Source organism: Hyphobacterium sp. CCMP332, assembly GCF_014323565.1.
Lineage (GTDB): Bacteria > Pseudomonadota > Alphaproteobacteria > Caulobacterales > Maricaulaceae > Hyphobacterium.
Genome location: NZ_CP058669.1, coordinates 560,878 through 645,000 on the forward strand (window position 1 = coordinate 560,878; position 84,123 = coordinate 645,000).

85 protein-coding genes and 1 tRNA gene (1 of these 86 only partly in view) are annotated in these 84,123 nt (G+C 60.0%); 42 read left to right on the top strand and 44 right to left on the bottom strand.

The features are described 5' to 3' along the window. The 3 genes in view from HXX25_RS02890 to HXX25_RS02900 are tightly spaced (at most 2 nt apart) and all read left to right on the top strand, a layout consistent with a single transcriptional unit that may run on beyond the window. On the top strand, positions 1-137 hold the end of the coding sequence (locus HXX25_RS02890) for a DUF6468 domain-containing protein (RefSeq protein ID WP_187167026.1). Its footprint begins 253 nt before the window's first position; only the last 137 of its 390 coding nucleotides appear in the window; its start codon lies off the left edge, out of view; it ends in the stop codon at positions 135-137. Positions 138-139: 2 nt separating this feature from the next. Further along, complete coding sequence (locus HXX25_RS02895; protein WP_187167027.1) at positions 140-853, top strand: MotE family protein; 714 nt, start codon at positions 140-142, stop codon at positions 851-853. Beyond that, positions 837-4,190, top strand: coding sequence for a hypothetical protein (locus tag HXX25_RS02900; protein ID WP_187167028.1), 3,354 nt, complete (start codon positions 837-839; stop codon positions 4,188-4,190). The genes HXX25_RS02895 and HXX25_RS02900 overlap by 17 nt, the downstream gene beginning before the upstream one ends. Here the strand turns inward: HXX25_RS02900 and fliP are convergent. Both fliP and HXX25_RS02910 read right to left on the bottom strand, forming a co-directional pair. Next, the gene (fliP, locus tag HXX25_RS02905) at positions 4,187-4,957 is read right to left on the bottom strand and encodes a flagellar type III secretion system pore protein FliP (RefSeq protein WP_187167029.1); all 771 of its coding nucleotides are present in this window, start codon (positions 4,955-4,957) and stop codon (positions 4,187-4,189) included. The two genes, HXX25_RS02900 and fliP, sit on opposite strands and share 4 nt — an antisense overlap. Further along, positions 4,954-5,247, bottom strand: a complete 294-nt coding sequence (locus HXX25_RS02910) for a flagellar biosynthetic protein FliO (protein ID WP_187167030.1) — start codon at positions 5,245-5,247, stop codon at positions 4,954-4,956. Before HXX25_RS02910 ends, fliP begins: the two co-directional genes overlap by 4 nt. Positions 5,248-5,325: 78 nt before the next feature. Here HXX25_RS02910 and HXX25_RS02915 point away from each other — a divergent pair, with 78 nt between their 5' ends. From HXX25_RS02915 to HXX25_RS02925, 3 genes are read left to right on the top strand one after another with little or no spacing between them, the layout of a single operon-like run. Further along, positions 5,326-5,703: a flagellar basal body protein gene (locus HXX25_RS02915; protein ID WP_187167031.1), complete on the top strand. Its 378-nt coding sequence runs from the start codon at positions 5,326-5,328 to the stop codon at positions 5,701-5,703. A gap of 11 nt (positions 5,704-5,714) precedes the next feature. Further along, positions 5,715-6,128, top strand: coding sequence for a flagellar basal body rod protein FlgC (flgC, locus tag HXX25_RS02920; protein WP_187167032.1), 414 nt, complete (start codon positions 5,715-5,717; stop codon positions 6,126-6,128). Positions 6,129-6,139: 11 nt separating this feature from the next. Next, positions 6,140-6,454 (top strand): flagellar hook-basal body complex protein FliE, encoded by a 315-nt coding sequence (locus HXX25_RS02925; protein WP_233346848.1) that lies wholly within the window; start codon positions 6,140-6,142, stop codon positions 6,452-6,454. Between the two features lie 86 nt (positions 6,455-6,540). Here HXX25_RS02925 and HXX25_RS02930 read toward each other — a convergent pair whose 3' ends face one another. From HXX25_RS02930 to HXX25_RS02940, 3 genes are read right to left on the bottom strand one after another with little or no spacing between them, the layout of a single operon-like run. Continuing rightward, positions 6,541-8,442, bottom strand: a complete 1,902-nt coding sequence (locus HXX25_RS02930; RefSeq protein WP_187167033.1) for a DUF885 family protein — start codon at positions 8,440-8,442, stop codon at positions 6,541-6,543. Between the two features lie 6 nt (positions 8,443-8,448). After that, on the bottom strand, positions 8,449-10,353 hold the full coding sequence (locus HXX25_RS02935; RefSeq protein ID WP_187167034.1) for a DUF885 family protein: 1,905 nt from the start codon (positions 10,351-10,353) through the stop codon (positions 8,449-8,451). Positions 10,354-10,375: 22 nt separating this feature from the next. Continuing rightward, entirely contained in the window at positions 10,376-12,253 is a 1,878-nt protein-coding gene (locus tag HXX25_RS02940) for a DUF885 family protein (RefSeq protein ID WP_187167035.1), read from the bottom strand. 250 nt (positions 12,254-12,503) lie between these two features. On the opposite strand from HXX25_RS02940, the gene fliQ reads away from it, so the two are divergent. From fliQ to HXX25_RS02980, 8 genes are all read left to right on the top strand, one after another. Further along, on the top strand, positions 12,504-12,767 hold the full coding sequence (gene fliQ / locus HXX25_RS02945; protein WP_187167036.1) for a flagellar biosynthesis protein FliQ: 264 nt from the start codon (positions 12,504-12,506) through the stop codon (positions 12,765-12,767). Beyond that, positions 12,764-13,516 (top strand): flagellar biosynthetic protein FliR, encoded by a 753-nt coding sequence (fliR, locus tag HXX25_RS02950; protein ID WP_187167037.1) that lies wholly within the window; start codon positions 12,764-12,766, stop codon positions 13,514-13,516. Before fliQ ends, fliR begins: the two co-directional genes overlap by 4 nt. A 3-nt stretch (positions 13,517-13,519) precedes the next feature. Beyond that, positions 13,520-14,608 (top strand): flagellar biosynthesis protein FlhB, encoded by a 1,089-nt coding sequence (gene flhB, locus HXX25_RS02955; protein WP_187167038.1) that lies wholly within the window; start codon positions 13,520-13,522, stop codon positions 14,606-14,608. 40 nt (positions 14,609-14,648) lie between these two features. After that, positions 14,649-17,177: an ATP-binding protein gene (locus HXX25_RS02960; protein ID WP_187167039.1), complete on the top strand. Its 2,529-nt coding sequence runs from the start codon at positions 14,649-14,651 to the stop codon at positions 17,175-17,177. Between the two features lie 108 nt (positions 17,178-17,285). Then, positions 17,286-18,365, top strand: coding sequence for a recombinase RecA (gene recA / locus HXX25_RS02965; RefSeq protein WP_187167040.1), 1,080 nt, complete (start codon positions 17,286-17,288; stop codon positions 18,363-18,365). A 108-nt stretch (positions 18,366-18,473) separates the two neighbouring features. After that, complete coding sequence (alaS, locus tag HXX25_RS02970) at positions 18,474-21,128, top strand: alanine--tRNA ligase (RefSeq protein WP_187167041.1); 2,655 nt, start codon at positions 18,474-18,476, stop codon at positions 21,126-21,128. Then, a complete protein-coding gene (locus tag HXX25_RS02975) occupies positions 21,125-21,463 on the top strand; it encodes a hypothetical protein (protein WP_187167042.1) in 339 nt (112 codons plus the stop codon). Before alaS ends, HXX25_RS02975 begins: the two co-directional genes overlap by 4 nt. 36 nt (positions 21,464-21,499) lie before the next feature. After that, entirely contained in the window at positions 21,500-23,236 is a 1,737-nt protein-coding gene (locus tag HXX25_RS02980; RefSeq protein WP_187167043.1) for a cation:proton antiporter, read from the top strand. Here the strand turns inward: HXX25_RS02980 and HXX25_RS02985 are convergent. Further along, a complete protein-coding gene (locus tag HXX25_RS02985) occupies positions 23,233-24,450 on the bottom strand; it encodes an NADP-dependent isocitrate dehydrogenase (RefSeq protein ID WP_187167044.1) in 1,218 nt (405 codons plus the stop codon). The two genes, HXX25_RS02980 and HXX25_RS02985, sit on opposite strands and share 4 nt — an antisense overlap. A 105-nt stretch (positions 24,451-24,555) precedes the next feature. Between HXX25_RS02985 and HXX25_RS02990 the strand changes: the two genes are divergently transcribed. Further along, on the top strand, positions 24,556-25,296 hold the full coding sequence (locus HXX25_RS02990) for an RNA methyltransferase (protein ID WP_187167045.1): 741 nt from the start codon (positions 24,556-24,558) through the stop codon (positions 25,294-25,296). A 6-nt stretch (positions 25,297-25,302) separates the two neighbouring features. Here the strand turns inward: HXX25_RS02990 and HXX25_RS02995 are convergent, their stop codons facing one another. Both HXX25_RS02995 and HXX25_RS03000 read right to left on the bottom strand, forming a co-directional pair. Then, entirely contained in the window at positions 25,303-25,773 is a 471-nt protein-coding gene (locus HXX25_RS02995) for a DUF2269 domain-containing protein (RefSeq protein ID WP_187167046.1), read from the bottom strand. Continuing rightward, positions 25,770-27,065 carry an SDR family oxidoreductase gene (locus tag HXX25_RS03000; protein WP_187167047.1) on the bottom strand — a complete coding sequence of 432 codons (1,296 nt, stop codon included), beginning with the start codon at positions 27,063-27,065 and terminating at the stop codon, positions 25,770-25,772. Before HXX25_RS03000 ends, HXX25_RS02995 begins: the two co-directional genes overlap by 4 nt. Positions 27,066-27,274: 209 nt before the next feature. Here HXX25_RS03000 and rpsD point away from each other — a divergent pair, with 209 nt between their 5' ends. Then, a complete protein-coding gene (rpsD, locus tag HXX25_RS03005) occupies positions 27,275-27,892 on the top strand; it encodes a 30S ribosomal protein S4 (protein WP_187167048.1) in 618 nt (205 codons plus the stop codon). 295 nt (positions 27,893-28,187) lie between these two features. After that, positions 28,188-28,574 carry a hypothetical protein gene (locus tag HXX25_RS03010; RefSeq protein WP_187167049.1) on the top strand — a complete coding sequence of 129 codons (387 nt, stop codon included), beginning with the start codon at positions 28,188-28,190 and terminating at the stop codon, positions 28,572-28,574. A gap of 543 nt (positions 28,575-29,117) precedes the next feature. Here the strand turns inward: HXX25_RS03010 and grxD are convergent. The 3 genes from grxD to HXX25_RS03025 are packed head-to-tail and all read right to left on the bottom strand — an operon-like array spanning position 29,118 to position 30,549. Next, positions 29,118-29,450: a Grx4 family monothiol glutaredoxin gene (grxD, locus tag HXX25_RS03015; RefSeq protein ID WP_187167050.1), complete on the bottom strand. Its 333-nt coding sequence runs from the start codon at positions 29,448-29,450 to the stop codon at positions 29,118-29,120. A 29-nt stretch (positions 29,451-29,479) separates the two neighbouring features. After that, on the bottom strand, positions 29,480-30,322 hold the full coding sequence (locus HXX25_RS03020) for an aldo/keto reductase (RefSeq protein WP_187167051.1): 843 nt from the start codon (positions 30,320-30,322) through the stop codon (positions 29,480-29,482). Continuing rightward, entirely contained in the window at positions 30,319-30,549 is a 231-nt protein-coding gene (locus HXX25_RS03025) for a BolA family protein (protein ID WP_187167052.1), read from the bottom strand. Before HXX25_RS03025 ends, HXX25_RS03020 begins: the two co-directional genes overlap by 4 nt. 82 nt (positions 30,550-30,631) lie before the next feature. Between HXX25_RS03025 and HXX25_RS03030 the strand changes: the two genes are divergently transcribed. After that, a complete protein-coding gene (locus HXX25_RS03030; protein ID WP_187167053.1) occupies positions 30,632-31,642 on the top strand; it encodes a M20/M25/M40 family metallo-hydrolase in 1,011 nt (336 codons plus the stop codon). Between the two features lie 3 nt (positions 31,643-31,645). On the opposite strand, the gene purL is transcribed toward HXX25_RS03030, so the two are convergent. From purL to purC, 6 genes are all read right to left on the bottom strand, one after another. Next, positions 31,646-33,907 (bottom strand): phosphoribosylformylglycinamidine synthase subunit PurL, encoded by a 2,262-nt coding sequence (purL, locus tag HXX25_RS03035; protein ID WP_370543746.1) that lies wholly within the window; start codon positions 33,905-33,907, stop codon positions 31,646-31,648. Continuing rightward, positions 33,855-34,517, bottom strand: a complete 663-nt coding sequence (gene purQ, locus HXX25_RS03040; protein WP_187167055.1) for a phosphoribosylformylglycinamidine synthase subunit PurQ — start codon at positions 34,515-34,517, stop codon at positions 33,855-33,857. Before purQ ends, purL begins: the two co-directional genes overlap by 53 nt. Before the next feature lie 63 nt (positions 34,518-34,580). After that, entirely contained in the window at positions 34,581-34,868 is a 288-nt protein-coding gene (locus HXX25_RS03045) for a type II toxin-antitoxin system RelE/ParE family toxin (protein ID WP_187167056.1), read from the bottom strand. After that, positions 34,852-35,106 (bottom strand): type II toxin-antitoxin system ParD family antitoxin, encoded by a 255-nt coding sequence (locus tag HXX25_RS03050; RefSeq protein ID WP_187167057.1) that lies wholly within the window; start codon positions 35,104-35,106, stop codon positions 34,852-34,854. The genes HXX25_RS03045 and HXX25_RS03050 overlap by 17 nt, the downstream gene beginning before the upstream one ends. A 74-nt stretch (positions 35,107-35,180) precedes the next feature. Then, positions 35,181-35,420, bottom strand: a complete 240-nt coding sequence (purS, locus tag HXX25_RS03055; protein ID WP_187167058.1) for a phosphoribosylformylglycinamidine synthase subunit PurS — start codon at positions 35,418-35,420, stop codon at positions 35,181-35,183. Further along, a complete protein-coding gene (gene purC / locus HXX25_RS03060) occupies positions 35,417-36,178 on the bottom strand; it encodes a phosphoribosylaminoimidazolesuccinocarboxamide synthase (RefSeq protein ID WP_187167059.1) in 762 nt (253 codons plus the stop codon). Before purC ends, purS begins: the two co-directional genes overlap by 4 nt. Positions 36,179-36,380: 202 nt before the next feature. Here purC and HXX25_RS03065 point away from each other — a divergent pair, with 202 nt between their 5' ends. Then, positions 36,381-36,704 carry a DUF1476 domain-containing protein gene (locus HXX25_RS03065; RefSeq protein ID WP_187167060.1) on the top strand — a complete coding sequence of 108 codons (324 nt, stop codon included), beginning with the start codon at positions 36,381-36,383 and terminating at the stop codon, positions 36,702-36,704. Here the strand turns inward: HXX25_RS03065 and HXX25_RS03070 are convergent. The 4 genes from HXX25_RS03070 to HXX25_RS03085 are packed head-to-tail and all read right to left on the bottom strand — an operon-like array spanning position 36,701 to position 41,478. Next, positions 36,701-36,904 (bottom strand): DUF2892 domain-containing protein, encoded by a 204-nt coding sequence (locus HXX25_RS03070; protein ID WP_187167061.1) that lies wholly within the window; start codon positions 36,902-36,904, stop codon positions 36,701-36,703. The two genes, HXX25_RS03065 and HXX25_RS03070, sit on opposite strands and share 4 nt — an antisense overlap. A 1-nt stretch (position 36,905) precedes the next feature. After that, positions 36,906-40,163, bottom strand: a complete 3,258-nt coding sequence (locus tag HXX25_RS03075; protein WP_187167062.1) for an efflux RND transporter permease subunit — start codon at positions 40,161-40,163, stop codon at positions 36,906-36,908. Continuing rightward, the gene (locus HXX25_RS03080) at positions 40,160-41,116 is read right to left on the bottom strand and encodes an efflux RND transporter periplasmic adaptor subunit (protein WP_187167063.1); all 957 of its coding nucleotides are present in this window, start codon (positions 41,114-41,116) and stop codon (positions 40,160-40,162) included. Before HXX25_RS03080 ends, HXX25_RS03075 begins: the two co-directional genes overlap by 4 nt. Positions 41,117-41,121: 5 nt before the next feature. Then, positions 41,122-41,478 carry a rhodanese-like domain-containing protein gene (locus tag HXX25_RS03085; protein ID WP_187167064.1) on the bottom strand — a complete coding sequence of 119 codons (357 nt, stop codon included), beginning with the start codon at positions 41,476-41,478 and terminating at the stop codon, positions 41,122-41,124. An 81-nt stretch (positions 41,479-41,559) separates the two neighbouring features. Here HXX25_RS03085 and HXX25_RS03090 point away from each other — a divergent pair, with 81 nt between their 5' ends. Both HXX25_RS03090 and HXX25_RS03095 read left to right on the top strand, forming a co-directional pair. Further along, positions 41,560-41,895 (top strand): metalloregulator ArsR/SmtB family transcription factor, encoded by a 336-nt coding sequence (locus tag HXX25_RS03090; RefSeq protein WP_187167065.1) that lies wholly within the window; start codon positions 41,560-41,562, stop codon positions 41,893-41,895. A 35-nt stretch (positions 41,896-41,930) separates the two neighbouring features. Then, positions 41,931-43,214, top strand: a complete 1,284-nt coding sequence (locus HXX25_RS03095) for an NAD(P)/FAD-dependent oxidoreductase (protein ID WP_187167066.1) — start codon at positions 41,931-41,933, stop codon at positions 43,212-43,214. 22 nt (positions 43,215-43,236) lie between these two features. Here the strand turns inward: HXX25_RS03095 and HXX25_RS03100 are convergent, their stop codons facing one another. The 8 genes from HXX25_RS03100 to HXX25_RS03135 all read right to left on the bottom strand — a co-directional run bounded on the left by HXX25_RS03100 (position 43,237) and on the right by HXX25_RS03135 (position 51,463). Beyond that, positions 43,237-43,797, bottom strand: coding sequence for a pyridoxamine 5'-phosphate oxidase family protein (locus HXX25_RS03100; RefSeq protein WP_187167067.1), 561 nt, complete (start codon positions 43,795-43,797; stop codon positions 43,237-43,239). A 17-nt stretch (positions 43,798-43,814) separates the two neighbouring features. Beyond that, the gene (gene purB / locus HXX25_RS03105; protein WP_187167068.1) at positions 43,815-45,116 is read right to left on the bottom strand and encodes an adenylosuccinate lyase; all 1,302 of its coding nucleotides are present in this window, start codon (positions 45,114-45,116) and stop codon (positions 43,815-43,817) included. 198 nt (positions 45,117-45,314) lie between these two features. Continuing rightward, complete coding sequence (locus HXX25_RS03110) at positions 45,315-46,079, bottom strand: isocitrate lyase/phosphoenolpyruvate mutase family protein (protein ID WP_187167069.1); 765 nt, start codon at positions 46,077-46,079, stop codon at positions 45,315-45,317. Next, positions 46,076-47,296 carry a threonine synthase gene (locus tag HXX25_RS03115; protein WP_187167070.1) on the bottom strand — a complete coding sequence of 407 codons (1,221 nt, stop codon included), beginning with the start codon at positions 47,294-47,296 and terminating at the stop codon, positions 46,076-46,078. Before HXX25_RS03115 ends, HXX25_RS03110 begins: the two co-directional genes overlap by 4 nt. A 286-nt stretch (positions 47,297-47,582) precedes the next feature. Further along, positions 47,583-48,272 (bottom strand): DNA repair protein RadC, encoded by a 690-nt coding sequence (gene radC / locus HXX25_RS03120; protein WP_187167071.1) that lies wholly within the window; start codon positions 48,270-48,272, stop codon positions 47,583-47,585. A 3-nt stretch (positions 48,273-48,275) separates the two neighbouring features. Continuing rightward, positions 48,276-49,112: a type I methionyl aminopeptidase gene (map, locus tag HXX25_RS03125; RefSeq protein ID WP_187167072.1), complete on the bottom strand. Its 837-nt coding sequence runs from the start codon at positions 49,110-49,112 to the stop codon at positions 48,276-48,278. 94 nt (positions 49,113-49,206) lie between these two features. After that, complete coding sequence (locus HXX25_RS03130; RefSeq protein WP_233346850.1) at positions 49,207-50,883, bottom strand: M28 family peptidase; 1,677 nt, start codon at positions 50,881-50,883, stop codon at positions 49,207-49,209. Between the two features lie 76 nt (positions 50,884-50,959). After that, positions 50,960-51,463, bottom strand: a complete 504-nt coding sequence (locus HXX25_RS03135) for a thioesterase family protein (RefSeq protein ID WP_233346851.1) — start codon at positions 51,461-51,463, stop codon at positions 50,960-50,962. A gap of 37 nt (positions 51,464-51,500) precedes the next feature. Between HXX25_RS03135 and HXX25_RS03140 the strand changes: the two genes are divergently transcribed. Continuing rightward, positions 51,501-52,292: a molybdopterin-binding protein gene (locus HXX25_RS03140; RefSeq protein WP_233346852.1), complete on the top strand. Its 792-nt coding sequence runs from the start codon at positions 51,501-51,503 to the stop codon at positions 52,290-52,292. Between the two features lie 50 nt (positions 52,293-52,342). Here the strand turns inward: HXX25_RS03140 and HXX25_RS03145 are convergent, their stop codons facing one another. After that, complete coding sequence (locus HXX25_RS03145) at positions 52,343-52,687, bottom strand: hypothetical protein (RefSeq protein WP_187167074.1); 345 nt, start codon at positions 52,685-52,687, stop codon at positions 52,343-52,345. 233 nt (positions 52,688-52,920) lie between these two features. On the opposite strand from HXX25_RS03145, the gene HXX25_RS03150 reads away from it, so the two are divergent. Together HXX25_RS03150 and HXX25_RS03155 are read left to right on the top strand one after the other, a co-directional pair. Beyond that, positions 52,921-54,783 carry a VWA domain-containing protein gene (locus HXX25_RS03150; protein ID WP_187167075.1) on the top strand — a complete coding sequence of 621 codons (1,863 nt, stop codon included), beginning with the start codon at positions 52,921-52,923 and terminating at the stop codon, positions 54,781-54,783. Positions 54,784-54,872: 89 nt separating this feature from the next. Then, a tRNA-Leu gene (locus tag HXX25_RS03155) sits at positions 54,873-54,959 on the top strand. A 212-nt stretch (positions 54,960-55,171) separates the two neighbouring features. Here the strand turns inward: HXX25_RS03155 and HXX25_RS03160 are convergent. Both HXX25_RS03160 and HXX25_RS03165 read right to left on the bottom strand, forming a co-directional pair. Continuing rightward, positions 55,172-57,262, bottom strand: coding sequence for a TonB-dependent receptor (locus HXX25_RS03160; RefSeq protein WP_187167076.1), 2,091 nt, complete (start codon positions 57,260-57,262; stop codon positions 55,172-55,174). Positions 57,263-57,334: 72 nt separating this feature from the next. Beyond that, complete coding sequence (locus HXX25_RS03165) at positions 57,335-57,685, bottom strand: hypothetical protein (protein ID WP_187167077.1); 351 nt, start codon at positions 57,683-57,685, stop codon at positions 57,335-57,337. 141 nt (positions 57,686-57,826) lie between these two features. Here HXX25_RS03165 and HXX25_RS03170 point away from each other — a divergent pair, with 141 nt between their 5' ends. The 5 genes from HXX25_RS03170 (at position 57,827) to HXX25_RS03190 (ending at position 60,989) form a co-directional block, all read left to right on the top strand. Beyond that, on the top strand, positions 57,827-58,435 hold the full coding sequence (locus tag HXX25_RS03170) for a DNA-3-methyladenine glycosylase (protein ID WP_187167078.1): 609 nt from the start codon (positions 57,827-57,829) through the stop codon (positions 58,433-58,435). A gap of 43 nt (positions 58,436-58,478) precedes the next feature. Beyond that, positions 58,479-58,973 carry a hypothetical protein gene (locus tag HXX25_RS03175; protein ID WP_187167079.1) on the top strand — a complete coding sequence of 165 codons (495 nt, stop codon included), beginning with the start codon at positions 58,479-58,481 and terminating at the stop codon, positions 58,971-58,973. Positions 58,974-58,996: 23 nt separating this feature from the next. Next, positions 58,997-59,542 (top strand): hypothetical protein, encoded by a 546-nt coding sequence (locus HXX25_RS03180; RefSeq protein WP_187167080.1) that lies wholly within the window; start codon positions 58,997-58,999, stop codon positions 59,540-59,542. A gap of 161 nt (positions 59,543-59,703) precedes the next feature. Then, positions 59,704-60,675 (top strand): nitronate monooxygenase family protein, encoded by a 972-nt coding sequence (locus HXX25_RS03185; protein WP_187167081.1) that lies wholly within the window; start codon positions 59,704-59,706, stop codon positions 60,673-60,675. A 59-nt stretch (positions 60,676-60,734) separates the two neighbouring features. Then, a complete protein-coding gene (locus tag HXX25_RS03190; protein ID WP_187167082.1) occupies positions 60,735-60,989 on the top strand; it encodes a Rho termination factor N-terminal domain-containing protein in 255 nt (84 codons plus the stop codon). Positions 60,990-61,089: 100 nt separating this feature from the next. Here the strand turns inward: HXX25_RS03190 and HXX25_RS03195 are convergent, their stop codons facing one another. Then, positions 61,090-61,578 (bottom strand): hypothetical protein, encoded by a 489-nt coding sequence (locus HXX25_RS03195; RefSeq protein ID WP_187167083.1) that lies wholly within the window; start codon positions 61,576-61,578, stop codon positions 61,090-61,092. A gap of 53 nt (positions 61,579-61,631) precedes the next feature. Next, positions 61,632-62,750 (bottom strand): alanine dehydrogenase, encoded by a 1,119-nt coding sequence (gene ald / locus HXX25_RS03200; RefSeq protein ID WP_187167736.1) that lies wholly within the window; start codon positions 62,748-62,750, stop codon positions 61,632-61,634. A 139-nt stretch (positions 62,751-62,889) separates the two neighbouring features. Here ald and queF point away from each other — a divergent pair, with 139 nt between their 5' ends. Further along, positions 62,890-63,351 (top strand): preQ(1) synthase, encoded by a 462-nt coding sequence (queF, locus tag HXX25_RS03205; RefSeq protein ID WP_187167084.1) that lies wholly within the window; start codon positions 62,890-62,892, stop codon positions 63,349-63,351. Here the strand turns inward: queF and HXX25_RS03210 are convergent. Beyond that, positions 63,348-63,983, bottom strand: a complete 636-nt coding sequence (locus HXX25_RS03210; RefSeq protein WP_187167085.1) for a nitroreductase — start codon at positions 63,981-63,983, stop codon at positions 63,348-63,350. The genes queF and HXX25_RS03210 overlap by 4 nt on opposite strands. A gap of 104 nt (positions 63,984-64,087) precedes the next feature. Here HXX25_RS03210 and HXX25_RS03215 point away from each other — a divergent pair, with 104 nt between their 5' ends. From HXX25_RS03215 to HXX25_RS03255, 9 genes are all read left to right on the top strand, one after another. Continuing rightward, on the top strand, positions 64,088-64,723 hold the full coding sequence (locus HXX25_RS03215) for a TetR/AcrR family transcriptional regulator (protein WP_187167086.1): 636 nt from the start codon (positions 64,088-64,090) through the stop codon (positions 64,721-64,723). Positions 64,724-64,823: 100 nt separating this feature from the next. Next, positions 64,824-65,951: an efflux RND transporter periplasmic adaptor subunit gene (locus HXX25_RS03220; RefSeq protein WP_187167087.1), complete on the top strand. Its 1,128-nt coding sequence runs from the start codon at positions 64,824-64,826 to the stop codon at positions 65,949-65,951. Between the two features lie 4 nt (positions 65,952-65,955). Further along, positions 65,956-69,093 (top strand): efflux RND transporter permease subunit, encoded by a 3,138-nt coding sequence (locus HXX25_RS03225; RefSeq protein ID WP_187167088.1) that lies wholly within the window; start codon positions 65,956-65,958, stop codon positions 69,091-69,093. Positions 69,094-69,126: 33 nt separating this feature from the next. Further along, a complete protein-coding gene (locus HXX25_RS03230; protein ID WP_187167089.1) occupies positions 69,127-69,717 on the top strand; it encodes an NUDIX hydrolase in 591 nt (196 codons plus the stop codon). Between the two features lies 1 nt (position 69,718). Beyond that, on the top strand, positions 69,719-70,531 hold the full coding sequence (gene cysE / locus HXX25_RS03235) for a serine O-acetyltransferase (RefSeq protein ID WP_187167090.1): 813 nt from the start codon (positions 69,719-69,721) through the stop codon (positions 70,529-70,531). Between the two features lie 30 nt (positions 70,532-70,561). After that, a complete protein-coding gene (locus HXX25_RS03240) occupies positions 70,562-70,828 on the top strand; it encodes a DUF3126 family protein (RefSeq protein WP_187167091.1) in 267 nt (88 codons plus the stop codon). Beyond that, on the top strand, positions 70,825-71,616 hold the full coding sequence (locus HXX25_RS03245) for an ATP-binding cassette domain-containing protein (protein WP_187167092.1): 792 nt from the start codon (positions 70,825-70,827) through the stop codon (positions 71,614-71,616). Before HXX25_RS03240 ends, HXX25_RS03245 begins: the two co-directional genes overlap by 4 nt. Then, positions 71,613-73,157 (top strand): ABC transporter permease/substrate-binding protein, encoded by a 1,545-nt coding sequence (locus tag HXX25_RS03250; RefSeq protein ID WP_187167093.1) that lies wholly within the window; start codon positions 71,613-71,615, stop codon positions 73,155-73,157. Before HXX25_RS03245 ends, HXX25_RS03250 begins: the two co-directional genes overlap by 4 nt. After that, complete coding sequence (locus HXX25_RS03255; protein WP_187167094.1) at positions 73,154-73,477, top strand: hypothetical protein; 324 nt, start codon at positions 73,154-73,156, stop codon at positions 73,475-73,477. The genes HXX25_RS03250 and HXX25_RS03255 overlap by 4 nt, the downstream gene beginning before the upstream one ends. Positions 73,478-73,540: 63 nt before the next feature. On the opposite strand, the gene HXX25_RS03260 is transcribed toward HXX25_RS03255, so the two are convergent. After that, positions 73,541-74,305, bottom strand: coding sequence for a PhoH family protein (locus tag HXX25_RS03260; protein ID WP_187167095.1), 765 nt, complete (start codon positions 74,303-74,305; stop codon positions 73,541-73,543). Between the two features lie 330 nt (positions 74,306-74,635). Here HXX25_RS03260 and HXX25_RS03265 point away from each other — a divergent pair, with 330 nt between their 5' ends. Continuing rightward, complete coding sequence (locus tag HXX25_RS03265) at positions 74,636-75,169, top strand: gamma carbonic anhydrase family protein (protein ID WP_187167096.1); 534 nt, start codon at positions 74,636-74,638, stop codon at positions 75,167-75,169. Between the two features lie 151 nt (positions 75,170-75,320). Here the strand turns inward: HXX25_RS03265 and HXX25_RS03270 are convergent, their stop codons facing one another. The 3 genes from HXX25_RS03270 to HXX25_RS03280 form a co-directional block, all read right to left on the bottom strand. After that, on the bottom strand, positions 75,321-75,842 hold the full coding sequence (locus HXX25_RS03270) for a DUF4339 domain-containing protein (protein ID WP_187167737.1): 522 nt from the start codon (positions 75,840-75,842) through the stop codon (positions 75,321-75,323). Positions 75,843-75,913: 71 nt separating this feature from the next. Next, positions 75,914-76,534, bottom strand: a complete 621-nt coding sequence (locus HXX25_RS03275) for a PilZ domain-containing protein (RefSeq protein ID WP_233346854.1) — start codon at positions 76,532-76,534, stop codon at positions 75,914-75,916. A 56-nt stretch (positions 76,535-76,590) separates the two neighbouring features. After that, entirely contained in the window at positions 76,591-77,142 is a 552-nt protein-coding gene (locus tag HXX25_RS03280) for a PAS domain-containing protein (RefSeq protein ID WP_187167097.1), read from the bottom strand. Between the two features lie 157 nt (positions 77,143-77,299). Between HXX25_RS03280 and HXX25_RS03285 the strand changes: the two genes are divergently transcribed. Then, a complete protein-coding gene (locus tag HXX25_RS03285) occupies positions 77,300-78,262 on the top strand; it encodes a hypothetical protein (protein ID WP_187167098.1) in 963 nt (320 codons plus the stop codon). Positions 78,263-78,310: 48 nt separating this feature from the next. Here HXX25_RS03285 and hfaD read toward each other — a convergent pair whose 3' ends face one another. The 3 genes from hfaD to hfaA are packed head-to-tail and all read right to left on the bottom strand — an operon-like array spanning position 78,311 to position 80,892. Further along, positions 78,311-79,540: a holdfast anchor protein HfaD gene (gene hfaD / locus HXX25_RS03290; protein ID WP_187167099.1), complete on the bottom strand. Its 1,230-nt coding sequence runs from the start codon at positions 79,538-79,540 to the stop codon at positions 78,311-78,313. Then, positions 79,455-80,453, bottom strand: coding sequence for a holdfast anchoring protein HfaB (hfaB, locus tag HXX25_RS03295; RefSeq protein ID WP_187167100.1), 999 nt, complete (start codon positions 80,451-80,453; stop codon positions 79,455-79,457). Before hfaB ends, hfaD begins: the two co-directional genes overlap by 86 nt. Next, positions 80,443-80,892 carry a holdfast anchoring protein HfaA gene (hfaA, locus tag HXX25_RS03300; RefSeq protein WP_187167101.1) on the bottom strand — a complete coding sequence of 150 codons (450 nt, stop codon included), beginning with the start codon at positions 80,890-80,892 and terminating at the stop codon, positions 80,443-80,445. Before hfaA ends, hfaB begins: the two co-directional genes overlap by 11 nt. Positions 80,893-81,043: 151 nt before the next feature. Between hfaA and HXX25_RS03305 the strand changes: the two genes are divergently transcribed. Then, complete coding sequence (locus HXX25_RS03305; protein WP_187167102.1) at positions 81,044-81,676, top strand: rhomboid family intramembrane serine protease; 633 nt, start codon at positions 81,044-81,046, stop codon at positions 81,674-81,676. Here HXX25_RS03305 and HXX25_RS03310 read toward each other — a convergent pair. Beyond that, complete coding sequence (locus HXX25_RS03310) at positions 81,673-82,209, bottom strand: GDYXXLXY domain-containing protein (protein ID WP_187167103.1); 537 nt, start codon at positions 82,207-82,209, stop codon at positions 81,673-81,675. The two genes, HXX25_RS03305 and HXX25_RS03310, sit on opposite strands and share 4 nt — an antisense overlap. After that, on the bottom strand, positions 82,206-83,570 hold the full coding sequence (locus HXX25_RS03315) for a DUF2157 domain-containing protein (protein WP_187167104.1): 1,365 nt from the start codon (positions 83,568-83,570) through the stop codon (positions 82,206-82,208). The genes HXX25_RS03310 and HXX25_RS03315 overlap by 4 nt, the downstream gene beginning before the upstream one ends. Positions 83,571-84,123 lie beyond the last annotated feature (553 nt).

The following is an 84,123-nucleotide window of genomic DNA, read 5'->3' on the forward strand; positions in this document are numbered from 1 at the left end:
AGCTCCGTCTTCTGGTGGAAGCCGGCGACCGCCAGGTCGACGGTATCGCGTCGCGCCCGCGCCGCAAGACGATTGCCGAGCATTTCCCCGAAGGCGGCCGCAAAACCATCTATTCTGACCTCAAGGATGTTCGCTAGCCATGCGCCCGGTCCGTCTCCTCGCTACCGCTGCCGTCCTTGCTGGCGGATTATTCGTTCTGAAAGCGCTCGAAGTGGGCGTGGGTGCGGCGGACGCATTGGCGACGTGGAATCTGTCGGATGAGGCTGACAACGCAGCGCCAGAAGACGTTGTTGAAGACACCAATGAAGCCGTATCGCCTTTGCCCGAAAATTCGATAGGCGAGCAAACATGTGCGCCCGTGCAGCCGTCCGCCGATCAGTCGGCCCTGTTTGCCGCGCGCGTCGGGCTCAGCCCCTCACAGCGCGATTTGCTGACGTCGTTGAGCGATCGCCGCAATGAGCTGGACGGCCGCGCGCGTGAGCTCGACACGCGTGAGCAATTGCTGGAAGCCGCCGAGATCCGTATCGACGAACGCATCACCGAATTGCGCACCTTGCGCGATGACATTGAAACACTGCTGGGATCATTGTCCGAAGCCGAAGAAGCAGAAATGATCCGGCTCGTGGCAATTTATAACCAGATGGAACCGGACGCTGCCGCTGAACGTATCGCGGCGCTGGATCCGCAAACCCAGGTGCAGATCATATCTCGCATGACGGCCCGGCAAGCTGGTCCAATAATGGCTGAAATGAATGTGCGGGATGCCGCCAGTCTCACGGCACTGATCGCATCGCGGCGCGACGTGCCAGATACCGCAGCTGAGTTGGAGGCGCGGATTGGCACTGAGGGCTAGCCTCCTTTCCTGCCTGACCGGTATCGCGGTCTGCGCGTCGGCCTATGCGGCCGAACCGGTGACGTTCTCGGCAGAGCGCACCAATGGCGTTTCGCGTATTCTGCTGACCTACCCGGACGCGTTTGCCGATGAACGCCCGGATGCCGAGGCTGAAATCCTTGGCGGGCAGGTGCTGGTGGTTCGTTTGACCGATGCCATCGAGGGCAATGCCGGCGAAATTACCTCCCGCCTGGGAGATCTGGTGGCTTTGGCGCGTATCGACCCGGACGGGAATGCGCTGAGGCTTGCTCTGCGAAATGGAGCCGTCACGCCTCAGATTTCGTCGTCCTACAATCTCATCGCCATTGATCTTGTACCATCCGGAGCGTCGCCCTTGCCGCGCATTATTTCACCGCGCGAACAGGCCGAAATAGACGCCGCTGCCGCCGCTGCTGCTGCGCCGCCACCGCCCCCACCGCCGGCTTTGGATGTCGCGGTTTCATTCGGGCAGGCTGCTGAATATACCCGTATCGAGCTCGTCTGGCCCGAGGTCGTTGACTACGAACTTGTGCAGGACAGCAATATCGCAACCGTGACGTTTTCCGCGCCTGCCGCAATGGATCTGGTCGATATCAGAGCGGCCGGGCCACGGCTTCTGCAAGACATTACCGGAGAGCGTCGAGACACGGACTATCGGCTGGCCCTGACCCTGGACGAGGGCGCGAGTGCGCGCATCTGGGATGAGGGCGAACGGATTGTGATCGACCTGCTGGCAGACGGGGTCAGCAATCCGACAGACGTGCTGGCGGCCCTGACGGCGCTGGCCGACGCACAGAATGCGACCGAAACGACGCCGCCCGAAGAAGAGGTCGCGCCTGCGTCAACGACCTTGGCCGAAGCCGGGATGGAAGAAGCGGAGATCGAACCGGGTCAGCCTGTTCCAGTGCCGGAAGTCGACGAGGATCATCTCAATTACGTCCCGGCTGTCCAGTCCGACCCGGTCCCCGCCAGCGGTATTGTGCAGGCCGAGGTCAGCGAGGCTGATGGCGAACTGACAGCCATCTTCGAGTGGGCAGCCCCTGTCGGAGCGTCCGTTTTCCGGCGCGGTTCCGCCGTCTGGATCGTATTTGATGCACAGGCCGAGTTGAACCTTGAAGAAATGGCGCACGGTTCAAGGGGCCATGTGATTGGCTTTACAACTGTGCAGGGGCAGGGATTTACCGCCGCCCGGATCGTCGTGCCGGAATCGACTCAGGCCGCCGTCTTCAATGATGGCCCGGTCTGGCGGGTGGTCTTGGCCGAGCGGATCGCATCGCCGCCACGCCCGATATCGGTGGAACGCGATGCGCGGCGCGGCACATCCGCCCGCATACTCGTTCAACTGGATGGGCTGGGACAAACGCTGTGGGTCGACGACCCAACGGTCGGGGACTCACTGGCGGTCATCACCGCGAGCGGACAAATTCAGGGCGCGCCATCGCGTCGTGATTTCGTCGGCATGGCTCTTCTGCCATCCAGCCAGGGTGCCGCAATGGAAATTACCGCGGATGATGTCGTCATGACGCGCCAGGGCGATGTCGTTGTGTTTGCACGCCCGGAAGGTCTGGCACTATCGCCGACTTCTGACAGCATTCTGGCGTCAGGCCGCCGCAGCCTCGATTCTCCTTCATTTATGGATTTTGAACGCTGGCAGCGTGGGGGCCGGTTCTGGCCGACCTATACAGAACTCTACGGACAGGCGGCTCGCGGCACGACGTCCGACCGCATTACGCTGGCGCGATACATGCTCGCAAATGGCCTCGCCGCGGAAACCCTGGGCGTTATTGACGTCGCAATTGATCGCGATCCTGCCATGCAGGGTAATGCCCACGCTTTGGCATTGGTGGGCGTCGCCAGCCTCATGATGGGCCGCGTGGAAGATGCGCGGCTGGCGTTCAATGCGCCTGAAATTCGCAATGATCCGGGCGCGACACCCTGGCAGGCCCTCATCGCAGCGGAACGCGAAGAGTGGGAAGAGGCCAGTCGCCGCTTTGCTGCTTCGCGTGAGGTCCTCTTTGATTATTCGCCGGAGTGGCGCGCCCGTTTCCGGATCATGCATGCCGAGACAGCGCTGGAGCTGAACGATTTTGCAACGGCAACCGAATTGCTGCGTCAGTTGGATAGCGACAATCCGGGACCGGAAATGGCCGCCCGGTCGGCTTTGCTGGAAGCCCGGCTTGCGGCGGTTTCGGGCAATACGGCGATGGCGTTGGGTCGTCTCGACACGCTGTCGACATCGCGCTTTCCGGAAATCCAGGCGCTCGCCCAACTCGAACTCTACAAGATACGCATTGAAAACGAGCTGATCTCTGCTGCAGAGGCCGTTGAAGGCCTGGAAATGCTTCGTCTGCGCTGGCGCGGGGACACCACCGAGCTGGAAACCATGAATCTTCTGGCTCAGCTGTATATACGCGAAGGCCAATACAGCGAAGGTCTGGAATTGATGCAGAATGCGCGCGCGCAATTCCCGGAGACCCGCGCGGCTCGCCGCACAGGTCAGGAGATGAGCCGCATTTTCAATGACCTCTTCCTCGACGGCGCAGCTGACCGGATGGATCCGATCGAAGCCGTCGCGCTATTCTATGAGCACTCCTACATGACGCCGATTGGCACCAACGGAGATCGCATGATCCGGCGTCTTGCCGATCGCCTCGTGGCATTTGATTTGCTGGAGCCGGCCGCTCAATTGCTGGCGCACCAGGTCAATGAGCGCTTGCGTGAACCGGCGGCACGGGCCCGCGTCGGAACCGACCTTGCAGTCATCTACCTGATGGATCACCGCCCGGCCGAGGCATTGACCGTGATCCGCTCCACGCGCGTTGCAGGCCTGCCCTCGGAGCTCGTCGCAGAGCGCCGCATTCTGGAGGCCCGCTCGCTCTCCGAGCTGGGTCGTCATGAACATGCACTGGAGCTCATCGAGCGGGATACCAGCGAGGAAGCCCGGCGCTTGCGCGCCGACATCGCCTGGGCGCAGCGAAACTGGCCGGATGCGGGCCGCCGCATAGAGGCCGCGCTGGGCAACCGCTGGAGCAATCCGGACCCTCTGACGATTGACGAGCAGGCCGATGTGCTGCGCGCCGCCATCGCCTATAATCTGGCCGAAGACCGGGGCTCGATTGACCGCCTGACAACGCGCTATGGTGCGCAAATGGCGGTCACGGATCAGGCAGAGGCCTTTGATGTCCTGACCAGCGACACCGCTGTCAGCGGTGATGTCCGCATTGGCGATCTGGCCCGCCAGATTGCGGGCGTGGATACGCTGGATGCCTTTATGGGCCGCTTCCGCGATCGTTTTTCGGAAGATAATGATCCCGCCTAACCAGGCGGTGTGACGGTCGCAAAACTCTGCACAAGACTTCCCGCGACGAGTCGCCAGCCATCCACAAGCACAAAGAAAATCAGCTTGAACGGCAGGGAAATCACAATGGGCGGCAGCATCATCATGCCCATCGACATCAGGATGGACGCGACCACCAGATCAATGATCAGAAACGGGATGAAAAGCAGGAAGCCGATTTCAAAGGCCCGCCGCAATTCCGAAATCATGAAGGCCGGTGCCACGACGTGAAACGGCGTTTCCTCGGCGCTGGCGGGTGGATCGCCTTCCATGAAACCAATGAAGAGGCCCAGATCATCCTCGCGTGTGTGGGCGAGCATGAAGGTCTTCACCGGCGCGCTGGATTGATCAAACGCTTCGGTCAGCTCGATTTCACCGTCCAGCAGAGGACGAATGCCTTGCTCGTAGGATTCGCTGAATACCGGTGCCATGATGAAGCCGGTCAGGAAAATCGCCAGCGAGATCAGAACCGCATTCGGTGGGCTCTGCTGAAGGCCGACAGCCGTCCGCAAAAGTGACAGGACAACGACGATCCGCACAAAGGAGGTCGTCATGATGACGATGGACGGGGCCAGCGACAGGACTGTGAGCAGCGCCATCAATTGCAGGACGCGTTCGGTCAGCGTGCCTTCATCGCCGAGGTCCAGGGATATGCCCGGCCCGCCCGGCGCGGCGGCCCAGACGCTGCCGGTGATCAACAGAAAGCCACCGACCAAAGCGAGCAGTCCCGCCCAGCGCTTGAAACTCATGGCGTCGGCCTTTCATCATGGGGCAGGAGGGTTTCGCCGGATGCGCCCAGCAGGACCGCCTGCTCCTTGCCATCGATTTCGATGATGACAATGCGGCGGCGCGGATCGAGCACGAGCGATTCAATCACCTTCATGCGGCGCTCTCTTTTGACACCGGGAACCTGACCGCGCGACAGGCCGACAATGAAACTGGCCAGCCAGCCTTGCCGTGCCCCCAGTGCGAGCAGGCCCAAAAGGCCCAGCACCACCGCCAGCGCAGCGATGTATCGGGTGAAGTCAAGAACATCCACGGTGGGCAATTCCTTCCTGTTTAACGCGGCGTTAAGCGACGCACTCCAGCTTCACACTCAACAGACCGGAGTAGTGATATGAGTCTGGATAACGCGCCAACACTGGCAATCTTGCGTGAGTCGATGGCTTTTCACAGTCAGCGGCATGATTTGCTGACGCAGAACATCGCGAACGCCAATACGCCCGGCTATACGCCGCAGGATTTGTCTGAAGCCGATTTCCATCGAACGCTGCAGCAACAGCTGCGCAATTCCGCCAGCATGTCTGCCGGAAGCCGCACCTATAGCGCGCAGGACCGCCCCGACAGCCAGACCACAGTGAACGGAAATTCCGTCATTCTGGAAGAGCAGATGGTGCGGGCTCAGGAAAACCGCATGCAATATGAAACCGCGCTGACGCTTTATCAGAAAAGCCTTGGCCTGATGCGCATGGCAGCGCGTCCGGTCGGCGGTTAGGAGATCGATAGATGACTGACGCAGCTGATGCATTATCTGTCGCCGCCGCCGGGCTTCGGGCCCAGTCTGCGCGGATGCGGATCATTGCCGAAAATATCGCCAATGCGAACTCGACGGCAGAGACGCCGGGTGGCGATCCGTATCGGCGGCAAATGCCGGTGTTCGAGGCCGAGCTGGATCGGGCGTCAGGGCTGGAAACCGTGCGCATGACCCGGGCCACGCCGGACATGTCGGAATTTCGCCTGGAATACGAACCGGGCCACCCCGCTGCGAACGCGGAAGGGTATGTCCGGTATCCCAACGTGCAGACATTGGTCGAACTGATGGATATGCGCGAGGCTCAACGCTCTTATGAAGCCAATCTCAACATGGTGGAATCCAGCAAGCGCATGATGGAGCGCGCGCTGGACCTTCTGCGCCGATAGGAGCTTAGACAATGGCAATGGATATCACAGCCGCTCTCAGCGCGTATCAGCAAGCTGCCGGCGCCGCAGGCAGCGCCGCTGCCGGCCCGGAAGCGGCCGAAGCCGGTGGCCTCAAATTCACCGAAATGGTGCAGGGCGCGCTGGAAGCGACAAATGCGTCACTGGTGCAGGCCGAGCAGTTGACCGCCAGCGCCGCGACGGGGCAGGCCGAGCTGGTCGATGTGGTCACGGCGGTTGCCGCTGCCGAAGTCCAGTTGGAAACGGTTATGGCGGTCCGCGATCAGGTGATCCGCGCGTACAACGACATTCTGAAAATGCCGATCTAGATATTCCTGTCTGATTACGAGAAAGGGCCCGCAGACAAAATCCGCGGGCCCTTTTCCTTTGATCGATTAACTGACCAGAAGAGGAATTACTCCTCTGCCTGAACCGCCTCGACCCACGCATAGACGCGCTCTTCGAGAATATTGAGCGGAACGGCACCCTGGGTCAGCACGACATCATGGAAGCCGCCCATGGTGAAATCGTCACCCAGCGCCGCCTGGGCTTCACCGCGCAATCGGAGAATTTCGTTCATCCCGATCTTGTAGGCCGTCGCCTGACCCGGGATCATGATGTAGCGGTCGATTGCACCGACGATATCACCCTGCGGATTGGGCGTGTTTTCAGCGAGATAATCAACAGCCTCCTGCCGGGTCCAACGGTAATGATGGATGCCGGGATCAACCACCAGCCGGCCGGCCCGCCAGAGCTCCATCGCCAGGCGTCCGAAGTTGGAATACGGATCGTCATAGAAGCCCATTTCCAGCGGCAGGTATTCGGTATAAAGCCCCCAGCCTTCCGTATAGGCGGTCACGCCGCCGAAGCGACGAAACGCGGGCACCCCTTGCAGCTCCTGCATGATGGCCAGCTGCATGTGGTGGCCCGGAATGCCTTCATGATAGGCGAGGGCTTCCATCTGATAGGTCGGCATTTCGGCCATATCCCGCAGATTGGCGTAATACCGGCCGGGACGCGAACCATCCTCCGACGGGCGATTGTAGAAGGCCTTGCCTGCGGATGCCTCTCGGAAGGGTTCGACGCGAACGACCTCCATATCCGCCTGCGGGAAGGTGTTGAAAAAGGCCGGCAGCGCTTCGCGCATGTTGTCGATGATCGTGGTCGCATCAGCCAGATAGGCGGCGCGGCCTTCGTCTGTATTGGGATAATAGAACTGCTCGTCGGTGCGCATGAATTCGAAGAAGTCCTGTAGGGAGCCCTCGAAGCCGACTTCGGCCATGATGTCACGCATCTCGCCGTGAATGCGGTCCACCTCGGCAAGGCCCAGATTGTGGATCTCCTCCGGTGTCATGTCGGTCGTGGTGTAGCCGCGTAGCAGATAGGCGTAATATTCGCCGCCATCCGGCATGGTCCAGACACCGTCATCATCGCCGGCCTGAGCTTCCATTTCGCCAAACATGGCGATCATCCGCTCATAGGCGGGCTGGAGGACGCTCACCATTGCGGCTTCGGCGTCCGCGATCAAACGCTGATGCTCGTCCTCCGGCAGATCCAGATCGGCAACCTTGTTACGGAAATCCGCCATGATGGGAGAATCCGTGCCGCTGTCATCAAACGGATGACCGCTGATGACGTTTTGCGCCGTCGCAATCATTGGCGGATAGGTCCAGCGGGCGGTCCGGATGCCCATATCAAAGGCGCGCCGGGCATTTGCCATCGATTGGTCGAGATAACCATCGACACTGTTCAGACGGGCGATATAGGCCTCGGCATCCGAGACATCGGCCACCCGGTGCTGGCCAATCAGGAAGGACGGCACAAAGCTGTGCGGACCGGCGCGGGGCGTAAAGATATAGCCATGGTCCTGCCAGCGGCGGCTTTCAATCGCACGCTCTGCATTGCGCTCGAACATGCGCCAGGAAATCTGCGCGCTTTCATCGAGCGCGTCATAATCGAACTCCGACCGCATACGGGCCAGATTGGCCTCGGTGATTGCGATGCCTTCCTCGGCAAATTCCGGCGAGACGTCACTCCACTGATCGTAGTCGGTTTTCCGTCCCAGAAAGGTTTGCGTGACCGGCGAACGGGCAACCCCCGCCTCATAGACCTCCTCAAACCAGGCATTCAGCCGCGCGGTTTCGGTTGTTTCGGCCGAGGTGTCGTTGCCGTTATCGCCATCATTATCGTTTGCCGCTGATGTGCTGGAAACGTCATTCGCAGGCGTGGACGGTTCCGGCGTCTCGCCGGACGGGCTGCACGCCGCGAGGAGAGCAGCCAGCGAAACGGACGTCAGAAAGGTCGGAAATTTTGTCATCGGAATTTACTCCTGTTCGAGTTCTTCGCGGCGTTCCGCCACATAGTCGTTGACCAGCTCCGTCAGGACCGCCAGCGGAATCGATCCGTTGGTCAGGACGACGTCATGGAATTCGCCATAATCAAACGCATCGCCGAGTTCGGCCTGAGCATAGTCACGCAGTTGACGGATCCGGATCTGGCCAATCTTGTAGGATGTGGCTTGTCCCGGCCAGACGATATAGCGCTCGACCTCGCGGGTCACCTCTTCTTCCGTGAAGGAGGTGTTCTCCAGAAGGAAATCGATCGCGTCCTGCCGGCTCCATTGCAAGGCATGAATGCCGGTATCCACGACCAGACGCCCTGCGCGCCAGAGCTCGTAGGCAAGCTGCCCGAAACGCTGATAGGGATCGGAAAACAATTCCATCTCATTGCCGAGGCTTTCCGCATAGAGCGCCCAGCCTTCGCCAAATGCAGAAAGATAGAGCAGGCGCTGGAACATCGGCGTGTTCTCGCGTTCAAGCGCCAGCGTCAGCTGAAAATGGTGGCCCGGAAGGCCTTCATGCATCGCCAGTGTCTCCATTTGATAGACAGCCAGATTCCGCATGTTGGATGTGTTGGCGTAGTAGATACCCGGACGCGCCCCGTCGGGCGAACCGGTATTGTAGAAAGCCGTGGGCGATCCGGCGGCCCGGAAGGGTTCGACTTCCCTGACCACCATTTCCCCGCTTGGTATGGTGTTGAAATAGTCCGGAACAGCCGCGCTGACCCGGTCGAAAAAGGTATTGACCTCATCGATGTAACGCTGACGACCTTCATCCGTGTCGGGATAGTAGAATTGGGGGTCGCTCCTCATGAATTCGAAGAATTCCTGAAGCGTTCCCTCATAGCCGACCTCATCCATCACGCCGCGCATCTCGTCGTGAATACGCGCGATCTCGGCCATGCCGGTATCGTGGATTTCCTGTGCGGACAGGTCCGGGATCGTGGTAAAACTGGCGAGCTGGGACTGGTAGTATTCCTCGCCGCGCGGCAGCTTCCAGGCACCATCACGATCATCGGTCATTTCGGCATGGCGTTCGAACATGGCGATCAGGTCACGATAGGCCGGCCCGACCTCGTTGGTCATAACCACCGTCGCGCGTTCAATCAGGGCCTCTTTCTGATCATCGGGAATGTCGAGCGCATCAACTTTCGCGGTGAAGTCGGCCAATAGCGGCGACGGCGTACCGGAATCGTCAAAGGGCGCGCCCGTGATGATGTTCTGCGTATTGCCAATCAGGTAATCGAAAGCAAAACGCGGCGGGATGACACCATTTTCCGCGCGCTCATCAGCCTGCGCGATCAGGCTTTCCAGTGCCGGAGCAATACCTTCCAGCCGCGAGATATAGGCTTCGGCATGCCCGGCTGTCTCCACGCGATGCTGACTGATCAGAAGCGTTGGAAAACCGGTATGCGGGCCGAACATCTGGGTGAAAATGTAGTTCTGATCGCGGAAGGAAAACTGCCGGATTCCGGTTTCTGCCAGATATTCGAAAACGAGGTAGGAGACCCGCGCATCATCATTCAATTCGGCTTCGTCAAAGTTCGAGCGGAGGTAGTCGAGACGCTCGATCCGCCGCTCATTGGCCGCAATGGCCGCTTCTTCCGTGACCGGGTCCCAGCGGCCATAGGCGTTAAGATCATCGATGCGCCCCAGCGCCGTCAGCGTTGTGGGCGAGTATTGAAGGTCCGCTTCAAACAGCGTGTCAAACCAGGCATAGAGACGCTCGGATTCCGTTTGCGCGTCGGCCGCCCCGTTCGAAGTTGACGAAACGGGTTCGACATTTTCCTGCGCGGGTGCCGATGCGGGCCTGGCCTCATCATTTGCCGGGCTACAGGCGGCGAGCAAGGCCAGGCTGGAGGCGCTGGCCAGTAAAATACGAAGTGTCATTTCAGGTCCTCCCCAGGACGTTTTATTCGGCGAGTGTCTCTTCGATATAGGCGTCGACCAGTTCACTGAGCAGGGTCAGCGGAACCGAGCCATTGCTCAACACCACATCATGGAATTCCCCGAAGTCGAAATCGTCACCCAGCGAATCCATGGCGCGTTGACGCAGTTCGAGAATGGTCAGCATGCCAACCTTGTAGGACATGGCCTGTCCCGGCCAGACGATGTAGCGGCGCACTTCGTTGCGAATATCGCCTTCCGTCATGGGCGTATTGGCCAGCATGTAGTCCATGGCTTCCTGCTCGCTCCAGTCATAATAGTGGATGCCGGTATCCACGACCATGCGCGCGGCCCGGAAGACTTCATAACCGAGGCGGCCAAAATCCTGATAGGGGTCCGTGAAGAAGCCCATATCCTTGCCGAGATTTTCGGCATAGAGCGCCCAGCCTTCGCCATAGGCCGAATACCAGGTGACGCGCTGGAACATCGGCACTTCGTCGAGTTCCTGACTGATGGCGATCTGCATATGGTGGCCCGGCAAGCCTTCGTGATAGGCCAGTGTTTCCATCTGGTAGACTGGCAATTCGCTCATCTGGGCCAGATTGACGTAGTAGGCGCCGGGCGCAGAACCGTCGAGGGGGCCGGGTTCGTAAAAGGCGCCGGTCGCCGTTTCAATACGATATTGTTCAACGGCGCGGACATCCATTTCGGCCTGCGGCAAACGTCCGAAAAATTCTGGCAGGCGTTCGCTCATTGTGTCGATCATGGCAGTTGCCTCGTCGAGATAGCGCTGCCGGCCCTCTTCGGTGTCCGCATAGTAGAACTGCGGGTCTTCCCGCAGATAGGCGAAGAAGTCCTGCAGCGAGCCTTCAAAACCCACCTGATCCATGATGTCACGCATTTCACCATGGATGCGTTCAACTTCGGCGAGGCCGGAATTGTGAACCATCTCGGCGGTCATATCGTCCCGGGTCGTATAGTTGGCGACCTGTGCTTCGTAGTATTCGGCACCGCGCGGCAGGCGGGAGACCCCGTCGATCTCGAGGCCTTCGGCAGCTTCCGCATGGCTTTCCATGGTCGCGATCAAACGCTCATAGGCCGGCCCCACGGATTCCAGCAATGCCGTCCGGGCCGCCTCGCGCAGGGCATCGGCGTCGTCCTCGGAAATTTCGATTCCGGCAAGCTTTTCGTTGAAATCGGCCCAGAGTGGTGAATCTTCGCCGCTCTCATCAAACGGTGCACCGGTAACAATTCCCCGCGCGGTATTGATGATCGTTGGGTAAGCAAAATCCGGGGGCAGAACGCCGGCGCGAGCGCGCTCGTCAGCTTGCGCAACGAGGGCGTCCAGTTGCGGCCCCATGCCCTCCAGACGGCGGACATAGGCATCGGCCTGATCGGCATTCCGGACCCGGTGATAACCAATCATCATGGCCGGCATGTCACTGTGCGGGCCGAAGAATTGCGTGAAGATATAATTGTGATCGCGGAACTCGCCCTGTTCCAGCCGGTTCTCCAGAACAAATTCCGCAAACCGGTAGGAGACCTGAGCCTGCGGCGTCAGGGCGTCAAAATCAAAATCGCTGCGCAGATTCTGCAGATCCGCAACGGTTCGGGCCTGTGCGGCTTCAAACGCTTCCAGTGACGGATCATCCCAACGCCCATAGGCATCATTGTCGTCAACAATGCCAAAATAGGTCTGTGTCTGGGGGCTGAGGGCCAGCTCTCTCTGGAATTGTTCTTCAAACGCCGCCATCAGGCGTTCGGTTTCGGATGGCGCCTCGGTCTCTGACTGGCTCGTTTCGGGTGCGGCCGTTGCAGCCGAGGAACCCGGTTCGGGCGCGCCACCGTCCGAACAGGCGGCGAGCAAGGCAATAGCGCTTACACCAACAAGAAAGTGACGCATGAAAATCTCCCCGAAATGGCCAAATGGCTAACTGCTGGCCTGTCTTAACGCAAAGGGCGGGAACGTAAACCTGACCAATCTGTAATGTTGGTGGACGGACGGGTTCGCCGAACCCGCCGGCGGCACAATCCGGAGTATTCCGGAAGGTGAATTTTCGGCGCGGCGTTTACCTTTGTTGACTCTTTCTTAACGCGAACAGCCGGAGCGTGCCCACCGTGATTTGCTGACAACGGTATGGCGGAGAAGCCGCGTGACGGGTTCAGAAGTTCTAGACATTGCCCGGGATTCGATCTGGTTGATGCTGGCGATGGCCGCACCGGTCATGCTGATTGGTCTGGCCGTCGGCGTGGTCATCGCTCTGTTTCAGGCGCTAACGCAAGTACAGGAAATGACACTGGTTTTCGTGCCGAAAATCATTGCCATCTTTGTTGCGCTACTCATTTTTCTGCCGATGATGGGCGCCTTGATGTCGGCTTTCATGGACGGGATTTTTGACCGGATTGTCGCGGCATGATTGGCGATCCGTCATTGCTGGTTTTTGCCGGCGCGCTGATTTTTGCCCGGCTCGGGGCGATTCTGATGCTGCTACCCGGATTCGGCGAAGGCAGTATCCCGCCCCGCATCCGGCTGGCGTTTGCTTTGCTTTTCGCGCTCGCGCTCGGTCCGATGCTGGCCGGCCAGATGCCAGCCGAACCGGAGCGGCCCCTGCAGATTGCCGGCCTCATCATCAACGAAGTTCTGATCGGGCTGATGATTGGCGCTGTGGCACGCCTGTTTCTGGCGTCGGCCGCCGTTGCAGGCCAGGTGATCGGTCAGCAGACCGGTCTCGCCATGGCTCAGGTATTTGATCCGTCACAGGGCCAGCAGGGGGCCCTGATGGCGACGTTCCTGAACCTGACGTTCATGCTGCTTCTGTTTGCCACAAACCTTCACCATCTGCTGCTTCAGGCCGCGCAGGGCAGTTACATGCTGTTTCCGGTCGGCGAACCGCCCATGATCGCGGATGCGGCGCAATGGGCGCTGAATGCGTTCATTGATGCCTTCACGATCGGCGTCCAGATCGCCTCGCCGCTGATCGTCTTTGGTCTGGTTTTCTATTTCGGGCTCGGGATTCTTTCCCGCCTGATGCCGCAGGCGCAGATTTTCTTCATTGCCATGCCGGTCAATATCATGGCCGGACTTTTCATCACCGCGATTGCGCTGGGATCGATGGCCACACTCTGGCTGGGTCGGATGGAAAGCTTTGCCGTGGAGTTTCAATGATCCATGGCTGAAGGTCAGGACGAAAGCGAAAAAACCGAAGAACCGACACAGCGGCGGCTGGATGAGGCGCGCAAGAAGGGCGATGTTCCCAAATCCCAGGAAATCCCGGGCTGGTTTGTTCTGGCGTCCGGCCTCGTCGTCATCGGTTTGATGGCGCCCAGTGCGGCGCGCTCGCTATCATCCGATCTCAGCCTGTTTCTGTCGAATGCCCATTCCATGAGCCTCGAGCCAGCGGCCTTGCGCGCTGAAAGCATGGCGTTGGGCTGGCGCGTGATTGCTGCGACAGGATTGGCGTTTGCGGTGATTGGCGCGGCCGGCCTGGCAGGCCACCTTCTCCAGACGGGACTGATGTTCACCACCGAGAAAATGCAGCCGAAATTATCCAAGCTGAATCCCCTCGAGGGCTTCAAGCGGATGTTCGGGGCCGAGGGCGTGGCAAATTTCCTCAAGGGCGTTGGCAAGATGGCGATTGTCTCCGCAGCCGTGTTTGTGGTCATCTGGCCAAAACGGGGCGACCTCGCCACCATGCCGCAAGTCGATGTCTCGGCGCTGCTCAGCATCATTCGCGAGGATATTCTTCTGGTGCTGGTTGCAGCGCTTGTGGCCTATGCCTTCATTGCCGCCGCAGATTTCATTTATCAGCGCCAGAGTTTCATGAAGCGCAATCGCATGTCGCGCCGGGACATCAAGGATGAACACAAACAATCCGAGGGCGACCCGATGGTGCGCGCCAAGCTCCGCCAGATCCGGCAGGAGCGTGCCCAGAGACGCATGATGGCGGCAGTCCCCGATGCTACCGTCGTCATCATGAACCCGACCCACTATGCCGTGGCGCTCAAATACGAGCAGGGTGAAACCGCGGCGCCGATTTGTGTCGCCAAGGGCGTGGACCAGGTGGCGCTGAATATCCGTGATCTTGCCGAAGAAAACGACGTGCCGATCGTCGAGGATCCGCCATTGGCTCGCGCGCTTTTCGCCAGTGTTGATATCGATGAAACCATTCCGGCCGAACACTTCCAGGCGGTTGCGAAAGTGATTGGCTACGTACTGACGCTCACCGGCAAGCGCGCACAAAAATCGCAACCGGGTTAGACTTAGACAGGCGGATATTGATTCGCATAAGGACAGAGCCATGGCTGATCTCACAGAACCCGTTGAAACCATGAAATCTCCGTTTTTGTCGAAAGGATTGAAGCGCGGCCTGCAATGGGTCATCGGCCTCGGATTGCTGAGCGTTTTTGCCGTCGCGCTGTTTGCGGCTTCGGCCATGGTCTGGAACGGCTTTATCCTGCTGTGCGGTGTCGCGATTGCCGCGTTCGGCATGCTCTACGCGCTGGCCGCGGGGGAGGCAGCTGGACGGTCCATGAAGGAAAAGGCGGATAGCCAAGCTGAGCCGGGGCCGGCCGGTCTGGCACTGGAAACGCTGGAGACGCTGGAAGATCCGATGCTGGTCACAGACCGGCGCGGCGCGGTGCGCTGGGGCAATTCGGCGTATCGCGAATTGGCGGGGCGGTTTGCATCAACGGGACAGGCGGCAACCCTGCCCGCGCTCGAGCGCATATGGGCGGCCAGTGGTGATGGCGCTATCTATCGTCTGGCCCGCGCAGCACGCCAGGGCGAGGTCGCACGGGAACGCTTGCCGGAATTGCCGGGCGAGGACGGTGTTGCACGCAATTTCTGCCTGGAAGCGCGGCCATCGGGCAAAGACCATATCAGCTGGCGCTTGATGCCGGTCTATGAAGAAACCAGCGCGGCCGGATCCGTGCCGACGGCGGACTGGACGCATAAATCCCCGGTGGGGCTTTTTGCATTGTCGGCCGAAGGCAGGCTCTTCGCGGCGAACGCGACCTTCCGTGACTGGTTGGGGCTGAACGCCGGCGACGCGCTGCCGGAATTGTCGGAAATTTTCGACGCCGGCATTGTTCGTGCGCTGGAAAAATCGCGGGGCGACGAAGATGTTTGCCGCTTTGAAACCCGTCTGAAGGGGCGCGATGGTATCGAGACTGATGCCGTCATCGCCCTGTCCTGGGACAGCGAGAAAAAACCGACGGCGCGCGGTGTTATCTACGGTCTGACAGCCACCGGCACGCCGTCTGGCGTGGCGCAGGCCATTGCCGGTGCCACTGGCGGCAAGGCTGGCCGCACATTCGATGACATGTTTGCCGCCGCACCTTTCGGTGTGGCGCGCTTGTCCGGCTCGGACCCGGCAACAGCGGTGATCGAGGATATCAATCCTCAACTCGTCCAGATGACTGGCGGACTGGCCAAATCCGGCGCGACTTTCGCGGACCTGTTTGATTGGGAGGCCGGGCGCGCGCCCGAGGACGTTTTTGAAAAGGCCTCGAAAAAGGGAGAGCCGGCCGAGGCCGTGCTCAAGACAGATCCGCCGATGGATATCCATCTGGTCTTTTCGCCGGCGAAGGGCGGAAAGCGCGCCGCCTACATGATTGATGTCACCGCATGGAAGGAGCTGGAGCGTCAGCTGAGTCAGGGCAACAAGATGCAGGCCGTGGGACAGCTGGCCGGTGGCGTTGCGCATGATTTCAACAACCTTCTGCAAGCTATCCGCCTGAATGTGGATGAATTGCTGGGCCGTCACCCGGTCGGTGATCCGTCCTATGGCGAGTTGCAGGTGATCAACCAGACCGTTGCGAGGGCGGCGGGGCTGGTGAAGAAGCTCCTCGCCTTCTCCCGCAAGCAGACCTTCCGAATGGAAGCGCTGGATGTGTCGGATGTCCTGTCTGATTTCACCGTTCTGCTTCGGCAGATACTGGAAGAGACCGTCAAGCTCGACATTGTCCATGGCCGTGATGTGCCGGCGATCCGCGCCGACAAGGGGCAGCTGGAAACCGCGATCATGAATCTCGCGGCCAATGCGCGGGATGCCATGCGCGAAAACGGCGGCGGGACACTCACCATCCGAACGTCCGCCGTAACGCCGAAGATTGTATCCGATGCCGGTGCGCCGGATGTGGAAGACGGCGACTGGGTCCAGATCGAGGTCATCGACCAAGGCACCGGCATGGACGAGGCCACGCGTATGAAAATCTTCGAACCCTTCTTCACCACCAAGGCGGTGGGGCAGGGGACCGGCCTGGGCCTCGCAACGGTCTACGGCATCGTCAAACAGTCGGGCGGCTTCCTGTTCGTCGACTCCGAAATCGGCAAGGGCTCGACTTTCCGTATTTTCCTGCCGGCCTATGTCGCCGGCGAGGACGAAGCGCCGGCGCCGGCTGAAAAGCCGAAGGGCGATCCCAAACCCGCCGACCTGGCGGGCCGCGGCCGGCTTCTGCTCGTAGAGGACGAAGACGCCGTGCGTTCCATTGCGGCGAAGACGCTGGCCAAGCGCGGCTATGAGGTCGTCGAGGCTTGCGACGGCGAAGAGGCATTTGAAATTCTGTCCGAAGACGAAGAGGGTTTCGATCTGCTCGTCTCGGATGTGGTCATGCCGGGGCTCGACGGTCCGGGTCTGCTGGCCAAGGCCGCGGACCTTTTGAAGGATACCCGCGTGATTTTCATCTCCGGCTATGCCGAGGAGCAATTCTCCGACACGCTCTCGCGCGACAAGAACATTTCCTTCCTGCCCAAGCCGTTCACATTGACGCAACTGGCGGAACGCGTGAAGGAAGTCCTGTCCGGCGAGGTTCGGGACGCGGCTTGATTCACGAATTGCGGCCAAATAAATGTTCCCCTTGCGTTCTGCGAACAAAAGCGGTACATATCCCTTAATTGCTCCCCGCACGGGGACGTGAAATAAGGGGATAGCATTATGGCTAAGGCAGCGATTCGACTGGTGAGCGACGTGAAGAGTGACGACAAGAAAAAGGCGCTGGAAGCCGCGCTGGGTCAGATTGACCGGGCCTTTGGCAAAGGCTCCGTCATGAAGCTGGGCGAACGCCCGGAGATGGATATCGAATCGGTGCCAACCGGCTCCCTCGGTCTGGACATCGCGCTGGGAATTGGCGGTCTGCCCAAGGGCCGGATCATCGAAATCTACGGACCGGAATCCTCCGGCAAAACGACGCTCGCCCTGCATTGTGTTGCTGAAGCGCAAAAGCGCGGCGGTGTCGCCGCCTTCGTCGATGCCGAGCATGCGCTTGACCCGGTCTATGCCGGCAAGCTCGGTGTGGACGTCAGTGAGCTTCTGGTGTCGCAGCCGGACTGCGGTGAACAGGCGCTGGAAATTGCCGATACGCTGGTTCGTTCCGGCGCGGTGGATGTGCTGGTCATCGACTCTGTCGCCGCCCTGACCCCCCGGGCCGAGCTCGAGGGTGAAATGGGTGACAGCCTGCCCGGCCTTCAGGCCCGGCTCATGAGCCAGGCTCTGCGCAAACTGACGGGATCCATTTCGAAATCTCATTGCATGGTGATCTTTATCAACCAGATCCGGATGAAGATTGGCGTCATGTTCGGTTCGCCCGAAACGACCACCGGCGGAAATGCGCTGAAATTCTATGCGTCTGTTCGCCTGGATATTCGCCGCATCGGCCAGATCAAGAATCGTGACGAGGTCATCGGCAACCAGACCCGCGTGAAAGTTGTGAAAAACAAGGTCGCGCCACCCTTCCGCGAGGTCGAGTTCGATATTCTCTATGGCGAGGGCATTTCACAGATGGGCGAAGTGCTCGATCTGGGCGTGAAGGGCAATATCGTCGAGAAGTCCGGGTCCTGGTATTCCTACGAATCCGAGCGCATCGGTCAGGGCCGCGAGAACGCCCGGAATTTCCTCCGGGAAAATCCGGATATTGCGGCGTCGATCGAGGCAAAGGTCCGGGCCAATGCGGGCTTGATTGCGGGCGAAATGCTGGTCGGTCCTTCCGCTGAAGATGATATTGCGGATGCGGGCTAGATAAGCGCGCCAACCCTCACTATCTTCATTTTCACAGTAACGGGTGCTTGGCGATGCCGGGCACCCGTTCGTATATGGGACCAGACAGCAAAATTTCGGGACGAAACAATGACCAGCCTGCGCGATATCCGCCGCGACTTTCTCAATTACTTCAAGGATTCAGGTCACGAAATCGTTTCCTCGAGCCCTCTGGTCCCGAAAGATGACCCGACTCTGCTCTTCACCAATGCCGGGATGGTCCAGTTCAAGAACGTCTTTACCGGTCAGGAAAAGCGCAATCCGCCGCGCGCAACGACGACGCAGAAATGTGTCCGGGCAGGCGGCAAGCACAATGATCTCGACAATGTCGGTTACACAGCGCGCCACCATACCTTTTTTGAAATGCTGGGGAATTTCTCCTTCGGCGATTATTTCAAGGAAGAGGCCATCAGCTATGCTTGGCATCTGATCACCCGGGAATTCGAACTGCCGGCCGACAAACTGCTTGTAACCGTTTACGCCGAGGACGAGGAAGCGGCGGGCCTCTGGAAGAAAGTTGCGGGACTGTCCGACGACAGGATTATTCGCATCGGAACGTCCGATAATTTCTGGATGATGGGCGACACCGGTCCGTGTGGTCCCTGTTCCGAAATCTTCTATGATCACGGCCCGGACATCGCAGGAGGACCACCCGGTTCGCCTGAAGAAGACGGTGATCGTTTCATCGAGATCTGGAATCTCGTCTTCATGCAGTTCGAACAACAGGAAGGCGGTGCCCGCATCAGCCTTCCCAAGCCATCAATTGACACCGGTATGGGGCTGGAGCGGATCGCCGCCGTACTGCAAGGGGTTCATAACAATTACGATGTCGACCTGTTCAAGGCGCTGATTGCCAACTCGGAGGATGTCCTGTCTTCGAAAGCACAAGGCGCAGCGCTTGCCAGCCATCGCGTAATTGCCGACCATTTGCGCTCGACGTCTTTTTTGATGGCGGATGGGGTCACCCCGTCCAATGAGGGCCGGGGCTATGTACTGCGGCGCATCATGCGGCGCGCCATGCGCCATGCACACCTGCTCGGCGCGAGCGAACCGGTGATGCACCGGCTTGTGCCGGAACTCGTCAATCAGATGGGCGATGCTTTCCCGGAGCTGGGTCGGGCACAAGCATCGATCGAATCGACGCTCCAAGCCGAGGAGGAGCGCTTCCAGCGCACACTGGGCCGGGGCCTGGCATTGCTGGATGAGGCCACGACCGGCATGAAAGAAGGCGATGCGCTGGCCGGAGAAACCGCTTTCAAGCTTTACGATACCTATGGTTTTCCGCTCGACTTGACGCAGGATGCCTTGCGCGCCCGTGGCATGTCGGTTGACGAGGATGGATTCAATACCGCCATGGACAAGCAGCGCGAAATGGCCCGCGCGTCCGGATTCAGCTCGGGTGAGGCGGCCCCCGATACTGTCTGGTTTGGCGTTCGCGATATGGCGGGTTCCTCTCAATTCCTTGGCTATGATGGCGTTGAAGGTAACGGCAAGCTTCTTGGCATTGTGACGGGCGGTAATGTCGCCGACGCGCTCTCGGAAAGGCAAAGTGCCGAGCTGGTTTTTGACCGGACACCATATTATGGCGAATCCGGTGGCCAGATTGGTGATGCGGGTTTGATCACATTTGAGAATGGCGCCGAATTTGTCGTCCATGACGTGCAAAAGCGTGCGGGCGATGTATTCGCCCATGCCGGCCTGCTGAAATCCGGAGCTGTGAAGCTCGGCCAGACGGCCCGTCTTGTTGTGGATGAGGTCCGGCGCAACCGGACACGCTCCAATCACTCGGCCACCCACCTTCTGCACCGGGCCTTGCGCGATGTGCTCGGTAATCATGTCAGCCAGAAAGGGTCCTATGTCGGCCCGGACCGGCTGCGCTTTGATTTCTCCAATAACGGCGCGGTGACACCGGCAGAGATTGCGCGGATTGAAGCGGACGTGAACGCCGTTATCCGCCAGAATGTGGCAGTGTCGACGCAAGAGATGTCGCCTGATCAGGCCATTGAGGCCGGCGCGCTGGCGCTCTTCGGCGAGAAGTACGGCGACTCGGTCCGCGTCCTGACCATGGGCTGTGATCTCTCCAGCCAGGACAAGCCATATTCGGTAGAATTGTGTGGCGGCACGCATGTTGCCCGTACCGGCGATATCGCTTTGTTCAAGATCGGGGGTGAAACGTCGGTTTCTGCGGGTGTTCGCCGGATCGAGGCCCTGACCGGTGAGGCGGCCAGACAACATCTGGAGCATCAGGCGTCGCTGGCCAGAATGTCGGCAGATACGCTCAAGGTTCCAACTCAGGACGTGCCGGCGCGTATTCAGTCTCTTCTGGAAGAACGCAAACAGCTGGAGCGGCAACTGGCCGACGCCAAAAAGCAGCTGGCCATGGGCGGCGGCGCAGGCGCGGTGCCCGCCGGGCCGGAGAAAGTCGGTGATATCAACTTCACCGGCCGTGTCGTCGAAGGCGTCGGCGGCAAGGATTTGCGCGGTCTGATTGATGACGCCAAAAGCCAGATGGGCTCGGGCATCGCCGCCTTCATCGGCGTGAATGATGGCAAGGTCGCCCTCGCTGTGGGCGTCACAGACGATCTGAAAGGCCGCTTCAACGCAGTCGATCTGGTGCAGGTCGCAGCCGTCGCTGTTGGTGGCAAGGGCGGCGGTGGCCGCCCCGATTTTGCCCAGGCGGGCGGCCCGGACGCATCGAAGGCGCAGGCGGCCATTGATGCCTTGAAATTAGCCATAGCGGGATGACCCGGCAGTCCACTCCCGGATTTAGCGAGATCGCCACCGATGCGATCCGCTTCTGGGAGCTCGGTCGAATCGCATTCAATGCCATATTGTTGGCTTTGACGGTGTTCATGCTGCGCGGCGAGGTTTTCACCCTTGTCTTGCCGCTTTTCGCCTACGCGCTGATCGCGAATGTCTTCTATTCCACCGCCTATATTCCGGACGTTTTCATTCAGCATTCGGATTTTCGGAGCCTGTGGCGCAAGCTTCGCTGGATTTTGTGGCTGGCTGGAACGGCTTTTGCGGTTTTTATCACTTTTCTGGTCCTGTTTGGCCTCGCCTTTAACGGCTGGAGCTGACAGACTTGAACCGGGACGGTAGCCGGGAAATCAACCGTGGAAAATGAAATCTGGCTGAAAGATGTGGCGGTATTTCTCGCAGCGGCGGGAATTGCGGCCCCCTTCTTCCGCGCCATGAAGCAAAGCGCCGTTCTGGCCTTTTTGCTCGCCGGGGTCTTGCTGGGGCCATTGGGCCTTGGCCGGCTGGTCGAGAGCATTCCCTGGCTCCATTTTGTTACCATTTCCAATCCGCACGCGGTCGAGCCGATGGCTGAGGCGGGTATTCTGTTCCTGCTCTTCATGCTGGGACTTGAATTGTCCTTCGGACGCCTGTGGGCGTTGCGGAAGGACGTCTTCGGCCTCGGCGCCTTTCAGGTCCTGTTGTCAGCCGCCCTGATCGGCGGTGCGGTCATGTTCTTTGGCGTGGAAGCGGGCCCGGCCTCCATCATTGGTCTGGCCCTTGCGCTCTCATCGACCGCAATAGTGATGCAGATACTGATCGAGGAGCGCAAAGCCGCCACTCCGGCCGGACGGACAGCGTTTTCCGTTCTGCTATTCCAGGATATCATGGTCGCTCCGATCCTTATTCTGGTCGGATTTCTCGGCATTGGCGGCGGCAGCGTTCTGCCGGCCATCGCGCAGGCGGTGATCGGTGGTGGTCTCGCCATTGCCTTCATCGCGCTGATGGGCCGGTTTGCCGTCCGCCCCGCTTTCCGGTTGGCGGCATCGGCAGGTGGGCGCGAAATGATGCTGGCGCTGACCTTCCTTGCAGTGCTGGTGGCCTCGGCGGCGACCGCCTATGCGGGCCTGTCCCTGGCACTCGGTGCCTTTCTGGCCGGTCTGTTGCTGGGCGAGACCGAATTCAAGACCCAGATAGAAATTGACCTCGAACCCTTCAAAGGGCTCCTGATCGGCCTGTTCTTCATGACGGTCGGCATGGGAATCGATCCGCTTGAGCTGATCGCCAACTGGCCGGTTATTCTCGGCGGCGCTGCTGCCCTCATTCTTGGAAAGAGCCTCCTTGCCTATTCCGGAGCAAGACTGTTTGGAAAACCGCGTCATGTCGGCGTCCAGGCGGCGGCCCTGCTCGGGCCGTCCGGTGAATTTGCCTTTGTCATCGTGGGCGCGGCCGTCACGGCCAATGTAATCGGCGGGCAGCTGGCGGTTTTGATCACCGCGATTGCCGGTCTCTCAATGCTGGTTTCCCCCCTCTTCGCCCGCGCCGGCAGCCGGCTCGCCGGTCGGCTTTTGCCGGGTGATCTCGGTGTCGGTCAGAATGCCCCCGAGGAATCTTCGGACGGCCATGTCATCATCGCCGGATATGGCCGGGTCGGGCGTATGCTGGGCGAGTTGTTGCTGGAGGAGAATGCCGAAATCATTGCCATCGATTCCGATCCGAAACGGATTGCACAGTGTCAGAAAGATGGTATCCGCATTTTCTATGGTGACGCGGGACGGGTAGAAACGCTGATGAAGGCCGGGCTCGAATCGGCTTCCCAAATCATCGTGACGGTCGATAATCCGGACAAGGCAGAGCGCGTGGTCAAGGCTGTGCGCAGCCGGCGGAAGGATGCGTCGATAACGGCCCGCGCCACCGATCGCAAACACGCGGACAGGCTGATCATGGCCGGTGCCAGCTTTGTCGTCCATGAAGTCGCCGAAGCGGCTTTGCAGCTTGCAGTTCACGCACTTCAGGACTTTGGCATGTCGTCGGATACAGCACGGGCGCGGATTGCCCGCGCCCGTGAAGAGATATATGGCGATCCCGAATGGGAGCGGTCTGACGAAGCCTAGGCCTTCATGGCGGCTTCGAAACGTTCGCCGACTTTCTCAAGGAATCCCTCGGTCGACAGCCAGCCTTGCTGGTCGCCGACGAGCAGGGCGAGGTCCTTGGTCATATAGCCCGCTTCCACGGTCTTGATGACGGTTTCCTCAAGCTTCAGGGCAAAGTCCATGACGGCCTGATTGCCATCCATACGGCCGCGATGCTCCAGCCCGCGCGTCCAGGCGAAGATCGAGGCGATGGAGTTGGTAGAGGTCTTCTCGCCTTTTTGATGCTGACGATAGTGACGGGTGACCGTACCGTGAGCCGCTTCGGCCTCCACAGTCTTGCCGTCCGGGCTCATCAGGACCGATGTCATCAGGCCGAGCGAGCCGAAGCCTTGAGCAACCGTGTCGGACTGAACGTCGCCGTCATAGTTTTTGCAGGCCCACACAAATCCACCGGACCACTTCATGGCCGCGGCGACCATGTCATCGATCAGGCGGTGCTCGTAGGAGATGCCCTTGGCTTCAAAGGCGGATTTGAACTCAGCCTGGAAGACTTCCTCGAACAGATCCTTGAAGCGGCCATCATAGGCTTTCAGGATGGTGTTTTTTGTCGACAGATAGACCGGCCAGCCGCGCTGCAGGCCGTAATTCAGGCTGGCGCGGGCAAAGTCACGGATGGAGTCGTCCAGATTATACATACCCATCGCGACACCGGCGGACGGAAAATCAAACACCGTATATTCCTGAACCTCGCCGCCATCTTCCGGTTCGAACTTCATGGTCAGCTTGCCGGGGCCCGGAACCAGGAAATCTGTGGCGCGATACTGGTCACCGAATGCATGCCGGCCGACGACCATGGGCTGGGTCCAGCCCGGCACAAGGCGTGGCACATTCGAAATCACGATGGGCTCGCGGAAGACAACGCCGCCGAGAATGTTGCGGATCGTTCCATTGGGCGAGCGCCACATTTTCTTGAGACCGAATTCCTCGACCCGCTGTTCATCCGGCGTGATCGTGGCGCATTTGACGCCGACGCCATAATGCTTGATCGCTTCAGCGGCATCGACGGTGATCTGGTCGTCGGTCTCATCGCGCTTCTGGATCGACAGGTCATAATATTGCAGGTCGATGTCGAGATAAGGCAGGATGAGTTTGTCCTTGATCATCTGCCAGATGATGCGGGTCATTTCATCGCCATCGAGCTCGACGACCGGGGTATCGACTTTGATCTTTGCCATGTCGGTCTTTATCCAATGCTGCTGAAGGTCTGAAGAATCCGGAGGCATCCGGTTAAGTTGGCCGCTAGTTATCACTGTGAAACGAATATCGGAAGAGCCTGACTGATGCTGCATGCACCCGCCTTCATCCTTCACCAGCCCCAGATGGGCGAGAATATCGGAGCCGCGGCTCGGGTTATGGCCAATTTTGGCTTGCGTGATCTGCGCCTGATCGACCCGCGCGATGGCTGGCCCAATCCGAAAGCAGAGAATGTTGCCGTTGGCTCGCCCGTTCTGGCATCTGTGCAGGTTGAATACACGACAGCGCCCGCCATGGCTGGTTTGACGCGGCTTTACGCGACGACCGCCCGCCCGCGCGGGATGGAAAAGCGCGTCCTGACGCCGCGTCAGGCGATGGCGGAAATCCGGGCAGCGCATGAGGCCGGCGAGCGGGCCGGGGTTATATTCGGGGGCGAGAAAGCCGGTTTGCCCAATGAGGTCGTTGCCGATGCAGACGCCATCATCACCCTCCCGGTGGATCGGGAATTCTGGTCACTGAATCTGGCACAGACCGTAGCCTGCTGTGCCTATGAATGGCGCGCCGGCGACGAAGTTTCGAACGACTTCGAACCCATCCGCGAACCAGCGTCGAAAGAGGATATGGATCGCCTCTTTGTGCATTTCGAAACCGAGCTTGACCGCGCTGGTTTCTTTCATCCACCGGAAAAGACGCCGCTGATGATCAACAATCTGCGGTCGGCTCTGGTACGTGGACGCTTCACCGAACAGGAAGCCCGCACTTTCCGTGGCGCGATCAAGGCGCTGGCCCTCGGCCGCGGCAAGGCCCGGATCGTCCGGGAGGATTAGAATCCCTCAGAACGCCGGTCGTGCGATCATCAGCCAGAGTATGCTCAATACGGCCAGGAACGCAGGAATGCCGCACAGAAACCAGATCGAGAATAAACGGTCATAGGCGGCGGGCAGGGGGCTATTTGTTTCAGCAGCCGTGCGCGCCATGTCGCGCAAACGGATCTGGATCCAGACCACCGGCAGCCAGAAGACGCCGGTTAGGATGTAGAGCCCGATTGAGAGCAATATCCATCCTTCTGCGAGCGACCAGCCGACCGAATGGGCCAGCATAACCCCGGTGACCGGCTGCAAGACGACGGCCGTCGCGGTAAAGAGCGTGTCGGCGATCACGACCACAGATGCGGTGTGAGCAATCAGAGCGGCATTTCGCGTGCGATGCGCCATCAGCATGAAGAAGGCGATACCTGCGCCGGTGCCCAGAAGCACCGTCGCACCGCCAACATGCAGCCATCGCAGAACAAGTTCGGCCGTCATCTTTCCTCCAGCAAGGGCAAAACCATCAGATGCATCAGAATGAGCGCCGCTGATTTCACAAACGGCCCCAGCGGGTCGGCCCACAATTCCGGCGTCAGCCAGCTACCCATCACAAGATATGCCAGTGTCAGTGCGATGCCCGCTTTGACCGCCAGAGCGGTTGTCATTCGCCAGACCAGTCCGGCACCGATGGCGATGTCAGCCGCAATGCCGGCCGCCACGAGCCAGCCTGCATGGTCTGCAGCGATACTGTCTCTCAATACCTGCTCAGCCGCTGAAAACCGGAATACGGCAACAAGTCCGCTGATCAGCCAGAAAGCGGCAAGGCCGGAAACAACAATCGGGAATAGGAGGCTGAACCGGGCATGCCATCGATCCGCCAGCGTCGCAGGCTCCATTTCGAGGGATTGCTTCAGCGAATGTGCGGACCGCCCCAGAACGGCCTTTGTTTGCGATGCGTCGCCCGCGATACCATCGTCCAGAACCTTCACTGCGTTTGATCGAAGCGGCGAGCGCCAGCCCAGCCATCCCGCAAGATCGGCAAGATGCACCGCGATCGCCGTCATCCATCGTGGCAGGTTGAGGGTCACTTTGTGCGGCGTCCAACCCAGCCAGTGGCGGATGCCCGCAACGATATCGGCCAGCGCGTGATCATTGTCTTCAACAAGATCGGCATCGACGCCGGTCAGTTGCTCTGATCCGGCTGCAAGGGAAACGGCCTCGGCAATGTCATCCACTGAAATCGTCTGAATGCGGCGGTCGCCAAAGGCCATCAGCCCGATGCCGGGAAGGGCGGCCAGCATCCGCAACAGAGCGGTGCCGCCATAAGCGGCATGTGCGATGACCAGTCCGGGCCGGTATATCGTCCAGTCGAGGTTGGACGCCTTCAGGCGCGCATCAGCCTCGCCCTTGGTCTGCATGAAGTCGGTGCCTGCATCAGCCGCCGCCATGGTGGCGGAAATCTGTATGAAGCGTTTGACGCCCGCTTTTTCACAGGCCTCGATCAGGGCCTTGATTGCGGTCGACTGGACCGCCGACACATTGTCCCGAGGGCCCGATTGCAACGCGCCGGAGGCGTTCACCACCGCATCAATCCCGGTGATAACAGGCTGCCAATCGGCCGCCCCTGCCAGTCTGGCGACATCCGCGCCAATCCATTGCGCATCGGGAACAAGGCGCTGACCCGTGCCGGGATTGCGGCCGAGCCCGGTCACATCATGGCCGTCAGCGATCAGGCGGCGCGTAATGACCGACCCGATCAGTCCATAACCGCCCAGCACAAGAATGCGCATCTTTTCCCCCATTCACCACCTACTCTGAGCGGTGGCGCCTGTCAGGGCAAGAGCCCGCATTGCCTCACGGCGTTGACATCCCCCTTCAACCCGGTAAAAGCCGCGCTTCGCCCCTTCTACGGGCGTGATTACGGGTGGTGCGGTGCCGCCGTTGAGATCGCAGTCTTCAGGTTCGAAGGCTGCCGGGCCGCGTCGAAAAAGAGAAGAGCATGTCGAAGCGTCATACGCAGAAGTATAAAATTGACCGCCGCATGGGTGAAAACCTCTGGGGCCGTCCCAAATCCCCACTGAATTCCCGTCCCTATGGTCCTGGCCAGCACGGTCAGCGCCGCAAGGGCAAGCTGTCCGATTTCGGCCTGCAGCTGCGCGCAAAGCAGAAGCTGAAAGGCTATTACGGCAACATCACCGAAAAGCAGTTCCGCCGCATTTACGCCGAGGCCCAGCGCCTTCGCGGTAACACGGCCGAGCAGCTGATCGGTCTTCTGGAAAGCCGTCTGGATGCGATCGTCTATCGCGCCAAATTCGTGCCGACCGTGTTTGCGGCCCGTCAGTTCGTGAATCACGGCCACGTCAAGGTGAACGGCAAGAAGGTCAACATTCCGTCCTACCGTGTGAAGCCGGGCGATGTCGTGGAAGTTCGCGAAAAGTCGCGCTCCATGGCCCTCGTGCTGGAAGCACTGGAAAGCCCGGAACGCGATATTCCCGACTATATCGAAGTTGACGGCAAGGGCATGAAAGCCACCTATGTGCGCACACCGGAATTTGCTGATGTGCCGTATCCCGCACAAATGGAACCGAACCTCGTGGTCGAGTTCTACTCCTCGTAATTGTTGAGGAAATGCAGTTTGAGGGCCGCTTTGGTGTTGCACCAGAGCGGCCTTTCTTTATGGTGGAACGCTCTGCTGAATTTAAATTCAGACAAGTTGAATCAAGTAATTGCTCCAATCCATTGGAAAAGAGTCATATTCTCGCTCCGCCTCAAGTTTTGAATCTTTTTTCGCCCGTAACGCGAGTCAGGGCCATGTAAATTCCCGCCAGGCATGAGTTTGCATCGGCCTGCGCTTTGCATGGAGAGGCAAACACGCTTATCAATTTGATTCAGGAAATCCCCGGAGTCGCCTAATGACACCTCGTTTATTCGCAATCGCGCTTTTGCCTCTTTCTCTGGCCGCTTGTTCGACAGTTCAGAACCTGCCCCTTATGCCCGGCGGAGATCGGGAAGAGACTGTCGTGGCGTCCAACGAAAACATTGCCATTCATGGCTGGCGGATTGTCGGCGATGACATTCTGGTGGTGCGGGTGCCGTCGAATGGCTGTACCCAGAAAGCCGATCTGACGGTCGATGTGCGCAGCCGCCGCGGCGAAACGCAGGTTACGCTCGGACGCTCACGCGACGATTATTGCCGCGCCCTGGTGCCGGAGGGGGTCGAGATTCCGTTCGGTTTTGAAGAACTCGGCGTCCGTCCCGGTGCGAATGTAACGGTCATGAATCCGATTCTGGAAGGGTAGTTCGCTTAATGTGAATCATGGAAGTTGCTGCAAGAGCTGCATATCCCATCGACAAATAAGTAGCTTGAAACATCCAGTCGGGACGCATCCAATGAGGATATTCAGAGCGGTTTCCGCCTGAATTCACTGCGTCGCTGAAGATATACAATAGACTCGTGAGAAAACCGGCTATTGAAACCAGGCAACCCAAAAGCGCCAGTGGAAGCACAAACCGCAACAAAATCCGCACGATTGAAGAAACAATCAAAGGGTTTTTGCTTGCCGTACTCAGTACCCACAAAAGAAAATAGGCCATTGAGAAAATTAGCGGCCACGACATCATTGCTTTAAAAAATGCGACCAAGACGTCTAGCGGGATGTAGGGCCCAAGCCATAACCATACCGGCACCAAATGATGTGCGACCCCGCTAAGCACGACCGGGATTGCAAGAATGGTAAATTGAGTTATCCCAAGCGCATATCGCATAGATGCAGAGTGACTGATTTATGCGTCAGCACTCAACGTTTATTTGATTCACATGCAGTGATGGGTGTTGGGTGAGCTCAAGCGTCAGCCGCCAGAACGCCCTTGTCTTGCAGGAAGGGGCGAAGCTCGCCTTCTTCGAACATTTCCTTGATGATGTCGCAGCCGCCGACAAATTCGCCCTTCACATAAAGCTGGGGAATGGTCGGCCAGTCGGAATAGGCCTTGATGCCTTCCCGGATGTCCTGATCTTCCAGCACATTCACGGAGGCATATTCCACGCCGAGATGCCCCAGAACACCTGCCACAACAGACGAGAAACCGCATTGCGGGAAAATCGGCGTGCCCTTCATGAACAGGACAACATCATTCTTCTCGACCATGTCCTTGATTTCGGCTTGTACGTCGCTCATTCCGGCACTCCTTGAGGTTTGGCTAGGAGCTAGGCACGGCGGGCCCCTGCGTCAAGACGTGCGAGTTGCGCCAGCTGCTTGAGATGCGCGGATTTCGAGGTCTGAACCAGCAGGCAATCGGTCTGGTGGCTGTCCAGTGCCCATTGAAAAGCCTCAAGAATGGATAGCTGGCCTTTGGGCGGTGACGGGTCTCCGGTCCAGCGGTCTGCCAGTCGCTTCAGCTGGCGTTTGAAATACCAGCGGTCTGTCTTGTCGAGCGATAGCTTCAGCGCGGGCTTTGCGCCATTCTTGGCCTCGATTGAAAAAATGCGCTTACCCGCATCTTGCGCTGCCAGAAGGCGGTCGGTCTGCGGGGCGGGCATGCCGGCATAATTGGGCGCCATGATGATATCGAAGGCCGGATGCCGTATCGGGATATCCAGTTCATCATCACGGCCGGATGCGCCGATATACCGGACAAGCCCGTCCGATTTCAGCTGTGACAGGCTCTCATGGAGGTTGTCATTGAGCTCTCCGGATGCAGCGCCCTGCAGGAGCAGTGCGTCGACATGGCCGACGCGCAACCGTTTCAGACTGCCTTCGAGCGACGCGCGGATGCCGGCCGGCGTAAAATCGCGCCGGTCCGTCTCGTCGACGATCCCGGCCTTGGTCACGATGAAGACCCGATCCCGGTCGGTCCCGGTCAAGGCCTCGCCAAGGCGGCTTTCGGCTTCGCCATCGCCGTATTTCGGTGCGGTATCGAAAACCGTTATACCCAGATCAATAGCTTCAAGGATCAGGCGGATGGTTTGCGGACGGTCCACAGCATTACATTTGTGGGGGCCGGACACGCCAAACCCCAGCCGTGAAATCTCCGACAGATCCAGTGTCACGGGGCTTTGGTTTTCAGCTTCAAGGCATGCAGTTCGCCGCCCATGCGCCCGCCAAGGGCTGCATACACCATCTGGTGTTGCCTGATTCGGGGCAGTCCGCGAAACGCCTCCGCGGTGACGATAGCTTCATAATGGTCGCCATCCCCGGCCAGATCATTGATCTCGACCCTGGCACCCTCAATTCCGTCCTCGATCAGGCGGACAATATCTTCGGCATTCATTGGCATGACAGAATCGTATGTGGCGGCTTCCGATCCGTTTGTATAGACCGTTCTTCAATATCTGCCATGTCAGTGGAGTACAGGAAACATGCGTCATCTCGTTTTTGGTCTTGCCGCAGCGCTCGCTGCAACCCTTCCGGCCGCCGCGCAGGACATCAATGCCGAACAGGCGCTGGATGATCTGCGTGCCCTGACGACGGATGAAATGGATGGCCGCCGTACCGGCACGCAAGGCGCTGCTGATGCCCGCGCCTATATCAGTGAACGGTTTTTCCTGTCGGGCCTGATGGCGTTTGGCGAAACATGGGAACAGGCCTTCACCTATTCGCCGCGCCGCTCGGCTGAAGAGATGCAGGGCATCAATCTTGTCGGCTATCATGCCGGCTCAGGCGGGGCAGATGACGGCCCGGTGATCGTCGTGACGGCCCACTATGATCATCTGGGAAATTGCAGCGGCCAGATCTGCAATGGTGCGGATGACAACGCGTCGGGCGTAGCGGCGCTGATCGCCGTGGCCGAAGCGCTGCGCGACAACCCGCCGGAACACACCATCATCTTTGCGGCCCTCGACGCCGAGGAAAACGGGCTGAATGGCGCGCGGGCCCTGGTGGCGGATTTGCCGGTGGACCAGAGTCGCGTCGTGCTCAATATCAATCTGGATATGCTGGCCATCAATGCCGAGAATGAATTGCCGGCGGCCGGCGCGTTTCACTTTCCCTTCCTGCGCGATCATATCGACGCGGTTGAGGTGACAGAACCGACAAATCTCGTTCAGGGCTATGATTCACCCGAATGGGGGCCCGGCGGTGACTGGACCTACTCATCTGACCATGCGGCGTTTCATGATGCCGGCATTCCCTGGATCTACTATGGCGTGGATTTTCACGAGCATTACCACGAGCCGACGGACGAGTTCGAAGTGGTCCAGCAGGACTTCTTCCTCTCCAATGCCCAGACCGTTCTGAACGCCGTCGTCTATTTTGACGAAAATCTCGCCACGATTGCTGGCGAATTGGCGGCACATCGTGCCGCCGCGCCAGACGTGGAGGAAGCCCGCACCGACGAGAATGGCCGCTTCATCAAGCCGGGCATGGAATAGGCCCTACGCCTCACCCATCAGGGTCGGCATGAAGCTCTCATTGACGGCTTTGAGGTCCGCAATCGAGACCTCGATCGTGCCATTGATGGTCAGCGCGTCTCCGCCCGCGATGCCGATGACGTGCAGCGGCACACCGGCGGCCCTGGCGGCCTTGCGCATGTCTTTTGCCGCAGCTTCATCGACCGCCAGCAGATAGCGCGCCTGGTCTTCACCGAAGAGCCAGCCATGCAGAGGCAGGTCGCTGTCATGAACAAGGTTCAGTCCGGTTCCCGATGCCATCGCCATTTCCGACGCGGCAGCCGCCAGACCGCCATCTGACAGGTCGTGGCAGGCCTTGATATGACCAGCCCGGATTTGCGTGCGAACGAAATCGCCATTGCGTTTTTCAGCGTCGAGATCGACCGGGGGAGGGCTGCCGTCTTCGCGGTTCTCGATGACGCGCAAATAGATAGATGCGCCGAGATGTCCTTCAGTGTCGCCGACAACCATCAGGATGTCGCCGGTTTTAACGCAGCCATATCCCATGCGCTTTGAGATGTTCGGGATCAGGCCGACGCCGCCCACAGCCGGGGTCGGCGGAATCGCGAAGCCATTGGTCTCGTTGTAGAGCGACACATTTCCCGACGCGACCGGGAAGTTGAGGACACGGCAGGCTTCCGACATGCCTTCCACGCATTCAGCGAACTGCCCCATGATGTGTTCTTTTTCGGGGTTGCCGAAATTCATGCAGTCGGTAATCGCAATCGGGTCGGCGCCGACAGCCGTCAGATTGCGCCAGGCCTCGGCAACGGCCTGCTTGCCGCCCTCGATCGGGTGGTTCTCGCAATAGCGCGGCGTACAATCGGTGGTGATGGCGATCGCCTTGTTGGTGCCATGGACGCGCACGATTGCGGCATCCGCCGGGTCCTCGGAGGAGGCTGCCGTGTCCGCCATGACGTGGCGGTCATATTGCTTCCAGATCCAGGCCTTCGAGGACAGGTCGGGCGAGACCATCATCGTCAGAATGGCTTCGGCATAATCCTTCGGCTGGGACAGCTCGTCCGCAAAAATAGCCGGTTCCGGCTGGGCGCGCTGCCATGGGCGCTCGTAAAGGGGCGCATCCTCGGCCAGCGGATCGAGCGGGATGTCGCAGACGGTTTCGCCCTTATGGGTCAGCACCATGCGGCCGGTATCGGTCGTGCGGCCGATCGTGGCGACGTCCAGTTCCCACTTGTTGAAAATGGCCTCGGCGATGTGTTCCTTGCCCGGCTTCAGGATGAAGAGCATCCGTTCCTGACTTTCAGACAGCATCATCTCGTAGGCGGTCATGTTGTCTTCGCGCTGGGGCACCTTGTCGAGGTCCATCAGCAAGCCAACCTGACCCTTACCTGCCATTTCAACAGACGACGAGGTGAGGCCGGCAGCGCCCATATCCTGAACCGCGGCAATGGCGTCGGTCTCCATCAGCTCCAGACAGGCTTCGATCAGTTTCTTCTCGACAAACGGATCGCCGACCTGAACGGTCGGGCGCTTCTCATCGCTCTCATCGTCAAATTCGGCCGATGCCATGGTCGCGCCATGAATGCCGTCGCGGCCGGTCTTGGAGCCGACATAGACGATGGGTTGGCCCGGCTCGGCGCCGCGCGCATAGAAAATCTTGTCCGCATCAGCGAGGCCCACCGCCATCGCATTGACGAGGATATTGCCGTTATAGCCGGAGTGAAAATTGGTCTCGCCGCCCACAGTGGGCACGCCCACGCAATTACCATAGCCGCCAATGCCGGCCACGACGCCGGAAACCAGCTGCCGCGTCTTGGCATGATCCGGCGCGCCGAAGCGCAGCGCATTCATCAGCGCAATCGGGCGCGCACCCATGGTGAAGACATCACGTAAAATGCCGCCCACACCCGTCGCTGCGCCCTGATAGGGCTCGATATAGGACGGGTGGTTGTGGCTCTCCATCTTGAAGATACAAGCCTGACCATCGCCAATGTCGACAACACCGGCATTCTCGCCCGGGCCCTGGATGACCTTCTCGCCCGTCACTGGGAATTTCTTCAGGTGAACGCGGGAAGATTTGTAGGAGCAATGCTCGGACCACATGACCGAGAAAATACCCAGCTCGACGATGTTCGGGGCGCGGCCCAGAATTTCGACGGCTTTCTCATACTCATCCGCGGGCAGGTGCGAAGCCGCAATTTCCGGAGTAATGCCGTCAGCATATTGGGTCATATCACGCACTCCCCAAGAGGCTTTCAAAGACAGCGAGGCCGTCCGTTCCGCCATGATCGGCGTCGATGGCGCGCTCGGGGTGGGGCATCATGCCCATCACATTGCCGCGCTCATTGGTAATGCCGGCGATATCGCGCGCAGACCCGTTGGGGTTTCGCGCATAGCGGAAGACGACCTGTCCTTCGCTCTCCAGCCGGTCCAGCGTCTCGTTGTCAGCAAAGTAATTGCCGTCATGGTGCGCGATCGGGATCACCACATCGCGGTTGGTCGCATAGCCGCCGGTGAAGCGCGTATTTGCATTCTCCACCCGCAAGGGTGATTTCTCGCAAACAAAGTGCAGGCTGGCATTGCGCATCAGCGCGCCGGGAAGAAGCCCGGTCTCGATCAGTATCTGGAAGCCGTTACAGACACCCAGCACGGGCTTGCCAGCCTCGGCGTGGGCTTTCACGGCCGGAATGATGTGCGAGACCCCCGCCATCGCCCCGCAGCGCAGATAGTCACCATAGGAAAAGCCGCCGGGCAGCATCACGAATTCCGTGCCATCGGGCAGGGCGGTTTCCTGATGCCAGACCATGGCCGGCGCGGCTCCCGTCACCTTCTCGATCGCCATGGCGGCATCGCGATCACAATTGGACCCGGGAAAGACAATAACAGCGGATTTCATGGCGCAGCCTTTAGCAATGCGGCCCGACAAAAGCGAGCCCCGGGAATCAGCAGAGATGCGGGATCATAGATGAAGCTGGGGAAGCTGTGATCCATGCAGCACACGCAGGATCAGAAGACGGTCCTCGACCTTTTGATAATAGATAACGTGGGAACGAAAACTGATGCGGCGAACGAAGCCGATTTTTAATTCCGTACCAACTGCCGGAAAGTCCAGCAACCGCGCAATGGCACTCTGCAGGCCCGCCCGATAGGCGTCAGTTGCTGCGAAACCAAAATTCATATCGCTATAGAAAGCGATGTCTTTGAGGTCTCCGGCGACCAGCGGCGTAATCTCAAGGACGAGCGCCATTCGCAATCGCTTCTGCCCGGGCCTCATCAAAAATCTGATCGATGGTCTTGTCGCTCACACCGCTGTCGATGCCCTCCTGGATCAGGCGCTCCAGCTCACTTTGCTGGGCCGCACGTTCCTGTTCGCGGCGGATCAGGTCGCGGACATAATCGCTGACATTGGCAAAGCGGCCATTGCCTGCCTGTTGTTCGACAAAGGCCTTCAGGCCGTCGGGAAGAGAGATGTTCATGGTCGCCATAATGTGCTCCTTTGAAGAGTGTATATCATGGCAGAGATTGGCAATCCTTGCCAATCACGAATTGGGGGCGCGTATCAGGCCATCTCGATCGAGAAATTCTCGATAACTGGATTGGCCAGCAATTTCTTGCACATATCCTCGACACGGGTCTTCGCAGCCTCGGCATCGTCACCGGTAAGGTCCAGCTCGATCAGCTTGCCCTGACGCGCATTTTCAACTTCGTCAAAGCCGAGATTCTTGAGGGCCCCGGCAACAGCGGCCCCTTGAGGGTCCAGAACGCCGGGCTTCAGATAAACGTGGATGCGCGCTTTCACTTCATGACCTCTTCGATATTCGTGACGGTGCCCGATTCCCGGATCACGCCGAGGCGGCGGGCAACTTCAGTGTAGGCTTCGGTGACATTTCCCAGATCGCGGCGGAACCGGTCCTTGTCCATTTTCTCGTTGGTTTCGATATCCCACAGGCGGCAGCTGTCCGGGCTGATTTCATCGGCCAGCACAATCCGCATCATATCGCCTTCGAACAGACGGCCAAATTCGATCTTGAAATCGATCAGCTGAATGCCGACGGCGGCGAACATGCCGGTCAGAAAATCATTGATCCGCACAGTCAGCGCGATCATGTCGTCCAGATCCTGCGGGCTGGCCCAGTTGAAGGCGGTGATGTGATCTTCTGTCACCAGCGGGTCGCCCAGCTCGTCCTTCTTGTAGCAATATTCGATGATCGAACGCGGCAGTTGGGTGCCTTCCTCGATCCCGAGACGCGTACAGATGGACCCGGCCGCGACATTACGGACAATCACTTCCAGCGGAATGATCTCGACCTGACGCACCAATTGTTCGCGCATGTTCAGGCGGCGGATGAAGTGGGTGGGAATGCCCGCCCGCATCAACCCGATCATGATAAACTCGCTGATCCGGTTGTTCAGAACGCCCTTGCCTTCCAGCGTGGCCTTTTTCTGATTGTTGAAAGCGGTCGCATCATCCTTGAAATACTGGACAAGTGTGCCTGGCTCCGGCCCTTCGTAAAGGATCTTCGCCTTGCCTTCATAGATCATCTTGCGGCGTGCCATCGCCTTGCTCCTCGCGCGGGACCAGAGGTCCGAAAAAGCAAACGGCCCCGAATCGATCCGCAGGGCCGCCTTAGACCTTCCTCTTTACTCTGCGCAGCGCATTGCTGCAATGCGGTGATGTGCGCCGTCTCGCATGATTGATTTACGCGCCGGGCCAAGCTAACGGAGAGTCAGCACAACATGCATTTCGGAGGAGACGCGCATGAGCGGGATGGACGATCGCGAAAAAGGTCTGGAGGGCGCTTACGCTCACAGTCAGGAACTGGAATTCAAGGCGACGGTCCGCCGCAACAAGCTGTTGGGTCTCTGGGTTGCCGAGCAAATGGGCAAGACCGGTGAAGACGCCCAGAATTATGCCAAGGAAGTGGTGAAGGCGGACTTCGAGGAAGCCGGCCACGAGGACGTCTACCGCAAGGTCAAGGGTGATCTGGATGCGGCTGACGTGGACGTTTCCGAGCACGTCATCCGCACCAGAATGGACCAGCTGCTGGCGGAAGCCCGCGAACAGGTCATGAAAGAAGGCTAGGCGCCCACCTCGGTCTCTTTCAGCCCCATGGCCTTGAACACCATGGCGGCCGGACAAAATCCGGTGAAACTGGACTGGATTAAATTCAGTCCCACAAAGGTCGTGAGCGCCAGCCAGTAGGGGCTGAAGGCCCAGGCCAGTGCAAGCGACACTAATACCATCACGCCTGCAAACAGGGTTACAGCTCTGCCAATTGTCATGTCAGTCTCCGTGGTTTGTGGTGGCCTCACTGGCCGCCGTTTCGGGGGAATAGGGCGCGTCGGCATCCTTGAAAATCACATAGATCGCCGGGATCACCAGCACGGTCAGTAGCGTCGAGGAGGCAAGGCCGAACAGAAGCGAAATCGCCAGCCCCTGGAAGATCGGATCTGTCAGGATCACGGAGGCCCCGATCATCGCCGCGAGCGCGGTCAGCAGGATCGGCTTGAAGCGGATCGCGCCTGCCCGCAGCAGCGTGTCCCGCAAGGGTTCACCGGCTTCCGCGCCGTGGCGGATGAAATCCACCAGCAGAATCGAATTACGGACGATAATCCCGGCCAGCGCGATAAATCCGATCATCGAGGTGGCGGTAAAGGCGGCCCCGAATATCCAGTGTCCGACCATGATGCCGATAAAGGTCAGCGGGATCGGAATGAGGATGATCAGCGGCACGCGGAAGGATCCGAACTGGGCCACGACCAGCACGTAGATACCCAGCAGCGCAACCATGAAGGCGGCGCCCATGTCGCGGAAGGTGACATAGGTGATTTCCCATTCGCCGTCCCAGAGCAGGGTGACATCGGCATCGCTCGCGGGTTGTCCGTAGAGGCTGATGGCCGGTTGCGGGACGGCATCGGTCCATTCGCGGCCATCCAGCGCATCAGCGACCGCCGCCATACCGTAAATGGGGGCTTCAAAATCACCCGCCAGCTCGCCCATTACCATTTCCAGATAGCGGCCATCGCGGCGGAAAATCGGGTAGGACCCCACTTCCTCCGTGACCGTGACAACGTCACCCAGCTCGGCTATGGCGCGGGAGCCGGGCAGGGTATTGGCCGGTACCGGCGTCGACGCCAGCCGTTCATTCCAGACCCGTCCGCTATCGGGCAGCTGAACGGTAATCTCTACCGGATTGCGGCCTTCGCCACGATGGGAATAGCCCACCGGCATGCCATCAAACAGCGCGCGGATCGTGTCATAGACGTCCGATTGCTGAACCTGGAAGAATTCCAGACTTTCCTGATCAATCGCGATGCGAAGGCGCGGGCGCGGCGTACCGAAACTGTCATCGATATCGACAATATAGGGCACTTCGTTGAAGGCCGAGCGCACTTCCGTCGCGACTGCGCGGCGGGTATCCGCATCCGGCCCGTAAATTTCTGCCAGCAGTGTGGCAAGCACGGGCGGGCCCGGCGGGATTTCGGCGACCCGGATCACCGTGCCTTCCGGCACGTCGAGATCCGCCAGCAATTCCCGCGCTTCCAGCGCAATCTCGTGTGAGGACCGGTCGCGATGGTGTTTGGCCTCCAGATTGACCTGCAGATCGCCGAGTTCCGGCCGTTCGCGCAGGTAGTAATGGCGCACCAGCCCGTTGAAATTGAAGGGGGCGGCCGTCCCGGAATAGAGCTGGATCGACGTCGCCTCCGGCAGGGCGGCAAGCCGGTCTGCCGCTTCCATCAACACACGCTCGGTCCGCTCCAGCGTCGCGCCCTCCGGCAGATCGACGATGACCTGGAATTCCGATTTGTTGTCGAACGGCAGAAGCTTCACCGTCACGGCCCGGGTCACGAACAATGTCATGGACAGGGCGGTCAGGACGCCAACGATAATCAGAAGCGTCCAGGCGCTCGCGCGTGACTTGATGACCGGCGCGGCAACACGGCGGTAAATCCGCCCCAGAACGCCCTCACTGTTATGCGCATCATGGTCACCGCTGTGCTTGCGGCGGCCGGCAATCACTTTCATCAGCCACGGCGTCAGGATGACGGCCACGAAGAAGGAGAAAATCATCGCGGCTGACGCATTGATCGGGATCGGCGCCATGTAGGGGCCCATCAGGCCCGACACGAAGAGCATGGGCAGGAGCGCGGCAACAACGGTCAGGGTGGCGACAATGGTGGGGTTGCCAACTTCGGCGACGGCCTCGATGGCCGACTGGACCCGGCTTTTGCCTTGATCCATGGCCCAATGGCGCGCGATGTTTTCAATGACGACAATCGCGTCATCGACCAGAATGCCGATGGAGAAAATCAGGGCGAAGAGCGAAACGCGATTGATCGTGAAACCCATCAGATTGGACGCGAACAACGTCAAAAGGATCGTGGTCGGAATCACGACGAGCACGACCAGACCTTCGCGCCAGCCGATAACGAAGGTCACCAGCAAGACGATGGAAATGGTCGCCAGAGCGAGGTGGAAGAGGAGCTCGTTGGCCTTTTCGTTGGCCGTCTCGCCATAATTGCGCGTGACCGTGACGTCCAGACCTTCCGGGATGAGATTCCCGCGCAGCAATTCCAGCCGTTCCAGAATGTGTTCGGACACGACCACCGCGTTTGCGCCTTCGCGCTTGGCAATGGCGAGGGTGACGGCCGGCGCGCGGGTCCAGCCACTCTCATGGTCGTCACGCGTCAGATTCCAGGCACGGGCATCGGCGGGTTCGGCCCCGATGACGACGTCGGCAACATCCCGCACATAGACCGGGCGGCCATCGCGGGTTGTCAAAAGCAGGAGGCCGATATCCGGCCCGCCCTGCAGGGTTTGCCCTGCAGCGATGGTGCGCGTCTGGTCCATGGCGCTGACATCGCCTGCCGGGAAGGAGCGGTTTGCTTCCGCCAGCCGTCCGGCCAGTTGTTGCAGGGTCACACCGTAGAGCGATAGCCGTTCGGGATCGGGCTCGATGCGGATCTGGTCCGCGCGCCCGCCGACGATATAGGTCTGACCCACATCTTCGACATTCATCAGCGCCGAGCGCAATTCCTCGGCAATATTGTAGATCGCATTGTCATCCCATCGCGCGGCGGCGTCCGGGGAGGGCGACAGTGTCAGCGAGACAATGGCGACATCGCTGATCCCGCGGCCCGCAATCAGGGGCTCGGGAATGCCAAGCGGCATTCGAGCGTAATTGGCGCGAATTTCTTCATGCACGCGCAGGATGGCGTCATCGAAGTCGGTGCCGACCTCAAATCGCGCCGTGACCATAACCTGATCATCTTCGGTCTGGGAATAGACGTGCTCGACAGACCGGATAGATCCGATGATCGCTTCAAGGGGTTCTGTGATCAGCTCCACGGCATCCGGCGCGCGCAGTCCGTCGGCCTGCACCATCACATCGACCATCGGCACGGAAATCTGCGGTTCTTCCTCGCGCGGAATCGTCAGCAGGGCGATCAGCCCGACCGCGAGCGATGCCAGCAGTATCAGCGGCGACAGTGGCGAGTTGATAAAGGCTCGCGTCAGATTTCCGGAAATACCCAGCTTCATGGCTGCACCAGAACGTCGCCCGCTAACAGACCGGAGAGAATTTCAATATCGGAGCCGCGGACTTCCCCGCGCTGGATCACAACATCATGTGCGGCATCTCCGTCGCCCTGAACGCGCACATAATCAACGCCATAGCGGGTATCGATATATATATCGGGGATGAATATCGTCTCGCGGCTATCAACCGCCACAAGCACCCGAACCCGCTCGCCGACGAAGAAGTCTCCCAGTCCGTCAACCAGTGCATCGGCCATGACGCGGCCCTCCTGAATGCGCGGATAGACCTGGCGAATAAAGCCGTTTGGCGCGACATCGCCGGTCAGGTCGGAGCCATCGACGCGAATGCTGTCACCTTCAGAGATGGAACGTGCATGGCGTTCCGGCAGCATCAGGCGCAACACGTAAAGGTCGGACGCCACCGAGGCTATCATCTCGCCCGGCAGGACGACTGAGCCGGCCGTCACGGGTACATCCAGCACCCGCCCGGCCGTTGGCGCGAGGACATTGCCTTCGCGCGATTGCTGCACAATGACGGCACGTTCCTGCCGCGCGGACGCCAGCTGGTTTTCCAGCACATCAACCGCTGTCTGCGCTTCATCCAGCCGGGCTTGCGCAAAAATTCCGCGGTCAAACAGATCCTGTGCCCGGGCGAGGTCCGACCGGGCCTGATCCAGCTGGGCGCTTAACGCGGCGGCTGTTGAGTTCACGGCGCCGATCTGCGGCCCGAGACGGTCGTCAACCACGATGGCGATAATATCACCGGCCTCGACCGCATCGCCCTCATCAACGCGCAATTCACCGATCACGCCGCCAATACGGGCACGGGCGCTGACCACGTCGACGCTTTCAACGGTGGCGAACACGGCCTTTTCGTCAGTCACGAGACTGGACTGGACCGTATGCGTTTCCGCTGATGTGGCCTGGAGAATGGCAAGGAGGAGAGATGCGAACATGAGCCTCAGCCTTTCTGCGGATCGACCAGACGGCCGGTTGCGGGATCAACGGCAACGGTCGGCAGACCGGCGGACTTCCAGCCCATGATGCCGGACGCCATGTGTTTGGTGATGGGCACACCGGCTTGCGCACACCGGGCCAGCGCATCGCCGGAACGTTTGGCCGATCCACAATGCAGTATGACGTCGCGCGTGGCGTCAATCGGCAGCGCCTTGGGATCAAAAGTCGAGAGCGGATGGAGCAGGGCACCGTGAATACGCTCGGCGGCAAACTCCGCTGGCTCGCGCACATCAATCAGAATCGCTTCGCCTTTTTCCAGAGCTTCGGCCGCGGCTTTCGGGCTGATTTCCTGTGCAGACATGGGTATCTCCGTTACCAGAACTATATAATTGACATCTAAATAAGCAATTGCTACATTAGTGTCAACTAATAAAGGTGAGAAATGAGTTCCATTGCTGATCCATCCATTCGCGAGCTTCAGGAACAGGCGGGCGATGCAGCTGCTTTCCTGAAGCTGATCGCGAACGAAAAACGCTTGCTGATTCTGTGCCGCCTGGCCTTGGGCGAGGCGACGGTCGCCGAGCTGACCACGATTGCGAACCTGTCCCAGTCGGCCATGTCCCAGCATCTCGCCAAGATGCGGCAGGACGGGCTGGTTCGGGGCCGCAAGGACGGCTTGCAGGTCTTTTATTCCATCGCCGATCAGCGCTGCATCGGCCTTTTGCACCATCTGAAGTCTGAATTCTGTACTGCGGTCGATGAGGTCGCGGGCAATTAAAGAGCCGGGACATTCCGGCCTCACGGGAGGAAATCATGACACATGTAGCTATTCTCGGCGCCGGTCTGGGCGGCGTGCCCATGGCACTGGAGGCGCGCAAGGAGCTGCGCAAGGAAGACAAGGTCACCGTCATCAGCGATTCCGCGACCTTTCATTTCACGCCGTCCAATCCCTGGGTGGCTGTCGATTGGCGCAAGCCGGACGCCATCAAGGTCGATCTGGCGCCGATGTTTGCGAAGAAGAAGATCGATTTCGTCCATTCGGCCGCCAAAAAGGTCCGGCCGGAACAGAACAATATCCTTCTGGCGAATGGCGAGACGGTTGACTACGACTATCTGGTCATAGCCACGGGACCGGAGCTGGCCTTCGACGAGATCAAGGGGCTGGGACCGCATGGAGGGCATACGCAGTCGATCTGCCATGTCGACCATGCCGCCGACTCCAAGCTGGTCTGGGACGATTTCGTCAAGGATCCGGGACCCATTGTCGTTGGCGCGGTCCAGGGCGCATCCTGCTTCGGCCCGGCCTATGAATTCGCCATGATCATGGAAACCGACCTGCGCAAGCGCAAAATCCGCGACAAGGTGCCCATGACCTTCGTGACATCAGAACCCTATATCGGTCACCTCGGTCTGGACGGGGTGGGCGATACCAAGGGCCTGCTCGAAAGCGAGATGCGCAACCGGCACATCAAGTGGATCACGTCCGCGCGCGTCAAAAAGGTCGAGCCCGGCAAGATGATCGTCGAAGAAGTTGCCGAAGACGGATCTGTGAAGGAGACACATGAGCTGCCCTTCAAATACTCGATGATGCTGCCGGCCTTCCGGGGTATCGAGGCGGTTCGGGATATCGAGGGTCTGGTCAATCCGCGTGGCTTTGTCATCGCCGATCACACCCAGCAGAATCCCACATTCAAAAATGTTTTCTCCGTCGGGGTCTGCGTGGCTATCGCGCCGGTCGAAACCTATGCCGTGCCGGTGGGTGTGCCCAAGACCGGCTTCATGATCGAATCCATGGTGCATGCGGCCGCGAAAAACATCCGCGCTCTGATCGACGGCAAGGAGCCGCGCAACGAGGCGACCTGGAATGCCGTTTGTATCGCCGATTTCGGCGATGGCGGCGTGACCTTTGTCGCCATGCCGCAAATCCCGCCCCGCAATGTGAACTGGTCGGCTGATGGCGGCTGGGTCCATTTGGCGAAAGTCGCCTTCGAGAAATACTTCCTTGGTAAAATCAGGCGCGGCGTCGGCGAGCCATTCTATGAAAAGGCCGTCTTCGACATGCTGGGTGTGCACAAGGTCAAGCCGAAGGCGGACTAGTCGGTCATAATTCGCCGGCCCCTCACGCGTCATCCTCCGGTTTGACAAGCCCGGGCAGGCCATCAATAGACTCGGCGTTCGAGGCATATCGCCGAGCGCGCCAGTCCTCGTCGCTGCGATGGGCGTTGGTCCGGACCAGTTGATCGCGTTCATCGGCAAAGTCGTAGAACGGCACGCCCCAGCCACAGGAATCCTGGATGCGGGTTATGTCTGCCGTGATGATGGCGCGCGCCTTCGGAAAGTCCGGAAACTGCGCCAGCGCGTCCGCAAAGCCGGGATCGTCAAAACAGATCGCTTCACCCTTGCCGTAGAGCCGCAGAATGTTGGCTTTTCCCTCAAAGGCACAGAACATGAAGGTGATGCGGCTATTCTGGCGCAGATGCGCGACGGTCTCTATGCCCGACCCGCCCAGATCGAGATAGGCGACTCTGTTCGGGCCCAGAATGCGGAAGCTGTCATACCCCTTGGGCGAGACATTCACATGGCCATCGTTGCCCGATGGCGCGGTGGCGACGAAGAACATTTTCTGGGCTTTGATGAAGTCGGCGATCCGGGCGTCAATATGATCGTAGAGCTTCGCCAAATCACTTCTCCTCCTCGTCAGTCAGTAAACACCCGCGCAAAAATCGTATCCACATGTTTGAGGTGGTAGCCCTCGTCAAAGCAGGACTCGATCTGCGCGTCTGAGAGGAAGGCTTTGACATCGGCATCGGCCTTGAGGTGATCCATCAGCCGCCCGCCTTCATCCCAGGTTTTCATGCCATTGCGCTGGACCAGACGATAGCCGTCCTCGCGCGAGGCACCGGCCTGCGTCAGGGCCAGCAGGATGCGCTGGGAATTATGGATGCCGCCATAGGCTTCCAGATTCTCCCGGCAGCGATCCTCATTGACGATCAGCTTTTCGATCATGCCGGCGGTGCGGTGCAGGGCAAAATCCAGGTGCACGGTCGAGTCCGGCCCGATGCCGCGTTCGACCGAGGAGTGGGAGATATCGCGCTCATGCCAGAGGGCGATATTTTCCATCGCCGGCACGACGGCCATGCGGACGAGGCGGGCCTGTCCTGTCAGATTCTCGGTCAGGATCGGATTGCGTTTGTGCGGCATGGCCGAGGAACCCTTCTGGCCCTTGGAGAAAAATTCCTGTGCTTCACGCACTTCGGAACGCTGCAGATGGCGCACCTCGATGGCGATATTTTCAATCGCCGAGGCGATCAGGCCCAGAACGGCGAAATAGTTTGCATGCCGGTCGCGCGGAATGACCTGTGTGGAAATCGGCTCGATGGAAAGCCCCATCTTCTCCGCGACATGGGCTTCGACCGCCGGATCGACATTGGCGAAGGTGCCGATGGCCCCGGAAATGGCGCAGGTGGCAATCTCCTCGCGCGCGGAAACCAGACGCGCCCGGTTGCGGGCAAACTCGGCGTAGAAGCGCGCAAATTTCAGGCCCATCGTCGTCGGCTCGGCATGGATGCCGTGGCTGCGGCCGATACAGGCGGTGTATTTGTGCTCTTCTGCGCGGGTTTTCAGCGCCGCCATGACGCGATCCACACCGGCGATCAGAATGTCGGCGGCATCGCGCATCTGCACGGCCAGGCAGGTGTCCAGCACATCCGAAGAGGTCAGCCCCTGATGCACATAGCGGGCATCCTCGCCGACCAGCTCGGCCAGATGGGTCAGGAAGGCGATGACGTCATGTTTGACCTCGGCCTCGATGGCGTCGATCCGGTCAACGTCAAACGTCTTGTCCTTTGCCTTCCAGACGGCCTTAGCGGCCGCCTCGGGCACAACGCCCAGCTCGGCCAGCTTGTCGGTCGCGTGCGCCTCGATCTCGAACCAGATGCGATACTTGTTTTCCGGTGACCAGATGGCCGCCATTTCGGGACGGGTATAACGAGGGATCATGCGCGCGCCGCTCCATGCAATGTGATGGCGGCGTGATGCGCCGGAGGGGCGGGAAGGTCAAGGGGAGGGTAGTTTTCCTCCCCTGTTTACGGGGGAGGTGTTTCGAACGCAGTGAGAAACGGAGGGGGCAAGATGACACCCGCCATTCGCCCCCCTCGTCGCTACGCGACACTCCCCCCGCAAGCGGGGGGAGAAAAACTAGTTCTGATAAACCTCGCTCGCACTCGCCGTCAGCGCCTGCATCGCCTGACGATAGGGGCCGGGACCATGGCTGATCCGGGCCACGCCCAGCTTCGCCATCTCGGAGATCGAGGGCGCACCGTCCTTCATATAGGCATTCACCGGCAGTTTCGTGTGCGAGCAGATTCGCGCAATCAGGTCCGGATCGGTCAGGCCGGGAATGAAGAATCCGCTCGCCCCGGCCTCGGCATAGACATCGCAGCGATCGGTGGCCTCTTTCATGTGGCGGGCATGATCAGCCGGATCGGATTTCAGGAACACATCGGTGCGCGCATTGATGAACAGCGGAATGCTCGCCTCGTCGGCCACGGCGCGGATCGCCGCAATGCGGTGCGCCTGGTCCTCGATAGCGTGCAGGCCCTCACCGCCGACCACCTGGTCTTCAAAATTGAGGCCGACCGCCCCGGTGGCAATCAGCCGGGCGACATTGTCGGCCAGGAATTCCGGCTCGCGCGCATAACCGCCTTCAAAATCAATGGACACGGGCAGGCCGACCGCGGAGCCAATCTGCTTGGCCGTGCGCATCACCCGGTCCAGCGGCAGTTTCTCGCCATCCGCATAGCCTTGTGCAGACGCGACCGACCAGCTGCCCGTCGCGATGGCTTTCGCACCGGCTTCGGCGACCGCCTTCGCGCTGCCCGCATCCCAGATATTGTAGAGCACCAGCGGCTCGCCCTTTTTATGCAGGGCATGGAAAGTGCGGGCTTTTTCAGCTTGGGTCATAAGGATGTCCAATCGATCTCGCTATGGCGGTCGAGCCGCCGGGATGTGTCCGGCATCGGGAATTTCAGGCCCGACCCGCAATTATAGAGCACGACGTCTGCATCACGTTCAATCAGCCCGTCGGCAATGGCGATTTCCATGGCCGCATAGGTGGCCGACCCTTCCGGTCCCATCAGCAGGCCGTCGTCCGCCCCGATCCGGTACCAGCATTTCTGGATATGCTCATCGGTCACGGCCAGCGCCGCGCCGCCGCTCTCCCGCACGGCGCGCAGGATCAGGAAGTCGGCCACTGCTTTCGGCACCCGCATCCCGGCGGCCATCGTATCGGCGTCCAGCCATTCCTCGGCATGGTCCTTGCCGTCATTGAAGGCTTTGACGATGGGCGCACAGCCGGTGGATTGCACCGCAAACATTTTCGGACGCTCGGGTCCGATCCAGCCGAGCTGCTCCATCTCCTCGAACGCCTTCCACATGCCGATCAGGCCGGTGCCGCCGCCCGTGGGATAGAAGATGGCTTCGGGCAAGCGCCAACCCATCTGTGCGGCGAGTTCCAGACCCATCGTCTTCTTGCCCTCGGCGCGATAGGGCTCTTTCAAGGTGGAGAGGTCAAACCAGCCCATCGCCTCCTTGCCGGCCCCGACCAGCGCGCCGCAATGATGGATCAGCCCGTTGACACGGAAGACCTTGCCGCCCTGCAGGCAGGTCTCCTGGATATTCACTTCCGGCGCATCCTCAGGACAGAAGACGAAAGCCTCCATCCCGCCGCGCCGCGCATAGGCCGACATTGCCGCCCCCGCATTGCCCGCCGTCGGCATGGCCAGGCGTTTCAGGCCGAATGATTTCGCCATCGACACACCCAGCGCCAGCCCTCGGGCCTTGAAGCTGGCGGTCGGCAGGCGGCTCTCATCCTTGACGATGACGCGGCCTGTTGCCCCGGCAGCCCTGGCGGAAACGGGAATCTCGATCAGCGGTGTATCGACTTCGCCGAGGCGCAGGACATCGCTGTCATTCACAACCGGCAGAAGCTCGCGCCATTTCCAGAATCCGCCCGTCCGCGACCAGATTTCATCACGGTCGATCCCGGTTTTCGCTTTCGCCAGATCATAGCGCGCCAGCAAGGGTTTTCCGGCGGCGGACAGATTATGCGGGCGGTCCTTCTCATAGCGTTCGCCGGTGGCCGAACATTCGAGATGGGTGAAATGGTTTTTATAGCTCATGGGGAATTGTTAGGCGGCGCCGGGGAGGGCGGCAAGCGGCCGATGATGAATGGCCCGTCGTTTTCCACCGCGTCTTCCTCCGGCTTGACCGGAGGGTCTCAATTTGGATGGATGCCCGGATCACCCACTTTCGCGAGTGCAGGCAAGTCCGGGCACCCCGGTAGAGTTGATCAGCCATCCTTCGAGGCTCGCATTCGCTCGCACCTCAGGATGAGGTGAATGGATGGCAATACGGTTGTCTACCTCATGGTGAGTTGCCCGCCACAGGTGGGCCTCGAACCACGCATTAGAGCAATCCCAGAGACTTGAAGCTCGCCGTGGTCTGCCGGCCAATGATCAGATGATCGTGGACCACGATGTTGAAGGGCTTGGAGGCGTCGACAATGGTTTTGGTGATCTCCACATCCGCGGCCGAAGGCGTCACGTCTCCGGATGGATGATTGTGCACCAGAATGATGGCGCTGGCCTCCACGGCGAGGGCGCGTTTCACCACTTCACGCGGATAGACCGGGGCCTGATCGACCGTGCCTTTGGAAATGACTTCATCCGCCATCAGCCGGTTTTTCTTGTCCAGAAACAGCACCCGGAATTGCTCCACGGGCTCATGCTGCATGGCGGTGCGGCAATAGGTGATCAGCGATGACCAGGAAGATATGACGGGCTTGTCCAGCGCGCCTTCCAGCGCCATTCGCGCGGAGGCTGCGTGCAGGAGCTTCAGATCAATGGCAGTTGCTTCACCTACGCCCTTAACCTCACAGAGCTTTTCAATTGAAGCTGCGGTAACGCCTCCGAGGTCGCCAAACTTGGCGATCAGGTCCTTTGCAAGCGGCTTAATATCTTTCTGCGGAATGGAGCGAAACAGAAAGAGTTCGAGGAGTTCATAGTCGGCGAGCGCATCGCCGCCCGCTCTGGCAAAGCGGGCTCTGAGGCGGTCACGATGTCCCGCGTGGTGGGGTGTCGCCGCCTTATCCGCCATGCATCAGGATGGATAGGGCGGGCAATCCAGCCCGGCAGGTGAGGCGGTGAAGATTTCCACGCCGTCCTCGGTGACGCCGACCGAGTGTTCAAACTGCGCCGACAGGGACCGGTCCCGCGTTACCGCGGTCCAGCCATCGGACAGGACCTTGGCGTCCGGACGACCCAGATTCAGCATGGGCTCGATGGTAAAGAACATGCCCGGCTTCAGCTCGACGCCTTCGCCGCGGCGGCCATAGTGCAGCACGTTCGGGCTGTCGTGAAACAGGCGCCCTATGCCGTGGCCGCAGAAGTCCTGCACAACAGAACAGCGATTGGCTTCGGCAATCTCCTGGATCGCGGCCCCGACATCGCCCAGCGTGGCACCGGGTTTGACCTCGGCAATGCCCGCTATCATCGCTTCATAGGTCACTTCAATCAGGCGCTCTGCCTTGCGGCGCGGTTCGCCGACGATGAACATGCGCGATGTGTCACCATGCCAGCCATCCAGCAGAATGGTGACATCGATATTGACGATATCGCCGTCCTTCAGGGGTTTGGGGCCCGGAATGCCGTGACAGATGACGTGATTGATCGAGGTGCAGGAGGATTTCGTATAGCCGCGATAGCCCAGCGTGGCCGGCACGCCGCCCTGCGCAAACATGAAATTGCGCACCGCATCGTCGATTTCTTCGGTTGAGACGCCGGGCTGCACCATGGGGATGATATGATCCAGCGTGGCCGCCGCTGCGTGTCCCGCCTTGCGCATGCCCGCAAAGCCGTCCGCGCCATGCAGCTTGATACGGCCGTCACGCGAAGACTCATTCGCGCTATCGCTTTGAACGTCGTATGCCAGATTCATGACCTGTCCTGTGCCCTGTTCCGCTTCCATATAAACAAAACGCGCGGCGTTTGAAACGCCGCGCGCCTGTCATTCGGCATTCAGGAAATAATACCTAGCGATCAGCACCGTAGAAATCACCGAAGAAATCACCTTCATTCCAGGTGGGTGCGGTATCGTTATTGGCGATCTCGCGCGCAATCAGGAAGTTGATATTGGCGAATTTTGCGCCCTGTTCATACAGGATCACCATTTCCTCGTCGCTATCGGGCTCGTCCGACTGGCGGTGATAATGAGTGTTCAGGAAGCCCATGAAGCCTTCCCCTTCATCCCAGCGCGGATCGGGTGAGGAAAAGCCGGTCATCAGGAAGACGGACGGTATGCCGCGGCGCACGAAATTGTAGTGGTCTGACCGGATGAACAGATTCTGCTCGGGCAGGGGGTCCGGGCTGACCTCGATCCCCATCCGGGCTGCGGCACGCTGCGTGATCGGGCCTAGTGAGGACCGTTCGGCACCGAATGCCACTACATCGGAGAATTCATAGACGATGACCGGCATGTCCAGATTGACATTGGCTACCATCGCATCGGCCGGAACGGTCGGGTGAAAGGCGAAATATTCCGATCCCAGCAGGCCCTGTTCTTCCGCGGCCAGCGCGACGAAGAGCAGCGACCGGCGCGGTGCTTCCGATTGCATGAAAGTGCGCGCCGTCTCCAGCATGATGGCGGAGCCGGACGCATTATCGACGGCGCCGTTGCAGATACGGTCTTCTTCATTGTTGGAACGGCAGCCCGTGGTGGAAACACCCTCCGCATCCGTCACGCCAATATGATCCAGATGGGCCGTAAGGACGACGATTTCGTCGGCCAGTTCGGGATCCGATCCGGGGATCATGCCGACAACATTATTGTCAACGAAGAGGTCGCGCGTGGTTTCCTGCGTCATGGTGACGGTGATATTCAGCGGCATGGACGCCGGTTCGCCCGCCTGCAGGCGGTCGGCCACGTCTTCAAACGTCGTGCCGGAATTGGCGAACAGCGCCTGCGCGCCTTCCAGAGCCACGCCCGCGCCGACCTGCAGGTCGCTATAGGCCGGTTCTGCCCCGACCGGGGCGAGGGCAATTGACGAACCGCTGACCGCGCGCTCTGCAAATCGTGCATATTGTTCGGCGGCCGTCCCGGAAAGCTGGATATAGCCAATGGCGCCGTGACGCGCGGCGGTTTCGCGTTTGGTGGAGGTGCGCTGCTGGTGAGAGCGCTCATCGGACGGCATGATGTCCGGTGCGCCGCCGAAATAGGCGACGATACGGCCTTCAACATCAACGCCTTCATAATCATCATAGCCATGATGCGGAAGGGACAGGCCATAGCCCACGAAAACCACTTCGGCCGTGATCGAGGCTTCATCCAGAACCGGGTGGCCGGCGATGATCAGATCAAATCCGTTTTGCAGGGCAACCGCGTCGTCGCCCTCGCCAATGACCAGCGTGCCGCCCGACGCAACCGGCGTCATGACCTGCATCGGGACTTCGGCAAAATAACCGCCATTGTCGCCAGCCGGCTCCAGCCCGATCAGGCGGTATTGTGAGGCGACATAGTTCGCGGCAATGTCATAGCCATCAGACCCCGCTGCGCGGCCGGCCAGCGCGTCGTGTGCGAGGAAGCGGATATGGGCTTCGATATTTTCCGATGGAATATCGGGAACAAAATCCTCATCAGCCGACTGGGCGCAGGCCGTAGCGGGAATAAGGGCGAACAGGCTGGCGGCAGCCAGACGGGCAAAAGTATTCACGGGGCAGACCTCTTGGACTCGATTTCGTGATTAAAAAATCAATTTCGACGGCACTATAGTCCGGGGAGGCCGGGCATCAATCGCGCTTGCCTAAACTTTCCGTCATCAGAGCGTCCGCAATATCCGGTGAAACCCGGTAATGTTTCACAAGTGCCGGAGACATGCGCGTCGGCCGTCCCGTTCCCAGCTTGAAGCAGACAAGGTCCATCCGGGCGCGGAAAATCGTCTGGCCGCTATCGGCGCGGCGGAATTGATAGCGGCGTTCCGCGCGCAGGCGCCCATCGGATTTGGTGATCCAGACGGCGCAGTCGAGATCGTCGCCCGCATGGCAATGACCCAGATAATCGCATTCGGACCGGACAATCGCCATGCCGTGTTCATAGCGCACGAATTCGGAACGCGGATGCTCCGGAACGTCAAAGTCCCAGTGCGCCCAGGCGGTCTCGTCGCCCCACGTCAGATAGCGCGCATTATTGACGTGGCCGAACTCGTCCTCGTCAGCTGCTGTTGCGGTAATACGGTGAATGAAGGGCGAGGGCAGGTCCCAGCCGTCAAATGTCTTGGCCTTGATCATGACCATTGCCTATATCCGTCGCGGCGAGCGGATGAAAGGGTAGATGATGAGCGATACAAAACAGGTCAGGGCAGCGGTCCTGCTGATTGGCGATGAACTTCTGTCCGGTCGGACGCGTGACATCAATCTCTCTGAAATCGCGAAATTCCTCAGCCCCCTGGGTGTGTCGGTTGCCGAATGCCGGATCGTGCCGGACGAGCCGGACGAAATGGTCGCGGCCATCAATCACCTGCGCGCGAAATATGACTATGTCTTCACAACCGGCGGCATCGGCCCCACGCATGATGACATCACGGCAGACGCGATCGGGGCCGCCTTCGGTCAGACCGTCGATGTCCGCGCCGACGCCTTCGCCATCATCGAGGAATGGTATGAGAAGTCGAAAACGCCGCTGACCGAGAGCCGCAAACGCATGGCGCGCGTGCCGGCGGACGCTGTCCTGATCAGGAACCCGGTCACCGGCGCGCCCGGTTTCCAGACCGGCAATGTCTTCACGCTCGCCGGGGTGCCCAAGATCGCCCGCGCCATGCTGGAGGATGTCGCCCATCGTATCGAAGGCGGGGCCGTCACCCATTCACGCACTGTCGCAACCGGCGGATTGCGTGAAGGCGATCTGGCGGATGGACTGCGGGTTCTGGCCGATGACTATCCAGACGTTTCCATCGGATCCTATCCCTACTTCTTCGAAGGACCGGATGGAGAGATCCGGCGTGGCACCAACCTGGTCGCCCGCGCAACGGATCAGGACAGGCTGGACGAGGTCGTCGAGAAGCTCGCAGACCTCTCCCGCTCTGTCGGCGGCAAGCCCGTGATCGACCCACCGGACGCGAAATAAAAAGGCGCAGGGCGGCGAGGCCCTGCGCCTTTGGACCCAGTCAAGCTGACTTAGGCTTGGACGGCGATTTCGAACATCTGACCGTCGAGGTCACACACGTCGATTTCGACTTCTTCGACAACGCTGCCATCGGCCAGCGTGAAACGGAAATCGTGGAAGCAATGGTCCGTGTCGGCGACGACCAGCGTCGCGATTTCACCACCGGTGCTCAGCGCGCCATCAGCGATCAGATTGTCGCTCCAGCCATCTGTTGCGGATGGAGCGGTATGGATCTCGACCACGTCCTGGCCGGTCGCATTGATGAAGGTGATTGTGCTGGAAAGGCTTTCCGCGATGACCGGGAAAGACAGGGCTGCAGCCATCAGGGCAGATGCAGAAAACAGGGCGAATTTCATGTAACGGCCGTCCTTTCAGAACCACCGGACCGCCCGGCGGCATACTTTCGACCGGCCTGCATCATCTGCCCGAATCGCCCTACCAGCAAGGGAAATCGGCGGCCACACTGGCGTCCGGATTGCGGCGGATTGGCGGCAATCCCGTCTGCCCCTTAATTGCCCCATTCCCGCCCGACGATGGTTCCCTTGCGAGGGAATGTTGAGTCCATCGGGCAGGGGACAAAGGGAAAACCATGACGAAAAAGCTTTTACTCACGACAGTGGCCGGGGCCTTCGCCTTCGCCGCCATGCAGGCCGCGCCGGTCTCGGCCGTCACCGCTCAGGATGACGACGCCCGGCCCGTCGATATTTTCGCGCAATGCCCCACACTGGTCGCCAATCGCGGCTATGGAAGCAACGAGCGCGGACGCGGCGGCTACCGCCCGCAGCCGACCTATGGTTCTGTGCCGCCTCCACCACCTCCGCCTCCAGCGCCGCCACCGCCTCCGCCAGCGATGGTCATGCAGGAAGCCGAGGCAGATCAGGTGGTTGTGACGGGTAGCCGGATCGCGCGCGATGGTGCCGCTGCGAGCGCGCCAGCGACGTATGGCATGGTCGGGCCCCAGACCCGGCCCCAGCCGTTACCCGGTGATATCGACCGTGAACGCTACAGCGATGTCGAACGCAATGATGTGGTGCTCGTTTCCGAAGAGCCGGTCTCAACCTTCTCTGTCGATGTCGATACGGCCAGCTATGCCGTTGTGCGCGACTATCTCACCGACGGAAACATGCCCCCGCGCGATGCCGTGCGGATCGAGGAAATGGTCAATTATTTCGACTATTCCTACGATTTGCCGGAGGATCGGGACGCGCCGTTCGCGGCCAATGTCACCGTCCTGCCAAATCCCTGGAATGAGAATACACAGCTGATGCATATCGGTGTTCAGGGCTATGACATTCCCCGCGAGGAACGCCCGCGTGCTAATCTGGTGCTGCTGGTGGATGTGTCCGGCTCGATGGGTTCGCCAGACAAGCTGCCACTGGCTATCCAGGGTATGCAGATGCTGGTCGAGAATCTCGATGATGACGATACGGTCTCCATCGTGGTCTATGCCGGGGCGGCGGGGGCGATCCTCGAGCCCACGCGTGGATCCGACCGGCATTGCATAAATGCGGCGCTGGGCATGCTGGAAGCTGGAGGCTCGACAGCTGGCGGTGAAGGCCTGCGCCTTGCCTATGATTTTGCCCGCGAACATTTCGACGAAGACGCTGTCAATCGCGTCATGCTTTTGACCGATGGCGACTTCAATGTCGGCATTACCTCGGACGAGCGGCTGGAAGATTTCGTCACCCGCGAACGTGAAAGCGGCGTCTATCTGTCGGTCATGGGTTTCGGACGCGGCAATTATAACGATCAGCTGATGCAGACCTTGGCCCAGAATGGCAACGGCATTGCCGCCTACATTGATACCGAGCGAGAGGCTCGCCGCTTCTTTGTGGAAGAAGCCTCATCCGCGCTCTTTCCCATCGCCAATGATGTGAAGCTGCAGATCGAGTTCAATCCGGCGCTGGTCGCGGAATACCGCCTGATCGGATATGAAACGCGGATGCTCAATCGCGAGGACTTCAACAATGATGAAGTCGATGCGGGCGAGATCGGTTCGGGCCACTCGGTCACCGCGATTTACGAGATCACCGCGCCGGATAGTCCAGCCCTTCTGAACGAGCCGCTGCGCTATGCCGAAGGCGTCGAATCCGAGACCGAATTCTCCAACGAATACGGCTTCTTCCGCGTCCGCTATAAAATGCCGGGCGAGGATGAGAGCCGTTTGATCGAATTCCCGATCACGACCGCCAACGAGGCGGATGGCGTGGATGAGATCAGCGATGATGTCGGCTTTTCGATCGCGGTCGCCGGCTTTGCCCAGCTTCTGCGCGGCGACGAATACATCGCCGACGAGGCGTTCGATTATGCCCGCGTGGCGCGGCTGGCCGATCGCTTTCTGGGAGAGGATGAATTCGGTTATCGCGCGGAATTTGTCAGCCTGGCAGAGGCGGCTGACCGGGCCGATAGCCAGGCGCCCCTGAAACCGGGCGCGCAGGGCCCGGCTCGCTAAATCCACATACGCATGGGCTGAGAAAGCGGCCGCGATGTATGTCGCGGCCGCTTTTCTATTGGGTTGAAGGCGTTAAGAAAGACGTCTGTGCGGACGTGGCGGAACTGGTATACGCAACAGACTTAAAATCTGTCGCCCGTAAGGGATTGAGGGTTCAACTCCCTCCGTCCGCACCAGCCTTCGCTCGCTTGCGCGAGCTTCGGCTGGGCAAGTCAGCACATCGAATTCGAGCGAAGGCTGTCCCGCCGTAGCCTTGGCGGAGGCGGACGACCACATGTGAGCCTCCAAAACCTGATTGGCGCTCTCCTCGAGAGCTTCGGCTGGGCAAGCCAGTGCCCGATTTTGCGGCAGGCCCGCCCCGAAACGAAAGCTCCGGGGCGGGCGTTTTCTAGCGCTGAAAATGCAGCCGCAGCCAGAGCGAACGTCCTTCACCCGGCAAGCGGGTGCCGGCTGCCACATCGGATCCGGCATTACGATTATAACCGGCCAGGTGGCGTTCATAGCGATGATCGAGGAGATTGCTCACGCCTGCCAGAAGCGTTGCACCTTCGCGGATCTGCCAATCGCCTGACACGCCGAAAATGACATAGCCTTCAGTGCTGGCTTCGCTATTTGTGACAGAGACGTCGTCCTGTTCGGCGACGGCGAGCGTTTCCAGACCAGCAGACCAGTTCACCGCCTCCCGTGTAAGCGCCATGCGCAGGCTGGTCGGGGCAATACGATAGAGATTGTCGTCAATATCGCGGCGTTCCCCGCGGACATAGCTGAACACACCCTCCAACCGCCAGTTCTGATCAATGGCGTAACCGAAGTCGAAATCCAGCCCGTAAAGGCGGGCGTCGACATTGGCAAAGCGCAGGGGCGTGGGATCGCCATTCATGTTCGAAACCATCTCGACCGGGGTGTCGATCACACCTGGTGTCGCGTCAAACGGGACGCCCTGGATGTAGTCATCGACGTGCCGCACGAAGGCGGTCGGTCGAAAATAGGCCCCATCCCGGCTCCAGTCGAAACCCGCTTCAACAATGTAGGCAATTTCCGGGTTCAGATTGAGATCGCCGACATAGGTGTTGCCGTCTGCCAGCCCGCCAGAGGCCGGGGTCGGCAGCCAGGCGAACCGCTCCACATAGCCGGCAACGCGCGTTTTTCGCGCCAGCGTTATTCGCCAGGTCACGTTTCCTTCCTGGCGCCAGAACCTTGCGGCAAGATCCAGCGTCTGATCGTCAATATCGCGGTCAGATGCGTTGAAGGCATTGGCCAGCATTCCAGGCATGGCCGGGACCATCGGGCCGGTCCGGGCGAGTCCGGCATTGGCATTGTGGAGATCGGTTCTGAGGCCCAGTTCGGCATCCCATCCCGACACCTCGCCACGCCATTCTACAAATGCGCCGGTGCGCTGCATCTCGACGGCGGGAAAGCTGTCGAGAAAAAAGCCCGCTGCATTGGGATTGGTGATCCGGGTCGCATGATCATCGTCCTGATGGTCAATACCAAAGCGCCATTCAGCAGCGGCTTGCGGCCAGACAGCGTCCAGAGACAGCGTGCGGCTTTCGCTGTTGGCGTAGGTTTCGCGCTGCTGCATGGCAGGCGGCGCGGGCCGGAGATCGAAATTGTTCATGGCGTGATCGACGGCCGTATATCCAGCCTCGAGGCGCAGCGTCATGTCACCCGCCGGAAAAGCATAAAAGCTCCGTGCGAAATCGGTATTGAAATAACGGATATCCATCGCGAAGGGAGGGTTGCCTGTGGCGCCGGTTTCCTGCCGCCGCAGATCAAGGCCGAATTCGTGTCCGTTGGACTGCCAGCCCAACCCGGCACCATAGACGGTGCGCTGGTGCTCGCTACCGCCAATTGTACCGCCGGGATAATCCACATCATTGCCCTCCTCATTCGAGAACAGAATGTGCATCCGCCATGTGTCGCTGGATGTGCCGATAATGCCGCCAGCAGAATGGGATGCGTCCGCCGAGCGGCCGCCAGCGGTCAGATCATAGCGCAGCCGGAAAGCCTCATCGGCAGAGGCAAAATCAACCCGTTTCAGGACGGCATTGACCCCGCCGGCGAGCCCGGGACCATCCGAGACCGGTGAAATACCGCGGTCGACTTCGATCGCAGCCAGCAAAGGGGCAGGCGCATAGTGAAGCGGCGGGTCCATCAGGTTGGGACCGCCAGAGGCAAAATTCTGCCCGTCGATGCGAATATTCAGCCGAGATCCGAAGAGGCCGCGATACTGGACCTGGCCGGACAGGGCACCGTTTCCAATAAGGGCCGCTCCGGGCAAACGGGCCGCGAGCGCGGCCGCGTCCGGACCGGTATCCGGCTCCATATTGGGCTCGATTGCGTCCACCTCCGTCGGCGTCCGGATGCCGGTGACGGTTATGACATCCTGCAAGGCTGTGTCGTGGTTCTGGGCAAAGGCAGGTGTGAGAAAAGCAGACAGGGCCAGCGCGCTGACGCTGGCAAGGTGAATTGAAGACATGGATAGCTCCGCAATAGCGCGCACGGCCTCATCGGGCCGGCGTGCCGAAATCAGATTTTGGTCGGGAAAGGCTTAGATAGAGGCGCGTAAACCGGCCGGCGGAGCTCTCGCTTGCGGATTCAGACGCGCTGTCGTGACAATCGTATCGGTTCTGGCCGGGTATTGCGGCGCGTGAAAAGTGGAGGGGGCGGCAAGTGACCCGAGCGGTGTCGCATACAGCGCCGCCATTTGCGTCACGCTGAAGGGGCAATCCTGAGCCGCTACCGGGTCGGGGCGGTCATCAGCCGTCAGATCAATTTCGATGACGTGCCGTTCGATGGCGGAACACACCACGACCGATATGCGTCCGTCCTCGCCAAACACCGGCATATAGCCAGCGGGCAGGGCGGCGCGCGTCCCCATTGCCATGAAGGCAAGGGACATGAATAGCGCCGCCAGAGGTGCCCGAGAAGAAGACATGCGTCTCAACATGATTTCCGGGTAGGTCATTTGGGATGTCGGGACAATGCGACACTTGGGCAGCTTTGCAGTTGGCAGGCGCGCCATTCTGGCTAGGTTTCTTCCATGCCCCACCGCGCCATTCATGCCCGTTTTATCGACACCGCCCGCGAGCTCGGCCCGGAGCTCACCGCCGCAATCGAGCGTGCGGGTCCGATCGAATTGTCATCCCGAGCTGACCTGCCCTTTGCCGACTATCTCTGCCGCGCCATCACCGGCCAGCAATTATCGGTGAAGGCAGCCAAGACCATCTGGGGCCGGGTGGAAGACAGCGCCGCCGGCAAACCGCTCGCCGAGCATTTCTGTGAGGCGAATACCGATCTGCTCCGCTCCTGCGGCCTGTCTGGGGCCAAGACAAAAACCGTCTGCGCGATTGCCGACCTCGCCCGGCGCGGCGAGCTGAAAGACGATCACCTGCGCGAAATGAGCGCCGCGGATCGCACCACCCACATCACCGCCATCTGGGGCGTGGGACAGTGGACGGCAGACATGATGAACATGTTCTACTTCGGTGAGCCCGATATCTGGCCGGAAGGCGATGTCGCCGCGCGCAAAGCCCTCGAACGCCTGACCAGCCCGCGCCGCAAGACCCTCCGCACGGCGGCGCGCTTTGCGCCGCACCGGTCATATCTCGCGCTCTATATGTGGCGTCATGCCGATGCCCCGCCGGTCTAGATTTCCGTCACAATCCTGACGCGATGTGTGGTAGGCTGAGAATATGAAGACCTCTGCCGCAATCCTCGCTTTGGTCATGGGCGCTGCGCCGTCCTGGGCGTGCTCACCGATGTACGGCACAACGGAAGGCGAAATTTTCCACTGGAGCGTCATTTTTGATGGCACTGTGGCAATAGTCGCTGATCAAATTCCGAGAGACAGGAGCTTGCTCGACTGGGGTAGAACCGACAGCTCCGGATCTATTTATTTCACCGATGACGCCTCGGAAGCTTACGGCTGCCGCGTCAGCTATTTCGTCAATGAACGATTTCGCGGCATCGCCCGGCCAATAGTGGACGTCGTTTACGTATTCGATGGCTCGGCGGTCAATTGTATGGAGTTCAGGCAGGTTGGTGATCACGATCTGGTATTGGCCATGGTCGACAATGAAGGGCAAATCTATCAACCAGAAACGGGAAATTGCTATCTGCCGATATTCGGAGCCGACGAACTCCGCGCCACCGCGCGCCGCCTGCGAACAGAAATGCTGATCTGGTGAGACGTCTGGCGGCGAAATATCTCATGCTGATGTTGGTTTCCAGCATTGCCACGCCCGGCGCTCTCGCAACATCTGGCGAAGAATCCGTCGAGTGGATTCTCCAGCACGATGCCATCGTCGAAGGCATGATTGTGGACCGAACCTATATCGAGCCACGGCGCAGCCTGCTCGATTGGGCGATTGTCAATGATCAGCCAAACGGGGCACGGCATCGCGCTGAGGAGCCCTTCAGGGGGTGCCGGCTTGGCGTTCGCGTCACCGATGTCCTGATGGGCGAGACGCCGGACATCATCGAAATTGATCTGTGGTGGGTTCCTCAAAACAAATGCTTGAGTGGCAGCGGATATTCGGGCGAAGGGCTGGATATTGGCTCGAACCACTTGTTTCTGATCTATCAGATCGATCTTAATCGGTGGGTTCCGGATTCATTGATGGTGCCCTACGACGATCCGAGGATGAACGAATGGGTTCGCGAGGTGTTGCGACAGGTAAGCGGCGACCGCACCCGAAGACTCTTTCCCCAACCGTCTCTGGGAGAATCGGAGGGCCAGCCACCGTCCATTCGGTAGCATTTTTCGCCGGGCGATACGCCAGCACGACCTCCTTCTGCGGACTACAAGCAAGTTGACGCCCGCGCGAACTAGACCGGGTCGATCTTCCACCCTAGTTTCCAGTCCAGATAAACACTGTTTACCCCGGCCATGATCCGGGGAGGGGATCGGGAGCCTTCATGTCCAACGCATCTGATATCGCGCCAAACCTGCGCGTGCCGGTGATCGGCGCGCCACTTTTCATCATTTCCAACCCGAAACTGGTCATTGCCCAGTGCAAGGCGGGCATTGTCGGCTCCTTCCCGGCGCTGAATGCGCGCCCGCAAAGCCAGCTGGATGAATGGCTGGACGAGATCACCTCCGAACTGGACAGCTATAACAGGGCCAATCCCGACAATCCGGCTGCGCCTTATGCGGTGAACCAGATCGTCCACCGCTCCAATGACCGCCTCGAAGCGGATCTGGAAACCTGCGCCAAATACAAGGTGCCGCTGGTGATTACCTCGCTGGGTGCGCGTGTCGAGCTGAACGAGGCCGTGCACAGCTGGGGCGGCAAGACGATGCACGACATTATCAACGTGACCTTCGCGAAGAAGGCTCTGGAGAAAGGCGCTGACGGCCTCATCGCCGTGTGCGCAGGCGCGGGCGGGCATGCCGGCGTGAAATCGCCCTTCGCGCTGATCCAGGAAATCCGCGAATTCTTCGACGGCCCGCTGGCGCTGTCCGGCTCCATTGCGAACGGGGCCGCCGTTCTGGCTGCAGAAGCCATGGGCGCGGACTTTGGCTATATCGGCTCGGCCTTTATCGCGACAGAGGAGGCCCGCGCCTCCGAGGATTACAAACGCGCGATTGTCGACGGCGAATCCGATGACATCGTCTATTCCAGTCTGTTTACGGGCGTGCACGGCAATTATCTCAAGGGCTCCATCCGCAGTGCCGGGCTCGACCCGGACAATCTGCCGGAAAGCGATCCGTCCGCCATGAATTTCGGCTCCGATTCGGCCAAGGCCTGGAAAGATATCTGGGGGTCAGGGCAGGGCATTGGCGCGGTCAAGGAAATCGCCCCCGCCAGCGTCTATATCGACCGCCTGGCCGCGGAATACGAAGCCGCAAAACGGCGCATTTGCGGGCAGTTGCGCTGGTCATTATGATCTGACCTGTATGTCGAGACCGGACCCCCTCGGGCTTCGGTGAGCAATGGAGGACGGTTATGCCCAATCCAAGCATCAAGAATGAGGACGTCTATCAGGCCCTGAGAAAAGACGGGGCGAGCAAGGAGAAGGCCGCGCGTATTGCCAACGCGGAGGCCAATGACCACCAGCATCCAGGCAAGAAGGGCGGAAAGGCCGCACGCTATGAGGACTGGTCAAGGGATGAGTTATACGAACGCGCCCGGGAAATCGGTATCGACGGTCGCTCGGAAATGAACAAGGAAGAGTTGATCGCGGCCCTGCGCAATCACTGACGGCACAGGCTGCAGCTAGATGCTCGGCAGCGAGCCGGACTTCAATTACGGCAGACCGAGATACTTTGTAATCGACTGCGCAATGCACTGTTCGGTTAGCCTAGAGCCATCGCTCAAGGCTTATTTTTACGAAATTGAGGGCCGAAACCAGCACAATCAGGAAAATGGTGGCTGTATAGAAGGCCGTGTCGATAATACCGGCAGCAATCCCGATGGCATTCAGGAATGCAATGCCGGTAAGTCCCCAGGTGATCAGATTGAACATCAAGCCGGTGGACTTTTTCTGTTCGCTGGTCAGCTGTGATTGATGGCGAGCGCCCTCATACGAAAGGGCCAAACCAGTGACCGCACCCATGCCAGCGGACATACGCAGGGCCAAAGTCACCTCGAACTCCGCGGCTGTCAGCACAAGCGGTATAAGCGAAATCACGATCGTCATGACGCTCGTGTGCAGAATGGACCGGGCCCGCAATGCCGATACAGGATCGAGACGACCGTCACGCTGGGCTAATGCAATAAATAGCGCCATGAAGCCTGCAAAAACGGCTCCGATCTGACTTAACCCGATCAGCAGACTTTCATGGGGCATGGCGCGGCTCCGTATTTCGAAACCGCAGTTTAATCTGCCCGGCGATGAAATGCCTAGATGCTGGTCAGCCAGTCCGGCTTCACATAGGGCAGACCCAGATCTTTCGCGACCGGCTCATAGGCCACTTCGCCATGGGCGACGTTGAGCCCGCGCGCCAGATGCGGGTCATCATTCAGCGCTTTCTTCGCGCCTTTATTGGCCAGCGCCACCATGAAGGGCAGGGTGGCATTGGTCAGGCCGAGCGTTGACGTACGCGCCACGGCGCCGGGCATGTTGGCGACGCAATAATGCACCACACCATCGACGACATAGATGGGATCATCGTGCGTCGTGGCATTTGAAGTTTCAAAACAGCCGCCCTGATCAATCGCGATATCGACCAGCACCGCGCCATCCTTCATGCCGCCAAGCATCTCCCGCGTGACCAGCTTGGGCGCGGCCGCGCCCGGAATCAGCACGGCGCCGATCACGAGATCCGCATCCATACAGGCCGCTTCGACGGCCGCCGTGGTCGAGAAGGCGGTTTTGACCATGCCGCCAAACTGGGTGTCGAGCTCGGCCAGACGCTTCATCGAACGGTCAAAAATGGTGACATCTGCCCGCGCCCCCACAGCCATCTCGGCCGCATGAGTGCCGGCAACGCCGCCGCCGAGAATGACGACTTTGGCCGGGGTCACGCCCGGAATGCCGCCCAGCAGAATGCCGCGGCCACCCTGACGCATTTCAAGGCAATGCGCGCCGACCTGAACCGACATGCGTCCGGCAACTTCCGACATCGGCTTCAAGAGCGGCAGACGGTTGTCGGCATCGGTGACGGTTTCATAGGCAATCGCGATACAGCCGGATTTGCGCAGACCTTCGGTCTGGACGGGGTCCGGTGCCAGATGCAGATAGGTGAAAAGGACGTGATCTTTGGTCAACATGGCCGTTTCAGACGGCTGCGGTTCCTTGACCTTCACGATCATGTCCGCAGCACCAAATACGGCAGCGGCATCCGGCAGGATTTTCGCACCGGCGGCTTTATACATCTCGTCGGTAAAGCCGATATTGGCGCCGGCATTGGTTTCCACGACCACTTCGTGGCCCGCACCCACCAGTTCCGCCGCGCCATTTGGCGTCAGGCCGACGCGGTTTTCACGAACCTTGATTTCCCTGGGTGCACCAATCCGCATCAAACCAACTCCCGATAAATTCCGCACCATCTGGCGGTTGTTTTTGAATTTCGCGCCCTCATACATGCCAAATCCGGCCGTGACCATGCCCGACATGCGTCACTTGCAATAATGTGATCGTCTGACTAGGGAAACGCCGATGAGCGATACACGATACGAAAAACTGGAAATGCTGGGCGCTGACAGCCCGGTGGCCGCCTCCCCGGAAGAGGCGCAGCTGGAGCGCGTCGAAAATCCGTGCGACGCGGATTATCTCATCCGCTTCACCTGCCCGGAATTTACCTCGCTCTGCCCGGTCACCGGACAGCCGGACTTTGCCCACATCGTCATCGACTATGTGCCGGAAAAATGGATCGTCGAATCAAAGTCGCTGAAACTCTATCTGACGGCCTTCCGCAATCACGGCGCTTTCCACGAAGCCTGCACGACCATGATCGCCCAGCGCCTCGTAAAGGAGCTGTCGCCAAAGTGGCTGCGCATCGGTGGATACTGGTATCCGCGCGGCGGCATCCCGATCGACATTTTCTTCCAGACCGGCGAGCCACCCAAAGGGGTCTGGGTGCCCGATCAGGGCGTCGCGCCCTATCGCGGCCGCGGCTAGCCTTTCCAGACGCCGATCCCGGCTTCCGGGCGGATGCGCTCTACCGGTTGATCTTCTGTTGATCCGATAAAGATGAAGCCGGCCACACGTTCGCCGGAGCGCAGGCCGAGCGCATCCTTGGCGAAGGGATGATAGGCGTACCACTCGGTCAGCCACTGGCTGGCATAACCCATGGCCTGCGCGCCGATCAGCAGGTTCTGGCAGGCAGCCCCCGCGGACAGAATTTGCTCCCATTCGGGAATGGCGTGCTTTTCCAGAACATGAGAGATCACCCCGATGACCAGCGGTGCACGGGTGAAACGGTTCAGCTCCAGTTCCATGCGCTTGTCGTCTGTCTCGTTCTCGCTCGACCAGATTTTTGCCAGAATCTGTCCGAAGTTCGCGCGTTCTTCGCCCTGGAACAGAATGAATCGCCAGGGGGCCATCTTGCCGTGATCCGGAACACGCTGGGCTATGCTCAACAGCGTATCGATTTCCTCCGGCGAGGGACCGGGCTCTGTCATGGCCGCCGCTGCTGTCGAGCGCCGCCGGGCCAGCAATTCAAGCGTCGCCGCATTCTTGTGGTGCGGCGCCAGCCGTTCACCCTGTTCAGGGAATTCGGGCAGATTATCCGGTGTTTGCGCTTTGCTCATCGAGCCCATCCTGTTGCAGAATTTTGACGTTTCACGAATTGCGACCTTATATGGGGTGAATAGGCGGCGCCAGAACCGCATTCGGGGAAGCTCTTGGAAAACACATGAACGCTGAAGTCTCAATCGACGATCTCACGCCGGCCGAACGCCGGCGCCTGAAAGTCCGCGATGCCATCATTGAAGCGGCTGAAGACCTGTTCACCAAGGAAGGCGAGCAGGGCATCTCCATGCGGCGCCTCGCCGAGGCGATCGATTATTCGCCCGCGGCCATCTACAAATATTTCGATTCCAAACAGGCGCTTTTTTCCGAGATGCGCGAATTGTTCTTCGAGCGCCTGATCAAGCGCATGAATGATGCGGCGGATGCAGGCGGCAATGAACATATCCTCTGCGCGCGCTGTGGTCGCGCCTACATCGAAACCGCGATGGAAGAGCCGCGCCACTATGTGATGGCATTTTCTTTCTTCAAGAAAGACGAGGTTCCGGACGAATCAAGCTTTGCCTTTCATGCAGAAAAGCAGCTTTGCGACATGATCCGGGCGGGCATCGAGAATGGCACGTTCCGGGATATGGATCCGCTGGTCGCGTCCAAAAGTGTCTGGGCCAGCGTCCATGGGCTGGCGGTCTTGATGGCGTCAATTGATGACTTTCCACAGGGCATGCCGGGCTCGGAGCATGTCTCGCGGGATGCGGTCATTGATTTTCATACGGACATGATCATCCGCGGGCTGGATGCCTGACGCATAGCTCGATTGCAAAAAAGTGAACACCGTTCACTTTTCAAACGGCATATAATGCCCTATATCGCCTCGAAGACGTAAGTCAGCGAGGGCGAAAACAATGTCGGCATTGAAAAACAGGCTCCAGTCTCTGGGCTCCGGATTTGCGGTCCTGGCGGCGGCAATCGGCGTGGCGGTTATCGTTATTCTGGTTTCCGCGCTGCGGTCGGCCGATGCCGATGTTCAGCAAGCGGCTCCGGGCGCGCTTCCCGTTCCTGTGCTGACCGTCAGCTACCAAAGCGATGCCATGATCAGCGAAGCCTATCCGGGACTGATCTCTGCGCGCCGCGAGAGCGATCTCGGTTTCGAGCGGGGCGGCCGCATCGTCGAAGTCTCGGTTGATGTTGGTGATCAGATCGAGGCTGGCGATACGCTCGCGCGCCTCGATACCAGCACGCTACGGGCCCAGATCGCCGCAGCAGATGCCCAGACAAATGAGGCAGATGCCCAGCTGGAAATCGCCCGCGCAACAGAAGAGCGCCAGCGCACCTTGCTGGAGCGCGGCCACATCTCGCAACAACGTCTTGACGAGGTCGCGACCAATACCACGGCGGCAGAAGCCCGCCGCGCAGCCGCTGCGGCGCAGGCCAATTCCTTGCGGGCGCAACTCGTTCTTTCCGAGATTACGGCACCTTTTGGCGGGGTTGTAACGGCACGTATGGCCGATGAAGGGGCGATTGCCGCGCCCGGCAGTCCGGTCATCCGGCTGGTTGAAAACACCTCTCTGGAGATCCGGATTGGATTACCGCTATTGGCCGCATCCGCTCTGAATGAGGGCGAGGTCTATCATTTCATGACAAATGCCGGTGCGATTGATGCGCGTTATCGCCGTGGGACAGGCGTGGTCGATGTGCGCACCCGGACGGTCACAGCCATCTTCGATATCGAATCGGGCACGGCCCGGGCCGGCGAGGTCGCCCGTTTGCAGCTTGAAACAGGCATTTCCGATCGCGGCTTCTGGGTGCCGACCAGTGCCCTGACAGAAGGCCGCCGGGGCCTGTGGTCGGTTCAGACCCTCGTCGCCGACGGCAATGGCGGCTGGATTATCGAGCCGCGGGTCGTCGAAACACTCCGCGTCGAGGTCGACCGCGCCTTTGTCCGCGGAGCCGTAAATGATGGCGATCAGATCATCGCCTCCGGCCTGCAACGTGTCACGGCGGGGCAAAGCGTCATCCCGGCAGGAGAATAAGCGAATGGCTACGCTGTTTTACCGCTACTCACGCCTGTCGATTCTGGCGGTTCTGCTGCTGACCCTGGCCGGTCTGGGCGCGCTCCTGACTCTCGGCCGTCAGGAAGACCCGAGCCTGACCGAACGCTTTGGTGTTGTTGTCACGGCATTCCCGGGAGCGTCGGCCGAGCGGGTCGAGGCGCTTATAACGGACCCCATCGAGGATTCGATCCGGGAATTGCCCGAGATTGACGAGGTCGTTTCAACATCCCGTTCGGGCATTTCCCTGATCAACATCAATATTCGCGAAGACCTGAACCCGACAGAGGTCGATCAGGCATGGACGCAAATCCGCGAGCAGGTCGATGCGGTCCGGCCCTTCCTTCCGGCGGAAGCCGGGGCGCCGGATGTCGAGCGTAGCTATCTGGGCGCGGCCACGCTGATTACCGTGCTCGGATGGACCGCAGAGGGCGAGCCGAATCTGGCCATCCTGTCGCGGCTGGCGCGTGATCTCGAAGACCGTCTGCGCAATATTCCCGGCACGGATCAGACCGACACTTACGGCATTGCCGAAGAAGAGATCCGCATCCTCGCGGACCCCGATGCTTTGGCCGCGTTGGGGCTAACCATTGGCGAACTGGCCAGCCGTATTTCGCGCGCCGATGCCAAGACGCCGGCAGGCGAGTTGAGGTCATCCGACGTCAACCTGAATGTCGAGATTGGCGGAGAATTCGAGACACTGGATCGTATTCGCACCGTACCGGTCAGCGAGACGGTCAATGGCGAGTTTGTTCGCCTCGGCGACGTGGCGGAAATCGAACGGGGCATCCGCACGCCCGCCGCCGCCATGGCCTATTTCAACGGTGATCGGACCGTTTTCGTTGCGGGCTTTCTGCAGCCGGAATTGCGCGTGGATCAGTGGACCGAGCGGGCGCGTGCCGAGATCGCGGCCTTCGCGGCCGAAAATCCCGGCGTGTCCGTCGATATTGTGTTCGCGCAGTCCGATTATGTGGAATCGCGTCTGAACGGATTATCGGTCAATCTGGGATATTCGGCCCTGATCGTCTTTGCCGTCCTCTTCCTGTTGATGGGCTGGCGCGCCGCCCTGATCGTCGGATCGGCCTTGCCGCTGACCGTTCTTTTCGTTCTTTTCCTGATCAATCTCTATGACGAGCCACTGCACCAGATGTCGGTGACGGGTCTTGTCGTGGCGCTGGGTCTCCTGATCGATAATGCCATTGTGGTGGTCGATGAATACCAGTTGCGGCGGGCCCGGGGCCTGCCGCCTCTGGATGCCATCAATCATTCGCTCAAACATCTGTTCGGTCCGCTTCTGGCGTCCACCCTGACCACGGTTTTTGCCTTTGCGCCCATCGCCCTGATGCCCGGCGCAGCGGGCGAGTTCATCGGCATGATCGGCGTTTCGGTGATTTTCGCCGTCGTCGCCTCCTTCATTCTGGCGATGACGGTGGTGCCGGCGTTTGCGGGCTGGTTCGATCATAATAATTACGCCGAAGGACGTCATTCCTTCCTGCGCGATGGCTTGCGGTTCAAGCCGCTGGAATATTTCTATCGCGGTATTCTACAGGCCGTGACGACCCGCCCCTGGGTCGGCCTGGTGGGCGGGGCCATCCTCCCCATAGCCGGCTTTGCCGCCGCTACGACCCTGCCCATGCAATTCTTCCCGCCAACCGATAGGGACATGTTCCAGATCGAAATGGTCCTGCCGGCCAACACCTCGATTGAGGAGACACAGCGCCAGGTCTTGCGGGCGACAGAACTTCTGGAGGCTTATGACGGCGTCATTGATGTCGGCTGGACGCTGGGCGAGAGCCCGCCGCGGACCTATTACAACGTCATCGGCAATGAGAGCTCAGCGCCTTATCTGGCGGCTGGCTGGGTACGAACGCAATCAGCCGAAGTCACACATGATCTGTTGCCGCGTTTGCAGCACGACATGATCGACGCCTTCCCGCAGGCGCGTTTCCTGACACTGCCCTTCGAACAGGGGCCGCCGACGGCCGCGCCGATCGAGCTCAAGATCTTCGGCCCGGACCTGGCAACGCTTGATCGTCTCGGCGACGAGATCCGGCAAGTGCTGGCCCAGACCCCCGGCGTGACGACCACGGTCGCGGGCATGCGCATGGGAGAGCCCGTGGCGCGCGTAAATGTCGATGAAGCTTCGGCCGAACTCGCCGGAATTCGTCTCGAGGACCTTGCCAACCGCTTGCGCGCCGATTTCGATGGCGTTCCGGGCGGCAGTATTCTGGAAGGCGTCGAGGAAATGCCGGTGCGCGTCATAGCCGCCGCCAATCGCCGCGCCAGTGTCTCCGATCTCGCCTCATCACCGCTGCTGACCAATCCGGAAAGCGGCATTCTGTCTGCGCCGGTTTCGGCCATTGGTGAGGTCGGTCTGTCGCCGGAAGTCGCCAGTATTCGGCGTCAGGATGGCGAGCGCATGAACCCGATCTTCGCCTATCTGGAACCCTTCAGCCTGCCGGCCCCGGTTCTGGATGACTTCATGGTGCGCCTGGAAACCGCGGGCGTTGAAATGCCAGCAGGCTATTCCCTGCAAATCGGCGGCGAGGCCGAGGCCCGCGGCGATGCCATGGGCAATCTGTTCGGAACGGCGGCCCCGCTATTGATCCTGATGATCGGCTCTGTTGTGCTGGCATTCAACTCATTCCGCTTTGCCGGCGTCGTCTTTATCAGCGGCTTCCTGTCGGTCGGTCTGGCGATGTTTGGTGTGTGGATGTTCGGCACGCCGCTCGGCTTTAACGCCATTGTCGGATCAATGGGGCTGGTCGGCCTCTCGATCAACGGCACGATTGTGGTCCTCTCAGCCTTGCGCGCCAATCCTGCAGCCGAAGCGCTGGATATGGCCGCTATCCAGGACACTATTGTTGATGCAACGCGTCACATCATTTCCACCACGCTGACGACGATTGGCGGCTTTGTGCCACTGATCCTGTCGGGCGATTCCTTCTGGCTACCGTTTGCGGCGGCTGTCGCGGGTGGCGTCGCCGGATCAGCGGTGCTGGCCTTGCTGTTTGCCCCGGCGGCTTTCGTCATGCTGGCCAGGGCACGTCAGAAGCGCCGCGACTTTCATGAGCGCCTGAAAAAGCGGGTACGCCGCGGTGCCTTGATGCAGGCCGCGGAATAGGCCAAGTCCCACGTGACAACAGGAGTGGGCCGGATGGAAAAGCGCGGACCGTGGCAGGTGAGGGCGAAGGCGAAAGTTTTCGAAAACCCCTTTATCGAACTCCACACCTATGACGGCATCCGCCCGGATGGCGCGCCCGGCATATACGGTGTCATGTCGCCGAAAACCTATGCCATTCTGATCCTGCCGCTGTTTGCGGACGGGACGACCATGCTGGTCGGGCAACATCGCTTTCCGCTGGATAATTACAGCTGGGAGATTCCCGAAGGCGGCAGTCCGAAGTCCGATCCGCCACTGGATGGTGCCATTCGCGAGCTGAAGGAGGAGACCGGGCTGACAGCGCAGCATTGGCGCGAAATCCTGCAGGCAGAAACGTCCAACTCCGTCACCGACGAGCAGGCCTTCGGGTATCTCGCCTGGGGGCTGGAAGAAGGGGATCAGGAACTCGACGGCACCGAGGTTATCGAGCGCAAGCGTCTGCCCTTTCTGAGAGCGCTGGAGATGGTGATGACCGGCGAGATACGGGACCTGCCATCGGTGGCAATGATCTTGAAGGCGCACTACATGGCGGGGAGCGGTCAGCTCGAGGCTGACCTTGCGCGCGCCATGCTCGATGGAGGCTGATATGCCAACGGCGACTGCTACATCTCTCACGTCCGGCACGGATGCAGTCTGGTCGCGCCTGCGCGTCGACGCGGCTCAGGCCGCCGCCGAGGAGCCTATCCTCGCCAGCTTCCTCAATGACGCCATTCTGCGTCATGAAAAATTCGAGCATGCCCTGGCCTACCGTCTCGCCTCCAAGCTGGCGGATGCGCAGCTGGATGCGATGTTGGCGCGCGACGTGGTCGAAGAGGCGATCGCGGCCGATCCATCTATCGCCGAAAAGGCCGCGGCGGATATGGTGGCCATCGAGGAACGCGACCCCGCCTGCCGGTCACTCTTGCAGCCCTTCCTCTATTTCAAGGGCTATCTGGCCCTGCAGGGCTATCGCATTGCGCACTGGCTGTGGAGCGAGGGTCGGGAGACGTTTGCCTTCCACCTGCAAAGCCGGATTTCGGAACGCTTCGGTCTCGACATTCACCCCGCCGCCATCATCGGGCAGGGGATCATGATCGACCATGCCACCAGCGTCGTTATCGGCGAGACCGCGGTCGTGGGCGACAATGTATCCATGCTGCACTCGGTCACGCTCGGCGGCACCGGCAAGACCGGCATTCAGCGCCACCCGAAAATCGGCGATGGCGTGCTTATCGGCGCGGGCGCGAAAGTGCTCGGCAATATCACCATTGGTGAGGAAGCGCGCATTGCTGCCGGGTCTGTTGTCCTCAAGGACGTGCCCGCACATTGCACGGTCGCCGGTATTCCGGCCGTGCCGGTGGGAGGCCCGTGCAAGGAGCCGGCCCGCACGATGGAGCAGAGCTTCGAGACCGACGCATAGCCCGGTCTTGCGCTGTCAGGCGCGATGGGTATGGTCGCCCGCAGATTCACCAAGCTCAGGGATATAGAAACCGTGTCCAATACCGTGACCGCTCAAGAAGCGGCAAAACTTGAAGCCTTCCTGAAGAAAAAGCTGAACCCCGGCATGGTCGTTCAGCGCCGCCAGCGCGCGGACGAATGCGCCGAGATCCATATTGGCGATGAATGCCTGGGCGTGGTCCAGAAGATCGTCGATGAGGGCGAGACCAGCTATGCGTTCGAGATCACGATTCTCGACATCGACCTGGAAGAAGTTTGAGCCCAAACGCCTCCGCGCAGGACGTCCTTCGCGTTGAAGGGCTGACCAAGCAGTATTCCGGCGGTGTTCTGGCGGCAGACAATGTCGGTTTCACCGCAGCCGCTGGCGAGCTGATCGCCATTGTCGGCGAGTCCGGCTCCGGCAAGACCACCACATTGAAAGCCATCAACCGGCTGATTGAGCCGAGTGCCGGCACTATCCTGTTTCAGGGCCGCGATGTGATGTCGCTGGCGGCCCATGATTTGCGCCGGGAGATCGGCTGGGTGATGCAGGGCGATGGCCTGTTTCCGCACCTCACTGCTGCACAGAATATCGCCCTCACACCGCGCCTGCTGAAATGGGAGCCCGCGCGTATTTCGGCGCGTATCGATGAATTGCTGGAGCTTGTCCGGCTCGATCCGGCGGATTTCCGGGACCGCCTGCCGCACCAGATGTCCGGCGGCCAGAGACAACGCATCGCCATTGCTCGCGCGCTTGCCGTCGAACCGCCGCTGCTGCTGCTGGATGAAGCCTTCAGCGCGCTTGATCCGGTGACTCGGGCCGCGCTTCAGGATGACTTCGTCGCGCTTCAGGAGCGCCTTCAATTTGCCGCCGTCATGGTCACCCACGACATGGCCGAAGCCCTGCTGCTCGCCAACCGGATACTGGTGATGAAGGACGGGCGGGTCGTTCAGACCGGCACGCCGTCTGATCTCGTCAACCGCCCGGGTGATCCGTACGTCACCGAGCTTCTGGCCGCACCGGCCAAACAGGCTCGCGCCGTCGCCGCGCTGGAGCAGGCGCCATGAGCGAACAACTGGTCGAAGCCTTCACCGTCCTGCCGCAATATCTGGGCGGCCATATGCGCCTGTCCATGGCAGCGATAGCCTGCGCCATCCTGATCAGCCTGCCTCTGGGCATTCTCGCGGCGCGCAAGAAATGGCTCGCCGGTCCCGCACTCGGCATTGCAGGTACGCTGCAGACCATTCCCGGTCTCGCCCTTCTGGCGCTGATGGTGCCGATTCTGGGCGGCACGATCGGCTTTGCCCCGGCCTTTGTGGCGCTGACGCTCTACGGCATTCTGCCGGTGCTCAGGAACACGATTGTCGGCCTTCAGGGCGTTGACCCGATCGTGCGCGAGGCCGCGCGCGGCGTCGGCATGACGCCGCGCCAGAGCCTGATCGAGGTGGAATTGCCACTGGCCCTGCCCACTATTGTCGCCGGTATCCGCACGGCGGTCGTCTGGGTTGTGGGGGCGGCGGTTCTGGCCACGCCGGTCGGGGCGGCCAGCCTCGGTAACTATATCTTCGCCGGCTTGCAGACCCGCAACTGGACGGCCGTGCTGTTTGGGTGTGTCGCCTCGGCCCTGCTCGCCATCCTGCTCGACCAGATCGTCCGCAGCTATGAAATCGCCGCCCGCCGCCGCAACCGCGTCATGGCGTCCCTGTCGACGCTGGCGGGGATTGTGCTTATCGGCGGGGCGCTGCTGCCAGGATGGCTGGACACCGCCGCGCGCAGCACCGTGGCGGGCGATCAGGCAGAGGCCATCGGGCTGGAGGGCCGCGTCGTGGTGGTCGGCTCCAAACCCTTCACCGAGCAATTCATTCTGGCGGCATTGTTCGAGCGCGTTCTGGAGGCCGAAGGTGCCATCGTTCAGCGCCGCGACGGGCTCGGCTCGACCGTGGCATTCGATGCGCTGGCCGGTAGCGAGATCGACGTCTATGCCGATTATTCCGGCACGCTCTGGGCCAATGTCCTGAACCGGGCGGATGCGCCCGGCCGCCACCGCATCATTGCGGAAACATCGGCCGTGCTGCTCAATGAATACGGTATCTTGAGCCTCGGCTCGCTCGGCTTTGAAAACGCCTATGGCTTTGCCATGAGCCGGGTGGGCGCAGAGCGCCTGGGCGTCACCTCCATTGCCGGTCTGGCCGGCGAGGCGGTGACCATTGGCGCGGACAGTGAATTCTTCGTGCGGCCGGAATGGACCGGCACGCGCGACGCCTATGGCCTGCAGGACGCGACGCCGCGGCCGATGGATTCGACCTTCATGTATGGCGCGGTGCGCGATGGTCAGGTGGATGTCATCACTGCCTACACAACAGACGGGCGCATCGCCGCCTATGATCTGGTGATCCTGGACGATCCGCGCGGCATCCTGCCGCCTTATGATGCCATGATCCTCTTATCGCCCGAGGCCGCCGCAGATGATGCCGTTGCCGCCGCGCTGGCCCCGCTGGTCAATGCGATTACGCCGGACAGGATGCGCGAAGCCAATCGCCGCGTGGATCTTGACGGCCAGACGCCGGAACAGGCGGCGGAATGGTTGTGGGGCGAGGTCTTGGAATGACTGATTTGTGGGGGGCGATTGGCAGGTACGATTGGCCGAATGTGGGTTTCGTATCCGGCAGACCGGCAAACGAAGAGGATATTCAGGCTGGCAGGGCTGTCTTTATGATCCAGCCCGAAAGCGAAGCGGCGGATATTTCACTTCCTGCATGTGCTCTCGTAAATGAGCAGGATGGATCGCAGACAGCTGTTGTTGTGATCCAAGCCGAAATTGACGGCGGAGAAACTCTGTTAGGAGTGCGCGAGATTGCGGGCGGAAATTTGGTCTGCACGTTGGGCGAGATCGAATTTGTGCATCCAGACAAGATGCCTTGGAAATGAAAAAAAACCGGCGGAGCTTTCACACCCCGCCGGCATCATTCCAGAGTAAAACCCAACCCGCCCCTAGAGCACGTCCAGCATCGACGCGACCAGCGGGTGGCGGACAATGTCTTGCGCCGCCAGACGCTGGACCGAGATGTCCGGCACCGCTTCAAGCTTGTCGGCAATGCCGGCCAGGCCGGAGAGTTCCGGTAAAAGGTCGGTCTGCGCCGGATCGCCGGTGATCACCATGGTCGAGTGCCAGCCCAGCCGGGTCAGCAGCATTTTCAATTGTCCGTAGGTGCAGTTCTGCGCTTCGTCCACCACGACAAAGGCGTTGTTGAGCGTCCGCCCGCGCATGTATCCGATAGGCGCAATCTCGATCAGGCCTTCCAGCATCAGCGATTTCAGACGCTTGGGCGAGAGCCGGTCGGCGAGGGCGTCATAAAGCGGGCGCAGATAGGGGGCGAGCTTCTCCTCCATGGCACCGGGTAAAAAGCCGATGCTCTCGCCCGCTTCCACCGCCGGGCGGGAAAGAACGATGCGGCCCACTTCGCCCTTTTCAAGCTGTTCCACCGCCTTGGCGACCGCGAGATAGGTCTTGCCTGTTCCCGCCGGTCCGAGCGCCATGACCAGATTGTGCTCGTCTATAGCCTTCATCAATTTGGCCTGACCGTCTGATCTCGGTTTGACGTTTTTGACATAGCGTTGATCGCGCATGGGTTCCTTCTCGTCCGGCGACCAGCTGGCCCCCGGAAAAAGCGCCCGCACCTTGGTTTGCTCGTCCTGATAATGACCGGAATTGAACTCACCCGAGGATTGGCGGCGCTTTGCGGAACGTTTCGTCATGGACAGACTCTCCTGAGACTATTGTTTGCGTCACCGGTTGATGACGCAGTGGCCAGAAACAAAAAAACCCTCACCGGAGGGCGAGGGCTGTGGGCAGGCATATGAAGGTGCGCATGGGAGGGGGCGGATTCAGACCGGTGGCGGTGGTGGATCCGGTTTTCGGCCCGGTGGGTGCGTCGGTTTCGCACGATGGCCATTCGCCTCCTCTTCGAAGCGCCCGCGACTCGATGGAAGTACCGAATCGCAGGAGCAGTATCAGTCTAGTATGGTGAACAAAGATTAAGCGCCCCCGTATCATAAACTTCACACAGACAGTGTCCGGAGAGCCACATGCCCGTCTACAGCCTCGAAGATCACACCCCGAAAATGCCCGAGAGCGGGAATTACTGGATTGGTCCCGGCGCGCATGTGATCGGCCGCGTCACCCTGAAGGAAAATGCCAGCATCTGGTATAATGCGGTGGTGCGTGGCGATGTCGACGACATCACCATCGGCGAGGACACCAACATCCAGGACAATTCGGTGCTGCACACCGACCATGGCTATCCCATGGTCATCGGCAAGGGGGTCACCGTCGGTCACCGCGTCATGCTGCACGGCTGCAAGATCGGCGATTATTCGCTGATCGGAATCGGAGCGGCCCTGCTGAACGGGGTGAAGATCGGGACCAATTGCATCATTGGTGCCCACACCCTGTTGCCGGAGGGCAAGGAAATACCCGACAACTCCCTCGTCGTCGGATCTCCGGGCAAGGTGATCCGGACGCTCGAAGCGGACATGTATGACATTCTGAAAGCCTCGGCCGACCATTATGTCGAAAACTGGAAGCGTCACAAAGCGGGACTGACGGAAATTCCGGGTTGAGGCCAGGGCGGTGTGCCCCGAAACAGCACATCAAATTTCCAAAGCACCTGACTTCAGACAGGGAACCACAACCGGAACCTACACGAAACCACACTGGACCATCGGGGAAGTTGCGAAAAAGCGGCGCCGTATCCACGCGCCATGGTGAGGATTAACCGGCGTCGCCGCCGCGCCACAATTCACGGACTTTTGCGTCGGCATCGCTGGCGAAATTGAACCAGGCGGAGCGGTCGCGGCTGGCATCGACCACGAAGAGCTTGTCGTCCCGGTCCAGCAGGTGGGAGAGGTCATTGCGCAAAGCGGACGCCGTCGTACGTGCACGCACAAGCCATACGCCCGGCACAATATCAACAGCGTCACCATACCTGCGCAACACAGAGGCAACCGCCTCGCCAACACCGGAATTGACTTCGGTAATGACCAGCAGATTGGCGGGATCTTCGGTTTCTGCCGCGGCCTGCGAGACCTTGCGGCTGTCCTCGATCCAGCTCGCGAGAATCTCGACATCAGCGGCCGGCTTCCAGGTGCCATCGCGTTCCACGCTGACCAGCGTGTAGTCCGCCACACGTCCTTCGGAGACATAGCCACGCATTTGCGGAGAGGTGTAGGGGCCATAGACCCGTCCATCCACCTTCACAAACCACGTTCTCGCCTGTCCGGCATCCACACTCATAATACGCGCCATTCTGATACGATTACCTATTCTGACCCCTTTAAGGGGCAAGAATGAGGCCAGTCCTGATATCAGGCAGCGTTGGCGTTTTCACCTGAAGGCGGCATGAATGCGACAGCAAAGCCGCCATCCCAGATGCGCGCGACCGTGCCGCGCATCTCTCCAACACGGACTTCTTCATTTATCCGCGGGCGTTCAAGGCATGAGAAAGCTGCGCCGGAGATGGAAACATCCACGACATCAGCATCAATCTTTACGCCGTCGCTGAAGTGCAGAACCGCGCGGCCCTTGCCCTGCTTGCGCGGAGCAGCACGGTCTTCTTCCAGCCCGAGGCGCTCCATGTTGAATCGCCAGGTGATGGCATCGGCGAGGCGGTCGCGCTTGCGCATATGTGCCGTAAATTGCAGGGAAAACCAGTTCGAGCCTTTGCGCAGGACCTTGCCTTCCATGCGGCCGAGTCCGTCGATCAGCAGAACGATGGTGTCGCCGGGCATGGGTGGTTTCTTGGCCATGATCTTGGCCCCGCCGGGGGACACGTCAATCAGGCGGCATTTCTGTTCGCCCGAATGCGTATCCAGAAACCGGCCAACAAGCTGCAGCGGCACGCGCCGATGCCGGCGCTTGTCCTCGGCCCCGCGGGCCGCAACGCGGATCTTCCGCTTGTCCAGACGTGTGAATACTTCCGCCATCATCTTTAGCCTTTTCGCGGCCAAGTCTGACGGCAATCCGTTAAAACACCTTTGCCGGATTAGCGATCATTTGCAGCGTCTGGCAGGCCCGGTGGTGGCGTTGCCGGGATTGTCCACTGCTTCGCTACCGGGGGCAGAATACGCGTCAGATCGTGGCGTATGATCGGGCGGTTCCGGAAACGTCCGGCGGACTGCAGGGGCTGGTAAAGACCGAGTATCCTGTCCACGCTGCCGGCCGTCGAGGCGAGGGGGGTAAACACCATCTCGATATCGATCTTGTCCCCGCAAATCGTTTCCGCAGTGGCGTATCCACGCCCCGGAGCCGCATTCGCCAGAACCGATTCCAGCAATAATTTCATATGCTCACGGTCATACCCGCGCCAGAAAGACAGGAAATTCTGCTCGCGTAATTCACGTTGATGCAGATCGCACAATTTGGTGCCGGCCAGCCGGAAAACATGATGCGAGGAATCGTGCCTTTGCAGCATGAAGAGATTGCCAAGGAGGTCCCGCAAATCAGCTGCGGCAATGTCGGCGCGGGCCGGAACGGCATCGGATCGGCGCCGGGAGTCCCAGTAGGAGACCAGAGTTCTTGCGTGGGCATGCATCATAATCGCAGTCACTTTTCCTTGGTGTGCCGGTATCGGCCAATTTGGAAACGTATTTTCAATCTCTGGGCCATACTCTTGGCGCGAGAGTGAAGGCTCGCCTGCCCGGGGAACCGCGCGAGGGGCCATATTCGCTCATGAATTGAACGGGAGGACCGCCATGCGCGTCTCACCAGTAAAGATTCTGGTCGGCACTGCCGTATTCGCCCTGACGCTGGCAACGCCGTCTTTCGCATTTGCCGGTGGCGGTGGTTATGGCGGCGGTGGCCAGGGTGGCGGCAGCTGCGGCAGTTCGTGCGGCGGCGGTGGCCATGGCGGTCATGGCGGCGGCGGTTACACTGGTGGCGGAGGTGGCGGCTGTGGCTCCGGTTGCGGCGGAGGCGGTCATCGCGTCCGTACGCCCAATATCCGTATCAATGGACCGCGCATCAATGTCGGTGTTAACGTCAATACCAACGTCAACGTCTCAACCGTGGTCAATGCAAACGCCAATGCAGACGCCAATGCGGGCGCCAGCGGCAATGCAGGCGCCGGTGCCGGAGCTGGTGGCGGAACAACGATTATCTCGCTCGGTGGCGGAGGCGCTGCGATTGGCGCTCCACCTCCGGCAACAGCAATCAATGGCTTGAACGTCTCCGGTCTTACCCGGATCGAGGTCGTCGAAGAAGAGCGCACACGCATATTGGAAGAGTGGCGCGTCATCCGCGCGGTTTGCCTTGATGACCGCGGAACGCCGCATCCGGCCTCGCGGCCCGATCCGGAAGAGCGGGTCGAGGAGGTATTCTCCGGCGAGTTTTTCCGTTGCATGTCCGGAACCTACATGCAGGTGACGATTGGCTGGCGCATTGACGGCGCTGACGTTTTTGATGACGCCTTCACGCTGGTTTGCAGCCAGGGCGAGGCCCTGCGCCATGAATCTGGTGGCCGGGTTTATTGCGCGACGCAGGAACCCCGCCGCAATTGCAATGAGCGCTCATTGCTTCGCCTTTACGGGCCGGGCGTGAAGCTGGTCTATGTGCGCCGCGAGGAACGCTACACCGAAATGGTCGAACATCGCCGCGAGATCGTGAACACGGCAAATATGACGCTCATGCTGGATGGTGGCGTCGGCGGATATCGCTAGAATTGATTGAATGCATGAGCAAAAAGCCCCGGTCGAACCGGGGCTTTTTTATTCCTGCGGGTCCTGCGTGACGAAGGTCGCGGAATTACCAATAGCGGTAGCAGATCCGGTGGTACCCCAGCCGCTGATATATTGACTCTGGAATGTCGCATTGACCGCGGCGGAATTGGTCTGATTGATCTCGCCGCGTGAGGTCGTGTCCGGACATGACTGGCAGCCCCAGCTGGTGGCCGCATTACCATAAGCAGACGCCGAGCCGATCACCTCGCCACCAAAACCGCCATCAAACCGGGTCGTGGCGCGGGAATTGCCGGAATTCGTCTGCACCAGCCCCATGAAGGTATCGGTACCGAGATTGGTGATGATGGCGGAATTGCCGATGCTTTCTGACGACGCGATAATGCTGTCCTCGTCGAAATTGCCAATATTGATATTGGCCTCGGCATCGGTTTCGCCGCTATTGTCCTGTGTCCCGCGGGCGTCGCCATAGGCCCATTCTGTCGCGACATCCAGGCCATTACCCTGCGCCTGGGCCGCAACCGTTGTGAAGACACCACCACCGCCCGCATTGACGCGGGCCGAAGCGCGTATTGCGCCCCGGTTGGACTGGGCTGTGCTGAGGATGACGGAAGATTCATCGCCTTGCGAGCGGATCGCATTGCCCGAGGCCGTCGCGGCCGTGACTGAAAATTCGCCCAGCCCGGCCGTGCGGGCCTCCATGAGGGCACGGGATTCCACAGTAGCGCCGGAATCCTGCTGAATACTGCCTTGAATGCCGCCATATGCGCCAATCGTCTCAACCGCATTGGCGGATGATGTTGCGGCAGTGATATTGCCGACCGCATAGGAGTCGAGACGCAGCATTGCGGAGGAAAATACGCTGGAACCATCGCTGACCGATTGATTGACGGAAATATCGCTGTCGCCGTCGACCTCGATGATGGCTGAATTGCCATAGCCGCCGGATGCGGTGATGGCGGTGCCGTCAATCGCGACAGCATTGGTCTCGGCAGTCGAGGTGACAAAGCCGTCAAATTGTTGAGTACTGTTGACGTCATGTCCGGTCTGGGTCTGCACGTCCAGCGCATTGCCCATACCGACGGCGTTCAGCGTAACATTGCCCGTTCCACCGACCACAACATGACCATTGGCGTTGACGTCAGCGCCCAGATTAAGCTGTCCGTTGAGGATCTCAGTCGTATCGTCCGCGTAGCCCGTTGCGCACAGCAGGGTCGCGGCGCTCGTGCCCGCGGTCAACGCTTTGGCGAATCTGGACATTGGAGGCTCCTGTTTGGGAAGCGTAAGTCGTGTGGGGATTGATGCCGCCGGAATAGTTGGTCAGGCCGAGGGGGTCATCAAAAGCGCAAACGCTGCGTGCTTCGATACCATACAGCGTCGAGGAAAATTCGAGGACGGCACGCTCTACGAGCGACCGCACAGCGAGCTGGATAGGCTCCAGCGATCGCCCGCCGGTCGATATGTCAATGACAGCATCGCCCCAGAAGGAGAAGACGCCGGCGCTGACCTCGCGGCCGATGATCTGCTTCTGGTAGGAGATGACGTCGACAACCTCGAGGGTTTCGGAGTTCACCAGACGTAAATCAATAGCGACATTCATCACATACATGCGGCCGTTGAAAACGCCGGTCGGATCAGAATCGATGCGGTCGCCACCGAGGATATCAATGCCCTGGGATCGAATATTGAAATTCAACTCGGTGATGCCGCCAACCAGATGAAAGTCCGATCCAGGAATGCTTCCCGCGTATATTTGGCGAAAGCCTTCCTCTTCGCCGGCATCGCCTATGAGGCGGTTATTTGCGTATCGTAGTTCCAGTTCAGCAACCGAAGTATCAAATCGCTCGACCAGGTTGATTCCGGCTTTGGCAAAGGCCGACATCGCCATCAGCGACGCCCCCTGTGTAATGGCAGGGCCGCCACCTTCCGGGTTGCCCGCAGCAGTATAGTCCGCAATCCGGCCAACCGCGATGCGCGGCGAGGGCCGTCCCGCCGAACGGGCCGAATTTGCCAGACACACCAGCGCTTCGGAATAGGGCGTCGGGTTTGTCGTGACCGGCGCATTACCAATCGGATTAGCGTAGCGCCCGTCAAACCCGGAATTGGGTGTGACGGCGCAGCCCGCCAGAAGCAGGGCGCCTGTCGCAATTGAGAAGAGTCGCTTAATTGCCATTCCCGTCATCCCCGCCGCTGCCGGAATTTGCAGTTGCGTTCACATCGCCATTATTCGTCTGCGTCGAATTAACGATGACAGTATTGTAGTTACCGTTAACGATAACGTTCAGCTGGTTGCCAACCGCCAGCGCACTCGAATTGGAACCCGTCGCGCTCATGCCGGTGCTGCCGGAACCCTGATTTGTGGATTGGGTTGGTGCATTGCCAACGCCGCCCACTCCGGCCATCTGGGCCTGCACGCCGACACCCGTTTGCAGGACGCCGTTCAGAACAACACGATTGCCATTGGAATCACGCGTCCCGGCCCGATAGGGCTGGTTATTCTGGGTATTGTCGGTTCCCCAAGGGCGCTGAAAATCGCCAGCGTTTTGCGCCTGAGCAGGGCCGGAGACAGCCACAATTCCAGCGCAGGCGGCAAGAAGCGAGAAGCGGCGCATGGCTTTTCCTTTCCCGCGCAGCCAGAGGTCGGCTGCGCACTTGCTATGATGCAGACGAGGGCCCAGTTTCCGGAAGTCACGGCACCCAAGTCTGAATATTCTCGCTAAAATTATGTGCTGCGGGCAAACAAGAGATTAAGGATACTGAGAAATGCGGCCAGTCCGTTCGCCGATCTTCAACGACATTCCGACGGTTCTACTGGTTCTGGCCGGCAGTTTTGTGGTGATTTTCGCGCTTGGTGCGCTTTTCCCTCAGCTGGGCTATTTGTTTTTGACCATCGGCGCGGTCATCCCGGGTGCGGGCTTGCAGCACCCGAGCCCGCTTGGCCCGTGGTCGCCTTACATCTTCCATGTCTTCCTGCACGGCGGATTGATGCATCTGGTGTTCAACACAGTGGCCACGGTCACTTTTGGTGCAGGGGCTTTTCGTCCATTTGGACGCGGGCTCACGGCCAATATCGGCTTTTTGCTGTTTTTCTTTGTGTGTTCCATCGCCGGGGCCGGATTGCAGGTTCTGGTCGCGCCGGGCTCCATGATTCCCATGATCGGGGCATCAACCGGTCTGTCGGGATGTATTGCGGCTGCGGGCTGGGCCGAAGGGGGCTATCGCGGCATGTTGCGCTTTGCCCTGCCATGGGGCGGCTTCAATATATTGCTCGCGCTGCTCGGGCCCCTTTCGCCCTTGCCTTTATCCTGGGCGGGGCATTTGGGTGGTCTGATTGCAGGAGTCGCGCTCTATCCCGTATTCGTGGCGTTATTCAGCTCGCGCCGCCGGAGGGTCTAGTTGAGGCGATCCAGATGACGTTCGCCATCGATTTCCAGGCCGCGGATCAGCGCACGGCCATCATCGCCAACCGCAATGATCAGACGCATGCTGGATAAATTGGCGCGGCGGCGCTCCTCGAGCGCCTGGGCCGTGGCCTCATCGGCATAATATCGCTCGATGTTGAACCGCGCACGCATCGTTGAATCATTCGCATACTGGACCCTGCCATGAACAAAAAGCCCGTTCGGCGGTCGTTCCCGATGAATTGAAATGGCTTGCCAGTTCTCGTTGGCGGACGGCTCCAGCAGAACGAAAACATCATCACCTTGATCGAAACTGTTTTCGCCACCCATCTCTGACGGGTCGAGATTGTGCAGCGGCGTGGTGATGATGACGTAGTAGCCAGCCAACAGGTCTCGTGGATCGACCGGCTCAAGATCGAGCAATACTTCTGTTCCGGAATGCCGCCGGAATTGATGATCGGCGATCATGGCCACCAGGAAAAGCGTCATCGCGGCGGCTGCGATGATGAGTCGGCCCATGCGGGTCATGACGCCTCCTCCGGCTTCGCCTGCAAATGCTTTTGCATCCTGATGACGGCGATCGACAGGCCGAAAAGAAGAAGGCCGCCGATCAGGAAGAAGAGAGACGTGTCGAGCAAGCCACCGAATGTGACGCTGTAGACGTAAAGGGCCTGCACCACGAACAGGGTAATGCCAATGCCGCCTGTGAAGCGCCGGCCTTCTCTCGATCCGTAAAGAATCATAGCGACCGCAACGGTAAACACGCTGGCGCCGGTCAGAATTCTCAACATCAGCACCGCGTCCGGCCCGGCCAGTTGCGTCAAAGTCGGTAACACCAGCGCGATCACAATTCCGATACTCGCAGGAATAAGAAGGATGCGGTTGGCAGACCGGTGCAGTGACCGGATGACAATGCCAATAGCAAAAATGACGGCGGACACGCCGGCCAGCAGCCAGTAATCACCCGTTCCGGGGCCGGCGAGGGTCTGCCAGTAGTCCTGTGCAGATCCACGATAGGCAGCACCGCGTTCGGCGTAGTCTTCAAATTCGCCGAGCGGAAACTGGAGTGCAAAGCCGCCAGCCAGTGCCGCCACGCTGCCCCAATTGGTCAGCGCGCCAAAACCGAATCTGTCGCCATCCCGGAACGCCGCAAACAACATGGCGAGGCCGCCGCCGGCGAGAACAAGGATACTGAGGCTTTGCAGCGCGCTCAGCCGATCATCTTGCGCATAATCCCAGACAAGGAATGAGAGCCAGACAAACAGGCCGATCCCGAGAAAGTTTGCGGACACCAGCGAACGCATGCGGCTGGCTGCGGCCATAGTGACGGCCCAGAGTGGCAAATAACCCCAGACAATGCCCGGCGCGAACGTGTTGTAGGTCTCTGCCAGGGTCCAGGCGGCACCCAGCAAACTCGCCAGAATCAGTACGGGCCGGGAGGGGGTCAGCAGAGCGACACCGAGCGCGCCGACGGCCCATATCCCCAGGACTGTGAAGCGCCAGGAGCTCATATTGAAAATCTGGGCGACAAGAACAATTGACGCGCCGAACAGAGCGGCGCCCAGCAGCGCCAATGCGTGCCCGATTGCAGAGTGGTCACGCATGAAGGCCCAGCCGGCGCCCGCAAAGCAGCCCCACAACACGCCAAAAAGCAGGGCGAGCCGGACAATATTTCCCATATCGGCCCAATTGGCGGCAACGAAGCTTATAGCGGCAAGTGCAAGCAGAACCGTTCCCAGGATGGCAAGCGCACCAGAGGCGGTCCAGCCAATTCGCGTTTCTGTCACATTGTCCAGAATCGCGGCGCGATTGTCGGCCGGTACGAGGCCGCCTTCAATCCAGCGATCAAGATCCTCTGTGAGCCGCTTTTTATAGTGCGACTTTCCCATGATGGCGTGCCTCCGTCAGAATCAAACCATAGGAAAACCGGAAGCCGGCGGCTATGAAAAACGGATTCACATTCAGCTCCGACCGCCTACGGCTGACGCGAGCGGGCCGGGGAGTCCTTGCCTGCAAGGCGAATCCGGGTCCCGAAGAAAAATCTGCCAACACTGTTGCACACCAAGGCAAAATACATATAATCGCGCCTCCTCCGCCGATCCGGAGACTTGCCCAACGGCGCTGATGCACATCGTGCGCCGACAGACCTTTTTGTGTCCGTCGGCTGATTTGTTTCGGGCGCTGCAAGTTTCTGAGTAACGCGGTTGACGTCATACAGCCGGGGGCATAAGTAGCGCCTCCTCGTGATTGTCGAGACTTGATAAACGGCCTTCAGAAAGCCGCGCCGAATGGCACTAAGGTGTTGATCGGAGTGGAAAAATGAAGTTGCTGCAAGTTTCTGAGAAACGCGGTTGACACTTTGGGGCGAGGCGAATAGACACCGCGCTCCTCGCCGGAACGGGCCGCCTCAAACGGCCCTGGACGGCGAACCGGATAAAGATG

Coding starts and splice junctions, on each gene's coding strand:
- HXX25_RS02895 (WP_187167027.1), top strand. CDS start 140: ATGCGCCCGGTCCGTCTCCTCGCTACCGCTGCCGTCCTTGCTGGCGGA.
- fliP (WP_187167029.1), bottom strand. CDS start 4,957: ATGAGTTTCAAGCGCTGGGCGGGACTGCTCGCTTTGGTCGGTGGCTTT.
- HXX25_RS02915 (WP_187167031.1), top strand. CDS start 5,326: ATGAGTCTGGATAACGCGCCAACACTGGCAATCTTGCGTGAGTCGATG.
- flgC (WP_187167032.1), top strand. CDS start 5,715: ATGACTGACGCAGCTGATGCATTATCTGTCGCCGCCGCCGGGCTTCGG.
- HXX25_RS02925 (WP_233346848.1), top strand. CDS start 6,140: ATGGCAATGGATATCACAGCCGCTCTCAGCGCGTATCAGCAAGCTGCC.
- HXX25_RS02930 (WP_187167033.1), bottom strand. CDS start 8,442: ATGACAAAATTTCCGACCTTTCTGACGTCCGTTTCGCTGGCTGCTCTC.
- HXX25_RS02935 (WP_187167034.1), bottom strand. CDS start 10,353: ATGACACTTCGTATTTTACTGGCCAGCGCCTCCAGCCTGGCCTTGCTC.
- HXX25_RS02940 (WP_187167035.1), bottom strand. CDS start 12,253: ATGCGTCACTTTCTTGTTGGTGTAAGCGCTATTGCCTTGCTCGCCGCC.
- fliR (WP_187167037.1), top strand. CDS start 12,764: ATGATTGGCGATCCGTCATTGCTGGTTTTTGCCGGCGCGCTGATTTTT.
- flhB (WP_187167038.1), top strand. CDS start 13,520: ATGGCTGAAGGTCAGGACGAAAGCGAAAAAACCGAAGAACCGACACAG.
- HXX25_RS02960 (WP_187167039.1), top strand. CDS start 14,649: ATGGCTGATCTCACAGAACCCGTTGAAACCATGAAATCTCCGTTTTTG.
- recA (WP_187167040.1), top strand. CDS start 17,286: ATGGCTAAGGCAGCGATTCGACTGGTGAGCGACGTGAAGAGTGACGAC.
- alaS (WP_187167041.1), top strand. CDS start 18,474: ATGACCAGCCTGCGCGATATCCGCCGCGACTTTCTCAATTACTTCAAG.
- HXX25_RS02975 (WP_187167042.1), top strand. CDS start 21,125: ATGACCCGGCAGTCCACTCCCGGATTTAGCGAGATCGCCACCGATGCG.
- HXX25_RS02985 (WP_187167044.1), bottom strand. CDS start 24,450: ATGGCAAAGATCAAAGTCGATACCCCGGTCGTCGAGCTCGATGGCGAT.
- HXX25_RS02990 (WP_187167045.1), top strand. CDS start 24,556: ATGCTGCATGCACCCGCCTTCATCCTTCACCAGCCCCAGATGGGCGAG.
- HXX25_RS02995 (WP_187167046.1), bottom strand. CDS start 25,773: ATGACGGCCGAACTTGTTCTGCGATGGCTGCATGTTGGCGGTGCGACG.
- HXX25_RS03000 (WP_187167047.1), bottom strand. CDS start 27,065: ATGCGCATTCTTGTGCTGGGCGGTTATGGACTGATCGGGTCGGTCATT.
- rpsD (WP_187167048.1), top strand. CDS start 27,275: ATGTCGAAGCGTCATACGCAGAAGTATAAAATTGACCGCCGCATGGGT.
- HXX25_RS03010 (WP_187167049.1), top strand. CDS start 28,188: ATGACACCTCGTTTATTCGCAATCGCGCTTTTGCCTCTTTCTCTGGCC.
- grxD (WP_187167050.1), bottom strand. CDS start 29,450: ATGAGCGACGTACAAGCCGAAATCAAGGACATGGTCGAGAAGAATGAT.
- HXX25_RS03025 (WP_187167052.1), bottom strand. CDS start 30,549: ATGCCAATGAATGCCGAAGATATTGTCCGCCTGATCGAGGACGGAATT.
- HXX25_RS03030 (WP_187167053.1), top strand. CDS start 30,632: ATGCGTCATCTCGTTTTTGGTCTTGCCGCAGCGCTCGCTGCAACCCTT.
- purL (WP_370543746.1), bottom strand. CDS start 33,907: ATGGCGGAACGGACGGCCTCGCTGTCTTTGAAAGCCTCTTGGGGAGTG.
- purQ (WP_187167055.1), bottom strand. CDS start 34,517: ATGAAATCCGCTGTTATTGTCTTTCCCGGGTCCAATTGTGATCGCGAT.
- HXX25_RS03045 (WP_187167056.1), bottom strand. CDS start 34,868: ATGGCGCTCGTCCTTGAGATTACGCCGCTGGTCGCCGGAGACCTCAAA.
- HXX25_RS03050 (WP_187167057.1), bottom strand. CDS start 35,106: ATGGCGACCATGAACATCTCTCTTCCCGACGGCCTGAAGGCCTTTGTC.
- purC (WP_187167059.1), bottom strand. CDS start 36,178: ATGGCACGCCGCAAGATGATCTATGAAGGCAAGGCGAAGATCCTTTAC.
- HXX25_RS03065 (WP_187167060.1), top strand. CDS start 36,381: ATGAGCGGGATGGACGATCGCGAAAAAGGTCTGGAGGGCGCTTACGCT.
- HXX25_RS03070 (WP_187167061.1), bottom strand. CDS start 36,904: ATGACAATTGGCAGAGCTGTAACCCTGTTTGCAGGCGTGATGGTATTA.
- HXX25_RS03075 (WP_187167062.1), bottom strand. CDS start 40,163: ATGAAGCTGGGTATTTCCGGAAATCTGACGCGAGCCTTTATCAACTCG.
- HXX25_RS03080 (WP_187167063.1), bottom strand. CDS start 41,116: ATGTTCGCATCTCTCCTCCTTGCCATTCTCCAGGCCACATCAGCGGAA.
- HXX25_RS03085 (WP_187167064.1), bottom strand. CDS start 41,478: ATGTCTGCACAGGAAATCAGCCCGAAAGCCGCGGCCGAAGCTCTGGAA.
- HXX25_RS03090 (WP_187167065.1), top strand. CDS start 41,560: ATGAGTTCCATTGCTGATCCATCCATTCGCGAGCTTCAGGAACAGGCG.
- HXX25_RS03095 (WP_187167066.1), top strand. CDS start 41,931: ATGACACATGTAGCTATTCTCGGCGCCGGTCTGGGCGGCGTGCCCATG.
- purB (WP_187167068.1), bottom strand. CDS start 45,116: ATGATCCCTCGTTATACCCGTCCCGAAATGGCGGCCATCTGGTCACCG.
- HXX25_RS03110 (WP_187167069.1), bottom strand. CDS start 46,079: ATGACCCAAGCTGAAAAAGCCCGCACTTTCCATGCCCTGCATAAAAAG.
- HXX25_RS03115 (WP_187167070.1), bottom strand. CDS start 47,296: ATGAGCTATAAAAACCATTTCACCCATCTCGAATGTTCGGCCACCGGC.
- radC (WP_187167071.1), bottom strand. CDS start 48,272: ATGGCGGATAAGGCGGCGACACCCCACCACGCGGGACATCGTGACCGC.
- map (WP_187167072.1), bottom strand. CDS start 49,112: ATGAATCTGGCATACGACGTTCAAAGCGATAGCGCGAATGAGTCTTCG.
- HXX25_RS03135 (WP_233346851.1), bottom strand. CDS start 51,463: ATGGTCATGATCAAGGCCAAGACATTTGACGGCTGGGACCTGCCCTCG.
- HXX25_RS03140 (WP_233346852.1), top strand. CDS start 51,501: ATGATGAGCGATACAAAACAGGTCAGGGCAGCGGTCCTGCTGATTGGC.
- HXX25_RS03145 (WP_187167074.1), bottom strand. CDS start 52,687: ATGAAATTCGCCCTGTTTTCTGCATCTGCCCTGATGGCTGCAGCCCTG.
- HXX25_RS03150 (WP_187167075.1), top strand. CDS start 52,921: ATGACGAAAAAGCTTTTACTCACGACAGTGGCCGGGGCCTTCGCCTTC.
- HXX25_RS03160 (WP_187167076.1), bottom strand. CDS start 57,262: ATGTCTTCAATTCACCTTGCCAGCGTCAGCGCGCTGGCCCTGTCTGCT.
- HXX25_RS03165 (WP_187167077.1), bottom strand. CDS start 57,685: ATGTCCCTTGCCTTCATGGCAATGGGGACGCGCGCCGCCCTGCCCGCT.
- HXX25_RS03170 (WP_187167078.1), top strand. CDS start 57,827: ATGCCCCACCGCGCCATTCATGCCCGTTTTATCGACACCGCCCGCGAG.
- HXX25_RS03175 (WP_187167079.1), top strand. CDS start 58,479: ATGAAGACCTCTGCCGCAATCCTCGCTTTGGTCATGGGCGCTGCGCCG.
- HXX25_RS03180 (WP_187167080.1), top strand. CDS start 58,997: ATGCTGATGTTGGTTTCCAGCATTGCCACGCCCGGCGCTCTCGCAACA.
- HXX25_RS03185 (WP_187167081.1), top strand. CDS start 59,704: ATGTCCAACGCATCTGATATCGCGCCAAACCTGCGCGTGCCGGTGATC.
- HXX25_RS03190 (WP_187167082.1), top strand. CDS start 60,735: ATGCCCAATCCAAGCATCAAGAATGAGGACGTCTATCAGGCCCTGAGA.
- HXX25_RS03195 (WP_187167083.1), bottom strand. CDS start 61,578: ATGCCCCATGAAAGTCTGCTGATCGGGTTAAGTCAGATCGGAGCCGTT.
- ald (WP_187167736.1), bottom strand. CDS start 62,750: ATGCGGATTGGTGCACCCAGGGAAATCAAGGTTCGTGAAAACCGCGTC.
- queF (WP_187167084.1), top strand. CDS start 62,890: ATGAGCGATACACGATACGAAAAACTGGAAATGCTGGGCGCTGACAGC.
- HXX25_RS03210 (WP_187167085.1), bottom strand. CDS start 63,983: ATGAGCAAAGCGCAAACACCGGATAATCTGCCCGAATTCCCTGAACAG.
- HXX25_RS03215 (WP_187167086.1), top strand. CDS start 64,088: ATGAACGCTGAAGTCTCAATCGACGATCTCACGCCGGCCGAACGCCGG.
- HXX25_RS03220 (WP_187167087.1), top strand. CDS start 64,824: ATGTCGGCATTGAAAAACAGGCTCCAGTCTCTGGGCTCCGGATTTGCG.
- HXX25_RS03225 (WP_187167088.1), top strand. CDS start 65,956: ATGGCTACGCTGTTTTACCGCTACTCACGCCTGTCGATTCTGGCGGTT.
- HXX25_RS03230 (WP_187167089.1), top strand. CDS start 69,127: ATGGAAAAGCGCGGACCGTGGCAGGTGAGGGCGAAGGCGAAAGTTTTC.
- cysE (WP_187167090.1), top strand. CDS start 69,719: ATGCCAACGGCGACTGCTACATCTCTCACGTCCGGCACGGATGCAGTC.
- HXX25_RS03240 (WP_187167091.1), top strand. CDS start 70,562: ATGGTCGCCCGCAGATTCACCAAGCTCAGGGATATAGAAACCGTGTCC.
- HXX25_RS03250 (WP_187167093.1), top strand. CDS start 71,613: ATGAGCGAACAACTGGTCGAAGCCTTCACCGTCCTGCCGCAATATCTG.
- HXX25_RS03255 (WP_187167094.1), top strand. CDS start 73,154: ATGACTGATTTGTGGGGGGCGATTGGCAGGTACGATTGGCCGAATGTG.
- HXX25_RS03260 (WP_187167095.1), bottom strand. CDS start 74,305: ATGACGAAACGTTCCGCAAAGCGCCGCCAATCCTCGGGTGAGTTCAAT.
- HXX25_RS03265 (WP_187167096.1), top strand. CDS start 74,636: ATGCCCGTCTACAGCCTCGAAGATCACACCCCGAAAATGCCCGAGAGC.
- HXX25_RS03270 (WP_187167737.1), bottom strand. CDS start 75,842: ATGAGTGTGGATGCCGGACAGGCGAGAACGTGGTTTGTGAAGGTGGAT.
- HXX25_RS03275 (WP_233346854.1), bottom strand. CDS start 76,534: ATGATGGCGGAAGTATTCACACGTCTGGACAAGCGGAAGATCCGCGTT.
- HXX25_RS03280 (WP_187167097.1), bottom strand. CDS start 77,142: ATGATGCATGCCCACGCAAGAACTCTGGTCTCCTACTGGGACTCCCGG.
- HXX25_RS03285 (WP_187167098.1), top strand. CDS start 77,300: ATGCGCGTCTCACCAGTAAAGATTCTGGTCGGCACTGCCGTATTCGCC.
- hfaD (WP_187167099.1), bottom strand. CDS start 79,540: ATGTCCAGATTCGCCAAAGCGTTGACCGCGGGCACGAGCGCCGCGACC.
- hfaB (WP_187167100.1), bottom strand. CDS start 80,453: ATGGCAATTAAGCGACTCTTCTCAATTGCGACAGGCGCCCTGCTTCTG.
- hfaA (WP_187167101.1), bottom strand. CDS start 80,892: ATGCGCCGCTTCTCGCTTCTTGCCGCCTGCGCTGGAATTGTGGCTGTC.
- HXX25_RS03305 (WP_187167102.1), top strand. CDS start 81,044: ATGCGGCCAGTCCGTTCGCCGATCTTCAACGACATTCCGACGGTTCTA.
- HXX25_RS03310 (WP_187167103.1), bottom strand. CDS start 82,209: ATGACCCGCATGGGCCGACTCATCATCGCAGCCGCCGCGATGACGCTT.
- HXX25_RS03315 (WP_187167104.1), bottom strand. CDS start 83,570: ATGGGAAAGTCGCACTATAAAAAGCGGCTCACAGAGGATCTTGATCGC.